The sequence below is a fragment of the Halomonas sp. A29 genome, assembly GCF_046723295.1.
In the GTDB taxonomy this organism is placed as follows: domain Bacteria; phylum Pseudomonadota; class Gammaproteobacteria; order Pseudomonadales; family Halomonadaceae; genus Halomonas.
Map to the genome: position 1 here is coordinate 1 of NZ_JAXQPR010000004.1, position 113731 is coordinate 113731.

The following is a 113731-nucleotide window of genomic DNA, read 5'->3' on the forward strand; positions in this document are numbered from 1 at the left end:
CTGGCCCATCTGCGCCAGCTGAATTGGTAAATCTCGCCGGCGGCCCTGAGCGGCCGCCGGCTTCTGCCCTGCTCGAACTCTTCTCTGTCGAACGGAGGCAAGATGTCCCGCACCCTTATCGTCATCGGCCTTTGCATCGTCGCCATCGGTCTACTCTGGCCGTGGCTCTCTAAGCTGCCCTTCGGTCAGTTGCCCGGTGATATCGCCATTCGCCGCGAGAACTTCTCCTTCTACTTCCCGATCACCACCATGATCCTGCTGAGCCTGCTGATCTCGGCATTGCTCTGGCTATTCAATCGATAGGAAAAAGCAATCGATTGGCTACGAAGCGGCTCCTAGGCTTGTTAGGGCATGCAGTCATCCATTCAGGACTTGCCGAATAACAACAAGGAGCCTTCATGATCTCCTCACGCCAGTTTCCCCTTGCCCTGACCGCGGCGGGAGCGCTGTCGCTCGGCCTAGCCACGCCTCTATGGGCCGATGAGCATGAACCCGCCTGGGCTCAAGGACGTTCGGCCGACATGGCCGACTCCCCGCTGTCCCCTCACGCAACGCCGCTGACGACCACTCCGGAGGAGGACATTCCTCTCGAACACCTGCGCATGCCGGACGGCTTCAGCGCGGCGATCTGGGCGCACGGCATGCCGGGAGCACGCATGATGGCACTCGGCGACGAAGGCACGCTGTTCATCGGCACTCGCAACATTGGCCGGGTCTATGCGGTGCGTGACAACGGTGACGAGCGCGAACATGTCGTCGTCGCCGAGGGCCTGACCCAGCCCAACGGTGTCGCCTTCAAGGATGGGAGCCTCTACGTGGCGGCCATCAACCGCATCTTCCGCTATGACGATATCGAATCGCATCTGGCGAACGGCGAGGACATCCCCGAACCCGAGGAATTAACCGAGGCCTTCGGCCTGCCCGACGACGAACACCATGGCTGGAAGTTCCTGGCCTTTGGCCCCGACGGTCGGCTCTACGTACCGGTAGGGGCACCCTGCAACGGCTGCGAGGTCGACCCCGACACTCACGCCACTATCCACAGCTTCGAGCCGGACGGCAGCGACATGCGGGTCGAGGCGCGCGGTGTACGCAACAGCGTAGGCTTCGATTTCCACCCCGAAACCGGCGAGCTGTGGTTTACCGACAACAACCAGGATTGGATCGGCGAGCATGGCCCCGGCGACGAGCTCAACCGCTTGGGCGAAACGGGCGAGCATTTCGGCTTCCCCTTCTGCCATAGCGTAGGGTTCAGCGACCCCGAGCTCGGCAGTGCCGAGGACTGCCAGGACATGACGCTGCCGGCAGCGGTCATGGACCCGCACAGCGCCCCGCTGGGCATGCGCTTCTACACCGGTGAGATGTTTCCCGAGGAGTACCACAACGCCATCTTCATCGCTCGTCGCGGCTCTTGGAATCGCACCCTGAGCGTGGGTTACGACGTCCTGGTAGCCAAGCTCTCGGATGACGGCATACGCGCGGACCTCTCACCCTTCATGGTGGGCCTGCTCGACCCACGCGAGAATACCTTCTCCGGCCGCCCGGTAGACGTACTGCAAATGCCGGATGGTGCCTTGCTGGTCTCCGACGAGCAGAACGGTGCGATCTATCGCATCAGCTACGAAACCCCTGAATACATGGAGTGAGGCCATGCGTCGTTGTGGACGCACGTCGCCCTGGCGGCACCTTCTTGTCATGCCGGCGGCCTGGGCCGGATTGTTCCTGGCCCTGCCGGCCTGGTCGGAAAACGGTCCGGCAGCGGGCCTGCCGCTGGAGGCGCAGGTAACGGTATGCGGTAGCTGTCACGGTGAGGACGGCAACTCCACCACACCGGGAATTCCGTCCCTTGCCGGGCAGCCACCGCTCTCCATCACCAATCAATTGATCTACTTCCGCGAGCGGCTCAGGCAGAACGAGGTCATGACACCCCAGGCCCGGGGGCTGTCAGATGCCGAAATCCAGGCCCTGGCAGCCTACTATGCCGACCAGCCCGTCATTGCGCCCGACAGCGAGCCGAAAACGGCTCTCATGAACCAAGGGCGTGACCTGGCGCGCGAGCATCGCTGCGCCAGTTGTCACCGCTCGGACTTTTCGGGACAGGAGCAGATGCCTCGCCTGGCGCATCAACGCGAGGATTATCTGGCCCAAGCCATGCTGGCCTATCGTGAGCGCAGCCGGGGCGGGCCGGATACCACCATGGTCGATGTGATGCGCAGCATCGATGAGGAGGAGATCGCAGCGCTGGCGCATTTTCTTGCTCACTATGCCCCCGTCGATGGCTAGTCCGTGCAGGCCTCAGTAGAACAGCCGCCGCAGCGCCTCGCCCGGTTCCTGTTCACGCATGAAGGCCTCTCCGACCAGGAAGCCGTGTACATCGTGCTCGCGCATGCGCAGCACGTCGGCCTGGGTATTGATGCCCGACTCCGTTACCACGGTGACGCCGGCCGGGATGCGCGTCAGCAGTTCCAGCGTAGTTTCCAGGCGGGTCTCGAAGGTGTGCAGGTTGCGATTGTTGATGCCCACCAGGCCGATGCCGAGCTTGAGCGCACGCTCAAGCTCCAGGGCGTCATGCACCTCGACCAGCACGTCCATGCCCAGCGCCGTTGCCTGCTGGTAGAGGTCGGCCATCCGCGCATCGTCAAGCGCGGCGACGATCAGCAGAACGCAGTCGGCACCGATGGCGCGCGCTTCGCTGACCTGATAGCCGTGCACGATGAAATCCTTGCGAATCACCGGCAGCTCGCAAGTCTCACGCGCTGCGATGAGAAAGTCTTCATGGCCCTGGAAGAAATCGGCGTCGGTGAGAACCGAGAGACAGGTGGCGCCACCATCGGCGTAGCTAAGAGCGATCTCGGCGGGGTGGAAGTCCTCTCGGATCACCCCACGAGAGGGCGAAGCCTTCTTGATCTCGGCAATCACCGCCGGGTCACCCTCGGCGATGCGTCGGTCGAGCGCCGCTATGAAGCCGCGAGGCGCGCTCTGCTGCGTGGCTAGGTTCAACAGCTCATTTTCCGGCACGGCGCGACTACGCTCGGCCACTTCCTCGTCCTTGCGCGCCAGAATGCGGGTCAGAATGGTCGGGGCGTCCTGAGTGGGGCTCATTGTGCTTTCTCGGTACGGGCGGCACTGGCCGCGGATGAAGCGATAGGCGGACCATCTTACCCACCAGCGGATCGACATGGAAAGCGACAGCGCCAAGTTACCGCCTCGTTCACCCCCGCCTGCCTTGCGTGCAGCCAGATAGCGCCGAGGAGCGGGCGCGTGCCAAAATCCATGTATGACGACCTTCTCCTCCTTTTATGGCCCGTTCGATAGTGGCTGGCCCTGGGCCTCACCCCTGCCGGGCGCCCATCTGGTGGCGCTTGGGTTCGATGTCACGCTGTTCGGCGAGCTGACAGCGGACTGCCAAACCAGTGGCCACCACGGCATCGACTTGCCCTCTCGGCTGCATGGCGCCGTCGCCAAGCGGCGTGCCGAGTTCATCGCCGGGCGGCTCTGCGCCAGAAGCGCCTTACGACGGCTGGACGGCAGAGACGCCACGCCGGGCATGAACGACGATCGGTCCCCAAGCTGGCCTGAGGACTGCGTGGGAGCCATCACCCATAACGATGGCTGGGCCGCAGCGCTGGTCGCCCATCGGCAGGCCTACCAGGGGCTCGGCCTGGACGCCGAGCGACTGCTGGGCACCGAAGAGGCCAGGCGACTGGCCAGGCGAGTTCTCACCCCCCGCGAAGCCACATGTCTGAAACGACTGGACCCGTCGAGCGTGGGTCTCATGGTCAGCTCGGCATTTTCCCTCAAGGAGAGCCTATTCAAGGCCCTCTATCCCGTGGTGGGCAGGATGTTTCACTTCCAGTCCGCCGAGCTGGTGGCCTGGCACGGTATCGGCACGGTTCGCTTGCGCCTGCTGGAAGATCTGGGCAGCGGCTGGGCGGCTGGCCGGGAAGTTGACGGCGAGGTCTGTCTCCACGAGGGACGATTGCTCAGCCTCATCGCCCTTCCCGCACCGGGCCTCGAGCACAATGAATGCACCAACTGTGACGCGCGAGCCTGAGATAAGTTGCCAACCGCACTGCTTCCTCATACGATAACGATTATCATAATCACACGTAACGGATGACCCATGGCCCCAGTCGCTCAGCACCGGCCACGCATTCTGGTGGTCGAGGACGACCGGACGCTGAACGGCCAGATCGCCGGTCTCCTGGAAGGCAAGGGATACCGAATCCATCAGTGCTACGAAGGCGAAGGCGCGCTGATAGCCGCCATCAGCCAGCGCTTCGATCTGATCCTGCTCGACGTACTACTGCCGAAACTGGACGGCTTCGCGGTACTCGACCGGCTGCGCAAGACGCGCCAGACCCCGGTGATGATGCTCACCGCCCGCGGGGCGGAAGAAGAGCGGATCCTGGGCTACCGCTGCGGCGCCGACGACTACGTGCCCAAACCCTTCGGTTTCACTGAACTGTTGCTGCGCATCGAGGCCCTGCTACGACGCACCCTGGGCGCCACGGACCAGCGGGCCGACCCCGAGGCACTGACGGTGGGCTCGCTGACGCTCGATCGCAGCCGCCTTGTGGCTCGCTACGCTGGCACCCTCCTCACGCTGACCCCGATCCAGTTTCGCCTGCTCTGGGTACTGGTGCTTCACCAAGGCGAGGTCCTAAGCAAGCCCTACCTCTACCAGTTGGTGCTCGAGCGCGAGTTCAGCCGCTACGACCGCAGTCTCGACATGCACCTGAGCCGGGTCCGCCGCAAGCTGGCGGAGGCGGGCATGGCCGCCGACCGGCTGCAGACGGTACACGGCAAGGGGTACTGCTTCCTGTGAACAGACGGCTGTTCTGGAAGCTGTGCGGCCCGCTGGCGCTGGGTACCCTGGCCCTGGTCTGGGTGGTCGGCTTCCTCGGTTCCGAGACGGAGCAGAAAATGAGCTTCATCGCCGAGCACCACCAGCAGACCTTGAAGCAGTGGGGCGCAACCGCCGAGCAACTTCATAACGCCGGAGATGAGCTGGCCCTGGACGCCTGGCTGGAGAAGCTGCAGGCCCGCGAGAACACTTGGGCCGCAGTGGTACGCTCCGACGTGCAGTCCCTGGGCGGCAGCACGCTCTCGGAGCAATTCAATGAAGGTTTCCGACTGGGGCGCAACGTCGAGTGGAAGATCCACCTCTACTTCGCCGAGAACCCCATCATGGACCTCACCTTCGCCGATGGGCACACACACTTCCTGGTGACCCTGCCGCAGCGCATGCGACCCGGCACCTACCTGCCCGAAGCCAAGCTGCTGCTGAAGGTGGCCTTGCCCCTGATGGTACTGCTACTGCTGACGCTTGGGGTCTATCGGCACTTGATGGCGCCGCTGCGCCAGCTCGAGCTGGCCACCCGTCAGTTCAGCGAGGGTAACCTGGGAGTTCGGGTACGTGCGCTACTGGGCAAGCGCAACGACGAACTCAGCGCGCTGGCCGAGACCTTCGACCGCATGGCCGAGCGCACTGGCGAGCTCATTCTCACCCAGCGTCGACTGATCGCCGACCTCTCCCATGAACTACGCACCCCCCTGACCCGTATCGACATGGCGGTGAGCTGCGTGGAGGAAGGCATCGACACCCAGCACTTCCTGCCCCGAATTCGGCGTGAGTGCCGCCTGATGCGTGACCTGGTGGAAGATACCCTGACCCTAGCCTGGCTCGAGAACGAACAACCGAGTCTCGATCAGGACAACCTGGACCTCACCGATCTGCTCGACAGCGTCATCGAGGACGTCCGCTACGAGTACCCCGAACATTGCCTGGTCAGCGACCTGCCCGCCCAGGCGGAGATCAGCGGCAGCAGCCATCGCGCCCTGGCCCAGGCGGTGGAGAACGTGATCCGCAACGCATGCCATTACACCCCCGCCGACGGCCAGATCAGGATCAGCCTGTGTCCGGAGGAAGAAGGCTACCGGCTCACCGTCGACGACCAAGGTCCCGGTGTGGCCACCGACCAGTTGGAGCTGATCTTCACCCCCTTCTATCGAACCGTTCAGGCCCGTGACAACCGCCCCGACGGCCATGGCCTGGGCCTGGCACTGGCGCGCCGACAGATCGCAGCCGTAGGCGGCTGGATACGTGCCGAGCCCCGCACCGGCGGGGGGCTGCGGATGTCGCTCTGGTTTCCGGCGTCGCGCCCGAGCCGGCCATGAATTGCACTTCGTAACAAATGTAAAAGCGATTCACTTCGGTTATGAGTTAAACAAGAATGCCCTCCAAATAAGAACATTTATCACTCAATGGAGCGCAGATGAAACCCATGATTCCCGTATCTCCCGGCAGCCGTATCTGGCCGCACAGCCCCTTGTGGCTGGCCATCGCCCTCCTCAGCGCCAGTTCCGCGGCTCTGGCCCAAAGCGATCCCCAGCAGCTCGATACCCTTCAAGTTACCGCCGAGCGAAGCACCGAAAGTGACCAGAGTGTCAGCGCAGACGCGCTCGAACGCCGTCAGGCCACCGACCTGCAGGATATCTTCGCCGGTATGCCCGACGTCGCTGTAGGCGGTGGAGCCCCGGCGGCGCAGAAGGTTTATGTGCGCGGCCTGGAAGACACCATGCTCAACGTCAGCGTCGACGGCGCCACCCAGTCCGGCTACTTGTTCCACCATCAAGGGCGACTGGTGGTCGAGCCCGAGCTGCTCAAGCAGGTCGATGTCGTCGCCGGTGCCGGTGAGGCCACCAACGGCCCCGGTGCCTTGGGCGGTGCCATTCGCTTCGTGACCAAGGACCCAGAAGACCTGCTGCGCCCCGGCCAGCACTTCGGCGCGCTGCTCAAGGGCGGCTACTTCAGCAATACCGACGGTTACAGGGCTTCCACCTCGCTCTACGGTCGCCTGAACGACAACTGGAGCGCTCTGGGCACGCTGACCCAGACCGACCACGGCGATTACAAGGATGCCGAGGGCAACACCCAGCCCTACACCGGCAGCGAGAGGTTTACAGGATTCGCCAAGCTGGTGGGACATCTCACCGATGAGCAGCGGGTCCAGCTCAGCTACGAGCGCACCGAGGACGAAGCGTATCGCCTGCACCGACCCCACTGGCGGCCAAGCGTACGCAACGCCCCTCTTGATCAGGAAGTAGTACGCGAGACCGTCACTGGCCAGTACGGCTTTACATCGAACGCCAACGACTGGCTCGACCTGGACCTGACGCTCTACCATACCGAGGCCTCCCTCGAGCATGTCGACGGCCCCTACGGCGACTACATCGGTGCCATGCAGAGCCACGGCGGGGACCTGCGCAACCATAGCCAGATCGGCGACCTCACCCTGACCTATGGCGTCGACTACCGCAAGGACGAGGCCAGTCTGCGCAGCCCGCTCTACGGTACCGACCGCGAGGAGGGCAGCGTGGTGGGGCTCTACCTGCAGAGCCACTATCAGTTGACCGATAGGCTACGGCTCAGCGCTGGCGCCCGCCACGACTGGTTCGAACTGGACGAGCAGCTTACCGGCAACAGCTTCAGCGAGTCTGGCTGGAGCCCCAACCTGGGCTTGCGCTTCGACGCCACCGAGCAGCTCACCCTGCATGGCGGCTGGGCACGCGCCATTCGCGGCACCCAGGTCAAGGAGCTGTACGTTCTCGATTACTATCGCAATGCGGAAGATCGCACGAAGGAGGTTGCCGATAATGTCGAGCTGGGCGCCACCTATCGCCACGGCAACTTCTACCTGGCGGCGGAAGTCTTCGAGACGCGCATCGACGACGTGGTGGGTCAGGTTGCACCCAGCACGCTGGGCAATCTCGGCGAGCTGAAGACTCGCGGCATCAACGCCCGCATCGGCTACGACTGGGATCGCCTGGACGCCTCGCTCGCCTACAGCCGGGCCCGACCCGAACTCGACGGTGAACCGCTGAGCGACGATGACATGGCCATCGGCACCAGCATCGGCAACAGCTGGGTGACAAACATCAATTTCCAGGCGACCCACGATCTCGACCTCGGCTGGACGGGACGCTTCGCCGAACGACTGACCCACGTGGCCGAAGACTATCCACACAAGGCCGGCTACGGCGTCAATGATCTCTATGCCACCTGGCGCCCCCTGGTCAGCGATCACTTGGCACTCTCACTGAGGGTCAACAATGTCTTCGATAAACAGCACGTCAACCATGCCAGCTATGGCGATGCCGGCGACATTGCCCACGGCCTGCCCGACCCCGGACGCGATATCCGCCTCAGTGCCACCTATCGCTTCTGACCCGAGCTGACGGCACGCAACGACGCAGCGCGATGGGTACCAAACGAGAAGGGGCGCCACACGGCGCCCCTTTTCCTGTGCCCTTCCCCGAGCTCTTGGCGGCCCACCGCAGCAAACCGACCCGGCTCAGCGGCAGACGACGGCGGCCGATGGCATCACTTCGCCCGCTGCGCTCAGCCGGGCACGCAATCGCTCAAGGTCACGCTTCAGGACTGCGTGGCAATCGGCTCCGAACCACTCCAGCGAGATATCCATCGGCTCGTGGCACTGCACCAGCCAGTCGAGCAGCGGGCCATACTCGCAGGCGCCTTCCAGCACCGGCACCATCCCTTGGCGGCTGCCCGACGGAGAGTAGACGTTGGCCGGCGCGAACACTGACAGCTGGCTGCGCCGAGCGATGTTCTTGAAATGGAAGTGACGCACCCAGGGAGACAGTTCACGCAACGCCGTCAGCGGCTCGACGCCGGACTCCCATACATGGAGCACATCGAAGTTGAGCGCGAGGCCAGGGTGATCGACCGCGTCGAGCAGCTCCCGCGTGGATGCCAAGCTGTCGGCCAAGGTGTCGGGATGCGTCTCCACCACCAGCGTCAGCCCCTCGTCGGCTACGCAACGGGCCAGGGTACGCAGCCGTCGCACCATCTCGCCACGCTCGGTAGCGGAGAGCTCGGCGCTGCCTTGACGCCCAGCGAAGGTGCGCAGCTTGTCGGCGCCCCAGTAGCGAGCCAGGCGACACAGCTCACGGGTGCTGGCCAGGGCCTCGCTCTCCGCGCCCTCAAGAGCTAGATAGTCGCTGACCATGGGAATGACCAGTCCCTGGCGGCGAATCCAGTCGCCATCGACAACGGCGTGCTCGAGCAGGTGGCGGGCATGCACTCCCCACAGCTCGATACCGTCGAAGCCCGTGCGCGTCGCCCAGGCAGCAAGTTCCGGCAGGGAGACGAGGTGATGGCGGAAGGAGATGGTACACAGGTGCAGCCGGATCATGGCAAGACTTCCTTGTGGGGTTGGGCATGGGGGAGCACCGGGTTCGACCGCCCCCGCCACCAGGCGTCGAACAGCGCCTGCAGGGCTCGCTTGATACGAAACTCCCGGGCGTCCTGCTCATCGAGCAGCGTCTCCACCCCGGCTGCCAGTGCCGGTTGGCGGGTCATCGCCAGTTTCATGGCGCGATACTGGATTCGGGTGTAGGTCTTGACCAGCGCCTCGATCTCTTCGCACCAGGCTTCGAACCAGGAATCGCCCTCGGCCTGCTGCCCCTGTTGCTCCAACAACCAGGCGAAGGCGTGCTCGTAGGCGTACTTGCGGATCGCCATCACCGGGATCTCGCGCAAGGCCGGGGTGAGGTGTACCAGCGGTTCGTGAGCCTCGGGCCCGACGTGGGCGCGCAGGATACGCCGCAGGGCATCGGTGAAGGGGTTTTCGTCGCGCTTCATGCACTGCCGGAAGTAGGCCGCCACGGTGTCCCGCGGGGTGTGGCGAATCTCCAGCCCGTCGAAGTAGAAGCCGCCCGCGGCGGCTGGCGAGCGCAAGGCATCGAGTATGCGCGCCTTGGGCAGCTCGCCTTCCCAGCGAAAATCGGGATCCGACATGAACCACATATCGGGATCAGCGGTAGTCTCTAGCATCACGTAGTGTGGGAAAGGGTTCTGGTGGAACTTGTTCTCCCGCTCCGGCAGCCGGTACATGTCCAGCATGACCATTACCTGGCGATCCACGGGGCGTTGCTCGATCAGTTCCACCAGGCGAGCGATATTGGCCTCCTTGTCGCGCCCATGGTCGAACCACTCCTCGATGCAGATGCCGTAGAGCAGCCGATACCACTCGCGGAAACCCTCGTGGCGGGTATGCGGGGAGTGATAGGAGAGTTCGTGTCGCTCGTTTACCGAGAAATCGGCATCCCACACCCCGAAATAGAAGGGGCGATGGTCCACCCCCGGGGTGCGCTTGATGATCTCGCAGACGCAGCTGACGAAGCAGTGCACCTTGATCATGAGGCCAGCTCCTCCTGCCAGCGCTCAAGCAGGACGACCAGGTCGTCGACCCGCTGCAGGTCGTCGCCAATCACGGCGTCCTCGGGGACCGTCAGGCCGTGCTCCAGCTCCAGGTGCACGAAGAGCTGCAGCAGCATGATGGAGTCCAGCGCCAAATCCTCGTTGAGCCGGGCGTCACGAGCGAAGCGGCTAAGGTCTGCCTGGGGCTGGTGTTGTCTCAGGACGTCGGCGATGGCCTCCAGCAGGCGCGCATTGGTATCGCTCATGGAGCCACCTCCTCGGCCTGTACGCTCTCCGCTCCTGCATCGGAATAGGCCCGAGCCAGCCGTTGCCGGCTCACCTTGCCGTTGGGCAGCTTGTCGATGTGCTCCACCTGTTCCAGCACCATGGGCACCTGATGCGGTGCGAGCCGCTCGCGGCACCAGCGCCTGAGCGCTTCGCAGTCCAGCGGTTCGCGGGCCACGAACTGCAGACAGACCCGCTCGCCGGCATAGGGATCCGGGCGCTTGAACGCCACCGCCTCCTCGATCCGAGGGTGACGCAGGAAGACGTCCTCGACGCCGCCAGGGTAGACGTTGATACCCGCCACGTTGATGGTGTCATCCAGCCGTGCCAGGAAGTGCAGTTGCCCGCTCTCGTCCAGGTAGCCCAGATCGCGGGTCGCAACGATCCGGCCCCCCTCCTCCACCACGGTGACGCGAATCTCCTCCGGCGCCTCGGCGGAATGCCCGGCGCTCACCCTGAGATGGGGCAGAGGCCGACCCATCAGCCCCGGGGAGTCGGCACGCGCCGCGATGGCGATGCAGCCCGCCTCGGAGCAGCCGTACTGCTGGCAGACCCGCTGGGCGCGGGCTCCGAGAGTCTCGAGCAGTGGTGCCGGTAGGGTCGCGCCGGAGAGCATCACGGTATGGAAGCCCTGTTCCTGCGGCAGCAGGCGTACCAGCAGGCTTACCAAGGTCGGGGCGGCATACAGCAGATGCCGCGGGTGGTCGCGCAGGGTGCCGAGGATATAGCGTGGATTGAGGTTGGTGACGACCCGAGGCACCACACCGCGGCCCTGACTCCGACAGAGCCCAGCGAGAACGCCGCAGATCAGGCCATAGGAGTGAGTGACAGGACAGGCGATGATCGGGGTGAGGCCCTCGGCCTCGGGTAAGGCAGCGAGATAGCTCTCCAGCTCCCGGTCGATGGCCGTCCAGGGGCGCACGATGGTCTTGGGCCGCCCGGTAGTGCCGGAGCTGAGCTGGATCAGCTCGCCGCCCGGGGCGGGCTCCGCTGCCTGCTGCTCCGGGAGTGGGTTCAACGCCTCGAGGTGAGAGCCGTCGCCGTGCAACAGATGATGGCAGCCTGTCTCCAAGGCCAGCTCGCGCGCGGCATCCAGGGGCGTACTCGGGTGGATCGGTAGCACGCTGCCGCCCTGGGCCTTCAGGTGCAGACACAGCGCCAGCCACTGGAAGCTGTCCTTGAGGCAGACGGCGAGACGCCGACCCTGCGGCGCGACAATGGCTGGATGACGGCAGAGTACCTCGACGGCCCGGTCGATGTCGTCGCGAGTATAGGGGGTGGTATCCACCACCAAGAGGGGGTCGGAGTGTGTCACGCTAACCTCGGTGATCGTCTCGGTTGTCGGGAACGCCGGCATCCGCCAGGGCGTTGGGAATGAGGTGATGGCATTCGGGGGACCCAGGGCCCTGCAACTTGTGGGTGAGCAGCGCTTCGGCAGCGATCCGGGGCCGACGGTAGGCCAGTTGCGCCAGCCGCTCGGCCAGTTCGGGATGGCGTCGGGTATAGGCCGTCAGGCAGCCGTTCACTTGGCGCCAGAAATCGGTTTCGGGCAGGCAGTAGTGGCACTCCATGAGCAGCGCCAGCTCACTGAGATGGAAGACGAAGAGAGTGTCCATCACCAGCTCGCGCAGGGCCTCTACCTTACCCATGCGGTAGTAGCGGTCGTCCGGGGCCCGGTCGTAGAGCGGCTGGCGCTCAGCGAAATCGGGCCGTGCAGCGCCCTGCGGCAGGAACGCCTCGACGTACTCCACACTGTCGTGGAAGTCGCGCAGCAATAGCGCCACGGGCCAACCCTCGCGCACCACCAGCAGACCGTTCTGGGCGTGCGCTTCCACGCCGATGCCGTGGGCCACCAGCAGGTGCCAGACCGGCAGTACCACGCTGCGAATCGCCGCCTCCAGCCAGGCCACGACCCCGTAGCGCTCGACCCAGGGTGCGATGAAGGGACGACCGTCCGCTTCCACGGCGAACAGTGCGTTGAGCGGCACCGCCCGCTCCCCCTCCCGCAACTGGGAGGCGATACTCCGTCGCCAGATGGCGCCCAGTTCGCCGGCCAGGGCCTCGCATCCCGCCAAGTGATCGGGGCGGCCGATATAGAGCAGACCGGCATACTCCTCCAACAGGCGCAGCGGATATTCCTGGGTGAAGCGAGGGTCGCTCTCGACGGTCGCTCGCAGCCAGCGCGAGATTGCTGGCGCCGAAGGCACCGAATGGGGCTCCAGATGACGCCGGGAGGAAGTGTTACCGATGCCCAGGGGCAGCTTGACGCAGGCCCGGCTGGGCCTGCTGGCGTTGAACAGCGAACGCAACGACTGGCTGGCCCGGTAGCGATCGCCAAGCGCTCCCAGCGCGATGACGTCACCGCGCGCCAGGGCCGAGGTCAGGGCACCATCACGCAGCACCTGCCACTGCCAGGGGTGCATCGGCAGCACGGCATGGCGGCGCGGGTCGGCACCCGCTCGAAGCAGGGCTACCCGTAGTGCCTGCGCGGTTTCCGCCCCCAGCTCATAGCGCCAGAAGGCCTCCTCCTCATGCGGCAGGCAGGCCAGGCGCTGGTCGTACGGCACAGCCAGCCAGTGCAGTTGGAAGGTATTGCCGGCCTCCGGCCCATAGCGTATCGGGTCGTCGCCCTCGAAGCCGAGGCGGGCCTTGAAGCAAGGATGGTAGGGATGCCCTTCGTGGAGCGCGGCGTCGAGGCTCTCCGCGTCCAGCTCGCGGCGCTGCGCCACCCTTGCGCAATCGCGGGCATTGCGTACGGTCGCCTCCAGCTCTTGCAGCAGGGCCAGGCGGAACTCGGCAGAGACGGGCAGTTGGTCGACCAGGCTTTCCAGGCCGAGAGCCACCCGCCGCCCTTGGCGTGTCAGGCACAGGCTCTGCACATTCAACCGAATGCGGCCGAAGCCACGCAAACGTCCCTTGCAGCGCCCCTGCAGTTCGCCCAAGGAAAAGTGCAGCCATTGCCAGTCGGTCACGCTGATATCGCCGCGATAGGGAACCAGACCCTCGAACAGCAGCGCTTCCAGCAACTGACGGATCACTCGCGTCTCCACCGGTTCGGGGCGGGCGATGGAGTTTGCGGCCGTCGGTAACACCGCTGCTTCAGGCCACGTCATGGCGAGGCTCCCACGCTTCCCGAGATATGCTGCGAGCGGCAACGGAAGTGGCCACCAGGGGGTTGGGAATACGCGTGTACACCGCCATCTCGAGCTCGGCATTGAGCTCGTCCACGTCGTGAACGCGGGTCAGCAGGTTACCTTTGTATGGCAGACTGGCCTGCTCCAGCAGCATGTCGAGCAGCGGTCGCGCCGGCCCCTTCAGCCGCCCTCGCCACCGCGCCAGGGCGCATCGCAGCAGGTCGAGCAAGACCTCTTCAGCCAGCAGGTCATCCTGACCGAAGCGGGCAATCACTGAGAACAACTGGTTGAGTACCAGGTAGTAGCAGAAGCGGTCCCGGATCATGGCGTCCGCGTAGAACAGCTCCGGGGTCTCGGCCACTTCGGGACATAGCGCCTCCAGGCTCGGACGGCACGCCTCGGAGAGATAGAAGCCCTGGTTGTCGCGATAGTAGTAGCAGTTGGGATAGCCGCCGCTGAGATCCAGCAGGCTGTTTTGCTGATGGGCCTCGAGGGCGATGCCGTGCTCGTCGTAGAGGCGCAGCGCGGGCCCGATGGCGCAGCGCAGATAGTGATGGAACCAGTCGTGACTGACGGCCGCCAGGCTGCGCCCCTCGTTGAGCGCCAGCCCCTCGATCAGTCCATGTAGCCGGGATGGACGGCCCTCCAACGGATCCTGGGTCAGGGTGGCCAGGGAGATCACGCCGCGATCGCGTCCGTTAATGAAGGGGTTCTCACGCAGAATTGCCTCGAAGCCACTCTCACGTAGCCCTGGCAGGCGCACGGTGAGAAAGGCCGGGTCCTGCAGGAAGCGAAAGCGCGGTTCGGTCTCGAGGAATCCGGTGCGCCCGAGCAACTTTGCCATGACCATGCCGGCGCGCAGCTCATGCGCCTTGTTGACCCGCAGGGAGTTGGTGACCTTGACCGGAATGGAGAACTTCAACATCCATTCAGCCTCCTCGCTATAGAGCGTGCGAACCGAGGAGGTGGCGGTAAAGCAAGGCCCCAGGCAGCCCAGTGGCTGAATCCAACCCTGGGCGATCGCTTCGAGAACCGACGGCTGCGAAAGCAGCCACTGAGCCTGCAGCGGATGGGCCGGCACCAGTATCCGGTCAGCCGGCAGGCTTGGAGCGCCCCCCGCGGCCGCCAGCACGGTCGCCACCATGGCATCGGCATCGATGTCGAGGCAGGAGCCCTGTTCCACGAGATCGCGATGCACGGAAAAACAGAACAGTTGGAAGCGACCCGCCAGTTCCGGGGCGTAGTCGGCGTGCTGCCAATCCGCCAGGCCCTGGCGACTCTTGGGGGTGGGATGGGCGGAATGGCCGAAGAGCAGCGCCTGTTCGGTATCGATGAAGCGATCCGAGTCCAGCCGAGGATCCTGACGACGCGCCTCCACATAACGCATCATCACCCGGTAGCTGTCGGCGAGCCGGTAAAGCAGCTCCAGCTCCCGGGTCCTGCGCAGCTCCGGCACCATGCCGGCGGGACGAGCGTATATCTCGCGCACCAGCATGTTCATGGCCTGCCAAGGCTCCACACGGGCCCAGCACTGCCGAACGACGCTCCAGCACCAGACCCGGCCGAAGCGATGCCGGCCAGCACAGGAGCGATAGAGCACTTCGATCGCCAGCCGTGTCTCCCGGGAGCCCAGCTCCAACTCGCAGAGTTCGCCCGCCCGGCCGCTCCCGATCGCCGCTGCCATTCCATCGGCATAACCTCGCCATCGGCCTGCATCGATCTCCCTCAGGTAGCAGTATAGAAACGCCTGCAGGCTGGCCTGTTCCGCGATGGCCCTGGCGGATGGTCCCATAACGATGTCCCATGACGATTGTCCGGGAAAATCTAAATGAGAAGCATATGCAGCGGTATTGGTTTTACAACTTTTACATCGCGGGGGCGCACGTCGACACAAGCCGCTGGGGCCGGAAGCGCAGGAAAAGAGCCAGCGCCAAGCCGAAAGTAAGCCACTCGGCCAGAGGCAGAGCGACCAGTAGCGGCCAGTGCGGGAAGAAAGTAGCGATCAGTACCAGCAGCAGCCCCGGCAGCACCAGGCTGCGAGAGAGAGCCACGACGGCTGACGGCAACGGCTTCTGCATGGCCGTCAGATAGACCGACAGCAGCACATTGAGGCCGTTGATCAGGAACAAGGGCCAGAGAATGGTCAGGAAGCGATCGGCGAGCCCGGTGATGGCCGGGTCGGCAGCAGGATCGAGAAAGAGCCGCACCAGCGAGCCGCCCTGGAACCACACGGCCAATACCAGAACTCCCCCCAGTCCCAGGATCACGCTGACACCACAGCCCATGAAAGTGCGAATCCTTCGGGCGTTGCCCGCTCCCAGGTTGTGGCTGAGCAGCACGTGCATGGCATCGGCGATGCCATAAAACACCATCAGGCTGAGGAAGATCAGGTAGTTGACCACAGTGAAGGCGGCCACGCCCGACACGCCATGGCTGATGATGAGCAGCCAGTTGATCAACAGCATGACCAACCCCACCGAGGCTTCGTTGATCCACTCGGAGATGCCGTTGCCTCCTGCCTTGAGCACTTCGCCCCACCCGTCCTGGCGCAGACGGAAACGCAACCGCCTGCGTTTGGAGGCAAAGTAGCTCAGCAAGATCGCGAGCTGCAGCAACTGAGCGCAGCCCGTGGCCACCGCGGCACCACGCAGGCCATAGTCCAGATAACCCACCAGCAGGGCATCCAGCACAATATTGGTTCCCGCGCCGGCAACCAGCGCGACGGTAGCCAGCCCCGGAAAACCATCCACGCGAATGAAGTAGTAGAGCACCATGGTGACGAGCTGTACCACCAGCACCCAGACGATCAGCAGGAAGTACTCGGACATCAGCGGGTAGAGCTCGGGCGAGGCACCCAGCAGCCGGTAGAGTGACTCATGGAACACGGCGCCCAGCAGCGCTGCCGTCAGAGCCAGGCCAAAGGTGGCGATCAGACTCTTGCTGAAGATCGCCGAGGCCGCCGTCGTATTACCTTCCCCCATGTACTTGCCAGCCCGTACGGTACCACCGATGGCCAGCGCCAGGGCCAGGCCGAACAGCATGGCGAAGCAGGGAATCAGCAGGTTCAGCGCCGCCAGGGCCTCACCACCTACGAAATTGCCGATGAAAATTCCATCGACGATATTGGCCGTGGTCAGCGCCAGGAGCCCCGCCACCGAAGGCAAGGCATAACGAAAGAATACCGGCCAGTGGGGGCCGGTGAGGATCGGGTCGTGTCGCTCGATAGCGCTGCTTGCATCCATGGCATTGAAATCCTGACCAAACGGCGCCCGGCATGGCTGGCTCGACCCAGCACTATGCCGAGAAGGGCCCCTCGACACTCTCCGATCCGCTTGCCTTCGCCGAAATGAGAATGAAAAGCAGCCACAATACCGTAAAAGACCGCGTCAGGAAATCAGCACGCGGGTGAAGTCGGCCAGCTCCTTCATCTTCTCGAGCGGCAGCTTGGAAGCCTGGGCGTCCTGCGCCATCAGCACGCCCTCCTTCAGCGTGTCGGCGATGCCCGCGCAGTAGAGGGCCGCACCGGCATTGAGGGAAACGATGTCCGCGGCCGGCCCCTCGCCTACCAGCGCCTCGCGCACCAAGCGCAAGCTATCCTCGGCACTCACCACCTTGAGTGGCGCCAGCTCCTGGCGCTGGATGCCGAACTCCTCGGGGGTGATCGCATAATGACGAATCTCACCATCCTTCAGTTCGGCAACCCGGGTGGCAGCCGCCAGGGAAATCTCATCCAAGCCGTCCTCGGCATGTACCACCATGACGTGGCGACTGCCGAGGTTCTTCAGCACCTCCGCCATCAGCGGCACCAGGTCGGCAGAATAGACCCCCAACACCTGATTCGGTGCACTGGCAGGATTGGTAAGCGGACCGAGAATGTTGAACAGGGTGCGTACACCCATCTCGCGCCGCGGACCAATGGCAAAGCGCATGGCGGGATGGTGGTTGGGTGCGAACATGAAGCCGACGCCCACCTGCTCGATGCAGCGGGCCACCTGTTCCGGTTTGATATCCAGATGGATGCCGGCCATGTCGAACAGGTCGGCACTGCCGGAGGAAGACGAAACGCTGCGATTGCCGTGCTTGGCCACGTGGGCGCCGGCAGCCGCGGCCACGAAGCTGGAAGCGGTCGAGACGTTGAACAGATTGGCACCATCGCCACCTGTGCCGACGATGTCGACCACGTTCTCGGCCACTACATGTACCCGCTTCATCAACTCGCGCATCACCTGGGCCGCCGCCCCGATCTCCTCGGCGCTTTCCCCCTTCATGGCCAGGCCTACCAGCAGGCCGCCGATCTGGGCATCGCTGGCCTCACCGGTCATGATCTGGTGCATTACCGAGTGGGTGGCATCGAAGCTCAGGTTCTCGTGGCGCATCACCGCGGCGATGGCGTCTCGCATCTGCATGGACAGGAACTCCTCTTTCGTGCGGCTCAGCGACGCTTCAGGAAATTGGCCAGCAGCTCGTGCCCCTGGCGGGTCAGAATCGACTCCGGGTGAAACTGCACGCCTTCGATATCCAACTCGCGATGGCGCAGCCCCATGATCAGGCCAGGGGTGACGTCGTCGTCATCGGTCCAGGCCGTGACCTCGAGGCAGCCGGGCAGCGTCTCGGCTTCCACCACCAGGGAGTGGTAGCGGGTAACTTCGAGCGGGTCCTCGAGGCCGGCGAACACACCCTGTCCATTATGGCGGATCCGCGAGGTCTTGCCGTGCATTACCTGGGGCGCACGGACCACCTTGCCACCACAGACCTGTCCGATGGCCTGGTGTCCCAGGCAGATGCCCAGGATCGGCAGGCGACCGGCGAAGTGCTCGATGGCGGCAAGGGAAATGCCCGCCTCGTTGGGCGTGCAGGGCCCCGGCGAGATCACCAGATGGCTCGGCGCCAGCGCCTCGATCTGCTCCAGCGAGATGGCATCGTTGCGAAAGGTGGCTACCTCGGCCCCCAGCTCACCCAGATACTGCACGACGTTGAAGGTGAAACTGTCATAGTTGTCGATCATCAGCACGGACATGGCGATAAGGTCCTGTTCAAGCGTATCTTTTACGGTGTTTCGTACTGCTCGGCCAGCCGTGCAGGGCCTGCTTCGGACACAAAAAAGCCGCCCCGACGGCGGCGTTTTCTTCAGTCGTCAGCGTGCCGCCCCTCGCTCAGGAGCGCCACCACTGAATCGAATTCGGCATGTAGGCGTTTGCGTTCATGACGCAATAGTGCCGTCGTGGCTGCCGGGCTGTCAACGCATGATGGTGGCTTGCCGCAACGCCAGGCTAACCGGAACGCGGGAGGGAGCGATCTCCGTCACAGCTGGCAAGCGTACTCCCCAATCTCTATCATCGGGGCACATGCGCAACCGCAAAAAGGAGATTGACGATGCGCTTTACCCGCCGTGCCTGTTTCTGGCTGGCTCTACCTATCGCCGCCATGGTCGGTGGCGTTTCAGCAGCAGCAGCAGCCAATCCCAAGGTGGTCGCAAGTTTTTCGATCCTTGGTGATCTGGTCAGTCAGGTCGGTGGTAGCGATATCGAATTGGTGGTGCTGGCTCCTGCCGGCGCCGAAGTGCACGAGTGGGAGCTGACCCCGAACAACTTCATCGCGCTGGAGGATGCCGATGTCGTCTTCTACAACGGCTACCAGCTCGAACATTGGATACGTCAAGTTCACGCCACGGTGGGCAACCGGGCGCCACTGGTAGCAGTGGCCGAGGCGACGGAGTATCCGACCCAGCCGATCATTACCGGCGAATATACTGGCGAACCCGACCCCCACCTGTGGATGGACCCGCGCGCGGTCGCAGCCTACATGCAGGTGATTGCCGATCAACTGGCCGAGCTGTACCCACAGGCCGCCGACAATTTCCAGGCCCGAGCCAGTGCCGCCAAGGAGAAGCTCGCCGCACTGAATGATGAAATGGACGAACTGCTGGCGGCGATTCCGGAGGAGCAGCGGGTCCTGATCACCACCGAAGCGGCGTTCGTCTATTTCGCCGACGCCCATGGCTTTCGCCATGACGGAGTCTGGGGCAGCAATGCCGAAACCGAGGGCTCACCCCAGCAGGTCATGCGCATCGTCGATCTGATCGAGGAGGCCCGACCGGCCGCACTCTTCTGGGAGAGCACGCTATCGGATCGCTACATCCGCAGCATTGCCGCCGATATTGACATCCCCATTGCCGGCCCGCTCTACGTCGACTCCCTCAGCGAGCCCGACGGCGATGCCTCGAACTATGTGGCCATGATGCGCCACAACGCCAAGCTGATCCGCCGCGCCCTGCTTGCAGAAGAACAAGACGAACACGAACAGGACGAACAGGACGAACAGGACGAACAGGACGAACAGGACGAACAGGACGAGGAGCGTCAGGCTTCTCGCGATGAGAAGTAACCCCCCCTCATCCGCCGGCCTGAACGCAAGCGGCCCTGCCTCTCGACGATCGAAAGGCAGGGCCGCTGTCGCTACAAAGGGTCTAGAGGTTGTCCAGGCCCTTCTCGGCCATCGCTACCGCACGGAAGATGGCACGGCCCTTGTTGAGCGTCTCCTGCCACTCGAGTTCGGGTACGGAGTCGGCTACTACGCCGGCTCCGGCCTGCACGTGAAGCTTGCCATCCTTGATCACCGCCGTACGGATGGCAATGGCGGTATCCATGTTGCCATGCCATGACAGGTAGCCCACCGCACCGGAATAGATACCGCGCTTGACCGGCTCCAGCTCGTCGATGATCTCCATTGCCCTGATCTTGGGCGCACCCGATAGCGTACCCGCCGGGAAGGTGGCACGCAGCACGTCCATGGCGGAAAGACCCGGCTTGAGCTTCCCGGTGACATTGGACACGATGTGCATGACATGGGAGTAGCGCTCCACGGCCATCTGGTCGGTGACCTGCACCGAACCCGTCTCGCAGATGCGGCCCACGTCGTTGCGCCCCAGGTCGATCAGCATGAGGTGTTCGGCGATCTCCTTGGGATCGGCCAGCAGCTCGGCCTCGAGAGCACGATCCTCTTCTTCGGTGCGGCCGCGCACGCGGGTGCCGGCAATCGGCCGCACCGTGACCTCGCCGTCCTCGAGCCGGGTGAGGATCTCGGGCGACGAGCCCACCACGTGGTGATCTCCCAGGTTGAAGAAGAACATGTAGGGCGAGGGGTTGAGGCTGCGCAATGCGCGATAGAGATCGAGCGGCGGAGCCTGGTAGGGAATCGACATGCGCTGCGAGGGCACGCACTGCATCACGTCGCCGGCCAGCACGTACTCCTTGATGCTCTCCACCGCCGCCTTGAAGCCGGTTTCGGTGAAGCCCGAGGTGAAGTGCCCCTCCTCCACCGCGCTGCGTCCGGTCCCCGGGCTCGCGGCGTTGACGACGGCGGTGCGCAGGCGCCGCTCCAACCCTTCCAGGCGCGTCGTCGCCGTGGCATAGGCCTCGGCGACGGTGGGGTCGATGTGGGTCCACAACGTCAGGCGGCCCGACAGGTTGTCGAACACCACCAGGTCGTCGCAGACCATCAGCAGTATGTCCGGCACGCCCAGCGGATCGGGCTTCTCGACGCCCCGCAGGCGCGGCTCGATGTAGCGGATGGTGTCGTACCCGAAGTAGCCGACCAGGCCGCCATCGAAACGCGGCTGGTCGTCGAGGTTGGGCACGCGGAAGCGGTCGTGGAACTCTTCGATCCATGCGAGGGGGTCTTCCACCTCGACCCGTTCATGGCACTCGCCCCGTTGGAAGTGGCTGACGCTGAAGCCATGCACCTCGATCCGCTCGTGGCTCGGCAGGCCGATGATCGAGTAGCGCCCCCATTTCTCCCCCCCTTGCACCGACTCGAGCAGAAAGGTCCAGGGTTCGTCGGCCAGCTTGAGATAAGTCGACAGCGGCGTGTCGAGGTCGGCCAGCACCTCACGGGTGACTGGGATGCGGTTATAGCCGGCCTCGGCCAGGGCACGGAAACGTTCGGACGTCATCATGACGATTTCCTCGAGGGTAAAACGGTGTCGGACAGCAAATATCGGATATGGGTGAAGCTCGAGTGAGCGTCACCATCGCCAGCCGGCAGGCCCGGCGACGAACGACACCATCGAAGTGACGGCCTGGCTAAGGCTGCCACGCATGGAGGAGGGGTCATGCAGCATCATGCTGTCCATCGAAGCGTGTCCCGCGGGATAGGCAAACGGAATGAATCCGAGGTCATTGATAGGGTTCGAAAATCGACCCTAAACGAGTTCCGCCAGTGAATCAACCAGCGCCTCCGGCCGACTATCACGGATTGGCTCGCCGTGGTTGTAACCATAGGGAACCGCCAGGGTGTGAAAACCGGCTGCGCGCCCTGCGGCCATGTCGTGACGTGAATCGCCCACCATCAGACAGGCCGATGGCGGCTGACCGAAATGCGCGGCAACATGCAGCAGCGGCGCCGGGTCGGGTTTCTTCTGCGACAGGCTGTCGCCACCCAGGCAGAGCGCAAAATGCTCCTCGAGGCCGAACTGAGCCAGAATAGGCCGAATGAAGGCAAACGGCTTGTTGGTCACGAGCGTCAGCGTCAGCCCTCTGGCGCGCAGTGCGTCCAGGCACTCACGCACACCGGGGTAAAGGCACGTGCGCGAACCTGGGTCACGCCCATAGTGTTCGAGAAAGGCCTCATGGGCTCGGGCCAGGACTCCCTCGCCGGGTTTCTCTCCCAGAGCGAAGGTCAGCGCCCGCTCCATCAGCTTTAGCGAGCCGTTGCCCACCCAATCACGTACTCGTACCTCGCCTGCCACTGGCAAGCCTAGCTCGCCCAGGCTGGCATCCACCGCCGCCGTCAGGTCGGGCACGGAGTCGACCAAGGTACCATCCAGGTCGAAGCTGACCAGGCGTATGTCGTTCAGGATCGGGTGCATGACGCCACCTCATGCCTCTTGCGGTCCTGGAGCCAGGTCCGCTTGCGTGTTGCTGGAAGGCGCTTGACCTCGGCCTCGAGCCGCAGCGCATCGCCGTGGCTGCCCACCGGCTCCTGATACACCAGCACGAGCGGCCCGCGCCCCCGTAATGCCTTGGCGCCCCGCCCTGCCTCATGCTGCGCCACGCGCCGGGCTACGTCAGTGGTGATACCGGTATAGAGTGCCCCCTGGGGCGTTTCGACTATATACAGGTGCCACAGCGTCGATGGTTCGGTCATTGGTCAGCCTACACCGACGCCAGCTGCTCGCGAAAAGCACGGATGACACTGTCGTAACCGTTCGGGTCGCTGTCGCTGGCGGCCTTGAATACCGCCGAGCCGGCCACGAAGGTATCGGCCCCGGCACGCGCAATCTCGGCAATATTGTCGACCTTCACACCGCCATCGATCTCGAGTCGAATATCGAAGCCCGACGCATCGATACGCCGCCGCGCCTCGCGCAGCTTGTCGAGCGTGCCGGGAATGAAGGCCTGACCACCGAAGCCGGGGTTGACGCTCATCAGCAGGATCATGTCGATCTTGTCCATGACGTAGTCAAGGTAGGAGAGCGGCGTGGCGGGGTTGAATACCAACCCGGCCTTGCAGCCACCGTCACGGATCAGCTGCAGCGAGCGGTCGATGTGCTCGGAGGCTTCCGGATGGAAGGTGATGTAGCTGGCACCGGCATCGATGAAGTCGCCGATCAGCCTGTCCACCGGCTTGACCATCAGGTGGGCATCGATTGGCGCGGTGACGCCATGCTTGCGCAGCGCCTCGCAGACCATGGGGCCAATGGTCAGGTTGGGGACGTAGTGGTTGTCCATGACGTCGAAGTGAACGATGTCCGCCCCGGCGGCCAGCACGTTGTCCACCTCCTCGCCCAGGCGCGCGAAGTCGGCGGAAAGGATCGAAGGGGCTATCAGGAAGTCGCGGTTCGCATCGCTCATCGGGTTATCAGCCATCGCACGGGAATAGAGGCGTCATATTACCAGACCGGTCAGTTCTACGGGCAGCCGGCATTGTCTCCGTCAATGAAGCATATATATAAAAAGAATAAAAACACGGATTGTAATTCCACTTCGCCGATCTTACTCTTGCTACCAAGTTCCCTTTGCCGGAGACACCGCATGCAACTTTCCACTCTTCACCGAACGCTTCTCGCCGCCGCCCTGGGCATTGGCCTGGTTACGCCGGCAATGGCCGCCGAGCGCGAGCTGCTGAACTCCTCCTACGACATCGCCCGCGAGCTGTTCTCTGCGGTCAATCCTGAGTTCATCGCCCACTGGCAGGCGGAGAACGGCGAAGATATCGACATCCAGCAGTCCCATGGCGGCTCCTCGGCCCAAGCCCGCGCCATCCTGCAAGGGCTGCGCGCCGACGTGGTCACCTACAATCAGGTCACCGACGTGCAGGTGCTGGCCGACGCTGGCCTGGTGGCAGAGGACTGGCAGGAGAAACTGCCCAACAACGCATCGCCCTACTACTCCACCACCGCCTTCCTGGTGCGCAAGGACAATCCCAAGGGCATCGAGAGCTGGGACGACCTGGTACGCGAAGACGTCAAGATGGTCTTCCCCAACCCCAAGACCTCCGGTAACGGCCGCTACACCTACCTGGCCGCCTGGGGCTTCGCCCAGCAACAGTTCGACGGCGACGAGGAGCAGATCCACGACTTCATGCGCACCTTCCTGCGCAACGTGGCGGTATTCGATACCGGCGGTCGCGGTGCCACCACCAGCTTCATCGAGCGCGGCCTCGGCGACGTGCTGATCAGCTTCGAGTCCGAGGTCAATAATATTCGCCAGGAATATGGCGAGGACGACTACGAGGTCATCGTGCCGCCGGTGAGCATTCTGGCCGAGTTCCCGGTGGCCGTGGTCGAAACCAATGCCGAGCGTAACGGCAACCTGGATCTGGCCCAGGCCTATGTAGAGTATCTCTACAGCGAGGAGGCACAGCGCCAGCTGGCGGGCTTCAACTATCGCGTGCACCACGAGGCAGTGGTCGAAGAGTTCTCCGACCAATTCCCCGAAACCGAGCTGCTGCTGGTCGAAGATATCGCCGGCAGCTGGGAAGAAGCCATGGAGACCCATTTCGGTGGCGGCGGCCTGCTCGATCAACTGCAGCGGCGTCGCTGATGGCGGCAACGTCTGACGGGCACGACACGAGCGAGGCAAGATGAATAGCCGTTCCTTCGCCCTCGGCCTCGGCAGCACCCCCAAGCGGGTGCTGCCGGGTTTCGGTCTTTCTCTGGGTATCAGTCTGACCTTCGTCTCGCTGATGCTGCTGCTGCCCATGACCGGCCTGTTCGGCCAGTTGGCTGGGCTGAGCCTGGCCGAGTACTGGGCGATCATCACCAACGACCGGGTGGTGGCCAGCTATGTGGTGACCATCGGCGCCGCCGCGGTGGCTGCCATCGTCAATGGCGCCTTCGGCCTGCTGCTGGCCTGGGTGCTGGTGCGCTACGAATTCCCTGGCAAGCGCCTGCTCGACGCACTGATGGACCTGCCCTTTGCCCTGCCCACCGCAGTGGCTGGCATCACCCTGGCCACGCTCTACTCCAGCAACGGCTGGATGGGCAGGCTACTGGACCCACTCGGCCTACAGGTGGCCTATACCTGGGTCGGCATCGCCCTGGCCATGGCCTTCACCAGCATTCCCTTCGTGGTACGCACGGTGCAGCCGGTGCTCGAGGACATGCCCCACGAGATGGACGAGGCCGCCCTGACGCTAGGTGCTTCGGATTTCACCGGTTTTCGCCGCGTGATCCTGCCGCACCTGTGGCCGGCGCTGGTCACCGGAACCGGGCTTGCCTTCGTACGCTCGCTGGGCGAATTCGGCGCCATCATCTTCATCGCCGGCAACATGCCCTACGAGACCGAGATTACTGCGTTGATGATCTTCGTGCGCTTGCAGGAGTACGACTACGCCGGCGCCTCGGCCATCGCTTCGGTGGTGCTGTTCGTCTCGCTGGCCTTGCTGCTCGCCATCAACATCTGGCAGGGCCGCTTCATCAAGCGTCTGCACGGAGGGCACGGCTGATGCAACGTATCGGGGATGGTCCCGCCGTTCGGCGCCTGCTGATCGGCGCTGCCGTCGTGTTGGCAGCGCTGTTCCTGCTGCTGCCGCTGGTAGCGATCTTTGCTCAAGCCTTTGCGCGGGGCTTCGACGTGTTCTGGGCCAACGTCACCAACCACTACACGCTGGCGGCGATTCAACTGACCTTGGTCATCGCGCTGTTGACGATACCCGTGTGCCTGGTGTTCGGCGTGGCCCTGGCCTGGCTGGTGACCCGTTTCCGCTTTCCGGGGCGGCGCATCCTGCAGACCCTGATCGACATCCCCTTTGCCGTTTCCCCGGTGGTGGCGGGCCTGGTCTACCTGCTGCTCTACGGCCGCACCGGCTGGCTCGGCAGCTGGCTCGACGGACACGACATCCAACTGATGTTCGCCTGGCCGGGCATCCTGCTGGTGACCATCTTCATCACCTGCCCCTTCGTTGCCCGCGAGCTGATCCCGCTGATGCAGGCCCAGGGCTCCCGCGAGGAAGAGGCTGCGGTCACCCTGGGCGCGCCGGGCTGGACGATCTTTCGCCGGGTGACCCTGCCCAATATTCGCTGGGCACTGCTCTACGGTGTGATCCTGACCAATGCCCGGGCGGTGGGGGAGTTCGGTGCCGTCTCGGTGGTATCCGGCGCCATCCGCGGCCAGACCAACACCCTGCCGCTACACCTGGAACAGCTCTACCAGGACTACAATACCGTGGGCGCCTTCGCCAGCGCGTCGCTGCTGGCACTCATCGCCCTGCTCACGCTGGTCGCCAAGGCCAGCCTGGAATGGCGCGCTGCGCGCCGGGAGGTTCACGCATGAGCATCCGCCTTCACGCCATCGGCAAGCACTTCGGCAAGACCCGAGCGCTGGAACCGATCAACCTGGACATCGCCGAAGGCGAGCTGGTCGGACTGCTCGGCCCCTCCGGCTCCGGCAAGACCACGCTGCTGCGAATCATTGCCGGGCTGGAGACGGCAGACGACGTGGCCGGGGCTCGTATTCTCTTCGGCGAGCGCGACGTGACCCATCTGCACGTGCGCGACCGCCGCATCGGCTTCGTGTTCCAGCATTACGCCCTGTTCCGGCACATGACGGTGTTCGACAACGTGGCCTTCGGCCTTACCGTCATGCCGCGCAAGAGCCGCCCTTCCAGCGGCGAGATCCGCAGCCAGGTGCACCGCCTGCTGGAGATGGTCCAGCTCGAGCACATGGCCCACCGCTACCCCGCCCAGCTCTCTGGCGGCCAGCAACAGCGCGTCTCGCTGGCACGGGCTCTGGCCCTGCGTCCCGACGTGCTGCTGCTCGACGAACCCTTCGGTGCGCTGGATGCCAAGGTGCGCCAGGAGCTGCGGCGCTGGCTGCGCCACCTGCACGACGAGCTCAACTTCACCAGCCTGTTCGTTACTCACGACCAGGAGGAGGCGCTCGAGCTTTCCGATCGGGTGGTGGTAATGAGCAACGGCCGCATCGAACAGATCGATACCCCCGACGAACTCTACCGCCACCCGGTCAACCGCTTCGTGTTCGAGTTTCTTGGCGACGTCAACCATCTGGAAGGCACCGTACGCAACGGCATCCTGACCTGCGGAGACGCTCGTCTGGCGGTGGACCTGGCCGACGGCCCGGAGGAGTTGCTGCTGCGCCCGCATGAGGTGGAACTGAGAGAGGCTCCAACGCCCAACGCCCATATGCCGGTTACCGTGACGGCTATCTCACCGGTAGGGGCCGAGGTTCGCGTCGAGCTGGAGGCCGACTGGCTGGGCGAACCATGGCTGGCAACCGTGCGCCATTCCGATTACGAGCGCCTCGGCTTGACTCGCGGAATGCGACTGTTCGTGATACCACTGCGCTGGCATCGCTTCAGCGATGAGGCAAGTCAGTTGCGCCAGCCCACCACGGCCTGACCCAGGGCTCATCCGAAACGTCGTCGAGCGGATATGAAGCCCGGCCGTGATATATTTGTGAACTTTGCGCGATACACTCTTTATCACCCCGTGATTCTCCCGTGATGCTGTGCATCCACGATAGGTTTGAGCCTGCCGGCCCGGCAGGTTTCATCTTCGGAGGAGAGAAATCACCATGAGCAAGTTCACTGCAGTTGCTGCAATCTGTCTCTTCAGCCTGATGACAACGGCCAGCCAGGCGGATGAAATGATGCCCGAAGAGGGCATGATGGAAGACGACATGCATGAATCCATGGACGAGAGCGACATGAAAAGGGAAGGCATGTCCGACTCCATGGAAAGGGAAAGCGATATGGAAATGAACGGTGACATGGAAGACGACATGGACATGGATGGAGAGATGGAAAGCGAGAGCATGTAAACCTCAGGCTCCCGGGTTTAATCGCGGCCATCCACGTGCCTAGGCTTTGTCCGAAAGCTGGAGCCAGGAACCCATGACACGAAACGTACTGATTGTCGAAGACAACCCGGGTATCGGTGAACTCGTAAGCATGCATGTGACCGAACTTGGTATGAACCCCGTTCTTTGTGAACGGGGTGATACCGGCCTTACGCGTTTTCGTGAGGGGGATATCGACCTGGTAATTCTCGACCTGATGTTGCCCGGCATGGACGGGCTGTCGGTGTGTCGTGAAATCCGCTCAGGCCCTGGCTACGTCCCCGTACTGATGCTGACGGCCAAAGGCAGTGAACTGGACCGAGTGCTGGGCCTGGAAATGGGGGCGGATGATTACCTTACCAAACCCTTCAGCGTGGCCGAACTCTCCGCGAGGGTGAAGGCCTTGTTCCGGCGCGTGGATGCCATGGCGTCTGCGTCGGCAGCGGAAACCTGCAATGAAGAATTGTCCGCCGATGGGCTGCGTATTGACCCGCTGCGCCGTCGGGTATTCGTCAAGGATCAGCCTGTCGAACTCACCGCTCGGGAGTTTGACCTGCTCTGGCACTTTGCCAGCCACCCGGGGCGCGTATTCAGCCGTGTCCAACTACTGGACACCGTGTGGGGCTACAGCCACGAAGGGTACGAACATACCGTCAACACCCACATCAATCGCCTGCGGGGCAAGATCGAAACGAACCCAGCCAGGCCGGAGTTCATCCAGACGGTTTGGGGGGTGGGCTATCGTTTCCGCGAATGATCCATGCTGAAGACACTCTACACACGGCTGTCCTTGGGCCTGTTTTTATTGTTGCTGGCTGTCGGCCTGCTTTATGCCTTCATCAGCCTCTATTCGCTGCGTGAATATAGCGCCTCAGTCAACCAGGCGCTTTACCAGGATCTGGCCAAGAACCTGGTATCAGACAGGAACCTGGTCAGCGAAGGAGAGCTTGACCGCAGCGCCCTGGAAGAGCTGTTCGCTCTGTACATGACGATTAACCCCAGCATCGAGATCTACCTGCTGGACCTGGATGGCACCATCCTCTCCTATTCCGCGGACCCGACGAAGATCAAACGCAACCAGGTCTCACTGTCGCCCATACATAGGTTGATGGGTGACATGAGCCTGTACCCGATACTCGGCGACGACCCCCGCAGTCATGACCGACAAAAAGTCTTTTCCGTCACCCCGGTGCCAGGGGCGGAGAATCCGGAAGGTTACCTTTATGTGGTGTTGCGGGGTGAGGAATACGACGCGGCGGAAACCATGGCCCGCGGCGGCAAAATGCTGGAGATGAGCGCCTGGGCGCTGCTGGTGAGCTTGGTGGTGGCAATGATCGCAGGACTGACGATCTTCCGCCTGCTGACCCGGCGACTGAGATCGCTGACGCGGCTGGTAGAGGAATTCGAGAACAGCGACATGAGCCTCAGCCCACCCAGCACTTGCTCTAACAGCACTAGGCACGACAGTAGATGGCACGGCAGGCGGTCCGTGGTGCGTGATGAGATCGACTATCTGGGCGTCACCTTCGATGATATGGCCCACCGGATTGCCTGCCAGATAGAACAGCTGACGGAAAAGGATGCCCAGCGCCGTCGTCTGGTCGCCCAGGTATCCCATGATCTACGCACACCGCTGGCGTCCATGCAGGGCTATATCGAAAGTCTGAAATTGCGACGTGACCGTCTCAGCCCGCAAGAGCAGGATCGCTTTCTCGACATCGCGCTCAAGGAAGGTCGTCGGTTGAGCCGCTTGGTGGATGAACTCTTCGAACTGGCCGCTCTCGAGGCGAGGGAGAAGCAACCCATCCCGGAGCCGTTCCCGCTGGCGGAACTGGTCCATGACGTGGTTCAGAAACACGACCAGGCAGCTCGGGACAATCAGTTGACGCTAACCCTGAGCGGAGATCCGGCGTTGCCGACCGCCTACGCCGACCTGGCCATGACCGAGCGTGTGCTGGATAACCTGATCAGCAACGCCATCGCCTACAGCCCCTCTGGCGGGCGCATTGACGTCGTGGTCGGCCAGGCGGACGGTGAACCGGAGGTCTGCGTGCGGGACAGCGGTTCGGGCATTTCCGAACAAGACCTGCCACATATCTTTGACCCTTTCTATCGCGGCGAAGCCTCTGACGGCTCCGGCCATGCCGGGCTAGGGCTGGCGATTGCCCGCAGAATCATGACACTTCAGGGCGGCGATATTCGCGTTGAGAACCTTGCCTCCGGGGGAGCATCTTTCTGCATACGGTTACCTGCGTACGCTTCCCACCCCTCTGGCGTTATAAACACGTAATAACCTGGGGAGCTGGCTGTGATAAATCTCATGCAAACTGACCGTAGTCGCTACCACGCATGTTACCCCCAGCGGGAGGTGCCAGATGCTGATAAAGATTGCCAAGCCAAGCGATTTGCACGAATCCGATGTCACCCCGGAGTCCATCTATCTTTCACGTCGACGCTTTATGGGTGGTATCGCAGGCTTGGGCGCGGGGCTTGCCCTTTCCAGTAACGTACGTGCCCATGCCGACTACTCGGACGTGCCTGACGGCAGCGCGCCTGAGTGGCTAAAGGAAAAGATCAGTGACACCCAGTGGCGTGCCATCACCCCAAGCGACCCCGAAAAAGATTCGATAACGCCCTTCGATGACGCCAGCGGCTACAACAACTTCTTCGAGTTTGGCACAGACAAGCGCGACCCCGCCCGTCATGCGGGCAGCCTGGAAACCCAGCCCTGGAGCGTGGTGGTGGATGGCGAAGTCAATAACGGCGGGCGGATTGCCCTGGAGGACATAGCCAAGCCCTCGCAGTTTGAAGAGCGTATCTACCGCCTGCGCTGCGTGGAGGCATGGTCGATGGTGATCCCCTGGCTGGGCATCCCCCTCGCCGAGGTGATCAAGCGTGCCGACCCCACCAGCAAAGCCAACTACGTGCGCTTTGAAACCCTGGTAGACCCGGAACAGATGCGCGGTCAGCGCTCCTCGTTCTCGATCATCGACTGGCCCTACGTGGAAGGCCTGCGCCTGGATGAAGCCATGCACCCGCTGACCCTGCTCGCCATGGGCATGTACGGCCGGGAGCTGCCCAACCAGAACGGTGCGCCCTTGCGGCTGGTGGTGCCCTGGAAGTACGGCTTCAAGAGCATCAAGTCGATTGTGCGTATATCGCTGGTGGAAGAGGAGCCGCTCAACTCCTGGCAGCAAATCGCCCCCAATGAGTATGGCTTCTACGCCAACGTCAATCCCGAGGTCGATCACCCCCGTTGGAGCCAGGCCACCGAACGCCGCTTACCCAATAGCCTGTTCAACACCAATACCATGGATACCCTGATGTTCAACGGCTACGCCGACGATGTCGCCGAGCTGTATGCAGACATGGATCTAAGGAAGCACTACTGATGGCAGCGCCGAACGTCTGGCTAATATGGCGCCTGGGGGTGTTCCTGGCCGCGCTAGCGCCGCTGGTATTCTGGGGCTGGCAGGTGGCCATCAACGCCGCCGGCCCCGAGCCGGGGAAATATCTGCTGCTGAATATCGGCATCGGCGGGCTATGGATGTTACTGCTCACCCTGAGTCTTACGCCCTTGACCAAACTTACCCGCTGGAAGGGCTTTGCGCTGATCCGGCGCCAACTGGGGCTCTGGACACTCGCCTACGCCACCCTGCATATGCTCTGCTACGCGCTGTTTATTCTGGAGCTTGACTGGGCACTGCTCGGCAGCGAGCTGACCAAACGGCCCTACATCATCGTCGGCATGCTAGCGCTGATCGGCCTCGCAGTGCTGGGCGCCACCTCCAACCGCTGGGCGATGCGTCGTCTAGGCAAACGCTGGAAGCCGCTGCACAAATTTTCCTACGTCATTTTGGGCTTGGTACTGCTCCACTTCTTCTGGGTAGTCCGCGCCGACATGCAAGAATGGGTGACTTATGCCGCCTTGGCCGGGTTGGTAATGGCAACCCGTCTGCCACCGGTGGCCCGCACGCTACCAAAACTACGCTATCGGTTGAGTCGTACTTAGGCTCGCCGTAAGGCTGGCCACGGTACGCCACGTCGGCTATGAGCAGCTCGACCTGAGGCCGGCTCACTGCGCCCAGGCCATGAGCGTCTCGTCCTCGCCGCTGAGCGGCTCACGGCGCTCCTCGACGACCTGGAAACCCAGCCGACGGTAGAACGAGACGGCACGCACGTTGCGCGAGTAGACGCACAGGGTGATTCGCTCGCGCTGCCCCATGGCATGCGCCATCAGGTGGGTGCCATGACCAAAGCTCTGCACTTCGGGGTCGATGAACAGCGCCTCGAGATGGTCGCCATTGAGCGCGGCAAAGCCGATGGGCCGGCCGGCGGCATCGAGCACATAGGTTTCCGCCCCGGGTAGATAGATCTCCGCCATATCAGCGGCACGCTCGTGCCAGAAACTCGCCGGTATGAAATCGTGAGCCAGCAGCGAGGCGCGTAGCCAGATGTCGACGAGCTGCGGTATGTCTTCGGGAATGGCGGGGCGTATCATTCAGCGTCTCCCTCACTCGAGAGGCGTAATGCGAGAAAAACAGTGTAACCGTTTCATACCTCAATGGCGCAACGCTGTTGCCCCCGAGCGCCTGGCGATATACTGCGCCTGTGCCCGAAGCCAGCGTCCTTGGCAGTTTCTCGCACCGTTATTCCCGGGCCATGCCCATGGCCCTGTACGACGATCTCCGGGAGGGAGAATGAACCGACGTCATGCCCTGCGTGCCGCAGCTGCCCTGTTGGCGACTGCTCTTCTGGCCGGCTGCGCCAGCCCCCATTACCTGCAACTAAATCCCCAGCGCAGCGTCTCGGTGCCGCAGGTTGGCAGCGGGCAGGCCGTAACCGTAGCCAGCGTGGACGAGCGCGACGACGACGTGATCGGCACCCGCACCGGCAGCGCCATGTCCACCGCGGTGATCACCGTCAGCGCCCACGAACTGGTGCCGCACCTGCAGCGCGAAGCCGAGCGCGCCGTACGCGACATGGGCTTCTCTCCGACGACCCAGCCCGGTGGCAGACAGCCCAGCCTGACGGTGACGCTGCGTCATCTAGGCTACGAGCGCGGCGACAGCCGGCCGGTCATCGACGAGGCCCGCCTGGAAGCCGTGCTCGAGGTCAAGGTAACCAACCAGGGCACTACCTATACCGGCACCTATACCTCGCGCCGCTCGCAGAGCTATGCCATGCGCCCGGGCCGCGACGCCAACCGCCGCATGCTCAACGACCTGATCGGCGACGCCCTGGACCGTGCCTTCAGCGACCCGGAGCTGGCCCAGTTGCTGGCCCGCTGAATACGACAGGTCACAAAGACGATGGGCCGCCCCCCAGGCGGCCCTTGATGACTACCCCGGCTAGACTGAGGGGCCACGCCGAACCAAGGCCCAGACGCTTTCACGAAAGCCGCTGTCCTCTTCGGGCTCGCCATCCTCCAGGTGGGTAACCTGGAAGTTGGGCTCGAAGAGCTCGCGAACCTCTTCGGCCGGCACGTGATAGGGCGGCCCGGCCGCTTCGTCCCCAGGCGCACGCGACAAGGTGATCAACAGCCCACGCGTGCCGGGGAGTATCAGCTGTGCAAGATGGAAGGCGTAGCGTTGGCGGGTGGCACTCGGCAGGGCAATCAGCGCCGCACGATCGTAGAAGGCACCGATCTCGGCCGCCTGGTCGATGTGGAAGTGAAAGAAGTCCCCGCACCAAAGCTCGACGCTGCCCTGGCGACAAACCGCGAACGACCCCTGCTGATAGCGCGAGACATCTCCCGTACCCTCTGCGACGAATTGCTCGATAGCCGCTTCGGCGAGTTCTATGCCCAGCACCGGATGGTCATGCTGGGCCAGCCAACGCATGTCGAGGCTCTTGCCGCAAAGCGGGACCAGCACCTTGGTACCGGGACGCACGCCGAGCAGAGGCCAGTGATGCATCAGAGCCGGATGCGTGGCATGGCGATGAAAGCCGATACGACCCTCGCGCCAGCGATCGAGCCATTCACGAGTCATGAGCGTGGGCTCCTCACTTGCGCTCAGAACCAGCGGTCGCGCTTGCGCCGCTTGCGCGGCAGGTGCGGAACGATCAACCCCACCAGCAGGCCGGCACCGGCCACGCCGCCGCCGTACATGAAGTAGCGCATCAGCAGGTCTTCCTCCTGGGTATCCAGGCGAGCCTGTAGCTGGCGGATGGTCTGCCGCGCACGATCGGCCTCGCTGTCGAGCTCACGGTTACGCGACTCCAGCTCCACAATGCGCTGCTCACGAACCTCGAGCGTCTCGGTCATGGCCGAGACCCGCCCTTCCCAGGTTTCGTTGATGCCGTCGAGCTCCGCTTCGAGCTGCGCGACCTGCTCCTCCACGTGCGGCAGCCGCTGGCGGGCGCTGGGCGTTTCCTGCAGCTCGTTGCTGAGCACCCAGACTCGCTCGCCCTCACCGTTCTCGACCCGGCTGTAATCGCCGCTGGTCTCGAGCAAGGTGACAGGCTCACCGGCCGTCAGGCTGCCCACGATGCGGTAGCCGTCGGTGGGGCCACTGCGCACGTAGGTCGTCAGCTCATCGGAAACCCAATGGGTGGCGTCACCCGATTGCTGGGCATGCAGCGGTGGGGCCATGAGGCCCAGCGCCATACCCGCAAGCAAATACTTGAATCGATGCTTCATGCCGTTGTCCTGGCTTTATGTCGTTCAGCGGCCTATCCACAGAATCTGTGGATAAGCCCCGGGAAAACCGCTGGAAAGGCAGCGTCATGGCGCTCGGGCGCGGGCTCAGGCCGGGCTGGTCGTTTCCTGTGCAATCTGTCGCCATACCAACGGTAAAGGCGATCAGCTCTCGCGCCTGGGCGGCGGCATCGGGGCACGTGGAAACTCGGCTACGCGCCCTTCGCTCTTGACTGCCTTGGCCGGACCTTCACGCTCCACCTCGTCGATGCGCACGATGGCGTTCAGCGGCAGATAGCTGCGCTTCACGCCGTCGAAGGTATGCCGAAGGCGATCGGCCGAAGGGTCCACTACCAGCTTCGAGCCATCCTCGAAGACAAATTCCTCGACCTCGATGAAGCCCCAAAGTTCGCTCTGGAAGATCTCTCTGACGTAGAGCTCCCAAACCTCGCCCTGTTGATGAAATACCACCCGGTAGATCGGCTTGGCCGCCATATGGCCGTCTGTCCTCAACGTTCGGTTACGCTTCGAGCCCCCACTACGGGGCCTGCCAAGGCGCAAGCGTACCATAGTCAAACGCCACCGCGGTCCCCCACTGGTTCCATTGGTCGCGCTTACGTATAATACGGCCACCTTCGAGAACGGCTTTACGAAGCCCATTCCCGCGACACTCCACTCACCGGTGACGCACGCGTCGGACAACCGACCCTCATTCTTATGGCGAAGAAACTCTTCATCAAGACCCACGGCTGCCAGATGAACGAGTACGACTCCGCCCGCATGGCGGATCTGCTCGGCGAATCGCACCAGCTCGAATTGACCGACGACGAAGGCGAAGCCGACGTCATCCTGCTCAATACCTGCTCGATTCGTGAAAAGGCCCAGGAGAAGGTCTTCCATCAGCTCGGCCGCTGGAAGAAGCTCAAGGAAGCCAATCCCGACCTGGTGATCGGCGTAGGCGGCTGCGTAGCCAGCCAGGAAGGCGAGGCGCTGCGCAAGCGTGCCCCCCATGTGGACATGGTGTTCGGTCCCCAGACCCTGCACCGGGTGCCGTCGATGCTCGACGCCCGCCGACAGAACCAGATTGCCACGGTCGACGTCACCTTTCCCGAGATCGAGAAGTTCGACCATCTGCCCAAGCCGAGCTCCGACGGGGCAACGGCATTCGTCTCGGTGATGGAGGGGTGTTCCAAGTACTGCACCTTCTGCGTGGTGCCCTACACACGTGGCGAGGAGGTCTCGCGCCCCTTCGAGGCAGTGATGGACGAAGTGATCCACCTGGCCGACCAGGGTGTACGCGAGATCAACCTGCTGGGCCAGAACGTCAATGCCTACCGCGGCGAGAATCGGCTCGGCGACGAGATCGACCTGGCCGAGCTGATCGCCTGCGTGGCGGCGGTGGAGGGCATCGACCGCATCCGCTTCACCACCTCGCACCCGGTGGAGTTCAGCGACAGCCTGATCGAGGCCTATGGCGAGATTCCCGAGCTGGTCAGCCATCTGCACCTGCCGGTACAGGCCGGCTCCGACCGCATTCTCACTGCCATGAAGCGCGGCCACACCGCCGAGGAATATGTCGCCAAGATGGAGCGGATCCGTGCCCTGCGCCCCGACATCAGCTTCTCCTCGGACTTCATCGTCGGCTTCCCCGGTGAAACCGCGGAGGACTTCGAAGCCACCATGGACCTGATCCATCGTATCGGCTTCGACCACTCCTTCAGCTTCGTCTACTCGGCCCGCCCCGGCACGCCGGCCGCGGCGCTGCCCGACGACACCCCCGAGAGCGTGAAGAAACAGCGCCTGGCGATTCTCCAGGAGCGCATCAATCAGCAGGCGATGCAGATCAGCCGACGCATGGTTGGCACCACCCAGCGCATCCTGGTCAATGGCTTCTCGCCCAGGGATCCGGGCCAGCTTTCGGGCCGCACCGAAAACAACCGGGTGGTCAACTTCCACGCCGCCAACCCCACCGAACTTATTGGCTATTTCGTCGACGTGACGATCACCGAGGCGCTGCCCAATTCTCTACGCGGCGAGCTGGCTTCTCCGGCGCTACACTGACCACAGGAAGCCTGTCATGTCGCCCCAGGCACCGCTGCGGGGGAACATCGTTTCCATAAGGATTGCCCTGCCAAGAGGCGGGGCAGTAAGCTGGGGCAATACACGCAACGCAGGAACTTCACCACCTTGAGTCAACACGCCGCACAGGCCAACCGCATCATTACATTGAGCCTCGAGCCCAATGACCCACAGCGTCTCGCCAATCTCTGCGGTCAGCGAGACGAGCATTTGAAACTGGTCGAATCGCGCCTCGGCGTCACCCTGCGCAACCGCGGCAATGTCTTCCAATTGGCCGGCCCCGGTCATCGGGTCAAGGCCGCCGCCAACGTGCTGGAGCACCTTTACCGCGAGGCCGAGGCCAGCGATCTGTCGCCGGATACCGTGCACCTGTTCCTGCAGGAATCGGGGCGCGAGGCACTCGACGAGGAGGAAGGCCCCGCCGACGACGAGGTGCTGCTGCGTACGCCGAAAGTGCTGATCAAGCCGCGTGGGCTGAACCAGCAGAACTACGTCGCCAGTATTCGTCAGCACGACATCAACTTCGGTATCGGTCCGGCCGGCACCGGCAAGACCTACCTGGCCGTGGCCGCGGCCGTGGAAGCGCTCAACCAGCAGGAGGTGCGCCGTATCCTGCTGGTACGCCCAGCCGTTGAAGCCGGCGAGAAACTCGGCTTCCTGCCTGGCGACCTGGCCCAGAAGATCGATCCCTACCTGCGTCCGCTCTACGACGCGCTCTACGAAATGCTCGGCTTCGAGCAGGTGGGCAAACTGATCGAGCGTCAGGTGATCGAGATTGCACCGCTGGCCTACATGCGCGGACGCACTCTCAACAACGCCTTCATCATTCTCGACGAGAGTCAGAACACCACCCGCGAACAGATGAAGATGTTCCTGACCCGGATAGGCTTCGGCTCCACCGCGGTGATCACCGGCGACGTGACCCAGGTCGACCTGCCGCGTGGCCAGAGTTCGGGGCTGATTCAGGTCCTCGAGGTGCTGAGGGGCACCGCCGGCATCGGCGTCACTCACTTCGCTGCCAAGGACGTGGTGCGCCATCCGCTGGTACAGCGCATCATCGAAGCCTACGAAAGCTTCGAGGCCGACCAGGAAGTCCAGGAGCGCGCTCGCCGCGAAGCCCGCGAGCGCGAGCGTGAAGCACTGCGCCTGGAACGCGAGCGCAACCGGGAAGAAGACAGGAGATGAGCCCGGCGCCGATCGTCGATTTCCAGCTTGCCACCGCGGGCGACGTGCTGCCGGGGCAGGCCGAGCTGGAGGCCTGGGTCAGCGCCGTGCTGACGCGCTTCCCGCAGGAAGCGCGCCACGAGGTCACCATACGTATCGTCGACACCGAGGAGGGCCAGGCATTGAACCGCGACTATCGCGGCCATGACAGGCCTACCAACGTACTCTCCTTCCCCTTCGAGACCCCTCCTGGATTGGAGCTACCGCTGCTCGGCGACCTGGTGCTGTGTCACCCGGTGGTGGAGCGTGAGGCCCGTGAACAGGCCAAGCGCCTTGGCGACCACTACGCCCATCTGGTGATACACGGTATGCTGCACCTGCTCGGCCACGATCACCTGGAGGAAGACGAAGCGGAAGTGATGGAAAGGTTGGAGCGTGAGATCCTGGCGGACTTCTCCATTGCCGATCCCTACGCACCGTCCCTGAGCGATCGCGAACAACAAGATGACAGCAAGGACGAGAGACACAATCGATGAGTGACGACCGAACGAACGGTCAGGGCGGAAGGTCCTGGCTCGACAAGCTGCTCGGCGCCCTCTCGGGTGACAGTGAAGGCCCCAGCTCGCGTGAAGAGCTGATGGAGTTTCTGCGTGAGGCGGCTACGCGCCTCAAGCTGGATCAGGACGCCATGATGATCATCGAGGGCGCCCTGCAGATCAGCGATCAGCAGGTTCGCGAGGTGCTGATCCCGCGCTCCCAGGTGGCCGCCATCGCCGTCGACCAGCCCGCCGAGGAGTACCTCTCCCTGATTCACGAGACCGGCCACTCGCGCTACCCGGTCATCGGCGAGAACCTCGACGAGGTCAAGGGCCTGCTGTTGGTCAAGGACCTGCTGAAGCTGCTCAACACTCCGGCGGAAGAGCGCGAACGCTTCCGTCTCGAGGACGTGCTGCGCCCTGCCATGTTTGTACCGGAGTCGAAGCGCCTCAACAGCCTGCTCAAGGAGTTTCGCGACACCCACAACCACATGGCGGTGGTGGTCGACGAGTATGGCGGCACCGCCGGGATCGTCACCATCGAGGACATTCTCGAGCAGATCGTCGGTGACATTGAGGACGAACACGACACCGATGAGGACGACGACATCCGCGAATTGGGCGAGGGCCGCTACGCCATCCGCGCGCTGACGCCCATCGAGGACTTCAACGAGCGCTTTGGCACCCGCTTCTCCGACGATGAGTTCGATACCGTGGGCGGGCTGGTGATGCAGCGTTTCGGCCATCTTCCGGGCCGCGGCGAGCATGCCGAGCTGGGCGGCTGGCGCTTTACCGTGCTCAATGCCGACAACCGTCGCATTCGCCTGCTCGAGGCCGTACTGCAGGATGAATCCGCACTCTCCCAGGACTGACCCGGCCGCTTCAGGAACCGATAAACCATGACCCACACTCGTCTGCCTCCGGCACTCGGCTACCTTGCTGCGCTCGTCGCCGGGGTACTGACCACCCTGACCGCCTCACCCTACGAGCTGTGGTGGCTGAGCCCGCTGGCAGTGGGCCTCGTCTACTGGGCGGTCCAGCCGCTGCGCTCCCGCCAGGCGGCCCTGCTGGGCTGGTGCTACGGTGTCGGCCTGTTTGGCTCCGGCGCCTCATGGGTCTACGTCTCGATCCATGACTACGGTTATACCGGCGTGCCACTGGCGGTGTTCCTTACTGCCCTGTTCGTCTGCGCCATGGCGCTGTTCATCGCCGTGACGCTATGGCTCTACCGCCTGTTGTGCGGGCCGCGGCTGGCCTTCCTCACTTTCGCCGGCGCCTGGGTACTCGGCGAGTGGCTGCGTACCTGGCTGTTCACCGGCTTCCCCTGGCTGCTGCTGGGCAGTTCGCATGTCGACTCCCCCCTGGCGCCCTGGGCGCCCATCGGCGGGGTCTATTTGCTGTCGCTGATCACCGCCCTCACCGGCACCCTGGGAGCGGAGTTCCTGCGTCGCCGCTGGTGGGCAGCCATCCCGATTGCGGCCATGTGGCTCGCGCCCCTGGCCCTGCCCGTGCAGTGGACCGAACCCGCCGGCGAGCCGCTGCGAGTCGCGCTGCTACAGGGTAACCTGCCGCAGTTGATCAAGTGGACACCCGAGGGGCAGCGTATCGCCGCCAATACTTATCTCGAGATGACCCGGGCATACGCCGACGAGGCCGACCTCATCGTCTGGCCCGAGGCAGCGCTGCCGATGTTCGAGGACGAGGCCGAGCCGCTGCTGGCCAGGGCCCAGGCCCATCTGGTACCGGGCAGCGCTCTGCTCACCGGCATCCTCCAGCGCGAGGGGCAAGGGCTCTACTACAACAGCGTGATCGGCGTAGGCAACGCCGAAGGCGAGTACCGCAAGGCACACCTCGTTCCCTTCGGCGAATACCTGCCGCTGGAGCGCTGGCTGCGTGGCACCATCGCCTTCTTCGACCTGCCCATGCCGGCCATGACACCGGGTCCCTCGGGCCAACCACCGATCCACGCCGCCGGCACTGTGATCGGCAATGCCATCTGCTACGAGATCATCTATGCCGATCTGGTGGCAGAGCAGGCGCGCAACGCAGAGCTGCTGCTGACGGTATCCAACGACACTTGGTTCGGCGAATCGATCGGTCCACTCCAACACCTGCAGATGGCACGCCTCCGTGCACTGGAGAACGGCCGCTACGTGGTTCGCGCCACCAGCAACGGCGTCACCGCGGTGATCGACCACCAGGGCCGCACGGTCGCCAGGGCTCCCCAGTTCGAGACTGTGGCGCTGCTCGCCGAGGCCGTGCCGATGCAGGGTTTGACGCCCTTCACCCGCATCGGTAGCTGGCCGATCTGGCTACTCAGTGCGCTGCTGGTGCTGCCCGGGCTGCAGCTGCCACGACGTCAGCGAAGGTTCTAACGCAACGAGGCCCGCACAGGCGGGCCTCGTTGCACTGACGGCTCGGGATCAATCGGTCTTGGCCGGCACTTCGCCCAGCACCTCGGGAATGGTCATGCGCACGTAGCGGCCCGGCGCCTCCTCCAGCAACTTGAGTTCACCCTCTCCCGGTTGGCGAGCGGGCACCATCTTGTCACTGTCGGCGTAGCCACCCTCGGTCATCCACTGCTGCCAGTGTGGCCACCAGGAGCCCTCGTGGGACTCGGCCCCCTCCAGCCAGGCTTCGTGATCGTCCGGCAATGCCTCGTTGGTCCAGTAACCGTACTTGTTGCGCTGTGGCGGGTTGACGATGCCGGCGATGTGGCCGGAGCCGCCGAGTACGAAGGTCACCGGCCCCTTGGGCAGCAGCGCACCGTAGTAGGTGCTGTTCCACTTGGCGATATGATCCTCGCGGGTGGAGACGAAGTAGCTCGGCGTGGAAATCTTGCGCAGGTCTATCTTGACCCCATCCAGCTCGATGCCACCCGGTTCGACCAGACGATTCTCCAGATACATGTGGCGCAGGTACCAACCATGGGTGCCCGCCGGCAGGTTGGTGCCGTCCGTGTTCCAGTAGAGCAGATCGAACGGCGCCGGATTCTCGCCCTTAAGGTAGTTGCTGACATAGAAGGACCAGAACAGATCGTTCTCTCGCAACAAGTTGAATGTATAGGCCATGGAGCGGCCGTCGAGGTAGCCGTCCTGCTGCATTCTTGCCTCGATGCCCTGAAGGATCGGCTCGCTGAGCAGTACGCCGAGCTCACCCGGATCGCGAAAGTCCTGCAGCGTGGCCATGTAGGTGACGGATTTCACCTTGCGCCCACGCCGGGTGCTGGTGAGATATGCCACGGTGGAAGCTGCCAGCGTGCCACCGATGCAGTAGCTCACCAGATTGACCGACTTCTCGCCACAGGCCTGCTCGATTGCCTCCATGGCGGCGATCGGCCCCATCTGCATGTAATCGGCCCAGGTCAGGTCGCGCTGCTCGGGGCCCGGGTTGCGCCAGGAGATCAGGAAAACGGTATGGCCCTGATCCACCAGCCATTTGACCAGCGAGTTGTCCTGGCGCAGGTCGAGGATGTAATACTTGTTGATCCAGGGCGGCACGATCAGCAGCGGAGTCTTGAAGACCGTCTCGGTGGTCGGTGTGTACTGGAGCAACTGGATCAGCTCGTTCTCGTAGACCACGTAGCCGGGCGTCACCGCGATGTTACGCCCGATTTCGAAGGCGCTGCGGTCGGTCATGGCCACGTTGAGGCCGTCGGAGGAGTTGGACAGGTCACGACGTAGTTGAGCGAGCCCCTCGACGAGGTTCTGACCCTTGGTTTCCAGGGTGCGGCGCATCACTTCGGGATTGGTGGTAACGAAGTTGGTCGGCGCCATGGCATTGACCAGTTGGCGGGCATAGAACGCCAAGTTGCGTTTCTGTCGCTCGGGCAGGCCATCGAGCTGCTCGACCAGCTCCTCGACCGCCCCGGAGAACAGCAGGTACTGCTGCAGGATGGAGCGATAGTAGGGTTCCTGCTGCCAGGCTTCGTCCTTGAAACGCCGGTCTCCCTTGAGCGGCGAAACCAGTGGCTCGCCCAGATTGCCGGCCAGGGCCTGCAGGCCCTGCTGCCAGAGCTGGTACTGGTCCTGCACGAGGCGGGCCTGGGTCTGCCACAGCAGCTGCGGATTGCGCATCAGCGACTCGGCTCCGGCCTTGAAGGCTTCCCGCATGTCGGCCTGGATCGAGTCGGCAGCCGCATCGGGAGCCATGCGCTCGATCAGTTCCTGCAACAAGGCCTGGTAATGCTGGCCCATTTCCTTCAGCTGTTCGTTCCACTCTTCCAGTTCGACCTGGGAGAAAACCGCATCCCCTGACTGCATCGCCCTCTCCTGTTATCGGACCCTGTCGTTCGTTTCATGCAGGTATCGCGCTGCGACATGGTCGCACTCGACGATGCCCAGACACGGCCTGGGCCGGCAACCGCACGGGGGCGGCCCTATGCCACACTGCAACACCAAGACCGCCCGTGCTTGGACGGGCGGCGAATGGCATCAGCTCTTGCGCGAGGCTTGGCTGTTGGCCTTGGCCGGGGCGTCGGACTTGTTGGCTGCCGCCGGCTTGGCACTCGCCGCACCCTGCTGGGCCTGCTTGGCCTGGTCATTCAGCTCCTGGCTGACTTCGCCGAACAGCTGCTCCAGCTCGGTGCGGAACTGCTGGCTCATTTCACCAAGGGCCTGGGCGTCTTCCATCATCTGACGCGAGAGCTCATTCATCATTTCGGCCTGCTGGGCACCGAAGGCCTGCAGATCCTGGGCATCGCTGATCTCGGAAGCGCTACGCATGCGCTCGGTGCCCATCTGGCTGTAGCGCTTCATCGCCTCGAGCTGATACTCGGTCATCTTCTCCATGTTGCCGAGCATCAGCGAGTTCAGCTTGCGCATGGGCTCGAAGAAGCGCCGCGTCTGCTGGTTGAATTCATCGAGCATCTTGTCCTGCATGGGGTTGACCTCCTGTGGACCGGAAACATGCGGGGGCAGCGCCAGCGCCTCAGTATTCGTCTTTCCTGGCGACTTCCCTGCGCTTTTCAGTGCCTGCCGCACACGTGATGGTGAGAGGCACGGCACTCATGCTGCACTGCACAAAGCGTAGCCTGACACGGCTCTCGCTGCAATACCCTTGCACTTCACCAGCAAGCTTCGTCCGGTTTCGGCTATTCCGAACGTCGAGAACGAGAACGGGCGCTAGCCGTCTTAGGCTTGCTGGACGTCTTAGGCTTGCTGGCCGCCTTCGTCGGGGCCTCCTTCGCCTCGCTGGCCTCGGCCGGTTCCCGCGCCTTGCCCATGGAACTGCCGGCCTGGCGCAGCATGTCGAGCATCATTTGCTGATAGGTCCCGAAGCTGGCCAGCCCCTGGGAAAGCCCTTGACTCATGTCCTGGGGAAGCCCCTGTTGCAAGAAAGGCTTCATCAGACTCATGGGCTCGTAGCCCTCGACCCCGGACTCCATCTGCTTGTAGATCCGGTTCAGCAGCTCCTGCTGGAAGGCTTCGACATCGGGCAGCCCCAGTGCGCGGCGAAACTCCTCGGGTGTCAGGTCGAACTCGACGTTTATCTTCATGGCGTATCCCTGCTTGGGTGTGTTCTCAGTGTAGCAACTCGGCGCCAGACTCAATGCAGCGATGCCAGGCTCAGCGCAATACCGGCGTATCCACCTGCACCTCGGCGTTCTGCGCCCTGTGCCGCAGCAGATGGTCCATCAGCGTGAGCGCCATCATCGCCTCGGCAATCGGCGTGGCGCGAATGCCTACGCAAGGATCGTGACGGCCTTTGGTTACCACCTCGACCGGGTTGCCGTGGGCATCGATGCTACGTCCCGGAATGGTGATGCTGGAAGTGGGTTTGAGTGCCAGGTGGGCAATCAGTGGCTGACCGGAGGAGATACCGCCGAGCACGCCGCCGGCATGGTTGGAGAGAAAACCCTCGGGTGTCATCTCGTCGCGATGCTCGCTGCCACGCTGCGCTACAGCAGCGAAGCCATCACCGATCTCCACCCCCTTGACCGCATTGATGCTCATCAGACCATGGGCCAGTTCGGCATCCAGCCGGTCGAACACCGGCTCACCGAGCCCCGGCGGCAATCCTTCGGCCACTACGGTGATCTTTGCGCCCACCGAGTCCTGATCGCGCCGCAGTTGATCCATGAACGCCTCCAGTTCGGGCACGCGTTCCGGGTCGGGGCAGAAGAAGGGGTTGTCATCGACGGCCTCCCACTGCTTGAAGGCGATTTCCAGCGGGCCGAGCTGGCTCATGTAGCCGCGCACTGTGATGCCCTGGCTGGCCAGGAATTTCTTGGCGATGGCGCCTGCAGCAACCCGCATGGCGGTTTCCCGAGCGCTGGAACGGCCACCGCCGCGGTAGTCGCGAATACCGTACTTGTGGTGATAGGTGTAGTCGGCGTGGGCGGGGCGAAACTGGTCCTTGATATTGGAGTAGTCCTTGGAGCGCTGGTCGGTATTCTCGATCAGAAGACCAATCGGGGTACCGGTCGTCACCCCCTCGAACACGCCAGAGAGAATACGCACCTGGTCGGGCTCGCGCCGCTGGGTGGTATGCCGCGAAGTGCCGGGGCGACGACGGTCGAGATCGCGCTGCAGATCCGCTTCGCTGAGCGGCAGGCCCGGCGGGCAGCCGTCGACGATGGCACCAAGGGCCGGGCCATGGCTCTCGCCGAAGGTGGTGACGGTAAACAGCTTGCCGAAGGTGTTGCCGGACATGGACGTGCCTCCCGATATCGGTGTGTTGGATCAGGCGAAGGACGCCGCATGGGCGTCGAGTTCCGCAGCGGTGAGGACGAACACGCCCTGGCCGCCACGCTCGAAGTCGAGCCACAGGAAGGGAACCTCGGGGAAGGCCGCCTCCAGGTGGCGATCTGAGTTACCGACCTCGACGATCAGCACGCCGTGGTCGGTCAGGTACTGCCGCGCCTCACGCAGAATGCGCCTTACGATATCGAGCCCATCGGTACCGGCTCCCAGCGCCAGCTCGGGCTCATGGCGATACTCGGCAGGCATGGTAGCGAGATCGCGAGCATCGACATAGGGCGGGTTGGAAACGATCAGGTCGTAGCGTTGCCCAGCCAACCCCTCGAACAGATCGGAGAATACGGCACGCACCCGTACGCCTACGTCATGGCGCTGGATGTTCTGCTTGGCGACAGCCAGGGCATCGGCACTGACGTCGGAGAGATCCACCTCGCTGGTGGGAAGGTGCAGCGCCGCGGCAATACCGATGCAACCCGAGCCGGTGCAGAGATCCAGCACTCGTGCCGGCGGTTCATCGGGGAACCAGGCGGCGAAACCGCTCTCGACCAGCTCGGCGATGGGCGAGCGCGGAATCAGCACGCGCTCGTCGACGTCGAAGGGAAAGCCGGCGAAGAACGCCTCGCCCAGCAGGTAGGGCAACGGCCGGCGTGTGGTGATGCGCTCACGAACCAGGGCGACGATGCGCGCCCGCTCCATGGGCAGCAGCCGAGCCTCGAGGACGGACGGATCGACGTTCCAGGGCAGATGTAACGCACCCAGCGTCAGGGCGACGGCTTCGTCCCAGGGGGAATCGGTGCCGTGGCCATGAAACAGGCCGGCCAAGTGGAATTCGCTGGCCGCCCAGCGCAAGTAGTCGCGCAGCGTGACGAGGTCACGACACAGCGCCTCGTCGTCCAGTAACAGGGTCGAGCGGGATACGATGGAGTTGGCCACGAAAGGTCCTGCAGGTCGTTTATGATCGTTGGCTCGATTGTACCCGTGGCGGCAGGCGGTTCACAGCCACGCTCAGGCCGCTATACTGGCCGCTCGACGACACCACGCGAGTCTCCATGAGCCAACGCCGCCCACCCGAAGATGACGATGCCGATACCAATGCCTTTCGCCAGGCACTGCGAGAGGCGGGTGTGCGCCCCATAGCCGTCAACCGTGCCGACCTGGGACGGCCCAGCCGCCGGGATCCAGCGGTTGCCGAGCGTCGCGCCGCTGCGGTTGCCACCGACGCCAGCGACATCACCAGCCGCACCAGTGACGGCCGCGTGGAGCCGGTACGGCCATCGGAATTCCTCGATTTTGCCCTGCCCGACCTGCCCTACCGCACCCGTAGTCAGCTCAAGCGCGGCCAGATTGCCTGGGAAGCGGGCCTCGACCTGCATGGCTACAGCCTCGACGAGGCGCGCCTGGAGCTCGAGAGCTTCCTCAAGGAGGCCGCCGGCAGTCACATGCGCTGCGTGCTGGTGGTGCATGGCAAGGCCTGGGGCAGTACGGCGAACTATCCGGTGATCAAGAGCCACGTCAACGCCTGGCTGCGGGAGTGGCCGACGGTGCTGGCCTTCTGCTCGGCTCGTGAGAGTGATGGCGGCACCGGCGCCGTCTATGTGCTGCTGCGACGGCGCGGCCAAGCCTTCTAACCACCACCCGACTCACGGTCGAGCGGCATCTGCGGTGGCTCGACGATGATGCCCCCGGCACCGCCGTGGCCGGTTTGCGAGCGCCCCTCGTAGCGGTCCAGCGCCTCCATGGTCAGATGGCGCCCCAGGCGAACCAGCGCTTCGGCTCGGTGAAATTCGAAGGCACCGCATACCGTCTTGGGCACCTCGATCAATACGTCGGGGGGATAGCCGGCAATCTTGTACTTGGCCAGCGATGCCTGGGTGATGTCGAAGGAAGCCAGGATCATATCCAGACGGCCCCACGCTCTCCTGCCGCTGTCCGCCCGCCCAGCCTTGCCACTCACCTCGCCCTCTTCATCCTCGGACCCACCGAGTCCCTCGAACAGCCAGCGGGTGGCACCGCGCACATCCATCCACTTGCGGGCCGCCTCTTCCTCCATGGCCTGCTGTTCCTGCTCTTGCTCCTGCTCCTCGACGGGCAGCAGATCTTCGAGCGATACCGGCCGTGCGCTGTGCGCGGTGACGTTGACGGCCAGCAACATGTCGGCATGTGACGAGACAGTAGGCGTGATGGGAAGTGGGTTGAGCAGACCACCATCGACCAGGGTACTGTCGCCGATATGCACCGGCGTGATGACACCAGGAATGGCAATGGATGCGCGGATTGCACGCAAGAGAGGACCCGACTGGAACCACACTTCACGCTGACGCTCGAGATCGGTTGCCACGGTGGTCAAGGGAATCGGCAGGTCTTCGATCTGAATATCGCCGATCAACTCCTCGAGCTTGCTCATCACCTTGCTGGCACGCATCGCCCCCATCGGGCTCCAGGTGACATCGACCAGTTTCAGCAGGTCGAAATAGTCGAGCTGGCAGACCCAGTCGCGGTAGGCCTCCAGCTGCCCTGAGGCATACACGCCGGCGATGACAGAACCCATCGAGCAGCCGGAAATGGCGACGATTTCGTAACCTCGCGCTTCCAACACCTCGATCACGCCAATGTGGGCATAGCCACGTGCCCCGCCACTACCCAGGGTCAACGCTACGCGCTTGCCCATTTCGGCTGCCTGCCTGTTGCTCATCGTGCCCTCCAACGTCAGGCCTGGCTTGACTGCGCCAACCAATCCACGATAGCCGCTGCCACGCAAGATACGCTGCCAGGCTCCAGGTGCAGGTGGTGGCCGCCCGGCAGAACCTGGCGCATCAGCTGCGGGACTGCCGCCCGGGCTGCCCGGGCCATGTCGCGCTCGCCAAGGATGCCCGTCTCGCCCTCGATCAGCAATGCCGGCGCCCGGATCGCGCCGAGCAGCGCCAGCACCTGCTCGGGACTGAGCCGCACGGGAGAAGGCCGCAGCAGCCGGCCATCGGTGCGCAACCGCACATGGCCGTCGTCCTCTCGCTGCAGATTGCGATCCACCAGCGGAGCCGCCGTATCGGCGTCGATCGGCGTCACGCCACCGGCCACACGCGCCGCAACCGCAGTTTTGCTATCAGGATAGCGCGGCGCCACCGAGCGTGGGCGTCTGGCCGCACGTAATCCCTTGCGCAGCTGAGCGACACTCTCCTCAGCCGGCGTGGTCACGGCTCCCAGGCCGTCAATCAGCACCAGCCGCTCGATGCGCTCCGGCAGGGCCGCGGCGGTCAGGCAAGCCACCCCGGCACCCATGGAGTGAGCCAACAGCGATAGCCGCGCCAGGCCCAGTTCGTCGGCAGCGTCGAGCAGGTCGTGGCAGTAGTCCCACAGGGCGTAATCGCCGTCGCTATGGGCCGAGTGGCCGTGTCCGGGGAAATCCAAGGCGACGATGCGAATGCCGAGGCGTTCCACCAGTCTGGGCGCCAGACGGCTAAAACTGGCGGCGTTGTCCAGCCAGCCGTGCAGGGCCAACCAGGTGGGAGCGGCAGCGTCTCCCCAGCTCAGGGCGGCCAGGCGCCCCCCAGCCAACGTCAAGGCTTGCCCTTCACTCATGCCTCGCCCTCCAGCAGCTCGTCGAGCATGGCCAGCAGAGCCTGACGGGTCTCCTCGGGATGCTCCATCGGGAACATGTGGGTGCCCGGCACCAGGGCCTGGGGGATGCCGTGAGCGGCCAGGCGCTGCCGACGCCTGGGCGTAATCAGGTCGGAGTCGCTGCCGACCAGCACGCCGAAGGGAATCCGCAGCCGCTGCGGCAGCCGGGTCAGGTGATCGGGCAGGTTGCGGAAGATCTCGGTCTCGATCGCCGGGTCGTAGATCAGCTCGGCCGCCCCATCGTCACGCAGTCGCGTACCGCCCTCGACATAGTCATGCAGCGCATCCGGCGTGAAGCGCCGGAACAGACCTCGGCGACGCAAGTGGTTGGCCATTGCATCGCGATCGGGCCAGGACGCACGGCGACCCTTGCTCTTGCCCGCCGGCGTGACCCGGTCGACGAAGCCGAAGCGCTTGGCGACTTTCATGCTCCATGCATCGAGGCCCAGCATCAGCGGCGGATCGAGCATCACCACGCAGCGAAAGCGCTGCGGCGCGTGCTCCGCGGCCATGGCCATGAGCACGCCCCCCATGGAGTGCCCCACGCCGATGACCGGCCCTTCGTCGTCGAGCACGTGTTCGAGGAGTTCATCGCGCAGGGCCAGCCAGTTGGCGCCCACGGGGTAGTCGGGATGGTGCCCGAGGCGATCGACCGGGTGGATGTCGAAGCATTCATGCAGCGGCGCCAGCAGGCTGCGATAGCTCATGCCGGGGAAGCCGTTGGCATGGGCGAAGAGCAGTCGCGGTCGCATATGTGTGGCACGTTCGGTCATGACGGGGTCCAGGGTCAGGTCAGGCAGGCCACCGGTGGCGATAGCAGGCTAACGGGTTTACTCTATCTCGCCAAGTCGACCTCCGGCCCATGTCAGCCGCTTTCTTCTGGAGTCAGCCATGCCACGCCCCTCGCGGCCCCGACGCGACACCCGCATTCGCAACCGCCTGTTCTGGATTACCGTGATCACCGCCGTTGTCGCCGGCCTGTGGCTGGTACGCTGATGGGCCTGCACGAACTCTTCTTCGCCACCCTGGAGATTACGCTTCCTGTGTTCGCCATGGTCTTCCTCGGCCTGGGACTCAAGCGTCTGGGCTGGATTGACCAGGCCTTCATCACCACCGCCTCGAGCCTGGTGTTCAAGGGGACCATGCCGACGCTGATTTTCCTCAGCATCATCAAGGCCGATCTGGACGCCACGCTGAATCCGGGGCTGCTCGCATATTTCGCAATGGCTACCCTGGTCAGTTTCCTGCTGGCCTGGGGCTGGGCCATCCTGCGTGTGCCCCACGCCGAACGTGGCGTTTACGTCCAGGGTGCCTTTCGTGGCAACTGCGGCATCGTCGGGCTGGCACTGGCCGCCGGTATGTATGGCGACTACGGCCTCTCCGCCGGTGGGCTGCTGCTCGGCGTGGTCATCCTCACCTACAACGCCTTTTCGGTCATCGTCCTGGCCACCTATCAGCAAGGCAGGCGTACCGACTGGCGCAGCATCGCCAGTCATATCGTGCGCAACCCGCTGATCCTCTCGGTGGTAGCCGCCATTCCAGTGGCGGCAATGGAGCTGCGTCTGCCCGGGTGGCTGATGACCTCGGGGCAGTACTTCGCCTCGCTTACCCTGCCCCTGGCCCTGATCTGCATCGGCGCCACCCTGTCGCTGGGCTCGATCCGGGCGTCGGGTAGACTGGCGACGGGCGCCAGCCTGATGAAGATGGTGACTCTGCCGCTGGGGGCCACCCTGGCCGCCTGGCTGATCGGTTTCGAAGGTCGCGAGCTCGGCGTACTTTTCCTGTTCTTCGCCAGCCCCACTGCGGCAGCCAGTTTCGTGATGGTCAAGGCGATGGGCGGCAATGCCGCACTCTCCGCAAACATCATCGCCCTGACCACGCTGATGGCCAGCCTGACCATTACCCTCGGCGTCTTTGCCCTCAAGGTGGCGGGCTGGATCTAGCCGCCGCTATTCTCAGCGAATGTCGTGCGGTGCGGTAAAGCGTAGCAGCCGAGCACAGCCCGCCGCCCAGACTTCGCTGTCGAGCTCGGCTACGGCGGCGGTGGGAAAGGCGACCCCACGGTCGGCACGCCCCTCCACCAGCAGGGCGGTAAGCTCACCTACCAAGGGCATATGGCTGACCAGGACGATGGGAGCCTCTCCCGCATTGGCAAGCAGCCAGTCGCAGACCGCGAGCGGCGAATCATCGGGCGTAACGATGGGTAGCACCTCGTGCTCGACGCCCAGCGCCTTGGCTACCGCTGAGGCCGTCTGACACGCCCGCCGAAAGGGGCTGGCGTAGAGCCGAACCCCTTCCAAAGGCTGCTGACCAAGCCAGTTGGCCATGCGCTCGGCCTCGGCATGGCCACGAGCGGTGAGTACGCGCTCACTATCGGGCTGGCCCGGACCAGCCTCGCCATGGCGCATGATGAACAGCCGGCGACTCATGTCCCGCCCCCGCCCGCATCGACGTGGCGGTGGGCCCGCTGTACGTCCTCACGGGGTAGGACGAACTCCACGTCGCTGCTCTGCTCGCTGCGCATCAGCATGCGCGCCATCTCGCGAGCCGGCACGCCTTCGAAGAGCACCTGATGGAGACCCTCGGCAAGCGGCATGTAGACACCCTCTGCTCGCGCCTTGTCGCGCACCAGGTGCACCGTGTTGACCCCTTCGGCGACCTGGCCCAGCGCTTCGACCGCCTCATCCAGCCCCTTGCCCTGGCCCAGGGCGAAACCTACGCGGTAGTTGCGCGACAGCTGCGACGAGCAGGTCACGATCAGATCGCCCACTCCGGCAAGGCCCAGGAAGGTCATCGGGTTGGCGCCCTGGCTCACGGCGAAGCGCCCCATCTCGGCCAGAGCGCGGGTCATCAGCATGCTACGGGTATTCTCGCCCATGCCCAGCGCCGCGGCCATGCCAGCGGCAATGGCATAGATGTTCTTGAGCGCCCCACCCAGCTCGACGCCGTAGCGGTCGTTGCTGGCATAGACGCGAAAGTAATCGCAGCCCAGCGCCTGCTGTACCCGGGTGCGCGTCAACGCATCGTCGCTTGCCACCACGGTGGCGGTGAGCTGTTTCTGCGCAATTTCGGTGGCCAGGTTGGGCCCCGAGATCACGCCGATATGAGTAAAGCCGGTCTCCTCCTCGAGGATCTGGCTCATCAGCTTGAAACCCTCTTCCTGGATCCCCTTGGTAGTGCTGACCAGGATCTGATCAGGATTGAGCCAGGGCCTGGCCTGGCGTACCACATCACGGAAGGCCTTGGAGGGAATCGCCACCAGCACCAGCTCTGCCCCTGCGAGCACCGCCTGCATGTCGCTGGAAGCGCGTACTGCCGGGTTGATGTCGTATTCCGGGAGATAGCGCGAGTTGCGATGCTCACGGTTGATCTGCGCAGCAAGCTCGGGATCACGCAACCACTGGCACACCCTGGCCCCGTTGTCGGCGGCGATACTGGCAAGCGCCGTGCCGAAGCTGCCGCCACCCAGAACTGCTACCCGCATGGGATCGTCTGACATGTCTGCCCCGCGAAATCGGTCGATGAGTACAAGTCGCTCCGAGTGTAACGAAAAATGCCCCCTTTCGGGGGCATGTCTTGCCGTTACGCACTGCAGCGGGCCCCACAGAGGCACCCAGCCGCATCAGTCGATCAGTGACAGCAGGGAGTCGATGCTCTCCCGCGCATCGCCGTAGAACATGCGCGTGTTCTCCTTGTAGAACAGCGGGTTCTCGATACCGGAGTAGCCCGTGCCCTGACCGCGCTTGCAGACGAACACCACCGAGGACTTCCAGACCTCCAGCACTGGCATGCCGGCGATCGGGCTGTTGGGATCGTCCTGGGCGGCCGGATTGACGATATCGTTGGAGCCGATGACGATGGCAACGTCGGTCTTGGGGAAGTCGTCGTTGATTTCGTCCATCTCCAGCACGATGTCGTAAGGCACCCTGGCCTCGGCCAGCAGCACGTTCATGTGCCCCGGCAAACGGCCGGCCACCGGATGGATGGCAAAGCGCACCTGCTTGCCGGCGGCACGCAGCTTGCGCACCAGCTCGCTCACGGCATTCTGCGCCTGGGCCACCGCCATGCCGTAGCCCGGCACGATGACCACGCTGTCGGCGTTGTTGAGCGCGCTGGCTACGCCGCCCGCATCGATGGCCACCTGCTCGCCTTCGATCTCGGCAGCCGGCCCCTGGGCTCCACCGAAGCCCCCCAGGATCACGCTGACGAAATTACGATTCATCGCCTTGCACATGATGTAGGAGAGGATCGCACCGGAGGAACCGACCAACGCCCCGGTGACGATGAGCAGGTCGTTGGAGAGGGTGAAGCCGATGGCCGCCGCGGCCCAGCCGGAGTAGCTGTTGAGCATCGACACCACCACCGGCATATCGGCCCCGCCGATACCCATGATCAGATGCCAGCCGATGAAGAACGACAGCGCCGCGAGGATCAGCAGCGTCCAGAAGCCGGCGCCGTTGAGGTAGAGGATCGCCAACAGCAGGCTGAGCGCTGCCGCACCGGCGTTGAGCAGATGACCACCGGGCAGTTTGTGCGGCTTGCCGTCCACCTTGCCCGCCAGCTTGCCGAAGGCGACCACCGAACCGGTGAAGGTCACCGCACCGATGAAGATGGCGAACACCACTTCCAACTGCAGGAAGGTGAGTTCATCCGGCGCCTTGGTGGCTACCAAAGCGGCAAAGGCCGAGAACTCCTGGTAGCCGGCACCCAGCGCCTGGGCAGCCAGCACCCGACGCCGCTCGAGATCGGCGTTCCAGGCCACGAACACCGCGGCGAGGCCAACGAAACTATGCAGTGCCGCCACCAGTTGCGGCATCTCGGTCATGGCCACTCGCGTGGCCACCTTCCAGCCGATCACCGAGCCGATCGCGATCATCGGGATCATCAGCCAGTAATTGCCGATGCCCGGCCCGAAGGCGGTGAAGAGCACCGCCACCGCCATGCCGACGATGCCATACCACACCGCCCGCTTGGCTTTCTCCTGGCCGCTCAGTCCTCCCAGCGAAAGGATGAACAGCACGCTCGCCGCGATCGACGCGGCCGATACAAAACCTTGTGCCAACATGAATTGTCTCCGCCGCTCAGGATTTCTGGAACATGGCTAGCATCCGGCGTGTCACCAGGAAGCCGCCCACGATGTTGATGGTGGCGATCAGCACCGATATCGCCGCCAGGAGCACCACGATCCAGTTACCCGAGCCGATCTGCAGCACGGCGCCGAGAATGATGATGCCGGAAATCGCATTGGTGACCGCCATCAGCGGCGTATGCAGTGAGTGGCTGACGTTCCAGATCACCTGGAAACCGACGAAGCAGGCCAGCACGAAGACGATGAAGTGCTGCATGAACGAAGCCGGCGCGATCTGGCCAAGCAGCAGCATCAGCGCACCGCCGATGCCGAGCAGCGTGGCCTGGCGCTTGGTCTGCGCCTTGAACGTGGCGAGTTCGGCGGCGCGCTTCTCTTCGGGAGTCGGCTCCTTGACCTTCTCCTTGGGCTTGGCGGCAGCAATCGCCTTGACCTTGGGCGGCGGCGGCGGGAAGGTGATCTCGCCCTGATGCGTGACGGTAGCGCCACGAATCACGTCGTCTTCCATGTCATGCACGATCGTGCCGTCCTTCTCGGGCGTCAGATCGGTGAGCATGTGGCGGATGTTGGTGGCATAGAGCAGCGAGGCCTGGGTCGCCATGCGCGACGGGAAGTCGGTGTAACCGACCACCACCACGCCATTGTCGGTGACGACACGCTCGTTCGGCACGGTGAGGTCGCAGTTGCCGCCCTTCTCGGCGGCCAGGTCGATGATCACCGAACCGGGCTTCATCGCCTTGACCATGTCCTCGAGCCACAGCTTGGGCGCCGGCCGGCCCGGGATCAGGGCGGTGGTGATGACGATGTCGACCTCGGGGGCCTGCTCGCGGAAGCATTCAAGCTGCTTCTCGCGAAACTCGGGGCTGGAGGGCGCCGCATAGCCGCCGGTACCGGAGCCATCCTGATTGTCCTCGAAGTCGAGGAACAGGAATTCGGCGCCCATCGACTCGATCTGCTCGGCCACCTCGGGGCGTACGTCGAAGGCCCGCACCACGGCACCGAGGCTGGTCGCGGTACCGATGGCGGCAAGCCCCGCCACGCCGGCGCCGATGACCAGCACTTTGGCCGGCGGCACCTTGCCGGCGGCTGTGACCTGGCCGGTGAAGAAGCGGCCGAAGTTGTTACCCGCCTCGATCACCGCGCGGTAACCGGCGATATTGGCCATGGAGGAGAGCGCATCCATCTTCTGGGCCCGGGAGATCCGCGGCACCATGTCCATGGCGATGACAGTCGCGCCCTTGGCCCGACACTTCTCCAGCAGTGCCTCGTTCTGTGCCGGCCAGAAGAAGGCGATCAGGGTCTGGCCCTCGCGCAGGTGCTCGACTTCCGCCTCGCTGGGCTCACGCACCTTGATCACGATCTCGGCTTCTTGCCACAGCGCCTCGGCGCTCTCTACCACCGTGACGCCGGCCGTGCGATAGGTGTCATCATCGAAGCCGGCAGCGATACCGGCCCCGGATTCAATCAGGCATTCGTGTCCAAGCTTCTGGATGAACTGCGCACTGTCGGGAGTTAGCGCGACACGCGCCTCTCCCTTGGCGAGCTCCTTGGGTGCACCAATCTTCACGTTGGATCTCCCTTGTGGTTATTGAATTTCGGATGGGTCAACCGGCTATTCATACCTGACCATGCCGCAATGCACAACCGCAGCGCAATCAATGGATGGCACCTGAATGTAGCACTATCCAGCTGAAAAAAAGGAAAAAAACGGCCAGTGACGTTTACGTCAAGGGCGGCCCGAATAGACGCGTATGGATATGAAAAGGCCGCCCGCAGGCGGCCTATGGAAGGTCGAGGCCTCGCCAGGAAGCCTTGGAAGGAGTTCAGGTCGTCAGCAGGGCGTTGAGCCGCCGCACGTAGGCCGCCGGGTCGTCGAGATGCCCACCCTCGGCTATGACCGCCTGGTCGAGCAGTACCTGGGCCAGGTCGGCGAAGCGCTCGCCGTCGGCGGCTTCGAGCCGCTCTACCAGGGCGTGGTCGGGATTGAGCTCGAGGATCGGCTTGACCTCCGGCATCTTCTGCCCGGCGGCCTCCATGATACGCCGCATCTGGTAGCCCATCTCATGCTCGGGCAGCACCACGCAGGCAGGCGAGTCGGTCAGTCGATGGGTCACCTTGACCTCCTGTACCGCATCGCCCAGCGCCTCCTTGACCCGCTTGACCAGATCCTCCTTGGCCTTGGCGGTCTCTTCCTGGGCCTTCTTCTCCTCTTCGCCCTCGATCTCGCCGAGGTCCAGCTCGCCTTTGGCCACGTCGACGAAACGCTTGCCCTCGAACTCGTGCAGGTGGCTCATCAGCCACTCATCGATGCGATCGGAAAGCAGCAGCACTTCGATGCCCTTCTTGCGGAAGATCTCCAGATGCGGGCTCGACTTGGCCGTATTGAAGCCCTCGGCGACGATGTAGTAGATCTTCTCCTGCCCTTCCTTCATCCGCGACACGTAATCAGCCAGCGACTGGTCCTGGGTGGTACTGTCGGTGTGCGTGCTGGAGAAGCGCAGCAACCCGGCGATCTTGTCGCGATTGGCAAAGTCCTCGGCAGGCCCTTCCTTCAGCACGCTGCCGAAGGTGTTCCAGAAGGTCTGGTAGGCCTCCTTGTCCTTGGCCAGTTTCTTCAGCATGTCCAGCGCCCGCTTGGTCAGCGCGTTCTTGATCTTCTCGACCTTGGGATCCTGCTGCAGAAGCTCGCGGGAGACGTTGAGCGACAGCTCACGGGTATCCAGCACACCCTTGATGAAACGCAGGTAGAGCGGCAGGAACTGCTCGGCGTCGTCCATGATGAAGACGCGCTGCACATAGAGCTTGACGCCGCGGGCCCCATCGCGCTCGTAAAGGTCGAAAGGCGCGCGCCCTGGCACGTAGAGCAGGCTGGTGTACTCGAGCTTGCCCTCCACCTTGTTGTGGCTCCAGGTCAGGGGATCGCTGAAGTCATGGGCCACGTGCTTGTAGAAAGCCTTGTACTCGTCGTCGGAAACCTCGCCCTTGGGCCGCACCCACAGCGCGGTGGCCTCATTGACGTTGTCCCAGGTGGTGACTTCGCTGCCCTCGATCTCGTTGCCCTCGTCGTCCTTGGCAGTCTCGACCCTGGGCATGCGCACCGGCACTTCGATATGGTCGGAGTACTTGCGTACCAGGCTTCTCAGCCGGAAGTCGTCGGCAAACTCCTTGGCATCCTTCTTCAGGTGCAGGACGATCTCGGTACCGTGCGCCTCACGCTCGAGGTCGGCAACGGTGAATTCGCCTTCGCCCTTGGAGCGCCACTCGACCCCTTCGGCCTTGTCGCTGCCCGCCTTGCGCGTGCGCACCGTGACTTCGTCGGCAACGATGAAGCTGGAGTAGAAGCCCACGCCGAACTGGCCGATCAGGCGTGCATCCTTCTGCTGTTCGCCGGAGAGCTGCTTGAGAAATTCGGCAGTGCCGCTGCGCGCGATGGTACCGAGGTTCTGGATCACCTCGTCACGGCTCATGCCGATGCCGTTGTCGCGCACGGTCACGGTAGCGCCCTTCTCGTCGTGCTCGATTTCGATGCGCAACTCGCTGTCGCCTTCGTAGATGGCATCGTTGTCGAGTGCGGCATAACGCAGTTTGTCGCAGGCATCGGCGGCATTGGAGATCAACTCGCGCAGGAATATCTCCCGGTTGGAGTAGAGCGAGTGGATCATCAGGTGCAGCAGTTGCTTCACCTCGGTCTGGAAGCCGAGCGTTTCCTCGTGAGCGGTCGTGGACATGGATCGGTTACCTCATGGCTTGAACTCACGGCAGCGCGTGGCGCGCCACCGTTTCAGAACTGTTCAGCGATATGGGGTCCGACTTCAGGTTTTCAAGCGTCGTTCGGTTCCAGCGTACCCAGCACCATGTGCAAGCGGGCCGTGGCCACCGGCTCATCCTCCGCTTTCTGCCAGGCCGTGACCTGCACGTTGGCCAGACGCCGCCCCTCTCGCAGCAGGCGGCATTTCGCATGGGTAGGTACGACCCGGGCCGTACGCAGGTAATCGATGGAGAAATCCACGATGCGAGGCAGCCGAGGCTCACGCGCCGAGAGCATCAGGTCGAGGGTGCCTGCAGTTTCCATGAAAGCCGCTACCACCCCGCCATGCAACGCCGGCAGCAGGATATTGCCCACGTTGTGCTCACGCGGGTCGAGATGAAACACCAGGCCATCGCCTGCGACATCCGGCGTTGCCGTAACACCGATGAAACGGGCGTAGGGGAGCCGTTCGAGCCAGGCGGCGACATCCCCCTCGGCACGGGTCCGGGCCAGCCAGGCCGCGTCGTGGAAACCTTCAGGCATGAGCGGTCTCCCCGAACAGCGCCTCGGCAAACCCTTCAGGCGTATTCCGCTCCCCCAGGCGCACGAAATTGCCGATACCGCGGGCGATGGGCCGGCCCGGCTCTTGCCATAGCGTACCCTCGGTAAAGACCATGGCATTGGTCACCCGCAGCACCCGAGCCTCGGCCATGATCGTCTGGCCGGCCAGTGCCGGGCGGTAGTGATCCACGCGCAGGTCGAGCGTCGGGCAGACTTCCGGCGCCGGCAGGCTACACAGCACCGCCGAGCCGCATACGGTATCGAGCAGCATGGTCAGTACGCCACCGTGCACCAAGCCACGCTCGGTATCGCCCAGCAGCTCGTCGCGCCACGGCAAGCGCATGCGCACCCAAGGCGGACTGACCTCCTCCACCTCGAGGCCGAGCTCGCGGGTGTGAGGGATGACGTTGACGAAACGGCTCAGGCCGGCTCGCCAGGCGTCGGGACTTCGGTCTGCCGCGGCAGGCCCGATCTGCGGATCGTCACGTTCGTTCATCCCACCCCCAACAAGCGTTTGATTCAATCTTGCTAGACTAGTCGGCAGAGGTGATCGACACAAGGACCGAGACCCGCGTCGAGCCCTTGAGAAAAATTCCGTTGAAGTGACGATAAAACGACGCGACGGTCTACTCAAAGCGACGTCGATAGGCGAGGATAGGGTGGTTCGTCATCGCCTTCCGGAGACTGTCCAACATGCGCCATTTCTTATCGTTCCGCCGCGCGTCCGGTTGGCTCGCTGCGGCAGCTGTCAGCCTTTCCGTCACCGCGCATGCCCAGCCCAGCGACAGCGCCATGCGCACGGCGCTGGAAGCCGCGCGCAATCATGAGTGGCATCGAATCGACCAGACCGCCATCAACGGCCACGTGCTGGAAGGCTACGTGGAGTATCACCGTCTGCGCAGCCGCCTGCCCCAGGCCGAGCCGGGCCAGATCCTGGAATTCATCGAACGCCATCGCGGAGCGCCCGTCGCCGACTGGATGCGGGGCCAGGCGATCGCCCGCTATGGCGCCGCCGGGCGCTACGGCAGCCTGCTGGCCGTGGCCGACGGCGAGCCAAGCGGCACCGAGCGTCAATGCTACTACTACACCGCCCTGCTCGGCAGCGACCCTCAAGCGGCGGCGGCAGGCGGCCGCACCCTCTGGCGCGTAGGCCGCTCGCAGCCGTCGGCCTGCGACACTCTCTTCGACCGGCTCCGCGCCAGCGGCGAGATCAGCGAGTCCGACGTGTGGGAGCGCAAGATGCTCGCCTGGGAGCAGGGCGAGACCGGCCTCGTCAGCTACCTTGGGCGACAGCTCGGCAGTCGCTGGCAGGAAGGACGCGACGCTGTGGAGCGGCTGCAGCGCAGCTATGCCGACATCACCCGTGTCCCCACCTGCATCGGCCCCGAGTGCCGCGGCAGCGGCCCGTTCTTCGCCGCGGCCATGCATGGCTTCATCCGCGCCGATACCGAGGCCGCCATGGAGGCGTGGCGCAAGATCGCCGCCCACCTGCCGATCGAAGAGCGTCATCGCCACGCCATCGAGGAGGATCTTGCCTTCTATTCGATGGTGCGTGACATCACCCACAACATGGGATGGGTCGACGAGGCCCTGCCGCGCATCGGCACTACCCGCGTGCTCGAGCTGCGCATACGTCATGCGCTGGCAAACCGCGATTGGAACGACGTGCTTCGCTGGGTCGAACTATTGCCAGAAGAGGCCCGCAGCGACAGCCGCTGGCAGTACTGGAAAGCCCGTGCCCACGAACAGCTGGGCGACCAGGAGCGTGCCGAGGTGGCCTACGCGCTAGCCGCCCAAGGGCGCAACTTCTTCGGCTTCGCCGCCGCCGACCGCATCGGCCGCCCCTACTCCCTGAACCTGGAGCGCAGCACGCTCAACGACGACTTCCGCGACCAGGTGGCCCAGTGGCCGACGGTACAGCGCACCGAGGCGCTGCTGCGCATCGGTGAGGAGGGCTTGGCCAACAGCGAATGGCTGCATGCGGCCGCTACCGCATCACCGCGGGAAATCAGGGCGTTGGCCGATTATGCCGCCCGCCGCGGCTGGCATGCCCGCCTGGTACAGACCACCATCACCGCCCAGCTGTGGGACGCGCTGGACTGGCGCTTCCCCGAAGCCTACCGCGATCACTTCATGTACTGGGGCCAGCAAACCGGGGTGGATCCTTACCTGTTGATGGGCATCGCACGGCGCGAAAGCGCCTACAATCCGAACGCACTGTCACCGGCCGGTGCCCGTGGCCTGATGCAGATCATGCCGGGCACCGCCACGCTGCTCAGCCGCCAGCTCGGCATCAGCGACCCCGGCCCTTACGGCGTGCTCGACCCCGAGCTCAACATCCGCCTGGGCAGCACCTACATTCGCGACATGACCAGTCGCTATCGGGGCAACCGACTGGCCGCCGCCGCTGCCTACAATGCCGGCCCGGGCCGAGTCGACCGCTGGCTGCGCGATGCACCGGAAGAGTTCGACCTGTTCGTCGAGTCGATTCCCTTCCGCGAGACCCGCGACTACGTCCAGGCAGTGCTCTCCTATCGGGTAATCTTCGAGAGCCTGGCCAACGGCGGCAACAGCGAAGGCGTGGCCATGCTCAGCCAGGCGGAGAAGACGGTGCGCTACGACGCCTCCTTGCTCGCCCGCAACTGAAGGCCGCTCCAAGCGGTCAGGCTGGTGGCCGTTCCAGCGCCAGCCTGACGCCGAACAGGATCAGCACAGCCCCGGTCACTCCGTTCAGCGCACGGGAAAAGAGTCGGCTGGCCAGCCAACGCCCTGCGCTACCGACCATGAACACGATGGCGATCTGCCACAGGTTGGCAATCACGAAGTGCACCCCGGCAAGCCACAGCGACTTGAGCAATGCCGGGTCGCTCGGCGCAATGAACTGGGGCAGAAAAGCCATATAGAAGACCACTGTCTTGGGATTGAGCACGTTGGAGAGCAGCCCTTCGCGCAGCGGCCGCCAAACCGGCACGGCTTGCCGTTCGCCCCGCACTGCCGTAAGCGGCAGACCACTGCCGCGTCGCGCTGCCATCAAGCCGTTGAGCCCCAACCATATGAGGTACGCCGCCCCCGCCATCTTGAGCGCACTGAATGCCCAGGCCGACTGCAGCAGTATCAGCGAAATGCCCAGCGCCGAAATCGTGGCATGCACGAACAGGCCGCAGCAGATCGCCAGGCTGGTGAGCACGCCGTCGCGCACGCCACCGCGGGCGGTATTGCGAATGACCAGCAGAGTGTCGACTCCCGGACTCATCGACAGCAGCGTAATGGCGATCACAAAAGGCCAGAATTGAGCATCGAACATGGTTGGGTCCGCTTCAAGGAAAGGAGGTTGAGTGGCCTGGCGAGGAGGGTAGCCGAAGGCGGCCAAGTGGGGCTACGGGCAGCCCAAAGTATGGTCAATTTAAGGCAACGGATTCTCTGGACGCTTGTAATTTTTCTATCTACAGTGGATTGAGCGAGTGATATCGGTGATGCGAGGCCCATGCCATAGATCGCAACCTCCACACCGACTGTTACCGCTGCGTTGGTCTGCAAAGTGGAAAGTCGTCCCGTCGTATATCGAGTTCTCGATGCACCCGAAGCGCACTTTTCGTCTCTTGCCCACGCACTTCGGGCCCGGCATTGCCGAGTGCCCAGCACGATCAAACTGTAAGTAAGGAAAATCGACAATGGCAACTGGCACTGTCAAGTGGTTCAACGATACCAAGGGCTACGGCTTCATCTCTCCGGACGACGGCGGTGATGACCTGTTCGCGCATTTCTCCGAGATTCAGGCTGAAGGCTTCAAGACCCTGCAGGACGGTCAGAAGGTTACCTTCGACGTGACCCAGGGCAAAAAAGGCCTTCAGGCCTCCAACATCCGGCTCGCCAACTGAGGTAACACCTCGGTCGGACCGGCGCCCGGCCACCCGAAGGCGGCCTGGCAGTCAGACGAAAGGCCCATCTTCACGATGGGCCTTTTTCGTCGATCAGTCTTCGATTTCGAACTGCGGCGCTTCGCTTCTGGGCTCACGCCGCTCAGCCTCTTCGAACTGTTCGTCGAGCTGGCGACGCGCCTCCTCGAAGCGCCGCTCGGTCTCTTCGAGCCAGGCATCGACGTCCGACTGGGTGACCTCACCGGTTCGCTCGGCCTCCCTTTCAATGTCCGAAGCCGTGCTGCCCTCATCGTTCTCCATGGGCTCGAGGCGCCGGCCGGGCTCTGCGGAACCCTCCATCGGTTCCAAGGCGGGCCCGTCGCGTTCCACTTCCTCGAACTGTTGGTCGATCTGACGCTGCGCCTCTTCAAAACGGCGCTCGGTATCCTCGAGAATGGCGTCTATATCGTCACGAGTCGGCTCGCCCGGAAGCGCCCCTCCCTCTTCCAGAGTATCAACAGGAGATTCACCCAGCGTCTCGGTATCAGCCTCGATCTCCTCGCCGGGCTCGAGGGCGGTTTCGTCTTCCGGCACGGCAGGCAGCGATTCGTCCTCGGTTTCCACCTCCTCTTCTGCCGCGGGAGGCGGTGTCGAGGGCTCCTCAGCCTGGTTTGGTACGGCCTCCTCCTCATCGTTGTCGCCGCAACCCGCCAGCCCCAAGGCAAGGGTCAACGCTACGGCGACAGGAATCCAGGGCGTCTTGGCCATCGGCTTTCTCCCATCCATATGAGACCAGCAAAAGGGCTCCATTCCAGCAGAGCCCGGCGGTCGCTGCAAGCCGCCGGGGCGCGGATCACCCTACTGCTTGGACAGCGGAAGGGCAAAACGATCCCTCTCCCGCCTCAATTCGTGGCAGTGATCGGTAGCGGGCAGCCAAGCGACCAGGCCACGGCCCGGAGCAGCTCAGCTTCCTGAGCGGAAACATGACCATCATGGGCAACGCAGTGCGCCATTGCACCGAGCAGCCTCACCCGTTCGTCATCGTCCAATTGGCGGCAATGATCCAAGGCCCGATCGAGCTCGTGAGGGGTAGCCGGCTGGGCCAGCAACCGCATGGACAGGCCCAGCGTAGCGGCCGCTTCACGGAACGCGTCCGCTGCCTGCGCCTCCTCATTGCTCCCCGCCAGCGCCAGGCTCGACAATAGGCGTGCCACCGGAGCCTCGAGCCGGGCCAGCGACTGCCGACGCCCGCGATGATGCACCGCCCCCTCACTACCGACTACGATCAGGCGATGCAGGGCCCATTGCAGGGCCCCGGGATCTTGCTCGGCTGCCATCAGCCGCTCGAGGCAGTGACGAAAGCGTGCGTACTGAGCCACCGAAAGCTGCTTCAGCAACGGCAGGCACAGCTCGATCAGCGCCAGCCGCTGGCCGGGAAGCACCTTGCCAAGCGGTTGCTCCAGACGATCCAGCTCAGCCAGCACGTCCGGCAGGGCCGACTCGACCAAGTCTTCGCGCTGGCGGGTGCGGCTGGCCGGGTCGACCCCCATCAGGATGCCGTAGATCACGGCACGAGCCGCATAGGGGTCGTGAGCGGCCTCGAGCAGTACTGGGTCGATACCGGCCAGCGCCCCATGCGCCTGCTGCAGGTCTTCACCGCGTGGCTCGCCGACCCGCAGGGCCAAGGTTCCAGCCAGCGTCGCTGCCTGGGCCGGCCTTGCCTGTGCCGCCCCCTTACCCGGACCGGCCTGCTTGGTCGGTTCACGGTTGGCACTCGGCTCGGGCAGGCGACCGTCCCACTCAGGTTCGAGGCGGCGTATGCGGGTCGTCAACGGCGGATGGGTGGCGGTCAACCCACGCAGGCCAGGCAAACCACGACTGAAATAGAGATGACTGAACTCCTCGGCGCCGGTAGCACGCAACTCGGAGCCATGGGCATGCGCTGCTACGCGCTTCAGGGCATCGGCCAGGCCGGCCGGGTTGCGGGTGTACTGCACCGCGCTGGCATCGGCCAGGAACTCGCGCTGACGACTGACCGCGGCCTTGATCAGATTGCCGCACAGGGTACCGACGAAGCCCACCAGCATCAGGGCCAGCCCCGCCCCCAGCACTACGGCCCGCCCGTTGTTCTGACGCGATCCTCGGCCCATGTGCCGGACCGCCGTGCCACGCAGCAGCATGCGCCCGACGAGGCCGATAACCAAGATGCCATACAGCAGCGCGATCAGACGCATGTTGAGTCGCATGTCGCCATGCAGCACATGGCTGAATTCATGAGCGATCACACCCTGCAACTCATCCCGGGTGAGGCAGCGAATGGCTCCTCGTGTCACACCGATTGCAGCGTCCTGGGGCGTATGGCCGGCGGCGAAGGCATTGATCCCCGGCTCATCGAGGAGATAGACCGCCGGCACCGGCAAGCCTGCCGCAATGGCCATCTCCTCCACCACGTTGAGCAAGCGACTCTCGTCGGGGTCGCGGGTGCCGCCATTGATCGCCCGACCACCGAGCGCCTCGGCTACCGCAGGACCACCGCTACGCAACTGCAAGTGACGCGTCAGACTGCCGGCCCCCACGACAAGCAGCACGCCGATGGCCACGCCGCCGAGCAGCAGCGGATCGAGCGCCAGGGCCAGCGGGTGGGCCCCAGCCTGACCGCCATCGAGCAGCGCCATGGCCAATGCCACCACCACGACGGCCGCACCAATCATGCCGACCACGGCCATCAACAGCAGTGCGACCAGCCAGACGGTCAGGCGCCGTGCACGCTGCTGAGCACCGAAGAAATCCATCGTCGACACCGGTCAGAAGCGCACGCTGGGCGCCGCCTGGATCTCGGCGCTGTCATCGAACTCAAGCAGCGCTGCATCCTCACGATGACCCAGCGGCCCCGCCAACAAGACCGGCGGGAAGCTCTGCTTGTAGGTGTTGTACTGCATGACCGCGTCGTTGAAGGCTTGGCGTGCAAACGCCACGCGATTCTCGGTACTGGTAAGCGTCTCGGAGAGCTGGCGCATGTTGTCGGAGGCTTTGAGGTCGGGATAGGCTTCCATCACCACGTTGAGCCGCCCCAAGGCGGCACCCAGCGCCCCCTCGGCGCCGGCCAGCTCGGCCATGGCTCCGGGTTCGCCCGGACGGGCGGCAGCCGACTTCAAACCGGCCAGGGCGGCATTGCGCGCTTCGGTCACGGCGGTCAGTGTGTCGCGCTCGTGGGCCATGTAGGCCTTGGCGGTCTCCACCAGGTTGGGAATCAGGTCGTAGCGCCGTTTGAGTTGCACCTCGATCTGAGCAAAGGCGTTCTGATAGCGGTTCTTCAGCGCCACCAGGCGGTTGTAGATACTGGCTCCGTAGATCACCAGCAGCGCCAACACCACCAGAGTGACGATCACTGTCATGTTCATTCGCGTTCTCCTGTCCGCTGCCGTGGACCCCTTGCTTGATACGGGTCAAGGATGGTGCCTGCATTAGCGCCTGCTAACTGTCATAGGCCGATGGTATAGTGTGGCAGCCGCGCAGGCCAATCGCCCGCTGCATTGCGCCGCCAACGCTAGCCGCGACACCATTGCCCAACCGATATTGCCAGGGAGTCGGTCTTGGTAGAGCAGTTCAAGGATTTTCTTCACGCGCTTGCCCATGCCCTGCGCAACCTGCTGCCGATCATCATCGTGGTGGTGGCATTCCAGGCGCTACTGCTGCGCGAGTGGCCGGAGGGTGGGCTGAGCATGGCCGTGGGTCTGCTGATCGTGGCCGTCGGCGTGGCACTCTTTCTGCAGGGGCTCGAGCTCAGCATCTTCCCGGTGGGCAAACGGCTCGCCAACCAGTTCACCCGGCGCGGCTCCATGCCACTGCTGATGCTGTTCGGCTTTGCCATCGGTTTCTCGGCGGTAGTGGCAGAACCCGCCCTGATCGCCGTCGCCGAACAGGCCGCGATAATCAGCGAGGGACGCATCGATGCCCTGACGTTGCGACTGATCGTGGCAAGCTCCGTGGGGCTGGTGATGGCACTTGGCGTATTTCGCGTGATCCTGGGCCACCCGCTGCACTGGTACATGATCGTCGGCTACGTGGTGGTAGTGCTGGTGACCTTCTTCGCCCCCGAGGAGATCGTCGGCCTGGCCTACGATTCCGGCGGCGTCACCACCAATATCGTGACCGTGCCGCTGATCGCCGCGCTGGGCATCGGCCTGGCGTCTTCGATCCGTGGGCGCAATCCGCTGATCGACGGCTTCGGCCTGGTGGCCTTGGCGGTGATGGTGCCAATGATCAGCGTGCAGCTCTACGGCATCCTGGTCTATGCCGATCCGGGCACGCTGACCGGCGGCGCCGCTCAGCTACTCGCCGCGGATGACGTCGCGCAGCCGGCCGGCTGGGTGACGATGATTCTCGACCTGTTCGGCATGCTGCGCGACGTGCTGCCGATCATCCTGGTCATTCTGTTCTTCCAATACGCTGTGCTGCGCCACCCTCTGGCCAGCCCACTCAAGGTCGGTGTCGGCTTCGTCCTGGTGATCGTGGGACTCTACGCCTTCGTGGTGGGGCTCAAGCTCGGCCTGTTCCCGATAGGCCAGAGCATGGCCGCACAGCTGATCGGCTTCGACACCTGGCTGTGGGTCTACCTGTTCGCCTTCTGCATCGGCTTTGCCACCACCATGGCCGAGCCGGCGCTGATCGCCGTGGGCCAGCAGGCCGAAGAGGCCGCCGCAGGCAAGATCCAGGGCAACGTCATCCGTCTGCTGGTAGCGCTGGGCGTGGCCATCGGCATTACCATCGGTGTGCATCGCATCATCACCGGCGACTCGATCCACTACTACATCATCGGCGGCTATGTGCTGGTGATCCTGCTCACTGCATTGGCGCCTCGCTACATCGTAGCGCTGGCCTTCGACCTGGGCGGCGTGACTACCTCCGAAGTGACGGTACCCCTGGTTACCGCGCTGGGGATCGGGCTGGCCAGCCAGATCGATGGCCGCAACGTGTTGATCGACGGCTTCGGGCTGATCGCCTTTGCCTCGATCTTTCCTATCGTGACCGTAATGAGCTATGCCATTCTGATGGAAAAACTGGCGCAGCCGGGAGGCAAGACGACATGAAGTTTTCGCTGTTGGTCGCCATCGTGCCGGAAGATCTTGAGCAGGAGTGCATCGATGCCGCGACCGAGGCCGGGGCGGTCGGCATGACGCTGATGTCCGGCCGCGGTATCGGCGGTGAGCGCAAGAAGACCTTCTTCGGGCTGACCTACGAAGGCAGCCAGAGCATCATGCTGCTGACGCTGGAGAAGAGCCTCTCGCTGAGAGTGCTCAAGGCGATACGCCAAGTACTGAACCCGACCGGCGAGGACTCCCGCGGGCTGGTCATGACGCTGCCGGTGGAACATCTCGGCGGCATCGACATGGCGCAGGTCAAGCGCTTCGAAGAACGACTCAGGCAAGATGTCTGAGCGAATGGTTTGACGGAGAGAACGAAATGTTGGTCAAGGACATCATGAACCGCGACGTGGTGACGGTATCCCCCTTTGCCACCCTGCGCGATGCGCTGAGCCTGATGAAGCGTCACAATCTGAAAAGCCTGGTGGTGGAACAGCAGGATCCCCACGATGCCTGGGGGCTGATCACCTACACCAATATCCTCAAGACCATCGTCGCCGAGAACGGCGACATCGACCTGATCAACGTCTATGACGTCTGCGCCAAGCCCGCCATCGGGGTCGGTGAATCGCTGGACGTGCGCCACGTCGCCAGCTTGATGACCGACAGCGTAGTCAAACGTGTACTGGTACTGGACGACAACAAGTTGCTTGGCCTGGTCACCATGGATGATATCGTAGGCACCGTGCTCGACATGATCGAGTAAACCGACCGGACTCGCATATGCAAGATTTCTTCACCTGGCTAGGGCAGACACTGGGCGAGATCATTCGCTTCGTGGTCGACTTGCTGCTCGTCTTCTTCCAGAACCTGGGGGCTTCCGCCCGCGGCTTCTTCGACGGCCTGGCGAATTCGCTGGGTATCCCCGCCACCGTGATCAGCCTGGCGGTGCTGTTGCTCGGGCTGTGGTTGCTCTATCTCGCCCTGCGCGCCCTGCTGCGCCGCAGCCTGTTCGCCACCTTGATCTGGGCGGTGTTGGGCGTGACGGTGTTGAGCTGGTTGATCTATTGATGCTCCGCTGCGCTCGAAGCCCCATGAAAGGGTATCGAGCGCAGCGGAATTGGCTTGCTAGGCCAGGGCCTTTTCAATCACTTCATACACGTTCGGCGAGAGTTTCTCGGCGCGGATGCGTTCGAGCTCACCCTTCATCAGCTCCTGGCGCGATTCGTCGAAGCGGCGCCAGCGGGTCAGCGGCGTGATCAGGCGCGCGGCGATTTCCGGGTTGAGCCGGTTGAGCTCGATCACCACGTCGGTCAACAGCCGGTAGCCCTCGCCGTCGGCACGGTGGAAGTTGACCCGGTTCTGGTTGGCGAAGGTGCCGACCAGCGCCCGCACCTTGTTGGGATTCTTCAGCGAGAACGCCGGATGTGCCATCAAGTGCTTGACCCGGTCCAGGGCGTCCGCCTGCGGCCGGGTGACCTGGATGGCGAACCACTGATCCATCACCAGGGAGTCGTGAGCCCACTTCTCGCCGAAGGCACGCAGCGCGGGAGTCGCCAGGTCGTCACGGCTACTGTGGGTCAGCAGCGTCAACGCATGGCGCACGTCGGTCATGTTGTGATCGGCCTCGAACTGCCTGCGGGCAAGCTCGATGGCCTGCTCATCCTCGATCGCCATCAGGTAGGAGAGTGCCACGTTCTTCAGGCTGCGCCGTGCGATCTGCTCCGGCTCCGGCGCATAGGGTTCGTCGCTACGATTCTCCTCGTAGACGCGCAGCAATTCGTCGCGAAGGGTCGCGGCCAGCGACTGCTTGACGAAGACCCGCGCGGCGTGGATCGCCTCGACATCCACCAGCGGCTGCTGCTCGGCGATGTAAGCCTCGGAGGGCAGCGTCAGCATCTCGGCCAGTACCGCCTTGTCGTCGCTGCCGCGTTCCAGCAAGGCACGGAAAGCCTCGACCACGCGTGTGTCCATGACTTTTTCGACGCCATTTCGATGGGCGGCGATGAGGTCGTCCAGCGCCAGCATGGCCAACCGCTGACCCGCATCCCAGCGGTTGAAGCCGTCGGAATCGTTTGCCAACAGGAAAGCCAGGTCCTCGCGGCCGTAAGGAAAACGTAGCTGGACCGGCGCCGAAAAGCCGCGCAGCAGTGAAGGCACCGGCGCCTCACGGACGTTGGAGAAGACGAAGGTCTGCTCCGTCTCGTGCAGGTGGATCACAGCATCGCTGCCGAGCGACTCTCCATTCAGTGTCAAGGGCAGGTCGCGCCCCGATTTGGTGCCCACCAGGCCCATGCGCACGGGAATGTGCAACGGCTGCTTCTCGGGCTGACCAGGCGTCGCAGGCGTACGCTGACGCAGGGTCAGGTGGTACTCGGCATTGGCGTAGTCGTATTCACCGTAAGCGTCGATCTCCGGGGTGCCGGCCTGGGAGTACCACCGCATGAACTGAGAGAGATCCTGCCCAGACGACTCGGCCATGCACTCGACGAAGTTCTCGATGGTCACCGCTTGGCCATCGAAGCGTTCGAAGTAGAGGTCGCTGCCACGACGGAAGGCTTCCCAGCCCACCAGGTTGCACAGCATGCGTACCACCTCGGCGCCCTTTTCGTAGATGGTCAGGGTGTAGAAGTTGCCGATCTCGATGTAATGATCGGGGCGCACCGGATGAGCGGTAGGTCCGGCGTCCTCGGCGAACTGCGAGGTACGGAAGAATGACACGTCCTCGATGCGCTTGACCGGCGCCGAATTGACGTCGGCGGAGAAGCATTGGTCGCGAAAGACGGTGAAGCCCTCCTTGAGCGAGAGCTGGAACCAGTCGCGGCAGGTCACGCGGTTGCCCGACCAGTTGTGAAAATATTCGTGGGCCACGATGCTCTCGACCCGTTGGAAGGCGGCATCGGTGGCGGTGTGCGGGTGGGTCAGCACCGCCGATGAGTTGAAGATATTGAGCCCCTTGTTCTCCATGGCGCCCATGTTGAAGTCGTTGACCGCCACGATCATGAACAGGTCGAGGTCGTACTCGCGTCCGTAGGTCTCTTCGTCCCAGGTCATGGCGCGCTTGAGCGAAGCCATGGCGTGGTCGGTCTTGCCGAGGTTCTCCTCCTCGACCCAGATCTGCAGCGTGACCTCACGCCCACTCATGGTGGTGAAGCGATCCTCGACCTTCTCGAGGTCGCCGGCCACCAGGGCAAACAGGTAGCTGGGCTTGGGGAACGGATCGTCCCAGGTCACGAAGTGTCGCCCACCCGGCAGTTCGCCCCGCTCCACCGGGTTGCCGTTGGAGAGCAGCACCGGCTGGCTGCCCCTGTCTCCGATCACGGTGGTGGAGAAAGTGGCCATCACGTCCGGACGATCCGGATAGTAGGTGATGCGGCGAAAACCCTCGGCCTCGCACTGGGTGCAGTACATGCCGTTGGAAAGATAAAGCCCTTCCAGTGCCGTGTTCTCGCTGGGCGCGATCTCGACTTCCGTATCCAGGCGAAACTGCCTGGGTGGACGGTGGACGGTCAATCCGGCCTCGCTGAGCGAGTACTCGTCGTCGGCAAGCACCTGACCATCGATGGCGATCCGCTTGAGGATCAGCTGCTCACCATCGAGTTCTAGAGGCGCCTCACCTCCACTTTGCGGGTGGCGCTCCAGCTGCAGGCTCGCCTTGACCTTGGTCGCGGCGGGGTCAAGTTCGAAAGTCAGCTCGACATGGGTCACACGGTAGGCGGGCGGCCGGTAATCGTGACGGTAGGTCGGCTTGGGTTCAGACATCGGGGAGACTCCTGTCCATGATCGATGCCCATTGTACGGCTGCCGGCTCCCCAACCTCAAAGATGCTTGGCCTCAGCGACGCACGAGGCGCGCCGTCGACTCCGCCGCCGCGCTGCCGGGCTCAGGCCGGGTGACGATCCAGAGTCCCAGCAACGCCAGGCCGGCCACCAGCAGCAGCTTCAGCCAGACCAGGCTGAGGGTCACCAACAGCACCAGAATCGAGAAGGACAGCATCAGGCCGGCGATCCACTTGGCGTGGCGGGGTATGGCGCGTTCGCCCTCCCAGGCGACGACCGTGGGGCCGAAGCGCGGATGCTCGCGGATCCACAGGGCGAAGCGTGGCGAGCCACGCGAGGCGGCCCATACCGCCAGCAGCATGAAGCAGGTCGTCGGCATCAGTGGCACGAAGACGCCTACCACGCCGAGCGCGAAGCTGATCCAGGCCAGGGCGATATAGAGGCCGCGACGAAGCGATTGCATGCATGAAGCTCCAATTCAGGCTTTCCCTGCTGCTTCCATTGAAGCCCATCTCACCGGTGCAGGCCAATCGGCCATGCCTATGGCACTCTTAGAAAAAGAAAAGCTCGCCCGAAGGCGAGCTGTCGAATGCAAGCAGCGGCGGTGCTCAGTCGCGGAAGTTATCGAACTGCAGCGCCAGGTCGGGGCCACCCTCACCGCGCAGCATGGCGATGACGTCCTGCAGGTCGTCGCGCTTCTTGCCGGTAACCCGCACCTTCTCGCCCTGGATCTGTGCCTGGACCTTGAGCTTGCTGTCCTTGATGCGCTTGACGATGTCCTTGGCCTCCGCTTGCTCCAGGCCCTGCTTGAGCTTGACCTCCTGGCGGGCACGCACACCGGAAAGCTCGGGCGCCTGGATATCCATGCAGCGGGAATCGATGCCACGGGCAATCAATCGATTGCGCAGCACATCCAGCATCTGCTGGAGCTGGAAGTCGACTTCCGCCTCGAGCTGCACCGTGTCGCCGTTGAGCTCGAAGCTGGCCTTGACACCCTTGAAGTCGAAGCGACCCTGTATTTCACGGTTGGCCTGATCGACGGCATTGCTGGCTTCGTGCTTGTCGTACTCGGAAACGATATCGAAGGAAGGCATGGCGATGTCCTTGTTTGCCCAATCGTGCCGGGAAGTCTATCAGCCCGGGCCAATCCCTGCGCGCCTGGGCTCACCCTCCCGGGTCGGGTCTTCTTGTCGTGCAGAGACCTCGAGCACCTTGCTCATCTGCCAGCCCGCGCAGCCATCCTCATAGTAGTCGTCGAGCCAGCGCTCCAGCCTGAAACCCATGCGCCGGTATAGTCCCAGGGCGATGCGATTGTCCGCCCTGACCTCCAGGCCCAGCGCATCGACATCATGCTCGCCGGCAGTCCGCTCCAACGCCTCGAGCAGTTGGCGACCAAGGCCACTGCCCCGCGCCTCGGGATGAACGCAGAAGGAGTAGAGCCGGGCACGACGGCTGCCTCGTCGGAACAGCAGGGTGCCATAGCCGAGGAGTCGATTCCCGTCGACGGCGACGAGGGTCTCGGCATGAGCGCGATTCAACAGGTGCCAGAGCTGCCGACGGCTGAAAAGGTCGCCGCTGAAGGCCACCTGCTCCAAGCGAAAAAGTGCGTCCAGATCCTGAGGTTGGGCCTGGCGCAGAGTAACGGTCATGGGTCTCTCCGGGGCTGCGGTAGCAACACGGATGCAGTAGAAACAGGTCGTATCGACAGGCCTTGGACCGTCGCAATCATGAAATCATTTCACCTGTCGAAGCGCTTGTCGACAGGAAGTTGCAACGGCATGCTGGCCGCATCTCGCGACGCTACCGCCGCGTATCAACCGAACGGACCTCGCCCATGTGCCCCTTGCGTATCGTCGTCGATCGACAGGAAGACTGGCAGCCCTACTATCCCTCCGAGGACCTGATCAGCGCCGACGATTTCCTGGCCCTGGATCGACGCCATCGCAGCGCTGCCGACCAGGACCGCAGCACCCACGTGATCAACCTGTGCGGTGAACTCGACTACCTGGGCACCGGCTACTACGTTTCCCTGCTCGCCCAGGCACGCGGCCAGCGCGTTCTGCCCAGCGTGGAGACCCTCAACGAGCTGTCGCGCAAGGCCCTGGTCGACCTGCAGCTGGATACGCTGGCACCCTTGCTCGGCGAGCTGGCACGCCACGGCCGCCTTGCCGGCGACAGCGTGACCCTGCGGGTATTGTTCGGTGAATGCCGTGAACCCGAGCTGGCCCGGCTCGCCCGCAAGCTCTTCGAGCGCCTGCCTTGCCCACTGCTGGAGGCACGCCTGGTCCGTCGCCACGACCTGTGGCGGCTGGCCCGGCTCAAGCCGATCCCCCTGCGCGACCTGAATGCCGAGGAACAGGACCTGTTCGCCTCCGCGCTCAACCGCCACTCGCGCAAGGTGTGGCGGACGCCCAAGGCGCGCCGCCGCTATCGCTTCGACCTGGCGATCCTGGTCGACCCCAAGGAAACCATGCCGCCAAGCAACCGCAGCGCACTCAAGGCATTCATCCGCGCCGGGCGCAAGCTGGGTATCGACGTCTCGCTGATCACCCGGCGCGATGCGGGCCGGCTGGCCGAGTTCGACGGGCTCTTCATCCGCGAGACCACGGCGCTGGACCACCATACCTACCGCATGGCCCGGCTCGCCGAGCATGAGGGACTGGTGGTGATCGACTCTCCGCGGGACATCCTGCGCTGCACCAACAAGGTCTACCTTCACGCACTGCTGCGTGCCCGCGGCGTGCCTGCGCCCGAAGGCGTGCTACTGAAGCGGCGCGACCGACGACCACTGGCGGAGCGGGTTGCCGGACTCAGCTTCCCCTTGGTACTCAAGATCCCCGACGGCTCCTTCTCGCGCGGCATCGTCAAGATCGGCTCATTCGAACAGCTCGAACACGAAACCCGACGCTTGTTCGAGGATTCCGCCCTGCTGCTGCTGCAGGAGTGGCTACCGACCGAATACGACTGGCGTATCGGCATACTCGATGGCCAGGTACTGTTTGCCAGCCGCTATTACATGGCGCGTGGGCATTGGCAGATCTATGACCACTCGGGAGCCCGGGTAAAGAGCGGTGGCTTCACTACCCACGACCCCGCCGAGGTGCCTCCCACCGTGATCAGGGCCGCTCTGAAGGCCACCCGCTTGATCGGCAACGGGCTCTACGGCGTCGACATCAAGCAGGCCGGAAACCGCGTGGTGGTCATCGAGGTGAACGACAATCCCAACGTGGACGCCGGCATCGAGGATACCGTTCTCGGTCGACAGCTCTATGAACGCATCATGGGCGTCTTTCTCGCCCGCATGGAAGCCCGCGTTTCGACTCGGTCGGCTGAAGAGTGAGGTCTCGTAGGGTGTTCATGCCACCAATTACTGAACCAAACAAAACAAATCAATAAATTACCTCACTCTCCTCCACAAATGTCTCCATCAAGAGACAGTTCAACTCCTTGATCCACAAGGCTAAGCTCACTTCGGCCTACATATGTCTCTTATTACCGACAACTTGTGCCGTCCCATTCAATAACTATTTTCTCCATCTCTTGCCAAATCACTGACTGGAAACAGTGTTTTCCAGTTGGCGCAAATGTTGCGTACCTGGGATGGCACGCTAACTAAATTGACTCGGCCCTGTTCGTCATCGCTCCTCGTCCTCAACGGCATGGAGCGATGGCGACGATCGGATGAAACAGGGCGCAATGGCAAGGAGCGATGACGATCATGAGGATAACCATCTTCGGTTCTGGCTATGTAGGACTGGTAACCGGCGCCTGTCTGGCCGATGTCGGCCATCAAGTCATGTGTGTGGACATCGATGCTGAAAAGGTGGCTCTCCTGAATGGCGGCGAGGTGCCCATCTACGAGCCCGGCCTGGAGGAGCTGATTCGCAAGAACAAGGCCGCGGGACGCATCGAGTTCACCACCGACGCGGCCAAGGCCGTGGAATTCGGCCTGCTCCAGTTCATTGCCGTGGGCACTCCGTCCGACGAAGATGGCAGCGCAGATCTCAAGTACGTGCTGAAAGTCGCCGAGACCATCGGCCAGTACATGAACGACTACAAGATCGTCGTCGACAAGTCGACCGTGCCGGTGGGCACCGCCAGCAAAGTGGAGCGCACCGTTGCCATCGAGTTGGGAAAACGCGGTGCAAGCCTGGAGTTCGACGTCTGCTCCAACCCGGAATTCCTCAAGGAAGGCGCTGCCATCGAGGATTTCTCGCGCGGCTCGCGCATCGTCGTCGGCACCGACTCGGAGCGCGTCAAGCAGGCCATGCTGGAGTGCTACGGACCCTACAACCGTCAGCGCGACAAGATGATGTTCATGGGCGTGCGCAGCGCCGAGCTGACCAAGTACGCCGCCAACGCCATGCTGGCCACCAAGATCAGCTTCATCAACGAAATGGCCAACCTCGCCGAGCGTCTCGGCGCCGATGTTGAGGAAGTGCGTCACGGTATCGGTTCCGACCCACGCATCGGCTACAGTTTCATCTATCCCGGCTGTGGCTACGGCGGCTCCTGCTTTCCCAAGGACGTCAAGGCACTGGCCCACACAGCCGCGGAGATCGGCCATCCCGCTGAAATGATCCAGGCCGTGGAACGGGTCAATGCCCGGCAGAAGAACAAGCTGTTCGAGAAGCTCTGCCAGGCCTTCGACGGTCAACTGGCCGGCAAGACCATCGCCATTTGGGGCTTGGCCTTCAAGCCCAGCACCGATGACATGCGCGAAGCGCCCAGCCGAGCGTTGATGGAAGCCCTGTGGGATGCCGGTGCACGGGTGCATGCCTATGACCCGGAGGCATCCGACGAATGCCTCCGCCTCTACGGTGAACGCGATGACCTGGTGCTGGCTGAGCGCCGTGACGACACCCTGGAGGGAGCCCACGCCCTGGTCATCTGCACCGAGTGGAAGGCCTTTCGCACCATCGACTTCGCCGAGCTGTACGAAAAGCTCGAGGAGCCGGTACTGGTCGATGGCCGCAATCTGTTCCATCCCGAGACCGTCAAGGCTGCTGGGCTTGCCTACTACGCTATCGGCCGAGGTGACTCAGTGCGGCCCGTACTGGCCTGAGGAGCGACCATGGCCGCAACTCACCGAGACCCTACCACTGCCAGCCGCATCACGGAGCTGACGACATTCCTGTTCGGCCTGGCTCTGCTGGTCGTCATCATCAGCGAGCTGCCGTCGGACGTGTTCTCTCCCGAGTCGCAGAGCTTCTTCTTCGTCATCGGCGCAATCGGAGCCTGGCGGTACTCCTGGTGGGCAGTGCAGGCGGCACGCTCGACCTGGTACAACCGCATGGTCTTTCCACGCATGCGGGCCGAAGCCGATGCTGTCGGTGAGCTGGAGAAACCACCGGAATTGTTCGTGCTGTGCACCTCCTATCGCATCGAGGCTCAGGTCAATTTCCAGGTCTACGATGCCCTCATCCGGGAGGCGTACGAGTTCGGCGTGCCGACGACCATCTTCGCTTCCATCTCGGATCGAACCGACGTGGATGTCATCACCCACGTCATGGACAGCCACGGCTGGCCGAAGAACGTCGAAGTCCGCTACATGTTCCAGAAGGGGGACGGCAAGCGCTCGGCCATGGCCGAAGTACTGCGTGCGATCTCCCGGCGCCTGCCGTCGCCAGGCTCATTGCTGGTTTCGATGGATGGCGACATCCGGCTCGAACCGGGCACGCTTGCGCGCTCGCTCTCCTTCTTCCAGGCGCAGGACGACCTCGGCGCATTGACCACCAACAACCGCGCCGAAGTGACCGGCAACGATGCTACCCGCGAGTGGTACGACCTACGCTACGCGCAGCGCCACCTGATGATGAGTTCGATGTCGGTTTCGCGCCGTCTGCTGGTGCTGACCGGGCGCTACAGCGTGTTTCGCGCCGACCTGGCGACCCAGCCGGACTTCATCGAGCTGATCGAGAGCGACTATGTCGACCATTGGCGCTTCGGCAATTTCAAGTTCCTCTCGGGTGACGACAAATCCTCGTGGTACTGGTTGCTGAAGAACGGCTGGCGCATGCTCTACATCCCCGATGTCTACGTGACCGGGTTCGAGGAACTGCCCGATCGACGGCGTTTCTTCGCCTCGACCACCGACCTGATGCGACGCTGGTACGGCAATATGCTGCGTACCAGTAACCGGGCAATCGCCCTCGGGCCTCGCCCGATGGGCATGTTCACCTGGTGGAGCCTGGTAGACCAGCGCCTCTCCATGTGGACGACCCTGGTCGGGCCCACGGTGGTGACGCTGGTATCGCTGTTCATCAGGCCCTCGTTCCTCTTCGCCTACGTGCTGTGGATTCTCTTCACTCGTGGCATTGCCACCTCGATTCTGGCTTGGCAGCGCGGACGTTTCAGCCTGCTGTGGATTCCGCTGATCTATTACAACCAGGTCTGGGGCGCAATGCTGAAGACCTACGTCAGTTTCCGCTTCAACCGCCAGAAGTGGACTCGCCAGGGAATCTCCACGGGCGAGCCGAACGATCCGGTCGCGGCCAGCCGACAGCGCCGCATGGGCCATGTGCTGCATGGCTTCGCCTATGGCCTGCTGCTGTTCGCCCTGCTCCTCTCCACCGGCGTGATGGCTCCGCCGGACCGGGTATCGCTGCACATCGCCCGAGACCAGACATGGGAGCGCAACCGGGAGCCCGAGCGGATCGACCGCTGGCTCGGTTCGGCCCTGGCCGACAAGGCGCGCGACAGCGTGCAACTGCCACCCGGCCATTTCCGACTGGAGGGCGACCTGCTCGAGACCCTGCAACGGCACGCCCTGGCCCGGGATAAGCAGATCCTTGGCAACGCCGGAACCACGACGCTCGCGATCTCCCCGGCCCTGGCGGAGCTGATGCGCGGACCGGACGACGAACCGATTCAGAATGCCGCCCAGTGCACCGTCGATGCCAGTTGCCAGCTGGCCCTGCAGGAACATTACCTGACCCTTGTCGACGTACGACTCAGGGTCGAGCCCAATGCCCCGTCCGAAGTGGCAACGGCTAACCCTTGATGCATGGAGCGACCAACGGATGGCTGATCATTTTTCACACGACGACCCCAAGCGACATGAGCCTACCCTGGGAAGGACCCAATCGAACAGACGGCCCGACCCTGCCGCCGACCCTAATGCCGAGCATGACGGCATATGCCTGACCCAGGGCGACCGGCTGCAGCACGAGCGTCGCGACGAACGAGGCTACATTCGCGTTGCCCTTCCATTTCGCGTCGACCTCACCGACCGCGATACCGAGTTGAGCGGCAACGACGTTTCGTTGGGAGGGTTCTCCGCCCGCAGCCCACGCAGGTTCGAGCCGGGCGAGCGGATCTCCGCCTCGCTGCTGATGATGGCCGGTGCCACCGAACTGATCGTGCCACTGCAGGCCGAATGCCTGCGCTCAAGACCCGCCAGCGGCGGCGACGGCTTCGACACCAGCTTCGAAATCGTCGAGATCGAGCCGCAGCATCGCGAATTGCTGCGCCAGATCATTCGCAGTGCACTCAGCGGGCGCTCGCCGAACGTGGAAGGCCTCATGTCAGGCGAGGACCCCCAGACACCCCGCAAGCGCCAGGCGACCAGGCCCTTGCCGCCAGCACGCCCGCCCAAGCCGATGGGGCGCTACATTCTGCTGTTCGCTGCCATCGGCCTGCTGGTGCTGGTGGCGGCAGCCACGGCCTATCGCAACTTCATGCTGATCGAACCGAGCTTCGCTGCCGTCACCGCTCCGCGCATCGATATCCGGGCGCCCGGGCCGGGTATCCTCGGTGAACACGAGCTGACGGCCGGTGATCAGGTCGAGCGCGACCAGCTGTTGACCAATGTAGTCAACAGTGAGCTGGAATCGGACCTGATCCTGGCCGAGGCGGCACTGGACTACAACAACCGGCTGATCGAGAACCTGCAGGAGCACCTCGACGGCGGCATGCAGGAGGTCAGCCTGGCCAACTCGGCACAGCCTGCCAGTGGCGACACCACGACCTTCGAGTCGGTCTCGCCGGAGATCGCCCAGGCGCGTATCGAGCAATTCGAGACGGTGCGCGACTACGAGAGCTCCCGCATCGCTGCACTCGAGGCACGCGCAGCCAGCAACGACATCTACAGCCCCTGCGACTGCCTGGTGGCCTGGGCCCTGAGCAGTGCCGACGGCGTCTACATCAACGAAAGCGAGCGGATCATGACCCTGATCCGTACCGATGAGGACGACGTGTTGGTCGAGGCACTGGTGCACATGAACGACATCAGCCGCATCGAACCCGACCAGCAGGCCTACGTAACCCTGGCCAACGCCAACCAGCCCATTCGCGCGCGGGTGCGCAACGTCGCCCTCGACGTAGAACGCCAGCCACGTGCCGGCTTCCCCAGTTGGGTACGACAACAGCAAAACGTGGCCAGCGTGCTGCTGGTACCCGAGGAGCCACTGCCGGCCGAGAGCGTCGGCCAGCCGGTGGACGTGCGCTTTACCGAAGCACCGCTGCTGGGGGCCGCCTCGGAGCGAATCTGGCAGGGTGTGCGAACGGTCATCCAGTTCGGTGACGACATTTATCGCGCCGCCACGGAGGACAACGATGAGGCTACCGATGAAAGTTGAGTCCAGCCAGACGCCGCTTGGCGCCCTGTTGCTGCTGTTGCTGCCGCTAGCCACCGCCCATGCCGACGAAGCCGGGAATGCCCATGTCGGCATTCCCCAGGAAGAAGCCTGCTCGCAGCGCTACATGCAGGTCGAAACACCCCGCCCGCGCCAGGCCGCGGACGCTCATGCCGCCGTGCGACAGAACTTTCATACCAACCGCCACTGGGGCACCGAGGAGAACGTGGAACGTCTCGGCGCCGGACAGACCGGTATCGGCGAACCCGGCCTGCGGGTGCATTACCCCGCCGGCACCTCCTCACCGGGAGAGGACCCGGTGGGCGGGGCAGGCTTCTACAGCGATCCGCCTTCCATCAAGGGGGCCGATCGGGCCTGCCTAAGCTACATGGTCCGCTTTCCGACGGACTTCGACTTCGTGCGCGGCGGCAAGCTTCCAGGCCTCTATGGCGGCGAAGCACCTTCAGGGGGCGAGGATGTCGACGGCACCACGGGTTTCTCGATGCGTCTTATGTGGCGCGAAGAGGGAGAGGGCGAACTCTATCCCTATGTCGTCGGCTTCGAGGGCGACTCGGTGGGACGTGGCTCCTGGCGCTTCCCTTTGGGCCAGTGGGTCACCATCGAACAGGAGATAGTGCTCAACGACCCCGGCCAGGAAAACGGAATCGTCCGGCTCTGGGTCGATGGCCGTCCGGTGCTGGAGCAGCAGAACGTCGTCTATCGCACCACGCCGGCGATCACCATCGATGGGCTGATGTTTTCCACTTTCTTTGGCGGTACCGGCGAAGGGTGGCGTACACCGCGAGATCAGTACGTGGACTTTGCCGCCTTCCGCTTCTTCACGCCGCAGCCTTGACCACCGCGCATCCGAGCGCCAATGGAGCGACGCCGATCATGCCCCTTGCCGTAGCAAAAGGATTTCCCGCAAGAGTGCTGTGCACGTTCACCCTCGTCCTGCTGGCGATGGGGAGCATTGCCGCAGCGGCCGACACGCTCTCACGGGAAGAGCGCATGGAACTCGACCTCTCGGAGTACCGGGTCACCGATCCCGATGCCGGATACTTCGATGTCGAAGCACGCATGGATCTGCTGGACGAGACCAACAACTCGATCCTGTTGCAACTGAAGGACGAGCTCTCCACGGGCCACAGCTGCCAACAGAAGCTCAACTTCGAGCCCATCACCACACGCGGGGGGATTCCGGGCTTCTATCCCAACCCCGAGGAGTGGGAGCTGGCCACCGAACCGCTCTTCGCCTTCGAGGATAGCGTGTCGGTACTGGCCGGAGCTTTCATTGCCACTGGCGATACCTTCTACGCCGACTGCTTGGTGCGCTACCTGAACGGCTGGGCCGAGGCCAAGGCACTGACCACCTTCGTCTTCGACCCGAACGACCCTCAGGCCTGGTTCGCCACGGAGTCGATGCTGTTCGCCGCCGCCATGGCCTACTCCATCGTGCGCCCCTACGTAGATGGCTTCGAGGAAGAGCGCGCCGAAGTCGAGCAGTGGCTGCACGGTCTCGCCCTGCAGCACTCGGCGTTTCCCGGCGAGCCGGAGGAGAGCTGCTGCAACAACCATTTCTATCGTCGTGCCCTCTACGCCAGCATGATCGGCGTTCTGGTGGAGGACGACGATCTTTTCCGCTTCGGTGTCAGCGCCATCTATTCGGCGCTGCATGACATGACAGAGAACGGGGCCCTGCCCCTCGAGGTGGGTCGCGGCCGACGTGCGACCCACTACCAGAACTATGCGCTGAACTACCTGATCACCAACATGCAGATCATTCAGCGTCAGGGTTACGACATCTTCGACCTGGAATACGAGGGCAAGAATATCCATGACGCCGTCGATTTTCTGTTCCAGATCCTCGACAGCCCTGAAGAGCTGGGCGACTACGCTCCGCTGGAGCAGTTCACCGGCTTCCTGCGCGATCCCCAGTATTTCACCTGGATGGATATCTACCTCACCCACTTCGACCATCCGCAGATGGCCGATTTCGTTACCCGGGTTCGCCCCACTTACAACCGTAGTGCAGGCGGCTTCATGACACTCTACTTCATGGATCCCGAGGCCCAGCAGCACATCCACATGGACGAGGAGCGGCGACGTACCGAAGCCTTCCGCGGCCTGAGCAACTGAGGAAGCAACCACACCACAGAGGGGAACACATGGAATACATGACGAACAGGACTCGGCTCGTCCCCTCGCTGCGGCTGACCGCAGCGGTCACCTTGTCGGCATGGCTGGTCGGTTGCGCGGCCACTACCGATGAGCCACCCGGCGGCGAGCACGCGCACGGTATTCCCGAAGCGCACGCGGCCTGGTTTGCCGACGGCTTTGAAGCCGACATCGAGACGACGGACTGGGATCGTATCAACCGGGCACAGGATTTCATCGAGGAGGAGCGCTACGACGAGGCCATCGAACACCTGCAGCCCCTGATCAATCGTGACGTGCCGCCCGCTTATTACGAGATGGCCAAGCTCTACGACCAAGGGCTCGGCGTCGAGGAGGACCCCGCCGAAGCGGCCCGTCTCTACGGCCTGGCCATCGAGACGCCCTCCTCCGTGCGTGGCCATGCTTCCCTGAACCTCGCCCGGCTCTACCTCGAAGGCAGAGGCGTCGAGCGCAACGACGCGTTGGCCTACTACCTGCTCTGGCAAGCCAAGGAGGCAGATCTCGACCGCACCGCCGAAGTCCTGCTCGCCGACCTGCTTGCCGAAGGGGGCGAAGGCGTCGAGGCCGACCCGGAGCTGGCCCGCCGGCTCTATGAACAGGCCGCCGCGCAAGGTCAACAGCAGGCGCTGCAAGCCCTGGCCGAGGCCCACGCCCCGGACGGCTGGCTGGAAGAGGATCCGGCTCAGGCCATGGACTACGCCCAGCGCCATGCCGAGGTGCTCCAGGCCAGCGCGCAGCAGGGCGACATTGACGCCATGCAGCAGTTGGCTTCGCTCTACTCGGAGGAGGGCCTCCTCGGCGACCAGCCTGACCAGCGCATTCACTGGCTACGCCAGGCGGCCCAGGCTGGCGACCTCGACGCCCTCGCCCACGCCGGCCGTGACATGGCTGAGGCCGGCAACCAACAGCAGGGCATCGAGCTGCTGGAAGATGCCGCCCGCCAGGGCCACGTCGACGCCATGACCTCCCTGGGACAGGCACTGCTCGAACCCGAAACCGGTCGCCCGGAGCCCGTACGCGCCGAGCGCTGGCTGCGCGAAGCGATCGAGGCCGGATCGATCGACGCTCGGGTGATCCTCGGCAGTGCCCTGGTCGAAGGTCAGGGAGGCCTCAACGATCTCCCCCGCGGCATGGGCCTGCTGGAGCAAGCAGCCGAGCATGACCACCTGCTGGCGCTGGCCCAGTTGGGCTCGCTCTATCTCGACGACGAACGTATCGCCGGCCAACCCTACATTGCCGTCGACTATCTCGAGCGCGCCCATGAACTCGGCCACCCGTGGGCGACCCAGCAACTGGGCGAGGCCTATCTCAAGGGTCGCGGAGTGCCGGAGGATCCTTTGCGCGGTGAGGAATTGCTGCGCCAGGCCGCCGAGCGTGGACAGCCGGGAGCCATGAGGCTGCTGGGTGAAGCCTACCTGGACGAAGAGAGCCTTGCCTTCGAACCCAGCCGCGGCGAGGAGCTGCTGCGCCAGGCCGCCCAGGACGGCGACTTGACTGCCATGACCCTGCTCGGAGAGGCCTATCTGGAGGGGCCACTGAGAGAGGATCCCTACCAGGGGATTCAGCTTCTGACCCAGGCCGCCGGGCAAGGCGACGCCTACGCCATGGTGGTGTTGGGCCGTGCCTATCGCAATGGCAACGGCGTGGAGCGAGACCTGGGCGAGGCCAACCTCTGGCTGACGCGAGCCCAGGAGGCGGGACACGAATCCGCCGACGATGCGCTCACCCACGTGCAGCGCGACCTGGGCGCCCAGGGCAATATCGAAGCACTCGTCGCCGCTGCGGAAGACGGCCATCCCGGCGCCATGGCCGACCTCGGCCGTGCCTTTCTCGACGGTGAAGGTGTGCAGCAGGACCAGGGCCAGGCCGAGTACTGGCTGGGGCAGGCTCACCAGGCGGGCCATGCCGGCGCCGCGGCAAGCCTTGGCCGGATGTACATGGACCGGGGCGACAACGAACGTGGCATCGACTACCTGGAAGCCGCCGTATCAGGGGGCCACGATGGCGCACGCGCCGACTTGGGCGAAGCCTACCTGACTGGCAACCACGTCGCGCAGGATGTGGAGCGCGGCCTGGAACTGCTGACCGCCGCCGCCGAGTCGGGCTCGCCGCATGCTGCCTTCATGCTGGCCGAGGCCTACCAGCACGGCGACGGCGTGGAGCAGGACGCAGAGCAGGCCGAACGCTGGTACCGCCAGGCCAGCGATGCCGACGTCCCTTATGCACGTGCAGCGCTGGGGCTTGCCCTGATGCGGGGAGAGGGAGCCATCGACCAGGACGTCGAACAGGGTCACGAGCTGCTGCTCGACGCCGCCGAACAGGGTCATCCCGGCGCCCAGGCCTCCCTCGGCCGCGAATATCTGCGTGGCGACAACCTCGAGCGCGACCCCGAGCGCGGCGCCAACTACCTCTATGAAGCGGCGAGCCAAGGGCATCGTAGCGCGCGCCTCGCCCTGGCCCAGGCTTACCTTTCGGCTCGCGGATTGGAGCAGGCCAACCAGCAGCAGGCCCTACTCTGGCTCGATGACGTCTTCGAGAGCGAGGGGCAACTCGCCATCGAGACTCTGCGTCAACTGCTCACCGATGAGGAAGCCATCGCCGCCGCTGGTGAAGTGGACGTCGAGGATTGAGCGTTCCTGGGGCGGCAGAGGATATGTTACGCCCCGATACGACAAGGCCGGCACCTGAATGCCGGCCTTGTCTTTATCATCCCACGCGCTACATGTCGCGCCGGGGAGGGTCAACCCTCGAACGGGTTCCGCAGCACGATGGTTTCGTTACGGTCCGGACCGGTGGAGACGATATCGATCGAAGTGCCCACCTTCTCCTCCAGGTAGCTGATATAGGAGCGGGCGTTGGCCGGCAGGTCCTCTATGCGCTTGGCCCCCAGGGTCGATTCGCTCCAGCCGGGCAGATCTTCGTAGAGCGGCTCGACCGCCTCGTAGCCCTCGGAGTCGACCGGATTGTCGAGCACCTCGCCATCCTTGCTGCGATAGCCGACGCAGACCCGAATGTTCTCGAGCCCATCGAGCACGTCGAGCTTGGTCAGGCAGATGCCCGAGACCGAGTTGATCTGTACCGCATGGCGCAGCGCCACGGCATCGAACCAGCCACAGCGCCGCGGGCGCCCGGTGGTGGCACCGAACTCATGGCCACGCTCGGCCAGGTGTCGGCCGTGCTCGTCGAACAGCTCGGTGGGGAACGGACCGGAGCCGACGCGGGTGGTATAGGCCTTGGTGATACCGAGCACATAGTCAAGATAGAGCGGCCCGACGCCGGAACCGGTGGCGGTGCCGCCGGCAGTGGTGTTGGAGCTGGTGACGAACGGATAGGTGCCATGGTCGATGTCCAGCAGTGAGCCCTGGGCACCTTCGAAGAGGATGTTCTCACCGGCGCGGCGCAGCTCGTGAACCAGGCTCACCGTATCGCACACCATCGGACGCAGTTCCTCTGCCATTTCCATGGCCTCGTCGAGGATCTGCTGGAAGTCCACCGCCTTCTCGCCGTGGTAATTCACCAGCACGAAGTTGTGATAGTCGAGCACCTCGCCCAGCTTGGAGGCGAAACGCTCGCGATGCAGCATGTCGCCCAGGCGCAGGCCGCGGCGCGCCACCTTGTCCTCGTAGGCCGGGCCGATACCGCGACCGGTGGTGCCGATCTTGGCTACACCACGGGCTTTCTCACGAGCCAGGTCCAGGCGCACGTGGTAAGGCAGGATCAGCGGGCAGGCCGGAGAGAGCCGCAGCCGCTCGCGCACCGGCACGCCCTTGCCCTCGAGCTCGCGGATCTCCTTGATCAACGCCTCGGGGGACAGCACCACGCCGTTACCGATGACGCAGGTCTTGTCCTGACGCAGGATGCCGGAGGGGATCAGGTGCAGCACGGTCTTCTCACCATCGATGACCAGCGTATGCCCGGCATTGTGCCCGCCCTGGAAACGCACCACCGCCGCGGCGGATTCGGTCAGCAGGTCGACCACCTTGCCCTTGCCTTCATCACCCCACTGTGTGCCCAGTACGACTACGTTCTTGCCCATTGTGTCTCGTCTCTCGTGTCAGCGCTGCGTATGCGCGCATCGATCATCCGGCCCGCGGGCCGCGCTCGTCTTCCGGCCCGCTGCCGGTATCGTTCAAGTCAGGCGTCAGCGCGTGCCAACACCTAGAGTGCTTCCGTCTGCCAACGTCCATCGACCAGGACCAATCGCAGACTGCAGCGGTGCGCCTCGGGAGGCGTGGTCTGCCCCGGCAATGCCTGTACCACCCGGTGGCCGCCGTCGCGTAGCGCGGCGATCGCCTCCGCGACGCCCTCTCCGCTAACCGGCGCCCAGATACCGTCGCAGGCCGGCTCGCTCTGTACCAGCGTGGCGAGCAGCTTCAGGTCCATCGAAAACCCGGTAGCGGGACGAGCTCGACCGAAGACACGCCCGGTATCGTCATAGCGTCCGCCCTTGGCCAGAGCCTGGCCATATCCCGGCACGAAGGCCGCGAACATCATCCCGGTGTGGTACTGATAGCCACGCAGCTCCGCCAGGTCGAAATAGAGCTCCACCTCGGGGTGCTCTTCCGCTACTCCCTGGTGCAGCGATCTGAGCTGCGCCAGGGCCTCGCCGACGGCGGCCGGCGCACCGGCGAAGGCATCCTTGGCACTGTCCAGCACTTCCGGGCCACCGTGCAGGCAACCAAGCGCCTGGAACATCTGCGCCAGAGCGGGATCGCCCACGCTTGCCTCGACCTGCTCGGCCAGGGCCCCGGGCGACTTGAGCTCGAGCGCCTCGAACAGTGCTCGCTCCTGATCGGGTCCCAAGGCAGCCGCCTGTACCAGGCTACGATAGATGCCGATATGGCCCAACGCCAAGTGCAGCTCACCGGCACCCGCCGCCTTGAGACTCAGCAGCGCCAAGCGCAGGATCTCGAGGTCCGCTTCGAGGCCTGCATGACCGAACAGCTCGACGCCGACCTGGACCGGACTGCGCCCTCCCTGATGCTGATCGGCCTTGGCCCGCAGCACGTTGGTACAGTAGCACAGCCTGGCCGGCCCCTGGTGACGCATGGAGTGGGCGTCCATGCGCGCCACCTGGGGCGTCACGTCAGCGCTCACTCCCATCAGGCGACCGGTGAGTTGATCGGTCAGCTTGAAGGTTTGCAGGTCCAGGTCGGTACCGGTACCGGTCAACAGGGAATCGAGGAATTCCACCGGAGGCGGCATTACCTGGTCGTATCCCCAGCGGTAGTAAAGGTCGAGCAGCGTGCGACGCAGCTCTTCCATGCGGCTCGCCTGGGGCGGCAGCACTTCATCCATGCCGTCGGGCAACAGCCAGCGGTCAGCAATGGTCATGTCGTCAATCCTGCAAGGCGATTTGGGCGGGCAAAAAAAGACTCTGATGGCAAAAATGGCCCACAAAAAAACCGGGCCACGCCCGGTTCAAGGATTCTATCACGTTTGGCGGCAGGTTGAACCCCACCGACCCAGTCAAGAAGATCGGCCGCGAGCGGCCGACCGGCCTGTCAGGCTCACTCTTCGTTCTGGATGCCCGGGCTGCGCAGGTAGCGGAAGAAATCGCTGGTCGGGTCGAGCACCAGCATGTCCCGCTCGCCGTCGAAGCTCTGACGATAGGCGTTGAGGCTGCGCCAGAAGGAGAAGAACTCTGTATTTTGACCGTAAGCCTCGGAGAAGATCGCCGCCGCTTCGGCATCCCCTTCACCGCGCAGGGTTTCTGCCCGCTCGGTGGCCTGGGCCAGCAACACCTGACGCCGACGGTCGGCGTTGGCCCGGATGCGTTCAGCTTCTTCCTGCCCCTGGGCGCGCCATTCACGGGCCTCCCGCTCACGCTCGGAGCGCATGCGGTCGTAGACCGCGGCCGACACGTCGTCGGGCAGGTCGATGCGCTTCACCCGGATATCGAGAATCGACACCCCCAGCTCCTCACGCATGAGCGCGTCGAGATCCTGGGTCGGACGGATCATCAGGTCATCACGGCGCTCGGCGATGATCTGCTGCAGGTCCAGGCGGCCGAACTCGTTACGCAGGCTCTCGTCGACCCGCGGCTGAATCAGGCGGATCGCCATCATCTCGTCGCCCGCCGTCGCTTCGTAGTAGCGGGTGGGGTTGATCACCTGCCACTTGACGAAGGAGTCCACGATCACCGCTTTCTGCTCGAGGGTCAGGTAGCGGCTGGTATCGGTATCCAGCGTCAGCACCCGGGTGTCGAACTTGCGAACCGTTTGCGTGATCGGCACCTTGAAGTGCAGGCCGGGCTGAATGTTCTCTTCGATGACCTCACCGAAGCGCAGCTTGACGGCGCGTTCGGTCTCGTCGACCACATAGAGGCTGTTGCTGGCAAGCCAGGCAACGGCTGCGAGGCCACCCACGATGATCAAGGAACGGTTGTTCACCATTTAGCGGCCCTCCCTGCGGATACCACCGGTATTGCCACCCTGCGCCGAGCTCGTCGTGCGCAGGCGCTCGAGCACACGCGGGTCGAGTTCACCGCTTTCGCCGCGCGCCGCATCGCCGTCACCTTCACCGCCACCGCCGTTACCAGGGCGCTGGTCGAGCGGCAGGTACATCAGCGGTGCGTCGTCGCGCACGTCGATCAGAACTTTCGGCGTGCGAGCAAAGACATCAGCCATGGCGTCGATGTAGAGGCGTTCGCGCATGATCTCCGGCGCATTATCGTATTGAACCAACAGTGCGTTGAACCGGTTGACCTGACCCTGGGCCTCTGCCACTACCGATTCACGGTAACCCTGCCCCTGTTCTACCAGGCGCTGTGCCTGACCCTGGGCGGCCGGGATGATGGCGTTGGCGTAGGCCATGCCTTCGTTGATGGTCCGCTGGCGGTCCTCGCGGGCCCGGATCACATCGTCGAAGGCGTCGATGACCGGTCCCGGCGCCGAGGTCGACTCGATGTTGATGGTCTGCAGGCGGATACCGGTGCCGTAGCTGTCCAGATAAGTCTGCAGGCGGCTCGCCACGGAACTGCCGAGAATCTCACGACCGGAGGTCAGGATCTCGATCATGTCCGTGCCGCCGACCACATGACGCAATGCGGAATCCAGCGCATTCTCGATAGAGAGCTGGGGGTTGCGTACATTGAGAACGAAGTCACGCGGATTGTTGACCTGGTACTGTGCCGAAATCTCGACCTCGACGATATTCTCGTCACGAGTCAGCATCGACTGGGTCTGGGTCAGCGAACGCACGCGGGTCACGTTGACCATGCGCACGTCGTCGATCAGCGGCGGATTCCAGTGCAAGCCGGGGTTGACCACTTCCTGGAACTTGCCGAAGCGCAGCACTACGCCACGCTCCGCCTGGTCGACCAGATAGAAGCCCATCGCCCCCCAGATACCCAAGGCAATGATCAGCAGCAGGGCAGGTAGCGCAAGAGTGTTGCGTGGACGCCCGCTCCCCTTGCCACCGCTACCGCCGCCCCCCTTGCCGCCGCGACCGCCCAGCATGCTGTTGAGCTTGTCCTGAAACTTCTTCAGGGCCTCGTCAAGGTCGGGTGGCCCCTGGTTGCCCCCACGGTTACCACCGCCGCCGCCGTTTCCACCACCACGTCGGCCCCCGCCGCTCCAGGGGTCATGCTGGTTGCCGCCACCCGGCTCATTCCAAGCCATACGTCGTCTCCACTCTGCGTTACCCCCCTGCTGGCATCTCGAACGGCCGCATGGGGAGGTCGGTTGCTATCCTGTAAGGGCGCCCCAAGGCGCCTGGTGCAGTCGATTCGAGGGGAAAAGCCAATTCAATCGGCCAGGACAACCGCAGTTGTCACGCATCCCATACCGGCCTTTCGTGCAGTTCGGACGGCAGGTAATCCTCCGCCCGTTCTCCCAACCGGGCCATCAACTGCAGGAAGTCGCGGCGAGGCAGGCGTACATCGAGCCGCACCTTTCCGCCCTCTTCGTAATGTTCTTGTCGCACGGCACCGAGCTCGTGCAGGCCCGCCCGCAGCCGGCCCTGCTGCGGTGAAAGGTCCATGCTGAAATCGATGACGTCCTCGGCCAGGCACTCCGAGAGAGCCTGCCCTAGTAGTTCGAGCCCACGGCCGTCGCGTGCCGACAGCCAGACCACTTCGGGGCGGCCTTGTCCGTCGCGCTCTATCCGCGGTGCACTGTCGAGCAGGTCGATCTTGTTCATCACCTTGAGCATCGGCACGTCGAGCGCGCCGATCTCGTGCAGCACGCCTTCGACCTGAGCCACGTTGAGCTCACGGTCAGGATCGGCGGCATCGATCACATGCACCAGTAGAGAGGCCTCGGCCGCTTCCTGGAGAGTGGCCTGGAAGGCTTCCACCAGCTTGTGCGGAAGGTGGCGAATGAAGCCCACGGTATCCGCCAGTACCACCGGACCGACATCCTTGACCTCCAGCCGCCTCAAGGTCGGATCGAGCGTAGCGAACAACTGGTCGGCCGCATAGACCCTCGCCGAAGTCAGGGCATTGAACAGCGTCGACTTGCCAGCGTTGGTATAGCCGACAAGCGATACGCTCGGGATCTCCGCCCGGGCACGTGCACGGCGGTTCTGACTGCGCTGGGTGCGCACCTTGTCGAGCCGCTTGTGGATTGCCTTGATGCGTGCCCGCAGCAGCCGTCGGTCGGTTTCGAGCTGCGTCTCGCCGGGGCCGCGCAGGCCGATACCGCCTTTCTGGCGCTCAAGGTGGGTCCAACCACGTACCAGGCGAGTGGACATGTACTCCAACTGGGCCAGCTCGACTTGCAGCTTGCCCTCGTGGGTACGCGCCCGCTGAGCAAAGATATCGAGTATCAACCCCGTACGGTCCAACACCCGGCACTTGAGCTCCCGCTCCAGGTTGCGTTCCTGGGAAGGGCTCAAGCCATGGTTGAAGATGACGAGTTCGGCGCCATGCACCTTCAGCGCCTCGCGCAGCTCCTCGAGCTTGCCGCTGCCGATGAAGGTGCGCGAATCGGGCCGATGCCGGCTGCCGGTGAGCAGCATGGCCGGCTCGGCACCGGCGGAACGGACCAGTTCCATGAACTCGCCCGGATCTTCGCGTTCCCGCTCATCCTGGAAGTCGACATGAACCAGTACTGCCGTTTCGCCGGCATCGGGTCGTTCAAAAAACAATCAATACCTCACACGTTGCTGTCCGGCTGGGCCGCGGGATCCTGCGGCGGCAGCCGCACGTTGCGCGAAGGCACCACAGTGGAGATGGCATGTTTGTAGACCATCTGACTGACGGTGTTGCGCAGCAGAATCACGAACTGATCGAACGATTCGATCTGTCCCTGCAGCTTGATGCCGTTGACCAGGAAAATAGAAACCGGAATGCGCTCCTTGCGCAGGATATTCAGGTACGGGTCTTGAAGGGACTGCCCTTTGGACATGTTACCTCTCCCTAAATCGTTCTCAATGAGGGGTGGAAGTTATGTTCTTGCTCGGCTGGTCACCCGGCCACTCGAAGCCAACATCTTACGCTAAGAGCCCGATTCACGCACGAATTTCAGGACATCGCTCAGCGCATCCTGCCCTTGGCTATCGACCCAGTGTAGCGCTGGCCAGCTACGCAGCCAGGTCAATTGACGCTTGGCCAGCTGCCGGGTTGCCACGACGGTGCGCTGTCGTAGATGCTCCAGGTCGCCCATGCCGTCGAGGTATTCCCAGGCCTGGCGATAGCCCACGCTTTTCATCGACGGCAGACCGAGATGCAGGTCGCCACGGGCCTTCAACGCTTCGACTTCAGCAATGAAGCCGGCATCCAGCATGACCTCGAAGCGTGCCGCGATCCGCTCGTGCAGGACGCGACGATCGAAGGGCGTAAGTCCTATCGACAGCACTTCCCATGGGAAGGTTTCAGGTTGTTGTCGACGCCACAGCTCGGTAAGCGTCGTACCGCTGGCGCGATAGACCTCGAGAGCGCGCATTAGGCGCTGAGGATCGTTGGGATGAATGCGTCGGGCAGAGTCAGGGTCGACCCTGGCGAGTTCGTCATGCAGCACGGCCAGGCCACCGCGCTCGACCTCTCGAGTCAGTTCGGCACGGATCACGGGATCCGCTGCCGGCAGGTTGGCCACGCCCTCGAGCAGGCGCTTGGCATACATCATGGTGCCACCTACCAGCAGCGGGACACGTCCGGCTGCAGTAATTCGTCGCATCTCGCGGCGGGCGTCCTCACGAAAATCCGCCGCCGAGTAGGGCTCGGCCGGATCGCGGATGTCGATCAGGCAATGCGGCGCTCGCGCCAGCTCTTGCGGCGACGGCTTGGCGCTACCGATATCCATGCCACGGTAGACCATGGCCGAGTCCATGCTGATCAGCTCGCAGTCGAGCCATTCATGCAGAGCGATCGCCAGGTCGGTCTTGCCCGCAGCGGTAGGGCCCATCAGCAAGATGGCGAGGGGGCGGCGTTCGGACATGTGGGAGCTTCCTTACTGGCCACGCAGGAACAGCCGATCGAGCTGCTTGAGCGACATCTCGGTCCAGGTCGGGCGACCGTGGTTGCACTGTCCGCTGCGTTCGGTGCGTTCCATGTCACGCAGCAATGCATTCATCTCGGCCACGGTCAGGCGTCGATTGGCACGTACGCTGCCATGGCAGGCCATGGTGGCCAGCAGTTCGTTGATGCGAGCCTCCAGGCGGTCGGAGCGGCCGTAGCGCTCCAGATCGCCCAGCATGTCGCGGATCAGCGGCTCGACGTCGGCATCGGCCAACAGCGCCGGCACCTGGCGCACCAGCAGGGTCTCGGGACCTGCCACGTCGAGCTCGACACCCAGGCGGCTGAAGGCTTCGCGCTCGGCATCGGCGGTGGCCACTTCCGCGTGGCTGGCCGCCATCGACACCGGCACCAGCAGCGGCTGCGCCTCCAGCGCCCCGCCGTGCACCTGGTCCTTCATGCGCTCGTAGACGATACGTTCATGGGCGGCGTGCATGTCGACGATGATCATGCCCTGCGCCGTCTGGGAAAGAATGTAGATGCCGTGCAGCTGGGCAATGGCAAAGCCCAGCGGCGGTATTCCGCTGCCGTCCTCCGACGCTGGCAGCGACCACTCTTCTCTGGCCTGGAGTTCCGGGGACGGAGGCGTCGTTACAGCGCCAACCGTCTCGTCGCCGGCCGGCTGGGGTGTGAGCAGGTGCTGTTCGTGCTCGGGATGCAGGGCGCGATAGCCGCTCATGAAGGCACGTACGCGATCGGCCGTCACTCGCGTACCGCTGTCGGGCGCTTCATGCAGCCTCATGGGCTGCTGCTGCCAGCGCCCGGCAGGCTCTCGCACCGCCTGCTCGCCGCCGGGATTCACGCTGGCAGATGCATCGCCAACGGCGTCCTCGCCTTCCACGCTGGCGTCGTGTCCGCCAGGTCGCGCCTCGGCCAGCGCCCGATGCAGGCTGGAAAAGAGAAAGTCGTGCACCAGGCGACCGTCACGAAAGCGCACCTCGTGCTTGGTGGGGTGGACGTTGACGTCCACCACCGTGGGGTCGACCTCCAGGTAGAGCACGAACACCGGGTGCCGCCCATGGAACAGCACGTCGCGGTAGGCCTGGCGAATGGCGTGCGCCACCAGGCGGTCACGGACCACGCGACCGTTGACGAAGAAGTATTGCTGGTCGGCCTGGGCACGGGAGTGGGTCGGTAGCCCCACCCAGCCCCACAGGCGCAGACCACCGGCGGCCAGGTCGAGATGCAGGGCGTTGTCGAGAAAGCCCTTGCCCAGCAGCGCAGCGATACGGCGCTCGCGGCGGGTGGCGTCATCGCCCGCCGGCAGCTGATGTACGGTCTTCTGATTGTGGCGCAGCACCCAGCCGATGTCATAGCGCGACAGTGCGAGACGACGGAAGGCTTCCTCCACGTGGCCGTACTCGGTCTTCTCGGTGCGCAGGAACTTGCGCCGTGCCGGGGTGTTGAAGAACAGGTCGCGCACCGTCACCGAGGTACCGCGGGGATGCGGCGCCGGAGTGACACGGGGCTCCATCTGGCGCCCCTCAGCCACCACGCGCCAGCCGCTGCGCGGGTCGTCCTCGACGTTGGCGGTGAGTTCGAGACGCGAAACCGAGCTGATCGAGGCCAGCGCCTCGCCGCGAAAGCCGAGGCTGGCGACCCCCTCCAGATCCTCCAGCGAGGCGATCTTGCTGGTGGCATGGCGCGACAGCGCCAGCGGCAGGTCGTCCTCGGCGATCCCGCTGCCATCGTCGCGCACGCGAATCAGCCGCGCGCCACCCGCTTCCAGTTCCACCTCGATACGGCTGCTGCCGGCATCGATGGCATTCTCGACCAGCTCCTTGACCACCGAGGCCGGGCGTTCCACCACCTCACCAGCGGCGATCTGGTTGGCAAGCCTGGGATCGAGGACGCGGATGCGCCGAGTTTCATCGACTACCGTCATGAGCGGGGAATCCGTAACACCTGCCCGACGCGGATCACGTCGCCATTGAGTTCATTGGCTTGCTTGAGCTGCGCCACCGGCACGCCGTGGCGTGCGGCGATCTGCGACAGGGTGTCACCCGGCTGGATACGGTACTCGTTGCCGGAAGGAGTGCGCTGATTATCGCGCTGCCAGGCCAGCAGGCTCGCCGGCGGAGGGTTGGTATTAAAGTGCGCGCGTATCCCCGAAAAGATGGATTCCGCCAGCCTCTGCTGGTGCCCGGAGTCACGCAGTCGGCGCTCTTCGTCGGGGTTGGAGATGAAGCCCGTCTCGATCAGCAGCGAGGGGATATCGGGCGACTTCAGCACCATGAAACCGGCCTGCTCGACCCGCGATTTGTGCAGACGGTTGACGCGCCCCAACTGGTCGAGTACCTGTCCACCGATGGCCAGCGAATCGTTGAGGGTCGCGGTCATGGTCAGGTCGAGCAGCACGCCGCGCAGCACCTCGTCCTTGTCATTGAGCGAGAGGTTGCCATCCACACCACCGATCAGGTCGGCCTGGTTCTCGCTGGCCGCCAGCCACTGGGCGGTTTCCGAGGTGGCGCCACGCTGGGACAGGGCGTAGACGGAGCTGCCGTTGGGCCTGGGGCTGTTGAAGGCGTCGGCATGGATAGAGACGAAGAAGTCGGCCTTCTGCTCGCGCGCGATGCGGGTGCGCTGGCGCAAGCCGATGTAATAGTCCCCGTCGCGGATCATCACCGCGCGGAAGCCTTCGGTATCATCTACCAGACGCTGCAGGCGACGACTGATCTCCATCACCACGTCCTTCTCTCGCGTGCCGTTGGGCCCGATGGCACCTGGGTCCTCTCCGCCATGGCCGGGGTCGATGGCAATGATGATGTCGCGACGCGGGTGTGGCGCCGCCGGCTGCTGTGCCACTACCTCGGGATCGATGCGCGGCGCATCCGCTTCGCTGGAGCCGCTCCTGTGCCGATTGGCGGCGATCTCCTGCTCGCGAATCATCGCCTCGATCGGGTCGATGGGGTTTTGCACTGCGCTTTCGCCGGGATATTCCATGTCGACCACCAGGCGGTGGCCATACTGGTCGTTGGGCGGCAGAGAGAAGTGACGCGGTTCCACTTCGCGGGAGAGCTCCAGCACGACGCGCAGCCCACCACCGTCGCGCGCCCCGCTGCGCACCGCGGTAATGGCACTACCTTCCAGGTTGAGGCTTGCCAGGTCGGTCTCTAGCCGGCTCTGCTCGAGGTCGATCACCAGGCGACGCGGGTTGTCCAGAGTGAAGACGTTGGCCGGCGCATCGGCTGAAAGGTCGAAGACCAGGCGTGCATGATCCGGCGCCGCCCACAGGCGAATGTTGTCGACCTGTGCCGCCTGGGCAGGCAGCGCGAGACAGAACAGCAGCAACAGCGCCAGGAAGGCACGGCAGCGAACGATCAGCGCTCGGACATTACGCTTGGACAAGGATCGAGTACTCATTACGGCGTTTCACGCTCTTCGCTGATCATGTCGGCAAGGGTGGCATCCAGGGACAGCGCCTCGAGCAACACTCGACCGTGCTCTGTATGCGCCTCGAGCAGAGCCTCGCGCCCGCTCCCGCATAGCGACAGGGCCACGCTCAGGTCCGGTAGCGGCAACCAGCCCTTGCCACGGCTGGGCCACTCGACGATGCACAGGGCATCGTCGGTAAACAGGTCGCGCCCACCGATGAACTCCAACTCTTCCGGATCGCCCAGCCGATAGAGATCGAAATGGTAGACCCGGCCTTCTGTCAGTTCGTAGGGCTCGACCAGCGTATAGGTCGGGCTCTTCACCGCTCCGGCATGCCCATGGGCGCGCAGAATGCCACGGGTGAGCGTGGTCTTGCCCGCTCCGAGTTCACCCTCGAGATAGATGCGCCCGCGTCCCTTCAGGGCCCGGCCCAGGCACTGCCCGAAGACGACCTGGCGGTCTTCGTCATCGAGTCTTATGTGCATCAATGGCCCCCTGCAAACGAATGGAACCCTGGCTCGAACCCAGGGTTGACAATGACTCGGGCATAGGATGCCAGATCGGCAGCCAACAGACCACGCTCCCCCGCGTCGCGCACGGCCATGTCGGCCGCCATGGCATGGACCATGACACCGAGCCTCGCCGCTACTTCCAGCGCCAAGCCTTGGGCCAGCAGCGCCCCGAGAATCCCGGAAAGCACGTCTCCCATGCCCCCGGAGGCCATGCCCGGGTTGCCGTAGGGACACACCGCCATGCCGCCCGACCCCGCTACCAGACTACCGGCGCCCTTGAGTACGACCACGCCACCATAGCGCTTTTGCAGTTCGCGAGCCGCAGCGGGCCGGTCGGCTTCCACCTCCGCCGCACTACAACCCAGCAGACGGCCCGCTTCCCCAGGATGAGGCGTCAGGATCCAGTCGTCCCGACGTTGGCCACTGAAATGCGAGGCCAGCAGGTTGAGGCCATCGGCATCCACCACCAGCGGCTGCGACTCGACCAGTGCCGCCTGCAGCATGCCCTGCCCCCAGGCGCCCTGCCCCAGCCCGGGGCCGACCACCAGCACGTCAGCCTTGCCCGGCAGCTCGCCGAGTTCAGCGGCGCCGCGCATGCCGTGCACCATGACCTCGGGGCGGTAGGCCAGGCAGGCCGTGACGTGCTCAGGCGCCGTAGCCAGGCTGATCTTGCCGGCCCCCAGACGCGCTGCTGCCTCGCTGGCAAGCAGTGCCGCTCCGCCGAAGCCCGGCGCACCGCCCAGCACCAGCACGTGCCCCATGGCTCCCTTGTGGGCATCGCGGGTTCGCGGCGGCAGCCATACCTTCAGCAGCTCCTGATCGAGCAGTTCCGCAGCCGGCGTCAAGTCGGCCTGGCTACGCGCATCGACTCCCAGTGCGCGGAAATGCACTTCACCGGTCAGCGCCGGCGCACGCCCGGTGTGCAGGCCAATCTTGTCGCCGATAAAGGTGACCGTGCGCGTGGCACGCACCGCCGTGCCGAGCTCGGCTCCGGTATCGGCGGCGAGCCCGGAGGGAATGTCGATGGCAAGCACCGGCAGTCCGCTGGAATTGATTGCCTCGATGGCATCGCGGAACTCACCCCGGACCTCACCGGTGAGGCCAGTACCCAGCAGGGCATCGACGATCACCTCACCGGTGAAAGCCATTCCTTTGCGCCAAGGCTCGAGGCCGAGACCTGCCGCGGTGGCCATCTCGGCGGCGCGCGCCGCATCGCCTTTGAGCGTTTCGGGCGGCTTGAGCGCGATGCGCTGGACTTCGACCCCTGCCACTGCCGCCAGGGCGGCCAGCACATGACCATCACCGCCATTGTTGCCGCTACCGCACAGCACCGTGATCCGCTTCACCCCGGGCCAGCGCGCCTTGAGACTCTGCCAGGCCGCCGTGGCTGCACGTTGCATCAGCGCGAAGCCTTCGATCCCGGCAGCGATGGTGCGGCGATCGAGCTCGCGCACCTGCTCGGCCCGATAGAGTGGGCGCAGCACGACCTGCGATTCGTCGGAACGATTACCGGACATCCCGTGTCTCCCTGCCAGCATTGCTTTATCATGGGAGTTTAAGCGCCGTGGCGCGCTCGCCAATCCCCCCGCTGTGTATTTACCCGGTTTTTTCTCGATCATGACCCACCCCGCGACCCTGGACGACAATGCGCTGGCCGAATTGGCCGCGACCATCAAGACCTGGGGCCGCGAGCTTGGCTTCCAGCAAGTGGGCATTGCCGATGTCGACCTGGCCGAAGACGAGCGCCATCTGCAGCGCTGGCTCGATGCCGGCCACCACGGCGAGATGGGCTTCATGGCCAAGCACGGTACCAAGCGCACCCGGCCCGAAGAGCTTCTGCCCGGCACGCTACGCGTCATCAGCGTGCGCTTGGACTATCTGCCCGCCGAGGTCGAGAGCGCCAAGGTGCTGGGCCAGCCGGAAACGGCCTATGTCTCACGCTATGCGGTGGGCCGCGACTACCACAAGCTGATGCGCAAGCGCCTGGCGACCCTGGCCCAGTGGATCGAGAAGAAGACCGGCCCCTTCGGCTACCGCGCCTTCGTCGACTCTGCCCCGGTCATGGAGCGCGCGCTGGCGCGTAAGGCCGGGCTCGGCTGGGTCGGCAAGAACGCCATGCTGCTCAACCCCCGAGCAGGTTCACTATTCTTTCTCGGCGAACTCTACGTCGACCTGCCCTTGCCCGTCGATCCCCCGTTCGAAGGCGAGCACTGCGGCAGCTGCAGTGCCTGTCGCACGGCCTGCCCCACCGACGCCATCGTCGAGGACAAGGTGGTGGACGCCCGTGCCTGCATCTCCTACCTCACCATCGAGCTGTTCGGCAGCATTCCCGAGCGCTATCGCGAGGCCATGGGCAACCGCGTGTTCGGCTGCGACGACTGCCAGTTGGTCTGCCCCTTCACCCGCTTCGCCCGCGCCACGCAGGAGGACGACTTCGCCCCGCGCCACGATCTCGACCGCGCTAGCCTGGTGTCGCTGTTCGGCTGGGGCGAGGAGGAGTTCCTCGACAAGACCGCCGGCAGCCCGATACGGCGCATTGGCTACGAGCGCTGGCTGCGTAACCTGGCGGTGGGCCTGGGCAATGCGCCCTGGAGCGAAGCCGTGGAGGCCGCCCTGCGTGCGCGCCTCGCCTACCCCTCCGACCTGGTGCGTGAACACGTGCGCTGGGCGCTCGAACGGCAGCGGGAGAAGCATGGCAGGCTGATTGCCAGCCAAGACTAGCTTCTCACTCCTCCTCGTCGCGCTCGCTGCCAGCCAGCCGCAGAAACGTATTGCGATAGTGGGCGAGCTCGGCCAGCGACTCACGAATGTCATCGAGCGCCTGGTGCGTATTGCGCTTGCTGAAGCCGGCCAGCGCGCCCGGGTTCCAGCGCTTGGCCAGCTCCTTGAGGGTCGAGACGTCCAGGTTGCGGTAGTGGAAGAAGGCCAGCAGCTCGGGCATCTCGCGCTCGAGGAAGCGCCGGTCCTGATGCACGCTGTTGCCACACATCGGCGAGGTGCCGGGTGCCACGTATCGTTTCAGGAATTCGAGAGTCTCGCGCTCGGCCTCGGCGGTTTCGATGCGGCTCTGTTTGACCCGCTCGACCAGGCCCGACTCGCCATGGGTCTTCTGGTTCCAGTCGTCCATTGCCGCAAGCAGTGCGTCGGACTGGTGCACGGCAATCACTGGGCCCTCGGCGATGAGATTGAGGTCGTTGTCGGTGATCAGGGTGGCCACTTCGATGATGCGCTCGCGCTCGGGTTCCAGCCCGGTCATCTCGAGGTCGATCCACACCAGCAGGTCTTCGCGCGGCGCGGGGGTATTCGGCATGGGACAGCTCCAGGTTGAGGGCGCAGCAGGACAGGCCGGGCCACGCTGGGTACAATGCCGCTATTGTAACGATCTTCGGGCGCCCATGAGCAAACGCAAGCTAAGTCGCCAGCAGCGCTGGCGGATCGAGAAAATACAGGCCGAGCGGTCTCGGCGCGCCGAGCAGCGCGACAGCCAGGACACGCAGAAGCTTGCCGCCGGCGAATACGGCCCCGAGCAACCAGGACGCGTCATTGCCCACTTCGGCCGTACGCTGGACGTACAGGGCGAAGGGAGCGGGCCAACGGTACGCTGCCACCTGCGCGCCAACCTCGAGGGACTGGTGACCGGTGACCGGGTCATCTGGCGTGCCACCTACGACGACGACGGCAACGCCGTGGAAGGCGTTGTCGTGGCCCGCAGCGAGCGCCAGAACGTGCTCGAGCGCCCCGATCCCCGCGGCCAGCTCAAGCCGGTGGCGGCCAATATCGACCAGATCCTGATCGTCTTCGCCGTGGAACCCGCCCCGCACCCCAACCTGATCGACCGCTACCTGGTGGCCGCCGAGGCCACCGGCATCGCTCCGGTGCTGGTGCTCAACAAGATCGACCTGCTGCCTGCGGACGGTGGCGAGCTGCGCGCGCTGCTGGCCCGCTACGAGTCACTGGGCTACCCGGTGGTGGCGACGACCACCGCCCGCGACGATGGGCTCGATTCGCTGCTGGAGCGACTGGGCGGGCGCACGTCGGTATTCGTCGGCCAGAGCGGCGTGGGCAAGTCGTCGCTGATCGACCGCCTGCTGCCCGATGAGTCGCTGCGCATCGGCGCGCTGTCGAAGGATTCGCGCAAGGGCACCCATACCACCACCACGGCCCGGCTCTACCAGCTGCCGGCAGCCGACGACGCCGAACTGATCGACTCGCCGGGGATCCGCGAATTCGGCCTGATACACCTGAACGAGCAGCAGGTCGCCGAAGGCTTCATCGAGTTTCGCGACTTTCTCGGTCGCTGCCGTTTCCGCGACTGCAGTCATCGACACGAGCCGGGCTGTGCCCTGCTCGAGGCCGTAGAGCGAGGCGACATCCATCCCGCTCGTTTTGCCAGCTACCGCCATATCGTCGATAGTCTCAGCGAGACCTGATCAGGCTCGCATCGCGACATTGGATAAGGAGAGCGCCATGAGTTCCGAAGAGAATCTGCTACCGCTGATCGTCGAACCCGAGCAGCTCGCCGCGCATCTGGACGATCCCCAACTGCTGATCGTCGATGTACCGCTCAAGGCAGAGAGCTACGCGGAGGGGCATGTTCCTGGCGCCGTACTCCTCGACTACCGACGCCTGATGCTTAGCGAAGGCGACGTGCCCAACGAGGTGCCGAGCATGGCGGCACTGTCGCAGCTGTTCTCCTCACTGGGCCTGACCCGAGACGCACACGTCGTGGCCTACGACGATGAGGGCGGCGGCTGGGCCGGACGTCTGCTGTGGACGCTGGAACTGATCGGCCATACGCGCTACTCCTATCTCAACGGCGGTATCCACGCTTGGCGTCAGGCCAACCAGCCCGTCGCCCATGAGCCGTCCTCGCCGACACCGAGCGACTACGAGGCCGAGATCCTCCATCCGGAAGTCGCCATCGACCGCTTCGAGCTGCAGGAACGCCTCGGCGAGAAGGGCTTCGCCATCTGGGATGCCCGTTCGCCGGAAGAATACCGTGGCGAGAAAGGTGAGAACCGGCAGCTCGGCCACATTCCCGGTGCGGTCAACATGGAGTGGACCGAGGCCATGGACAAGGAGCGTGCCCTGCGCATTCGTGACTACGCCGAGTTGATCACCGAACTCGAAGCCTTGGGGCTCACACCGGACATGGAAGTGGTCACCCACTGCCAGAGCCACCACCGTAGCGGCTTCACTTGGCTGGTGGGCAAGGCGCTGGGGTTCGAGAAGATGCGCGGCTACGCCGGCTCCTGGAAGGAGTGGGGCAACCGCGACGATACGCCGATAGAAAAGTAAACGCCTTCATTGCCAGGAATTTCAAACCTTGTCTCTCGCCAAGTTCTTCGCCCTGATCCAGTACCCGATTCCCCACCACCTGCTGTCGCGGCTGGTGGGTTTTCTGGCCGAATGCCGTGTCGCCTGGCTGAAGAATGCGCTGATACGCGCGTTCATCAAGGTCTTCGAGGTGGACATGCGCGAGGCCGCCGAGCCGGACCCCACGGCCTATGCCACCTTCAACGACTTCTTCACCCGGGAGCTGAAGCCGGATGCCCGCCCCCTTGGCGAGGGGCTGCTATGCCCGGCCGACGGCAACCTGTCCCAATTCGGCCCCATCGAGGCGGACCGTCTGCTGCAGGCCAAGGGGCACCGATTCTCGGTGGTCGATCTGCTCGGCGGCGACGCCGAGGCAGCCAGGCGCTACAGCGGCGGCAGCTACGCCAACGTCTATCTCTCGCCCAAGGATTACCACCGTGTACACATGCCGCTGGCCGGCACCTTGACCGAAATGGTCTACGTGCCAGGGCGGCTGTTCTCGGTCAACTCGGCCACCACGGACCACGTGCCCAACCTGTTCGCCCGCAACGAGCGCCTGGTGTGCCACTTCGATACCGAACATGGGCTCATGGCAGTGGTGCTGGTCGGAGCGATGATCGTGGCCGCCATCGAAACAGTATGGGCAGGTCAGATCACCCCGCTCTCGGGTCAGGTTCAGCGTATACGCTTCGACAAGCCGATCCACCTCGAGCGCGGTGCGGAAATGGGCCGCTTCAAGCTCGGCTCCACGGTGGTGATGGCCTTCGCCGGCAAGGTCGATTTCGATACTAGCCTGGCGCCCAAGACCAAGGTCAGTATGGGCCAGTCGCTGGGCAGACTGCCCGAGCCTGAGCGCTCAAGGGATTTCTAACAAGATAGCGGGCAAAGCTTAGGCAAAATGTCGCCCACCGCCTGGGAGCGGTGGGCAACATATTTTCCAACATTCATGAATGAGTGATATTCGTCCCCAGCACTTTCATGCATTCGCGCATGAAAGCAGCCAGACCGGTCCAGCCTTTGGCCGACACCATGATGCCATCAACATAGGCCTCGTGTGGCTTCACATCGATATAGGTGCCACCCGCAAGTATGACCTCGGGCTCGCAGGCGCCCAGAGCGGCCACCTTTTTGCCACGCACCACGCCGTCTACTGCGACAAGAATCTGCACGCCGTGACATATGGTAAAGATCGGCTTTTTCTCCTCATGGAAATGACGCACCATGGCCTGAATTCGCTTATCGGTGCGAATATATTCCGGCCCACGCCCGCCCGCGCAATATACGGCGTCATATTCGTCCAGGTTGACTTCGGAAAAGGTCTTGTTGATTTCGGCCAGATGCCCGAACCGCTCGATATAGGTCTGGTGTCCCTCGAAATCATGCAGTGAGGTCTGGATCATCTCGCCTGCATTCTTATCAGGGCAGATGACATGGACGGTATGGCCAACGGCCTCCATTCCCTGCTGGAAAACAAAGATCTCATATTCCTCGGTGAACTCACCACAAAGCATAAGAATCTTCTTGCCACTCATGTCTTTCCCTCTTAGTTGGTTGTTATAGAGACCAGAATCGTGGCCGACCGTATGTCCTTTTAGAATGGACTATCCGGGAAATAGAACTGATCAGCATTCTCGGGAGTGATTAGGGGTGCATCCAGTTGGAAATTTCCTCGCATAGGCGCCTGTCCGTTGAACTGCGCCGCCGTCATGTAGATAGCCGACTTGATCATCGACGGCGGGTAGGGGGTCGAGATAGGCGTCATGGGGTCGTTCGCTTGCACCAACTCGATTACATCCTTCATGCCGTTGCCGCCAAGCGCATATTGGATATCGGTGCGTCCGGATTGCTTGATCGCTTCCAGCACGCCCAACAGCATATCGTCGTCATTGGCCCATACCGCATCGATATGAGGATACTTGGCCAGGTAATCCTGCATCAGGGTAAAGGCTTGATCCTGGTTCCAGTTAGCATACTGAATATCAAGGATTTCTATATTGGTGCCGCCCATCACTTCGGTAAAACCCTGGATTCGTTCATCGTCGATGACGGTCGGGATACCGCGCAGCACGACTATTTGGCCTTCGTTACCCAGCTTGTCTGCCAGCCAGTGCGCGGTATTCGCCCCCACCGCGATATTGTCACCTGCGACATATAGATCCTGAATCTCCGGATCGGTCAGGCCGCGATCCACGACTGCAATGAAGGTACCATTCTCCTTCACCCGCTCAACCGGGCCAGTCAACTCTTCCGATGTAAAGGGCAGGATAACCAATGCATCGAGATTCTGACCGGCTGACAGGTCTTCAAGCGCTGCAACCTGGGCGGTGGCCGAAGGTGATGTCCTAACCACTACGTTGATATGAGGAAAAGCCGCCTGGATCTCCTGGGCAGCCTGTTCGGCATGATATACAACGCCGCCGGTCCAACCATGCGTGGCAGCCGGGATTGATACACCGATGGTTTTGCTTTCCTGCGCCAGAGCGCTGGTTGCGGCAAGGGCCATGAGGCTGGCTGCGGAAAGAACACTTAGCGCGCTTCTTGTCATGAGTTTCATGTTTTTTTCCTGTTATGGTTGTAATTTTTTCGTTTGTTTAAAACCTCCACCCCTCCACGTGGTGGCTACTTGATGAATCGATGAGCCAGCATTGCGAGGATGATAATCACTCCCTGCACGGCGGCGACCAAGTATTCCGAAACCATGTTGGATAGCACCATCAGGTTCGCGATTACTTCCAAGATCAGCGCTCCTGCGATTGTTCCCCAAATTCTCGCCCTGCCGCCACGCAGCAGTGTGCCGCCGATCACCACAGCAGTGATCACTTGCAACTCCCACAACTGTCCAGTTGTCGGTGTGGCGGCGCCAAGCCGAGGGATGTAACAGATCGCGGCGATACCGACGCAGAGCCCTTGAATTACAAAGGCCAGGGTGCGAACTTTCGTGACCGAGATACCCGAGAAGCGCGCCACATCGTCATTGGATCCGACGGCCATGCAATGGCGTCCATACTTGGTGCGATAGAGAATGAAGGCAGCAACCAGCGCCACTACCAATGTGATGGCTACTGGAATCGGAATGCCCAATACATCGCCGAAATAGACTGGTCGGTAGTATTCACGCAGCGCCCGATCCATCGGGATCGAGCCGCCGTCGGACATCCAGGTGATCAGCGCACGAAAGATCCCCATCGTGCCAAGGGTGACAATGAAGGGTTCGATCCTGCCTACGGTCACGATCAACCCATTCAACAGTCCGCAGGCCGCACCGACGAGAAGCCCCACGAGCGCACCAACGAAGATCGCATTCGCCCCCATCGAGGGCGCCAGGTGGTTCATGGTCAGGATCATGATGCCGGTCACGAAGGCCATCATCGATCCGACCGATAGATCGAGACAGCGCGACGAGATCACGAACGTTGCACCCACCGCGATAATGGCGATGAAGGCAGACCGGGTGACCACGTTGGCAATGTTGGTCCCGGTCGCGAAGTTCGAGTTCAGCAAGGTGCCGACCAGAATTACCACGGCCAGAGCGATGAAAGGCCCCATAGATGCCCAACGGATGCGCCGTGGTAGCTTGGCTACCGTCATGTCAGTCGTCGCACTTGTCATTATTGTTCTCTCATCCGTTTCTCGTCAGGCGGCTCTATGAGGCCGCCACGTAAGCCTCGCCACTAGTCGCCGCATAAACGATGTTTTGCTCGGTGATCTCATCGTCCGTCAGTTCGGTGACGATGCGGCCTCCTCGCATTACCAGAACCCGGTCAGCAATGCCGACCAGTTCCGGCAACTCCGACGAAACCACGATACAGCCCTTGCCTAACCGAACCAGCTGATCAATGAAGTGGTAGATCTGACTCTTGTTACCGATGTCTATGCCGCGTGTCGGCTCATCGATGATGATGATGGAGGGTTCGGACATCATCACTTTGGCCAGTAGCAGCTTTTGTTGATTTCCGCCGGACAACTGGCCGGCGCTGAGGTGGACCGAGCCGACCCGAATGTCATACTCATCCACGGCTTGTTGCACTGCTGCGGCTTCCTTGCGGTGGTCCAGCGCAAGCCCCGGATGGACCTGATCCAGTGCCTGAAGGGTCAGATTGGGGGCCAGCGGCTCGTCCAGCAATAAGCCTTTTCCCTTGCGATCTTCGGTGAGGTAGGCCAGGCCTTGCTCGCGCCACTCTCTGACCGAGCGGCGCGAGACGGGACAACCTGCCAGTTCAATCCGGCCCGCACTGGAGGGCCGCAGGCCAATCAGCCCCTCGAACAGCTCGGTTCGGCCCGAGCCAATCATGCCGCCGATACCCAGCACTTCTCCGGGCCGAACCACCAGACTGGCTTCCACCGCCCCATGATCGACCGACAGGTGTTCAACGACCAGCAGCGGGTCGCCCGGTGGTTGCGAGCGCTTGGGCGGATATAGAACATCCAGTTTACGGCCTACCATCAGCTCGGCCATCTGTCGCTGTATCAGGCTGACCGCAGGCCAAGTACCGATCATTTTTCCGTCGCGCAGTACGGTAATGCGGTCAGCCAGCGCCTCGACCTCATCCAGTCGATGGGAGATATACAGGACCGCTACCCCCTGAGCCCTAAGCCCACGCACAACGTCTAGAAGTGCCGCCACCTCGTGATTGGCCAAAACAGCGGTAGGCTCGTCGAAAATCACCACCTTGCGTGGCTCCAGCAGCGCTCGGCCGATTTGCACCAATTGCCGCTGTGCCAGAGATAGATCACCTACCCGGTCACGTGGGGTGCAGTGCGCCCCGATCGAGGCCAGCACCTCGGCGGCCCGCTGGTTCATGGCGCGGTCATCGACCATGAGACCACGCGGGAGCTCACGACCAAGAAAGAGGTTTTCAGCAACCGTCAGGTCTGGCGCCAGCAGGATTTCCTGATGTACCAGCACCACACCGGCGGCTTCTGCGGCTGCGGAGTTGCTGAACTCGACTGGCCGTCCTGCCATAGCCAAATGGCCCGCCGTGGGGCACACATAGCCGGACAGCAACTTCATCAGCGTCGACTTCCCCGCGCCGTTCTCGCCAATGATCGCGTGGACCTCGCCTCTATGGATATCCAGCGTGACATCCGACAGCACGGTGATCGGCCCATAGGCTTTGGCCAACCCCACAGCTGCAAGCGTCAGTGATTCAGGCTGCGCGTTAACAGCCTCCGCGGCCGATACACGAAGAGCCGCGCACCTGGTCATTCGAAGGCCTGCATCAGTCGATCACGCGAGCGCAGGATGTGTTCGCGCATCGCCGCTTCGGCAGCGGCGGAATCCCCGGCACGGAAGGCCTCGAGCAGTTCCTTGTGCTCTTCCAGCGCCTCTTGGGTAACGCGGCTGTGGAACATCAGGCGGAACAAGTGCAGGTGTATATGCTGGTTGAACAGAGTCGAGCGAATGACCTCGTTATCGGCGATACGCAGAATTTCGTCATGGAAGTGCGCGTCAATCCTGGCAAAACGCGAATAACGGCTGGTCCGATCAACCGGCGTTGCGCCGTGCGCCATATCAGCTGCGATCTCTTCAAGATGAGCAAGTGCGGCAGGTGTCATGTTGAGCGCAGCCAAACGCGCGCCTTCCGGCTCGATTAGAAGACGAAAATTGAACAAGTCTTCGAACTGTTTACGGTTCAGTTGCGGGGCGGCGCTGTAACCGATCAGATGCGCCTTATGCACCAAGCCCTCACGCTCCAGCCGAGCAAGCGCTCCGCGAACCGGTGTTTGCGAAACGTTCAACTCGCGCGCCATGACGTCGATTGGAATGCGTGCGCCGGGAGCTATCTCCAGCGACATGAGTCGCTCATAGATGCTGGTATAGACACCCTCTTCGATACTTTCAGGGCGCACGGGCGCACCCCGACCCCCTTGCTGCGCTGCCGTCTTCATCTACAAGCTCCGTAAACTAACCTTGACCAAGACAATAGTGACAAATAATATCGCATGTCAAATACAATATCATATACGATCTGAAATGCGATCCGACATGAAGGCCGTCAGGTGTGCACAAGCGCAGCTCCGGCCACGCGACGGGATCAACAGTCCGGCAGCGCTTCTGATGACATCAACCACCAGAGGTGGGCGACTAACAACTGACAACAAAGGGATGCACAATGATGAAGCACTTCGGCACGCTCAGATCGCCGCGCGAAATCATCTTCGGCAGCGGACAACGTGAGGCGCTTGGTCTTGTGGCAAAAAGGCTGGGGCAACGGGCGCTGGTAGTCACCGATAAACGGCTGGCGGCAGACCCGAACTTCCACACTATGATGGCTGATCTGGAATACAACGGCTTGGCGGTGCGCATCGAAAGCGGAACCTTACCGGAAGTGCCGGTAGAAACCGCTGTCAGCGCTGCCGAAGCCGCTCTCGACCACGCGCCTGATATCGTGATTGCCGTTGGCGGCGGCTCTTGTCTCGATATGGCGAAGTGTGTGGCGCTATTGTTGACTCATGGCGGGCGACCGCAGGATTACTATGGTGAGTTGAAGGTGCCCGGTCCGATCCTTCCGCTGATTGCCATTCCGACCACCGCAGGCACTGGATCCGAAGTCACACCAGTCGCCGTCCTGTCCGACAGCGAGCGTACCCTCAAAGTAGGTATCTCCAGCCCGTACCTGATACCCACTGTGGCAATCTGCGACCCCGAACTCACGTTGACCTGCCCCTCCGCGCTGACTGCCATCGCCGGCGCCGATGCGCTGACCCATGCGGTTGAAGCCTTTACCGCCACACACCGCACTGTCACCCCCGGGCTGACACAGGAGAGAGTGTTCATTGGTAAAAATGCCCTATCGGACCAGTTCGCGCTGACCGCAATCTCGCTGCTATGGCAGGGCCTGGAGAACGTGTGCACCGCTGGCGACAACCTGGCAGCACGAGCGCAGGTAATGCAAGGAGCGACCTTCGCCGGGCTCGCCTTCGGCGTCGCCGGAACGGCAGCGGCCCACGCCATCCAGTATCCGGTCGGCGCGCTGACCCAGACTGCCCACGGAGCAGGTGTTGCTTGCCTGATGCCTTGGGTCATGCAGTGGAACCGCTCCGTGATCGGAGCCGAACTAGAACAGATGGCCGCCTCCATGGGCCTCACCGACGGTGCAGCGGTGATTCCTGCCATTGCGGCGCTGTTCGCCCGCATCGGGATCCCGCCTACGCTGGCCACTCTCGGCCTGGACAAAGAGCGGCTCGACTGGGTGGCAGAACAAGCCTGCGGCATCGAACGGCTGATTCAGAACAACCCCCGCCCACTTGACCGCAGCGGCATACGCAAGCTTCTCGACGCCGCCTTCTCGGGCGACGCCGGCCTTCTCCAGCAAGACAATAAGGATAAAAAATGATCCGAGATACCATCCACGGCGAGGACTACGCCGCCCCCGCTTTTCACGCACAAGGCCTTTACATCGGCGGTGCATGGGTACCCGGCAGTGGCATTCCGGTAATGAACCCCGCCACTGCCGAGGTGCTGGCCGAGGTCGCTGATGCCACCGCTGCAGATGCCTTGCGTAGTATCGATGCCGCCGCAGAGGCAGCTGCCGAATGGCGAGCTACGTCCGCACGTCAGCGAGCCGAGATCCTGCGCCGCTGGTTCCAACTAATGACCCAGCACGCAGAGGAACTGGCTCGCCTCATCTCCTTGGAAAATGGCAAGGCGCTACCTGATGCACGCGGCGAGGTGGCCTATGCCGCAGAATTTTTCCGCTGGTATGCCGAAGAAGCCGTACGCATTCCCGGCGAGTTTCGTCATGCACCCGCGGGAGCGTATAACATTCTTGTCGATCATGAACCGATGGGGATCGCGGTGCTGATCACGCCGTGGAACTTTCCTGCCGCGATGGCCGCCCGCAAGATTGGCCCGGCGCTCGCCGCCGGCTGCACCGTGATCTTGAAACCCGCGTCTGAAACCCCCTTGACGGCCTATGCGATGGCGCGACTTGGGGCTGAGGCGGGTGTGCCGCCGGGGGTAGTAAACGTGCTGACCACCACGCAACCCGCTGCGATTACCAATGCCATGCTGACGGATCCACGGGTGCGTAAGCTTTCCTTCACCGGATCGACCGGCGTTGGCCGGACCCTGCTGGCCGAGGCATCAAAATCCGTGGTTTCCTGTTCGATGGAGCTGGGAGGCAACGCTCCATTTCTGGTCTTCGATGATGCCGATCTCGAAGCGGCGCTGGACGGCGCCATGGTCGCCAAGATGCGTAACGCCGGGGAAGCCTGCACCGCCGCCAACCGCTTCTATGTCCAGACGGGTTTGCACGACGCCTTTGTTGCCGGGTTGACCAAACGCATGGCCACGCTACGTGTCGGCCCTGGCAGCGAGGAAGGAACCCAAGTAGGGCCGATGATCACGTCCGCTGCCGTATCGAAGATCGAGCGTCTCGTCGCGGATGCCGTGAAACAAGGCGCGCGCTTGCATACAGGCGGCAACGCATTGCCCGGTAACGGTTACTTCTACCCGCCAACGGTACTGGACAACGTGCCTCATGACGCAGAAATCGCGCATACGGAAATCTTTGGCCCCGTGGCCGCCATCTATCGCTTTGACACCGAAGCAGAGGCCATCCGGCTGGCGAACAACACGGAATACGGGCTGGCCGCCTATGTTTACTCAGGCAACCTATCGCATGCACTGCGGGTGGGCAAGCGCCTCGAAAGCGGTATGGTGGCCATCAACCGTGGCCTGGTGTCCGACCCCGCCGCGCCATTTGGCGGTGTCAAACAGAGCGGACTGGGGCGCGAAGGTGGCGTCACCGGCATACTCGAATTCATGGAGCCGAAGTACTTCGCGGTGGACTTTTGAACATGGAGCAGGATCTCTATCGCAATCGAGACTTCATCCCCGACTTCGACGAAATTATCGCCGAGACGGCCGCCCGGTCGCGCGAACTGGCCGCCCAGGCCGATATACGGCCTGACGTACCCTACGGCCCCGGATCGCGCGAACGCATGGATATCCTTTTGCCGCCACGTCTCGCAAAAGGCGCCCCGCTCCACGTGTTCATCCATGGCGGCTACTGGCGCTCGGGCAGCAAAGAGGACCACTGGCTAGTCGCAGCCCCGGTGCTGGCAGCGGGCGGAATAGCCGCCGCCATCACCTACGACCTGATGCCCGGCACTCGGCTGGGCGCCATTGTCAGGCAAGTTCGGGCGGCCGTCAGGTATTTGGTTGCTATAGCTCCGGATCTGGGCGCGGATGCTACGCGGTTAACAGTCAGCGGCCATTCGGCAGGTGCCCACCTGGCAAGCTACCTTGCCGCGAGCGGCCCAGAAGAGAGTGTCCCGCCTGCCTTGCCCGGGCTGCGTGGCCTGCTGCTGGTTAGCGGAATCTACGATCTTACGGATATACCTGCTAGCTTTCTTAAGTACGAAGCGCAGATGACCCCCGCTGAAGCCTCGGCGTGGTCGCCCCTGACATCCCGTCACCTGGAAGGACCGCGGCGCATCGTAATGGTGGGCGAAATGGATACACCGCCATTCCACGTCCAAGGCCAACAGTTTGCCTCTTTGCTGGCCAACGACGACCTTGATGGAGAGTTCCACATCGAGGCTGGCCTTAACCACCTCACTATCGTACTGGCCCTAGGGGATCCCCAGAGTCCTGCGGGGCTTTGTCTCTCCGATCTGGTTGGCAGCTAAATCAGCAGTTGGGTGTCGCAAACGCCATCACTTCGGCAACGCTCGCCCGCCCCAAGGCGAGCTGGATCAGCCGGTCGATGCCCAGCGCCACGCCGCTGCCTGCCGGCATGCCGTGCTCGAGTGCGGCAAGCAGATGCCGATCGACATCCACCTCGGAAAACCCCAAGCGTCGCCGGGCGGCGTTGTCTTCGGCAAAGCGCATTCTCTGCTCGGCGGCGTCGGTGAGTTCGTCGTAGCCGTTGGCGAGCTCCAGCCCGGCAAGGTAGATTTCGAAGCGCGAGGCGACCCACTGGCCGTCTTCGGGATCGCGATGACGCCGCGCCAGCGCTGCCTGGCTCGCCGAGTAGTCCACCACCACGTCGAGCCCCTCACGCCCCAACTCGGGCTCGATGACCAGGCTCATCAGCAGGTCGAGGCAATCGTCACGCCCGGCATCGCCCATGTCGAGAGCGCCGCGTTCGCCGGCCAGCCGCCGCAGCTCACCGAGCCCGACGCCGAAGGGGTCAAGTCCCAATGCCTCACGGAACAGCTCGCGATAACGTCGCCGGCGCAACGGGCCCGGATCGCGGCCCAGCACATGGCGAATCAATGCCGCCGTTTCCTCGATCAGATTATCGAGGGAGAAGCCAGGGCGGTACCACTCCAGCATGGTGAACTCGATATTATGGCGGCCGCCCACCTCGCCGTCGCGAAAGCTGCGCGCAAGCTGGAAGATCGGCCCACTGCCGGCGGCCAATAGCCGCTTCATGTGAAACTCGGGAGAGGTCTGCAGCCACAGCCGCTCACGCCCTGCCGGCGTAGTCGCCTCGAGCGACAGCGAGGCCAGGTGCATGTCGGTGCTGCCGCCATGCCCCAGCACCGGCGTCTCCACCTCCAGCACGCCGCGCTCGGCGAAGAACGCCCGCACCTCGGCCAGCAGCCGCGCTCGCTCGCGCAAGGTTGTCATGGTGGCAGTGGGCTGCCAATCGATCTCTTGCATGGTCGTCACCATCGAAAACGCCGAGCCCATCAGGACTCGGCGTTGAAGCAGCTAGACACGCGGTCAGGCGCGTGACACATATTCACCAGAGCGCGTATCGACTTTCAATATTTCACCTTGGTTGATGAACAGCGGCACGCGCACCACCGCGCCGGAAGAGAGCGTGGCCGGCTTGGAGCCGCCCTGGGCGGTATCACCCTTCAGGCCCGGATCGGTCTCGACCACTTCCAGCTCGATGAAGTTGGGCGGCGTCACGCTGATGGCGTTGTCGTTCCACAGCGTCACGGTGTAGGCCACCTGCTCCTTGAGCCACTTGACGGTATCACCCAGTGCCTTCTTCTCGACCGCGTACTGCTCGAAGGAGCCATCGGTCTTCATGAAGTGCCACATGTCGCCGTCGTTGTAGAGATACTCCATCTCGAGATCGATGACGTCGGCGCCTTCGAGGGATTCACCCGACTTGAAGGTGCGCTCCCACACGCGGCCGGTGATCAGGTTGCGCAACTTCACGCGGTTGAACGCCTGGCCCTTGCCTGGCTTGACGAATTCGTTCTCGACGATGGCGCAGGGGTCGCCGTCGAGCATCACCTTCAGACCGCCCTTGAATTCGTTGGTAGAATAGTTAGCCATGTTGCCTCTCGAAAGAACGGGCGCGCCGCAGCAGGCTCTGGACGCGCTAATACCGAATCGACGAGGATTCGAGCCCTCGCCCCATTGTGACTGGTGTGCCGCATGATAACCCGAAGCTCCGCCCTTTTGCAGAGAGCGGATTTGCCAAGCGTCGACGTGACGCCCCTGGCACTTCCGAGCGCCTGGCAGACCCAGCTTTCCCAAGCGATTCGCGACCCGCGCGAGCTGTGCCGGCGGCTGGGGCTGGAGGACGCCTGGCTGGCCGGCGCCGAGCGCGGCCACGCCCTGTTCGAAGTGCGCGTACCCGAGGCATTCCTCGTACGCATGCGCCATGGCGACCCCAGCGACCCCCTGCTGCGCCAGGTGTTGCCGCTTGCTGCCGAAGGCGAGGCGGTGCCGGGCTACGTCACCGACCCTTTGGCCGAGGCCGAGCACACCCCCGGGCCGGGGCTGATCCACAAGTACGCCGGCCGCGTACTGCTGATCGCCAGCCCCACCTGCGCGGTGAACTGCCGCTACTGCTTCCGTCGGCATTTCCCCTACGCCGACAACAGCCCTTCCCGCGCCCAGTGGGAGAGAAGGCTAGAGATCCTGCAGCAGGACACCTCGATCCACGAGGCTATCCTCTCCGGCGGCGACCCCCTGGCTGCCAGCGACCGCCAGCTCGCTTGGCTGGTCGAGCGCCTCGAAGTGATTCCCCACCTCAAGCGGCTACGCATTCACACCCGCCTGCCGGTGGTGATCCCCGACCGGGTCGACGACGCCCTGCTCGGCTGGCTCGGCAATACGCGGCTGCAGAAAGTGATGGTGCTGCATATCAATCACGCCCAGGAGATCGACGAAGCCGTGATCGAAGCCTGCGCCCGGCTCAAGCAGGCCGGCGTCACCCTGCTTAACCAAAGCGTGCTGTTGCGCAGAATCAACGACTCGGTCGCGTCGCTGGCCGAGCTCTCCGAGCGACTGCTCGAGGCGTGTGTATTGCCCTACTACCTGCACGTGCTAGACCCGGTAGCCGGGGCTGCCCACTTCGACGTGCCAGACGAAGAGGCCCGCGAGCTGGTCGCGGGCCTGCGGGAGGTGGTGCCGGGCTTCCTGGTGCCGCGGCTAGTCCGGGAGGTCCCCGGCAAAGCGAGCAAGACGCCGCTGTAAGGCTCTCGACACTACTAGCTCACAGCGAGGCGCCGGCACACACGGTCAGCGTCTGCCCAGTGATCGAACGGGCCTCTTCGCTGAGCAGAAACGCAACGCTTGCGGCAATCTCCTCGGGCTCGATGAACCGCCC

General features: G+C 63.7%; 107 protein-coding genes (1 of these 107 cut by a window edge). 46 read left to right on the plus strand and 61 right to left on the minus strand.

All coding sequences use genetic code 11. The features are described 5' to 3' along the window. Positions 1-102: 102 nt before the first annotated feature. The 3 genes from SPH52_RS08340 (at position 103) to SPH52_RS08350 (ending at position 2283) form a co-directional block, all read left to right on the plus strand. Positions 103-303 carry a DUF2905 domain-containing protein gene (locus tag SPH52_RS08340; protein WP_411794555.1) on the plus strand — a complete coding sequence of 67 codons (201 nt, stop codon included), beginning with the start codon at positions 103-105 and terminating at the stop codon, positions 301-303. A 95-nt stretch (positions 304-398) separates the two neighbouring features. Then, positions 399-1646 carry a PQQ-dependent sugar dehydrogenase gene (locus SPH52_RS08345; protein WP_411794556.1) on the plus strand — a complete coding sequence of 416 codons (1248 nt, stop codon included), beginning with the start codon at positions 399-401 and terminating at the stop codon, positions 1644-1646. 4 nt (positions 1647-1650) lie between these two features. Further along, positions 1651-2283, plus strand: coding sequence for a c-type cytochrome (locus SPH52_RS08350; protein WP_411794557.1), 633 nt, complete (start codon positions 1651-1653; stop codon positions 2281-2283). A gap of 12 nt (positions 2284-2295) precedes the next feature. Here the strand turns inward: SPH52_RS08350 and trpC are convergent, their stop codons facing one another. Further along, complete coding sequence (gene trpC / locus SPH52_RS08355) at positions 2296-3102, minus strand: indole-3-glycerol phosphate synthase TrpC (protein ID WP_411794558.1); 807 nt, start codon at positions 3100-3102, stop codon at positions 2296-2298. A gap of 175 nt (positions 3103-3277) precedes the next feature. Here trpC and SPH52_RS08360 point away from each other — a divergent pair, with 175 nt between their 5' ends. The 4 genes from SPH52_RS08360 (at position 3278) to SPH52_RS08375 (ending at position 8231) form a co-directional block, all read left to right on the plus strand. Next, a complete protein-coding gene (locus SPH52_RS08360) occupies positions 3278-4054 on the plus strand; it encodes a 4'-phosphopantetheinyl transferase family protein (protein WP_411794559.1) in 777 nt (258 codons plus the stop codon). A gap of 69 nt (positions 4055-4123) precedes the next feature. Beyond that, complete coding sequence (locus SPH52_RS08365; protein WP_411794560.1) at positions 4124-4828, plus strand: response regulator transcription factor; 705 nt, start codon at positions 4124-4126, stop codon at positions 4826-4828. Beyond that, on the plus strand, positions 4825-6180 hold the full coding sequence (locus SPH52_RS08370) for a sensor histidine kinase (protein WP_411794561.1): 1356 nt from the start codon (positions 4825-4827) through the stop codon (positions 6178-6180). The genes SPH52_RS08365 and SPH52_RS08370 overlap by 4 nt, the downstream gene beginning before the upstream one ends. Before the next feature lie 98 nt (positions 6181-6278). Further along, entirely contained in the window at positions 6279-8231 is a 1953-nt protein-coding gene (locus tag SPH52_RS08375) for a TonB-dependent receptor domain-containing protein (RefSeq protein WP_411794562.1), read from the plus strand. Positions 8232-8357: 126 nt separating this feature from the next. On the opposite strand, the gene SPH52_RS08380 is transcribed toward SPH52_RS08375, so the two are convergent. The 9 genes from SPH52_RS08380 to SPH52_RS08420 form a co-directional block, all read right to left on the minus strand. After that, entirely contained in the window at positions 8358-9218 is an 861-nt protein-coding gene (locus tag SPH52_RS08380) for a sugar phosphate isomerase/epimerase family protein (RefSeq protein WP_411794563.1), read from the minus strand. After that, entirely contained in the window at positions 9215-10225 is a 1011-nt protein-coding gene (locus SPH52_RS08385; RefSeq protein WP_411794564.1) for a DUF6005 family protein, read from the minus strand. The genes SPH52_RS08380 and SPH52_RS08385 overlap by 4 nt, the downstream gene beginning before the upstream one ends. Continuing rightward, the gene (locus SPH52_RS08390) at positions 10222-10491 is read right to left on the minus strand and encodes a phosphopantetheine-binding protein (protein WP_411794565.1); all 270 of its coding nucleotides are present in this window, start codon (positions 10489-10491) and stop codon (positions 10222-10224) included. Before SPH52_RS08390 ends, SPH52_RS08385 begins: the two co-directional genes overlap by 4 nt. Further along, positions 10488-11825: an AMP-binding protein gene (locus SPH52_RS08395; protein ID WP_411794566.1), complete on the minus strand. Its 1338-nt coding sequence runs from the start codon at positions 11823-11825 to the stop codon at positions 10488-10490. The genes SPH52_RS08390 and SPH52_RS08395 overlap by 4 nt, the downstream gene beginning before the upstream one ends. A gap of 1 nt (position 11826) precedes the next feature. After that, positions 11827-13623: an IucA/IucC family protein gene (locus SPH52_RS08400; RefSeq protein ID WP_411794567.1), complete on the minus strand. Its 1797-nt coding sequence runs from the start codon at positions 13621-13623 to the stop codon at positions 11827-11829. After that, positions 13610-15436 (minus strand): IucA/IucC family protein, encoded by a 1827-nt coding sequence (locus SPH52_RS08405; protein ID WP_411794568.1) that lies wholly within the window; start codon positions 15434-15436, stop codon positions 13610-13612. The genes SPH52_RS08400 and SPH52_RS08405 overlap by 14 nt, the downstream gene beginning before the upstream one ends. Before the next feature lie 73 nt (positions 15437-15509). Beyond that, complete coding sequence (locus SPH52_RS08410) at positions 15510-16886, minus strand: MATE family efflux transporter (RefSeq protein WP_411794569.1); 1377 nt, start codon at positions 16884-16886, stop codon at positions 15510-15512. Between the two features lie 144 nt (positions 16887-17030). After that, positions 17031-18050: an anthranilate phosphoribosyltransferase gene (trpD, locus tag SPH52_RS08415; protein WP_411794570.1), complete on the minus strand. Its 1020-nt coding sequence runs from the start codon at positions 18048-18050 to the stop codon at positions 17031-17033. A 26-nt stretch (positions 18051-18076) separates the two neighbouring features. After that, positions 18077-18661, minus strand: a complete 585-nt coding sequence (locus SPH52_RS08420) for an anthranilate synthase component II (protein WP_411794571.1) — start codon at positions 18659-18661, stop codon at positions 18077-18079. Positions 18662-19017: 356 nt separating this feature from the next. Between SPH52_RS08420 and SPH52_RS08425 the strand changes: the two genes are divergently transcribed. Continuing rightward, complete coding sequence (locus SPH52_RS08425; RefSeq protein WP_411794572.1) at positions 19018-20028, plus strand: metal ABC transporter solute-binding protein, Zn/Mn family; 1011 nt, start codon at positions 19018-19020, stop codon at positions 20026-20028. 82 nt (positions 20029-20110) lie between these two features. Here the strand turns inward: SPH52_RS08425 and trpE are convergent, their stop codons facing one another. The 4 genes from trpE to rpe form a co-directional block, all read right to left on the minus strand. Then, the gene (gene trpE, locus SPH52_RS08430; protein WP_411794942.1) at positions 20111-21595 is read right to left on the minus strand and encodes an anthranilate synthase component I; all 1485 of its coding nucleotides are present in this window, start codon (positions 21593-21595) and stop codon (positions 20111-20113) included. 249 nt (positions 21596-21844) lie between these two features. Next, positions 21845-22510, minus strand: a complete 666-nt coding sequence (locus SPH52_RS08435; RefSeq protein ID WP_411794573.1) for a phosphoglycolate phosphatase — start codon at positions 22508-22510, stop codon at positions 21845-21847. Continuing rightward, a complete protein-coding gene (locus tag SPH52_RS08440; protein WP_411794574.1) occupies positions 22495-22788 on the minus strand; it encodes a GIY-YIG nuclease family protein in 294 nt (97 codons plus the stop codon). Before SPH52_RS08440 ends, SPH52_RS08435 begins: the two co-directional genes overlap by 16 nt. 8 nt (positions 22789-22796) lie before the next feature. After that, complete coding sequence (gene rpe / locus SPH52_RS08445) at positions 22797-23495, minus strand: ribulose-phosphate 3-epimerase (RefSeq protein ID WP_411794575.1); 699 nt, start codon at positions 23493-23495, stop codon at positions 22797-22799. A 180-nt stretch (positions 23496-23675) separates the two neighbouring features. On the opposite strand from rpe, the gene rpsI reads away from it, so the two are divergent. From rpsI to msrQ, 9 genes are all read left to right on the plus strand, one after another. Then, positions 23676-24686, plus strand: coding sequence for a 30S ribosomal protein S9 (gene rpsI, locus SPH52_RS08450; protein ID WP_411794576.1), 1011 nt, complete (start codon positions 23676-23678; stop codon positions 24684-24686). Positions 24687-24726: 40 nt separating this feature from the next. After that, a complete protein-coding gene (gene cysT / locus SPH52_RS08455; RefSeq protein WP_411794577.1) occupies positions 24727-25590 on the plus strand; it encodes a sulfate ABC transporter permease subunit CysT in 864 nt (287 codons plus the stop codon). Further along, the gene (gene cysW, locus SPH52_RS08460; protein ID WP_411794578.1) at positions 25590-26417 is read left to right on the plus strand and encodes a sulfate ABC transporter permease subunit CysW; all 828 of its coding nucleotides are present in this window, start codon (positions 25590-25592) and stop codon (positions 26415-26417) included. Before cysT ends, cysW begins: the two co-directional genes overlap by 1 nt. Beyond that, complete coding sequence (locus SPH52_RS08465) at positions 26414-27502, plus strand: sulfate/molybdate ABC transporter ATP-binding protein (protein WP_411794579.1); 1089 nt, start codon at positions 26414-26416, stop codon at positions 27500-27502. Before cysW ends, SPH52_RS08465 begins: the two co-directional genes overlap by 4 nt. A 175-nt stretch (positions 27503-27677) precedes the next feature. Beyond that, complete coding sequence (locus tag SPH52_RS08470; RefSeq protein WP_411794580.1) at positions 27678-27923, plus strand: hypothetical protein; 246 nt, start codon at positions 27678-27680, stop codon at positions 27921-27923. 73 nt (positions 27924-27996) lie between these two features. Then, positions 27997-28698, plus strand: coding sequence for a response regulator transcription factor (locus SPH52_RS08475; RefSeq protein WP_234286807.1), 702 nt, complete (start codon positions 27997-27999; stop codon positions 28696-28698). Positions 28699-28701: 3 nt separating this feature from the next. After that, positions 28702-30231 (plus strand): sensor histidine kinase, encoded by a 1530-nt coding sequence (locus SPH52_RS08480; protein ID WP_411794581.1) that lies wholly within the window; start codon positions 28702-28704, stop codon positions 30229-30231. Between the two features lie 85 nt (positions 30232-30316). After that, positions 30317-31333: a protein-methionine-sulfoxide reductase catalytic subunit MsrP gene (msrP, locus tag SPH52_RS08485; RefSeq protein WP_411794582.1), complete on the plus strand. Its 1017-nt coding sequence runs from the start codon at positions 30317-30319 to the stop codon at positions 31331-31333. Beyond that, on the plus strand, positions 31333-31953 hold the full coding sequence (gene msrQ, locus SPH52_RS08490; protein WP_411794583.1) for a protein-methionine-sulfoxide reductase heme-binding subunit MsrQ: 621 nt from the start codon (positions 31333-31335) through the stop codon (positions 31951-31953). Before msrP ends, msrQ begins: the two co-directional genes overlap by 1 nt. A 63-nt stretch (positions 31954-32016) precedes the next feature. On the opposite strand, the gene SPH52_RS08495 is transcribed toward msrQ, so the two are convergent. Continuing rightward, on the minus strand, positions 32017-32442 hold the full coding sequence (locus SPH52_RS08495) for a GNAT family N-acetyltransferase (RefSeq protein WP_411794584.1): 426 nt from the start codon (positions 32440-32442) through the stop codon (positions 32017-32019). 199 nt (positions 32443-32641) lie between these two features. On the opposite strand from SPH52_RS08495, the gene SPH52_RS08500 reads away from it, so the two are divergent. Next, positions 32642-33232: a YajG family lipoprotein gene (locus tag SPH52_RS08500; protein ID WP_411794585.1), complete on the plus strand. Its 591-nt coding sequence runs from the start codon at positions 32642-32644 to the stop codon at positions 33230-33232. 60 nt (positions 33233-33292) lie between these two features. Here SPH52_RS08500 and SPH52_RS08505 read toward each other — a convergent pair whose 3' ends face one another. The 3 genes from SPH52_RS08505 to SPH52_RS08515 form a co-directional block, all read right to left on the minus strand. Beyond that, positions 33293-33934: a thiopurine S-methyltransferase gene (locus SPH52_RS08505; protein WP_411794586.1), complete on the minus strand. Its 642-nt coding sequence runs from the start codon at positions 33932-33934 to the stop codon at positions 33293-33295. A 23-nt stretch (positions 33935-33957) separates the two neighbouring features. Continuing rightward, entirely contained in the window at positions 33958-34584 is a 627-nt protein-coding gene (locus SPH52_RS08510) for a TIGR04211 family SH3 domain-containing protein (protein ID WP_411794587.1), read from the minus strand. A gap of 162 nt (positions 34585-34746) precedes the next feature. Beyond that, positions 34747-35076 (minus strand): DUF1820 family protein, encoded by a 330-nt coding sequence (locus SPH52_RS08515; protein WP_411794588.1) that lies wholly within the window; start codon positions 35074-35076, stop codon positions 34747-34749. 222 nt (positions 35077-35298) lie between these two features. Here SPH52_RS08515 and miaB point away from each other — a divergent pair, with 222 nt between their 5' ends. From miaB to lnt, 5 genes are all read left to right on the plus strand, one after another. Further along, positions 35299-36642 carry a tRNA (N6-isopentenyl adenosine(37)-C2)-methylthiotransferase MiaB gene (miaB, locus tag SPH52_RS08520; RefSeq protein WP_411794589.1) on the plus strand — a complete coding sequence of 448 codons (1344 nt, stop codon included), beginning with the start codon at positions 35299-35301 and terminating at the stop codon, positions 36640-36642. Positions 36643-36768: 126 nt separating this feature from the next. Further along, entirely contained in the window at positions 36769-37845 is a 1077-nt protein-coding gene (locus SPH52_RS08525) for a PhoH family protein (RefSeq protein ID WP_411794590.1), read from the plus strand. After that, the gene (ybeY, locus tag SPH52_RS08530; protein ID WP_411794591.1) at positions 37842-38360 is read left to right on the plus strand and encodes an rRNA maturation RNase YbeY; all 519 of its coding nucleotides are present in this window, start codon (positions 37842-37844) and stop codon (positions 38358-38360) included. Before SPH52_RS08525 ends, ybeY begins: the two co-directional genes overlap by 4 nt. Then, positions 38357-39232, plus strand: coding sequence for an HlyC/CorC family transporter (locus SPH52_RS08535; protein ID WP_411794592.1), 876 nt, complete (start codon positions 38357-38359; stop codon positions 39230-39232). The genes ybeY and SPH52_RS08535 overlap by 4 nt, the downstream gene beginning before the upstream one ends. A 27-nt stretch (positions 39233-39259) precedes the next feature. Beyond that, positions 39260-40735: an apolipoprotein N-acyltransferase gene (lnt, locus tag SPH52_RS08540; RefSeq protein WP_411794593.1), complete on the plus strand. Its 1476-nt coding sequence runs from the start codon at positions 39260-39262 to the stop codon at positions 40733-40735. A gap of 48 nt (positions 40736-40783) precedes the next feature. On the opposite strand, the gene phaC is transcribed toward lnt, so the two are convergent. The 5 genes from phaC to prmB form a co-directional block, all read right to left on the minus strand. Then, complete coding sequence (gene phaC / locus SPH52_RS08545; protein WP_411794594.1) at positions 40784-42622, minus strand: class I poly(R)-hydroxyalkanoic acid synthase; 1839 nt, start codon at positions 42620-42622, stop codon at positions 40784-40786. A 171-nt stretch (positions 42623-42793) separates the two neighbouring features. After that, positions 42794-43240, minus strand: a complete 447-nt coding sequence (locus SPH52_RS08550) for a phasin family protein (protein WP_411794595.1) — start codon at positions 43238-43240, stop codon at positions 42794-42796. Between the two features lie 212 nt (positions 43241-43452). Next, positions 43453-43857: a DUF6489 family protein gene (locus tag SPH52_RS08555; RefSeq protein ID WP_411794596.1), complete on the minus strand. Its 405-nt coding sequence runs from the start codon at positions 43855-43857 to the stop codon at positions 43453-43455. A 70-nt stretch (positions 43858-43927) separates the two neighbouring features. Then, a complete protein-coding gene (aroC, locus tag SPH52_RS08560) occupies positions 43928-45013 on the minus strand; it encodes a chorismate synthase (protein WP_411794597.1) in 1086 nt (361 codons plus the stop codon). Between the two features lie 30 nt (positions 45014-45043). Then, the gene (prmB, locus tag SPH52_RS08565; protein WP_411794598.1) at positions 45044-45994 is read right to left on the minus strand and encodes a 50S ribosomal protein L3 N(5)-glutamine methyltransferase; all 951 of its coding nucleotides are present in this window, start codon (positions 45992-45994) and stop codon (positions 45044-45046) included. A gap of 116 nt (positions 45995-46110) precedes the next feature. Between prmB and SPH52_RS08570 the strand changes: the two genes are divergently transcribed. Beyond that, a complete protein-coding gene (locus tag SPH52_RS08570; protein ID WP_411794599.1) occupies positions 46111-46689 on the plus strand; it encodes a Smr/MutS family protein in 579 nt (192 codons plus the stop codon). Here the strand turns inward: SPH52_RS08570 and SPH52_RS08575 are convergent. The 3 genes from SPH52_RS08575 to SPH52_RS08585 are packed head-to-tail and all read right to left on the minus strand — an operon-like array spanning position 46686 to position 49449. After that, positions 46686-47753, minus strand: coding sequence for a patatin-like phospholipase family protein (locus tag SPH52_RS08575; protein WP_411794600.1), 1068 nt, complete (start codon positions 47751-47753; stop codon positions 46686-46688). The genes SPH52_RS08570 and SPH52_RS08575 overlap by 4 nt on opposite strands. Positions 47754-47767: 14 nt before the next feature. Continuing rightward, positions 47768-48637: an alpha/beta fold hydrolase gene (locus SPH52_RS08580; protein ID WP_411794601.1), complete on the minus strand. Its 870-nt coding sequence runs from the start codon at positions 48635-48637 to the stop codon at positions 47768-47770. Then, a complete protein-coding gene (locus SPH52_RS08585; RefSeq protein WP_411794602.1) occupies positions 48634-49449 on the minus strand; it encodes an alpha/beta fold hydrolase in 816 nt (271 codons plus the stop codon). Before SPH52_RS08585 ends, SPH52_RS08580 begins: the two co-directional genes overlap by 4 nt. A gap of 222 nt (positions 49450-49671) precedes the next feature. Between SPH52_RS08585 and SPH52_RS08590 the strand changes: the two genes are divergently transcribed. Then, positions 49672-50619, plus strand: coding sequence for an AEC family transporter (locus SPH52_RS08590; RefSeq protein WP_411794603.1), 948 nt, complete (start codon positions 49672-49674; stop codon positions 50617-50619). Between the two features lie 12 nt (positions 50620-50631). Here the strand turns inward: SPH52_RS08590 and sixA are convergent, their stop codons facing one another. From sixA to SPH52_RS08625, 7 genes are all read right to left on the minus strand, one after another. Further along, positions 50632-51105, minus strand: coding sequence for a phosphohistidine phosphatase SixA (sixA, locus tag SPH52_RS08595; RefSeq protein ID WP_411794604.1), 474 nt, complete (start codon positions 51103-51105; stop codon positions 50632-50634). After that, entirely contained in the window at positions 51102-52175 is a 1074-nt protein-coding gene (locus SPH52_RS08600) for an NAD(P)H-dependent glycerol-3-phosphate dehydrogenase (protein WP_411794605.1), read from the minus strand. The genes sixA and SPH52_RS08600 overlap by 4 nt, the downstream gene beginning before the upstream one ends. A 123-nt stretch (positions 52176-52298) precedes the next feature. Beyond that, on the minus strand, positions 52299-53741 hold the full coding sequence (locus tag SPH52_RS08605; protein ID WP_411794606.1) for an NAD(P)(+) transhydrogenase (Re/Si-specific) subunit beta: 1443 nt from the start codon (positions 53739-53741) through the stop codon (positions 52299-52301). 16 nt (positions 53742-53757) lie between these two features. After that, positions 53758-55329, minus strand: a complete 1572-nt coding sequence (locus tag SPH52_RS08610; RefSeq protein ID WP_411794607.1) for a Re/Si-specific NAD(P)(+) transhydrogenase subunit alpha — start codon at positions 55327-55329, stop codon at positions 53758-53760. A gap of 256 nt (positions 55330-55585) precedes the next feature. After that, on the minus strand, positions 55586-57490 hold the full coding sequence (gene htpG, locus SPH52_RS08615) for a molecular chaperone HtpG (protein WP_411794608.1): 1905 nt from the start codon (positions 57488-57490) through the stop codon (positions 55586-55588). 92 nt (positions 57491-57582) lie between these two features. Then, the gene (locus tag SPH52_RS08620; RefSeq protein WP_411794609.1) at positions 57583-58053 is read right to left on the minus strand and encodes a PaaI family thioesterase; all 471 of its coding nucleotides are present in this window, start codon (positions 58051-58053) and stop codon (positions 57583-57585) included. Then, positions 58046-58567 carry a PaaI family thioesterase gene (locus SPH52_RS08625; RefSeq protein WP_411794610.1) on the minus strand — a complete coding sequence of 174 codons (522 nt, stop codon included), beginning with the start codon at positions 58565-58567 and terminating at the stop codon, positions 58046-58048. Before SPH52_RS08625 ends, SPH52_RS08620 begins: the two co-directional genes overlap by 8 nt. A gap of 197 nt (positions 58568-58764) precedes the next feature. Here SPH52_RS08625 and SPH52_RS08630 point away from each other — a divergent pair, with 197 nt between their 5' ends. Further along, positions 58765-60717 (plus strand): transglycosylase SLT domain-containing protein, encoded by a 1953-nt coding sequence (locus SPH52_RS08630; protein ID WP_411794611.1) that lies wholly within the window; start codon positions 58765-58767, stop codon positions 60715-60717. Positions 60718-60733: 16 nt separating this feature from the next. On the opposite strand, the gene SPH52_RS08635 is transcribed toward SPH52_RS08630, so the two are convergent. Continuing rightward, a complete protein-coding gene (locus tag SPH52_RS08635) occupies positions 60734-61375 on the minus strand; it encodes a LysE family translocator (RefSeq protein ID WP_411794612.1) in 642 nt (213 codons plus the stop codon). Between the two features lie 367 nt (positions 61376-61742). Between SPH52_RS08635 and SPH52_RS08640 the strand changes: the two genes are divergently transcribed. Further along, positions 61743-61949, plus strand: coding sequence for a cold-shock protein (locus SPH52_RS08640; protein WP_411794613.1), 207 nt, complete (start codon positions 61743-61745; stop codon positions 61947-61949). Positions 61950-62042: 93 nt separating this feature from the next. Here the strand turns inward: SPH52_RS08640 and SPH52_RS08645 are convergent, their stop codons facing one another. The 3 genes from SPH52_RS08645 to SPH52_RS08655 all read right to left on the minus strand — a co-directional run bounded on the left by SPH52_RS08645 (position 62043) and on the right by SPH52_RS08655 (position 65329). Continuing rightward, the gene (locus SPH52_RS08645; RefSeq protein ID WP_411794614.1) at positions 62043-62696 is read right to left on the minus strand and encodes a hypothetical protein; all 654 of its coding nucleotides are present in this window, start codon (positions 62694-62696) and stop codon (positions 62043-62045) included. Positions 62697-62830: 134 nt separating this feature from the next. Further along, positions 62831-64720 (minus strand): M48 family metallopeptidase, encoded by a 1890-nt coding sequence (locus SPH52_RS08650; RefSeq protein WP_411794615.1) that lies wholly within the window; start codon positions 64718-64720, stop codon positions 62831-62833. Positions 64721-64732: 12 nt separating this feature from the next. Continuing rightward, a complete protein-coding gene (locus tag SPH52_RS08655; protein ID WP_411794616.1) occupies positions 64733-65329 on the minus strand; it encodes a LemA family protein in 597 nt (198 codons plus the stop codon). A 192-nt stretch (positions 65330-65521) separates the two neighbouring features. Between SPH52_RS08655 and SPH52_RS08660 the strand changes: the two genes are divergently transcribed. Genes SPH52_RS08660 through SPH52_RS08675 form a run of 4 tightly spaced genes read left to right on the plus strand, consistent with a single transcriptional unit; the run spans position 65522 to position 68083 of the window. Continuing rightward, complete coding sequence (locus SPH52_RS08660; RefSeq protein WP_411794617.1) at positions 65522-67018, plus strand: DUF1538 domain-containing protein; 1497 nt, start codon at positions 65522-65524, stop codon at positions 67016-67018. Next, a complete protein-coding gene (locus SPH52_RS08665; protein ID WP_411794618.1) occupies positions 67015-67365 on the plus strand; it encodes a P-II family nitrogen regulator in 351 nt (116 codons plus the stop codon). The genes SPH52_RS08660 and SPH52_RS08665 overlap by 4 nt, the downstream gene beginning before the upstream one ends. A gap of 26 nt (positions 67366-67391) precedes the next feature. After that, complete coding sequence (locus tag SPH52_RS08670) at positions 67392-67778, plus strand: CBS domain-containing protein (RefSeq protein WP_010627336.1); 387 nt, start codon at positions 67392-67394, stop codon at positions 67776-67778. A 17-nt stretch (positions 67779-67795) separates the two neighbouring features. Next, positions 67796-68083 (plus strand): hypothetical protein, encoded by a 288-nt coding sequence (locus SPH52_RS08675; protein ID WP_411794619.1) that lies wholly within the window; start codon positions 67796-67798, stop codon positions 68081-68083. Positions 68084-68140: 57 nt separating this feature from the next. Here SPH52_RS08675 and pepN read toward each other — a convergent pair whose 3' ends face one another. From pepN to SPH52_RS08695, 4 genes are all read right to left on the minus strand, one after another. Further along, positions 68141-70774: an aminopeptidase N gene (pepN, locus tag SPH52_RS08680; protein ID WP_411794620.1), complete on the minus strand. Its 2634-nt coding sequence runs from the start codon at positions 70772-70774 to the stop codon at positions 68141-68143. 72 nt (positions 70775-70846) lie between these two features. Further along, the gene (locus SPH52_RS08685) at positions 70847-71254 is read right to left on the minus strand and encodes a YbaN family protein (RefSeq protein WP_411794621.1); all 408 of its coding nucleotides are present in this window, start codon (positions 71252-71254) and stop codon (positions 70847-70849) included. Positions 71255-71399: 145 nt separating this feature from the next. Continuing rightward, on the minus strand, positions 71400-71885 hold the full coding sequence (locus SPH52_RS08690; RefSeq protein ID WP_411794622.1) for a YajQ family cyclic di-GMP-binding protein: 486 nt from the start codon (positions 71883-71885) through the stop codon (positions 71400-71402). Positions 71886-71924: 39 nt separating this feature from the next. Further along, complete coding sequence (locus SPH52_RS08695; protein WP_411794623.1) at positions 71925-72440, minus strand: GNAT family N-acetyltransferase; 516 nt, start codon at positions 72438-72440, stop codon at positions 71925-71927. A 185-nt stretch (positions 72441-72625) separates the two neighbouring features. On the opposite strand from SPH52_RS08695, the gene SPH52_RS08700 reads away from it, so the two are divergent. From SPH52_RS08700 to SPH52_RS08730, 7 genes are all read left to right on the plus strand, one after another. Next, positions 72626-74131, plus strand: coding sequence for a RimK family protein (locus tag SPH52_RS08700; RefSeq protein WP_411794624.1), 1506 nt, complete (start codon positions 72626-72628; stop codon positions 74129-74131). A gap of 378 nt (positions 74132-74509) precedes the next feature. Continuing rightward, entirely contained in the window at positions 74510-75856 is a 1347-nt protein-coding gene (locus SPH52_RS08705; RefSeq protein WP_411794625.1) for a UDP-glucose dehydrogenase family protein, read from the plus strand. A gap of 9 nt (positions 75857-75865) precedes the next feature. Further along, on the plus strand, positions 75866-77794 hold the full coding sequence (locus tag SPH52_RS08710) for a glycosyltransferase (protein WP_411794626.1): 1929 nt from the start codon (positions 75866-75868) through the stop codon (positions 77792-77794). A 19-nt stretch (positions 77795-77813) separates the two neighbouring features. After that, a complete protein-coding gene (locus SPH52_RS08715) occupies positions 77814-79370 on the plus strand; it encodes an HlyD family efflux transporter periplasmic adaptor subunit (protein ID WP_411794627.1) in 1557 nt (518 codons plus the stop codon). Beyond that, positions 79360-80223, plus strand: a complete 864-nt coding sequence (locus tag SPH52_RS08720; protein ID WP_411794628.1) for a polysaccharide lyase — start codon at positions 79360-79362, stop codon at positions 80221-80223. Before SPH52_RS08715 ends, SPH52_RS08720 begins: the two co-directional genes overlap by 11 nt. 38 nt (positions 80224-80261) lie before the next feature. Next, complete coding sequence (locus SPH52_RS08725; RefSeq protein ID WP_411794629.1) at positions 80262-81506, plus strand: alginate lyase family protein; 1245 nt, start codon at positions 80262-80264, stop codon at positions 81504-81506. A gap of 38 nt (positions 81507-81544) precedes the next feature. After that, positions 81545-84175: a tetratricopeptide repeat protein gene (locus SPH52_RS08730; RefSeq protein ID WP_411794630.1), complete on the plus strand. Its 2631-nt coding sequence runs from the start codon at positions 81545-81547 to the stop codon at positions 84173-84175. A 110-nt stretch (positions 84176-84285) separates the two neighbouring features. Here the strand turns inward: SPH52_RS08730 and SPH52_RS08735 are convergent, their stop codons facing one another. The 11 genes from SPH52_RS08735 to SPH52_RS08785 form a co-directional block, all read right to left on the minus strand. Beyond that, the gene (locus tag SPH52_RS08735; protein ID WP_411794631.1) at positions 84286-85581 is read right to left on the minus strand and encodes an adenylosuccinate synthase; all 1296 of its coding nucleotides are present in this window, start codon (positions 85579-85581) and stop codon (positions 84286-84288) included. 122 nt (positions 85582-85703) lie between these two features. Continuing rightward, complete coding sequence (locus tag SPH52_RS08740) at positions 85704-86879, minus strand: ATP phosphoribosyltransferase regulatory subunit (protein ID WP_411794632.1); 1176 nt, start codon at positions 86877-86879, stop codon at positions 85704-85706. 176 nt (positions 86880-87055) lie between these two features. Then, a complete protein-coding gene (gene hflC, locus SPH52_RS08745) occupies positions 87056-87940 on the minus strand; it encodes a protease modulator HflC (RefSeq protein ID WP_411794633.1) in 885 nt (294 codons plus the stop codon). Beyond that, the gene (gene hflK, locus SPH52_RS08750) at positions 87941-89167 is read right to left on the minus strand and encodes an FtsH protease activity modulator HflK (RefSeq protein WP_411794634.1); all 1227 of its coding nucleotides are present in this window, start codon (positions 89165-89167) and stop codon (positions 87941-87943) included. A gap of 151 nt (positions 89168-89318) precedes the next feature. Continuing rightward, a complete protein-coding gene (gene hflX, locus SPH52_RS08755; protein WP_411794635.1) occupies positions 89319-90635 on the minus strand; it encodes a ribosome rescue GTPase HflX in 1317 nt (438 codons plus the stop codon). Positions 90636-90643: 8 nt separating this feature from the next. Next, positions 90644-90895, minus strand: a complete 252-nt coding sequence (gene hfq / locus SPH52_RS08760) for an RNA chaperone Hfq (protein WP_010627317.1) — start codon at positions 90893-90895, stop codon at positions 90644-90646. A 90-nt stretch (positions 90896-90985) separates the two neighbouring features. Next, entirely contained in the window at positions 90986-91924 is a 939-nt protein-coding gene (gene miaA, locus SPH52_RS08765; RefSeq protein WP_411794636.1) for a tRNA (adenosine(37)-N6)-dimethylallyltransferase MiaA, read from the minus strand. A 12-nt stretch (positions 91925-91936) separates the two neighbouring features. Next, positions 91937-93886 (minus strand): DNA mismatch repair endonuclease MutL, encoded by a 1950-nt coding sequence (gene mutL / locus SPH52_RS08770; RefSeq protein ID WP_411794637.1) that lies wholly within the window; start codon positions 93884-93886, stop codon positions 91937-91939. Then, positions 93883-95301 (minus strand): N-acetylmuramoyl-L-alanine amidase, encoded by a 1419-nt coding sequence (locus SPH52_RS08775; RefSeq protein ID WP_411794943.1) that lies wholly within the window; start codon positions 95299-95301, stop codon positions 93883-93885. The genes mutL and SPH52_RS08775 overlap by 4 nt, the downstream gene beginning before the upstream one ends. 62 nt (positions 95302-95363) lie before the next feature. Continuing rightward, positions 95364-95861, minus strand: coding sequence for a tRNA (adenosine(37)-N6)-threonylcarbamoyltransferase complex ATPase subunit type 1 TsaE (gene tsaE / locus SPH52_RS08780; RefSeq protein ID WP_411794638.1), 498 nt, complete (start codon positions 95859-95861; stop codon positions 95364-95366). Then, positions 95861-97405 (minus strand): NAD(P)H-hydrate dehydratase, encoded by a 1545-nt coding sequence (locus tag SPH52_RS08785; RefSeq protein ID WP_411794639.1) that lies wholly within the window; start codon positions 97403-97405, stop codon positions 95861-95863. Before SPH52_RS08785 ends, tsaE begins: the two co-directional genes overlap by 1 nt. A gap of 100 nt (positions 97406-97505) precedes the next feature. Between SPH52_RS08785 and queG the strand changes: the two genes are divergently transcribed. Continuing rightward, positions 97506-98609 carry a tRNA epoxyqueuosine(34) reductase QueG gene (gene queG / locus SPH52_RS08790; RefSeq protein ID WP_411794640.1) on the plus strand — a complete coding sequence of 368 codons (1104 nt, stop codon included), beginning with the start codon at positions 97506-97508 and terminating at the stop codon, positions 98607-98609. Positions 98610-98613: 4 nt separating this feature from the next. Here the strand turns inward: queG and orn are convergent, their stop codons facing one another. After that, positions 98614-99198: an oligoribonuclease gene (gene orn, locus SPH52_RS08795; RefSeq protein ID WP_411794641.1), complete on the minus strand. Its 585-nt coding sequence runs from the start codon at positions 99196-99198 to the stop codon at positions 98614-98616. Positions 99199-99283: 85 nt separating this feature from the next. Here orn and rsgA point away from each other — a divergent pair, with 85 nt between their 5' ends. From rsgA to asd, 3 genes are read left to right on the plus strand one after another with little or no spacing between them, the layout of a single operon-like run. After that, entirely contained in the window at positions 99284-100318 is a 1035-nt protein-coding gene (rsgA, locus tag SPH52_RS08800; protein WP_411794642.1) for a small ribosomal subunit biogenesis GTPase RsgA, read from the plus strand. 37 nt (positions 100319-100355) lie between these two features. Then, the gene (locus SPH52_RS08805; RefSeq protein WP_411794643.1) at positions 100356-101186 is read left to right on the plus strand and encodes a sulfurtransferase; all 831 of its coding nucleotides are present in this window, start codon (positions 100356-100358) and stop codon (positions 101184-101186) included. A 28-nt stretch (positions 101187-101214) separates the two neighbouring features. Further along, entirely contained in the window at positions 101215-102075 is an 861-nt protein-coding gene (gene asd / locus SPH52_RS08810) for an archaetidylserine decarboxylase (protein ID WP_411794644.1), read from the plus strand. A 73-nt stretch (positions 102076-102148) separates the two neighbouring features. Here the strand turns inward: asd and SPH52_RS08815 are convergent, their stop codons facing one another. The 5 genes from SPH52_RS08815 to SPH52_RS08835 all read right to left on the minus strand — a co-directional run bounded on the left by SPH52_RS08815 (position 102149) and on the right by SPH52_RS08835 (position 107093). Further along, complete coding sequence (locus SPH52_RS08815) at positions 102149-102736, minus strand: DJ-1/PfpI family protein (protein ID WP_411794645.1); 588 nt, start codon at positions 102734-102736, stop codon at positions 102149-102151. 59 nt (positions 102737-102795) lie between these two features. Then, entirely contained in the window at positions 102796-103758 is a 963-nt protein-coding gene (locus SPH52_RS08820) for a substrate-binding domain-containing protein (protein WP_411794646.1), read from the minus strand. Positions 103759-103823: 65 nt separating this feature from the next. Continuing rightward, positions 103824-104813 (minus strand): ABC transporter permease, encoded by a 990-nt coding sequence (locus tag SPH52_RS08825; RefSeq protein ID WP_411794647.1) that lies wholly within the window; start codon positions 104811-104813, stop codon positions 103824-103826. A 34-nt stretch (positions 104814-104847) separates the two neighbouring features. After that, positions 104848-106326, minus strand: a complete 1479-nt coding sequence (locus SPH52_RS08830) for a sugar ABC transporter ATP-binding protein (RefSeq protein ID WP_411794648.1) — start codon at positions 106324-106326, stop codon at positions 104848-104850. A gap of 80 nt (positions 106327-106406) precedes the next feature. Further along, the gene (locus tag SPH52_RS08835; protein WP_411794649.1) at positions 106407-107093 is read right to left on the minus strand and encodes a GntR family transcriptional regulator; all 687 of its coding nucleotides are present in this window, start codon (positions 107091-107093) and stop codon (positions 106407-106409) included. 224 nt (positions 107094-107317) lie between these two features. On the opposite strand from SPH52_RS08835, the gene SPH52_RS08840 reads away from it, so the two are divergent. Genes SPH52_RS08840 through SPH52_RS08850 form a run of 3 tightly spaced genes read left to right on the plus strand, consistent with a single transcriptional unit; the run spans position 107318 to position 110840 of the window. Continuing rightward, positions 107318-108541 (plus strand): iron-containing alcohol dehydrogenase, encoded by a 1224-nt coding sequence (locus SPH52_RS08840; protein ID WP_411794650.1) that lies wholly within the window; start codon positions 107318-107320, stop codon positions 108539-108541. Next, a complete protein-coding gene (locus SPH52_RS08845) occupies positions 108538-110004 on the plus strand; it encodes an NAD-dependent succinate-semialdehyde dehydrogenase (RefSeq protein ID WP_411794651.1) in 1467 nt (488 codons plus the stop codon). Before SPH52_RS08840 ends, SPH52_RS08845 begins: the two co-directional genes overlap by 4 nt. 2 nt (positions 110005-110006) lie before the next feature. Beyond that, the gene (locus tag SPH52_RS08850) at positions 110007-110840 is read left to right on the plus strand and encodes an alpha/beta hydrolase (protein WP_411794652.1); all 834 of its coding nucleotides are present in this window, start codon (positions 110007-110009) and stop codon (positions 110838-110840) included. A gap of 1 nt (position 110841) precedes the next feature. Here the strand turns inward: SPH52_RS08850 and epmA are convergent, their stop codons facing one another. After that, positions 110842-111819 carry an EF-P lysine aminoacylase EpmA gene (gene epmA, locus SPH52_RS08855; RefSeq protein ID WP_411794653.1) on the minus strand — a complete coding sequence of 326 codons (978 nt, stop codon included), beginning with the start codon at positions 111817-111819 and terminating at the stop codon, positions 110842-110844. Positions 111820-111882: 63 nt separating this feature from the next. Continuing rightward, positions 111883-112449 carry an elongation factor P gene (efp, locus tag SPH52_RS08860; protein WP_411794654.1) on the minus strand — a complete coding sequence of 189 codons (567 nt, stop codon included), beginning with the start codon at positions 112447-112449 and terminating at the stop codon, positions 111883-111885. A 102-nt stretch (positions 112450-112551) separates the two neighbouring features. On the opposite strand from efp, the gene epmB reads away from it, so the two are divergent. Beyond that, entirely contained in the window at positions 112552-113598 is a 1047-nt protein-coding gene (epmB, locus tag SPH52_RS08865; RefSeq protein ID WP_411794655.1) for an EF-P beta-lysylation protein EpmB, read from the plus strand. Between the two features lie 19 nt (positions 113599-113617). On the opposite strand, the gene SPH52_RS08870 is transcribed toward epmB, so the two are convergent. After that, on the minus strand, positions 113618-113731 hold the final stretch of the coding sequence (locus SPH52_RS08870; protein ID WP_411794656.1) for an SDR family NAD(P)-dependent oxidoreductase. The gene runs 558 nt beyond the window's last position; only the last 114 of its 672 coding nucleotides appear in the window; its start codon lies beyond the right edge, outside the window; it ends in the stop codon at positions 113618-113620.

Coding starts and splice junctions, on each gene's coding strand:
- SPH52_RS08440 (WP_411794574.1), bottom strand. CDS start 22,788: ATGACCGAACCATCGACGCTGTGGCACCTGTATATAGTCGAAACGCCC.
- rpsI (WP_411794576.1), top strand. CDS start 23,676: ATGCAACTTTCCACTCTTCACCGAACGCTTCTCGCCGCCGCCCTGGGC.
- SPH52_RS08580 (WP_411794601.1), bottom strand. CDS start 48,637: ATGAGTGAAGGGCAAGCCTTGACGTTGGCTGGGGGGCGCCTGGCCGCC.
- epmA (WP_411794653.1), bottom strand. CDS start 111,819: ATGCAAGAGATCGATTGGCAGCCCACTGCCACCATGACAACCTTGCGC.
- SPH52_RS08690 (WP_411794622.1), bottom strand. CDS start 71,885: ATGCCTTCCTTCGATATCGTTTCCGAGTACGACAAGCACGAAGCCAGC.
- SPH52_RS08670 (WP_010627336.1), top strand. CDS start 67,392: ATGTTGGTCAAGGACATCATGAACCGCGACGTGGTGACGGTATCCCCC.
- SPH52_RS08695 (WP_411794623.1), bottom strand. CDS start 72,440: ATGACCGTTACTCTGCGCCAGGCCCAACCTCAGGATCTGGACGCACTT.
- SPH52_RS08620 (WP_411794609.1), bottom strand. CDS start 58,053: ATGCCTGAAGGTTTCCACGACGCGGCCTGGCTGGCCCGGACCCGTGCC.
- phaC (WP_411794594.1), bottom strand. CDS start 42,622: ATGCAGTCAGGGGATGCGGTTTTCTCCCAGGTCGAACTGGAAGAGTGG.
- SPH52_RS08730 (WP_411794630.1), top strand. CDS start 81,545: ATGACGAACAGGACTCGGCTCGTCCCCTCGCTGCGGCTGACCGCAGCG.
- SPH52_RS08725 (WP_411794629.1), top strand. CDS start 80,262: ATGCCCCTTGCCGTAGCAAAAGGATTTCCCGCAAGAGTGCTGTGCACG.
- SPH52_RS08390 (WP_411794565.1), bottom strand. CDS start 10,491: ATGAGCGATACCAATGCGCGCCTGCTGGAGGCCATCGCCGACGTCCTG.
- htpG (WP_411794608.1), bottom strand. CDS start 57,490: ATGTCCACGACCGCTCACGAGGAAACGCTCGGCTTCCAGACCGAGGTG.
- SPH52_RS08495 (WP_411794584.1), bottom strand. CDS start 32,442: ATGATACGCCCCGCCATTCCCGAAGACATACCGCAGCTCGTCGACATC.
- SPH52_RS08645 (WP_411794614.1), bottom strand. CDS start 62,696: ATGGCCAAGACGCCCTGGATTCCTGTCGCCGTAGCGTTGACCCTTGCC.
- msrP (WP_411794582.1), top strand. CDS start 30,317: ATGCTGATAAAGATTGCCAAGCCAAGCGATTTGCACGAATCCGATGTC.
- hflK (WP_411794634.1), bottom strand. CDS start 89,167: ATGGCTTGGAATGAGCCGGGTGGCGGCAACCAGCATGACCCCTGGAGC.
- trpC (WP_411794558.1), bottom strand. CDS start 3,102: ATGAGCCCCACTCAGGACGCCCCGACCATTCTGACCCGCATTCTGGCG.
- cysW (WP_411794578.1), top strand. CDS start 25,590: ATGCAACGTATCGGGGATGGTCCCGCCGTTCGGCGCCTGCTGATCGGC.
- SPH52_RS08625 (WP_411794610.1), bottom strand. CDS start 58,567: ATGAACGAACGTGACGATCCGCAGATCGGGCCTGCCGCGGCAGACCGA.
- sixA (WP_411794604.1), bottom strand. CDS start 51,105: ATGAGTCGCCGGCTGTTCATCATGCGCCATGGCGAGGCTGGTCCGGGC.
- SPH52_RS08815 (WP_411794645.1), bottom strand. CDS start 102,736: ATGAGTGGCAAGAAGATTCTTATGCTTTGTGGTGAGTTCACCGAGGAA.
- SPH52_RS08510 (WP_411794587.1), bottom strand. CDS start 34,584: ATGAAGCATCGATTCAAGTATTTGCTTGCGGGTATGGCGCTGGGCCTC.
- SPH52_RS08665 (WP_411794618.1), top strand. CDS start 67,015: ATGAAGTTTTCGCTGTTGGTCGCCATCGTGCCGGAAGATCTTGAGCAG.
- msrQ (WP_411794583.1), top strand. CDS start 31,333: ATGGCAGCGCCGAACGTCTGGCTAATATGGCGCCTGGGGGTGTTCCTG.
- SPH52_RS08555 (WP_411794596.1), bottom strand. CDS start 43,857: ATGAAGATAAACGTCGAGTTCGACCTGACACCCGAGGAGTTTCGCCGC.
- aroC (WP_411794597.1), bottom strand. CDS start 45,013: ATGTCCGGCAACACCTTCGGCAAGCTGTTTACCGTCACCACCTTCGGC.
- orn (WP_411794641.1), bottom strand. CDS start 99,198: ATGCCGAATACCCCCGCGCCGCGCGAAGACCTGCTGGTGTGGATCGAC.
- hfq (WP_010627317.1), bottom strand. CDS start 90,895: ATGTCCAAAGGGCAGTCCCTTCAAGACCCGTACCTGAATATCCTGCGC.
- rpe (WP_411794575.1), bottom strand. CDS start 23,495: ATGAGCGATGCGAACCGCGACTTCCTGATAGCCCCTTCGATCCTTTCC.
- SPH52_RS08655 (WP_411794616.1), bottom strand. CDS start 65,329: ATGAACATGACAGTGATCGTCACTCTGGTGGTGTTGGCGCTGCTGGTG.
- trpD (WP_411794570.1), bottom strand. CDS start 18,050: ATGCAGATGCGAGACGCCATCGCCGCGGTGATGCGCCACGAGAACCTG.
- SPH52_RS08500 (WP_411794585.1), top strand. CDS start 32,642: ATGAACCGACGTCATGCCCTGCGTGCCGCAGCTGCCCTGTTGGCGACT.
- SPH52_RS08400 (WP_411794567.1), bottom strand. CDS start 13,623: ATGACGTGGCCTGAAGCAGCGGTGTTACCGACGGCCGCAAACTCCATC.
- SPH52_RS08590 (WP_411794603.1), top strand. CDS start 49,672: ATGGGCCTGCACGAACTCTTCTTCGCCACCCTGGAGATTACGCTTCCT.
- SPH52_RS08820 (WP_411794646.1), bottom strand. CDS start 103,758: ATGAAACTCATGACAAGAAGCGCGCTAAGTGTTCTTTCCGCAGCCAGC.
- cysT (WP_411794577.1), top strand. CDS start 24,727: ATGAATAGCCGTTCCTTCGCCCTCGGCCTCGGCAGCACCCCCAAGCGG.
- SPH52_RS08425 (WP_411794572.1), top strand. CDS start 19,018: ATGCGCTTTACCCGCCGTGCCTGTTTCTGGCTGGCTCTACCTATCGCC.
- SPH52_RS08630 (WP_411794611.1), top strand. CDS start 58,765: ATGCGCCATTTCTTATCGTTCCGCCGCGCGTCCGGTTGGCTCGCTGCG.
- SPH52_RS08435 (WP_411794573.1), bottom strand. CDS start 22,510: ATGCACCCGATCCTGAACGACATACGCCTGGTCAGCTTCGACCTGGAT.
- SPH52_RS08785 (WP_411794639.1), bottom strand. CDS start 97,405: ATGTCCGGTAATCGTTCCGACGAATCGCAGGTCGTGCTGCGCCCACTC.
- SPH52_RS08535 (WP_411794592.1), top strand. CDS start 38,357: ATGAGTGACGACCGAACGAACGGTCAGGGCGGAAGGTCCTGGCTCGAC.
- SPH52_RS08720 (WP_411794628.1), top strand. CDS start 79,360: ATGAAAGTTGAGTCCAGCCAGACGCCGCTTGGCGCCCTGTTGCTGCTG.
- SPH52_RS08375 (WP_411794562.1), top strand. CDS start 6,279: ATGAAACCCATGATTCCCGTATCTCCCGGCAGCCGTATCTGGCCGCAC.
- SPH52_RS08570 (WP_411794599.1), top strand. CDS start 46,111: ATGAGCCAACGCCGCCCACCCGAAGATGACGATGCCGATACCAATGCC.
- SPH52_RS08465 (WP_411794579.1), top strand. CDS start 26,414: ATGAGCATCCGCCTTCACGCCATCGGCAAGCACTTCGGCAAGACCCGA.
- SPH52_RS08515 (WP_411794588.1), bottom strand. CDS start 35,076: ATGGCGGCCAAGCCGATCTACCGGGTGGTATTTCATCAACAGGGCGAG.
- tsaE (WP_411794638.1), bottom strand. CDS start 95,861: ATGCACATAAGACTCGATGACGAAGACCGCCAGGTCGTCTTCGGGCAG.
- SPH52_RS08850 (WP_411794652.1), top strand. CDS start 110,007: ATGGAGCAGGATCTCTATCGCAATCGAGACTTCATCCCCGACTTCGAC.
- SPH52_RS08345 (WP_411794556.1), top strand. CDS start 399: ATGATCTCCTCACGCCAGTTTCCCCTTGCCCTGACCGCGGCGGGAGCG.
- SPH52_RS08385 (WP_411794564.1), bottom strand. CDS start 10,225: ATGATCAAGGTGCACTGCTTCGTCAGCTGCGTCTGCGAGATCATCAAG.
- lnt (WP_411794593.1), top strand. CDS start 39,260: ATGACCCACACTCGTCTGCCTCCGGCACTCGGCTACCTTGCTGCGCTC.
- rsgA (WP_411794642.1), top strand. CDS start 99,284: ATGAGCAAACGCAAGCTAAGTCGCCAGCAGCGCTGGCGGATCGAGAAA.
- SPH52_RS08845 (WP_411794651.1), top strand. CDS start 108,538: ATGATCCGAGATACCATCCACGGCGAGGACTACGCCGCCCCCGCTTTT.
- SPH52_RS08350 (WP_411794557.1), top strand. CDS start 1,651: ATGCGTCGTTGTGGACGCACGTCGCCCTGGCGGCACCTTCTTGTCATG.
- SPH52_RS08360 (WP_411794559.1), top strand. CDS start 3,278: ATGACGACCTTCTCCTCCTTTTATGGCCCGTTCGATAGTGGCTGGCCC.
- SPH52_RS08585 (WP_411794602.1), bottom strand. CDS start 49,449: ATGACCGAACGTGCCACACATATGCGACCGCGACTGCTCTTCGCCCAT.
- miaB (WP_411794589.1), top strand. CDS start 35,299: ATGGCGAAGAAACTCTTCATCAAGACCCACGGCTGCCAGATGAACGAG.
- queG (WP_411794640.1), top strand. CDS start 97,506: ATGACCCACCCCGCGACCCTGGACGACAATGCGCTGGCCGAATTGGCC.
- SPH52_RS08365 (WP_411794560.1), top strand. CDS start 4,124: ATGGCCCCAGTCGCTCAGCACCGGCCACGCATTCTGGTGGTCGAGGAC.
- SPH52_RS08505 (WP_411794586.1), bottom strand. CDS start 33,934: ATGACTCGTGAATGGCTCGATCGCTGGCGCGAGGGTCGTATCGGCTTT.
- ybeY (WP_411794591.1), top strand. CDS start 37,842: ATGAGCCCGGCGCCGATCGTCGATTTCCAGCTTGCCACCGCGGGCGAC.
- SPH52_RS08835 (WP_411794649.1), bottom strand. CDS start 107,093: ATGAAGACGGCAGCGCAGCAAGGGGGTCGGGGTGCGCCCGTGCGCCCT.
- SPH52_RS08805 (WP_411794643.1), top strand. CDS start 100,356: ATGAGTTCCGAAGAGAATCTGCTACCGCTGATCGTCGAACCCGAGCAG.
- SPH52_RS08405 (WP_411794568.1), bottom strand. CDS start 15,436: ATGGGACCATCCGCCAGGGCCATCGCGGAACAGGCCAGCCTGCAGGCG.
- SPH52_RS08575 (WP_411794600.1), bottom strand. CDS start 47,753: ATGAGCAACAGGCAGGCAGCCGAAATGGGCAAGCGCGTAGCGTTGACC.
- mutL (WP_411794637.1), bottom strand. CDS start 93,886: ATGACGGTAGTCGATGAAACTCGGCGCATCCGCGTCCTCGATCCCAGG.
- SPH52_RS08825 (WP_411794647.1), bottom strand. CDS start 104,813: ATGACAAGTGCGACGACTGACATGACGGTAGCCAAGCTACCACGGCGC.
- pepN (WP_411794620.1), bottom strand. CDS start 70,774: ATGTCTGAACCCAAGCCGACCTACCGTCACGATTACCGGCCGCCCGCC.
- miaA (WP_411794636.1), bottom strand. CDS start 91,924: ATGTCCGAACGCCGCCCCCTCGCCATCTTGCTGATGGGCCCTACCGCT.
- SPH52_RS08340 (WP_411794555.1), top strand. CDS start 103: ATGTCCCGCACCCTTATCGTCATCGGCCTTTGCATCGTCGCCATCGGT.
- SPH52_RS08640 (WP_411794613.1), top strand. CDS start 61,743: ATGGCAACTGGCACTGTCAAGTGGTTCAACGATACCAAGGGCTACGGC.
- SPH52_RS08715 (WP_411794627.1), top strand. CDS start 77,814: ATGGCTGATCATTTTTCACACGACGACCCCAAGCGACATGAGCCTACC.
- SPH52_RS08380 (WP_411794563.1), bottom strand. CDS start 9,218: ATGATCCGGCTGCACCTGTGTACCATCTCCTTCCGCCATCACCTCGTC.
- SPH52_RS08685 (WP_411794621.1), bottom strand. CDS start 71,254: ATGCAATCGCTTCGTCGCGGCCTCTATATCGCCCTGGCCTGGATCAGC.
- hflC (WP_411794633.1), bottom strand. CDS start 87,940: ATGGTGAACAACCGTTCCTTGATCATCGTGGGTGGCCTCGCAGCCGTT.
- SPH52_RS08710 (WP_411794626.1), top strand. CDS start 75,866: ATGGCCGCAACTCACCGAGACCCTACCACTGCCAGCCGCATCACGGAG.
- epmB (WP_411794655.1), top strand. CDS start 112,552: ATGATAACCCGAAGCTCCGCCCTTTTGCAGAGAGCGGATTTGCCAAGC.
- SPH52_RS08550 (WP_411794595.1), bottom strand. CDS start 43,240: ATGCAGGACAAGATGCTCGATGAATTCAACCAGCAGACGCGGCGCTTC.
- SPH52_RS08410 (WP_411794569.1), bottom strand. CDS start 16,886: ATGGATGCAAGCAGCGCTATCGAGCGACACGACCCGATCCTCACCGGC.
- SPH52_RS08705 (WP_411794625.1), top strand. CDS start 74,510: ATGAGGATAACCATCTTCGGTTCTGGCTATGTAGGACTGGTAACCGGC.
- SPH52_RS08740 (WP_411794632.1), bottom strand. CDS start 86,879: ATGACCATTGCTGACCGCTGGCTGTTGCCCGACGGCATGGATGAAGTG.
- SPH52_RS08420 (WP_411794571.1), bottom strand. CDS start 18,661: ATGTCCGTGCTGATGATCGACAACTATGACAGTTTCACCTTCAACGTC.
- SPH52_RS08650 (WP_411794615.1), bottom strand. CDS start 64,720: ATGGATTTCTTCGGTGCTCAGCAGCGTGCACGGCGCCTGACCGTCTGG.
- SPH52_RS08735 (WP_411794631.1), bottom strand. CDS start 85,581: ATGGGCAAGAACGTAGTCGTACTGGGCACACAGTGGGGTGATGAAGGC.
- SPH52_RS08470 (WP_411794580.1), top strand. CDS start 27,678: ATGAGCAAGTTCACTGCAGTTGCTGCAATCTGTCTCTTCAGCCTGATG.
- SPH52_RS08600 (WP_411794605.1), bottom strand. CDS start 52,175: ATGTCAGACGATCCCATGCGGGTAGCAGTTCTGGGTGGCGGCAGCTTC.
- SPH52_RS08480 (WP_411794581.1), top strand. CDS start 28,702: ATGCTGAAGACACTCTACACACGGCTGTCCTTGGGCCTGTTTTTATTG.
- SPH52_RS08605 (WP_411794606.1), bottom strand. CDS start 53,741: ATGTTGGCACAAGGTTTTGTATCGGCCGCGTCGATCGCGGCGAGCGTG.
- SPH52_RS08700 (WP_411794624.1), top strand. CDS start 72,626: ATGTGCCCCTTGCGTATCGTCGTCGATCGACAGGAAGACTGGCAGCCC.
- efp (WP_411794654.1), bottom strand. CDS start 112,449: ATGGCTAACTATTCTACCAACGAATTCAAGGGCGGTCTGAAGGTGATG.
- trpE (WP_411794942.1), bottom strand. CDS start 21,595: ATGACGTCCGAACGTTTCCGTGCCCTGGCCGAGGCCGGCTATAACCGC.
- SPH52_RS08475 (WP_234286807.1), top strand. CDS start 27,997: ATGACACGAAACGTACTGATTGTCGAAGACAACCCGGGTATCGGTGAA.
- SPH52_RS08675 (WP_411794619.1), top strand. CDS start 67,796: ATGCAAGATTTCTTCACCTGGCTAGGGCAGACACTGGGCGAGATCATT.
- SPH52_RS08635 (WP_411794612.1), bottom strand. CDS start 61,375: ATGTTCGATGCTCAATTCTGGCCTTTTGTGATCGCCATTACGCTGCTG.
- SPH52_RS08840 (WP_411794650.1), top strand. CDS start 107,318: ATGATGAAGCACTTCGGCACGCTCAGATCGCCGCGCGAAATCATCTTC.